The organism is Priestia sp. LL-8, assembly GCF_036227845.1.
Lineage (GTDB): Bacteria > Bacillota > Bacilli > Bacillales > Bacillaceae_H > Priestia > Priestia zanthoxyli.
In genome coordinates this window covers 1,919,746-2,035,088 of sequence record NZ_JAZAQH010000001.1, presented here as the reverse complement: position 1 = coordinate 2,035,088, position 115,343 = coordinate 1,919,746, and the positions used below count along the sequence as shown (strand labels likewise).

Annotated in this window: 119 protein-coding genes (2 of these 119 only partly in view); 32 read left to right on the top strand and 87 right to left on the bottom strand. The window is 37.9% G+C overall.

Annotated features, from left to right (window positions below; genetic code table 11):
- Together folD and U9R83_RS10280 are read right to left on the bottom strand one after the other, a co-directional pair.
- On the bottom strand, window positions 1–687 hold the 5' portion of the coding sequence (gene folD / locus U9R83_RS10285; RefSeq protein ID WP_028408722.1) for a bifunctional methylenetetrahydrofolate dehydrogenase/methenyltetrahydrofolate cyclohydrolase FolD. The gene continues 168 nt to the left of window position 1, outside the view; only the first 687 of its 855 coding nucleotides appear in the window; it begins with the start codon at window positions 685–687; its stop codon lies beyond the left edge, outside the window.
- Between the two features lie 248 nt (window positions 688–935).
- Window positions 936–2,336 (bottom strand): tannase/feruloyl esterase family alpha/beta hydrolase, encoded by a 1,401-nt coding sequence (locus tag U9R83_RS10280; protein WP_014460355.1) that lies wholly within the window; start codon window positions 2,334–2,336, stop codon window positions 936–938.
- Window positions 2,337–2,538: 202 nt separating this feature from the next.
- Between U9R83_RS10280 and U9R83_RS10275 the strand changes: the two genes are divergently transcribed.
- Window positions 2,539–3,009 carry a staygreen family protein gene (locus U9R83_RS10275; RefSeq protein WP_042992149.1) on the top strand — a complete coding sequence of 157 codons (471 nt, stop codon included), beginning with the start codon at window positions 2,539–2,541 and terminating at the stop codon, window positions 3,007–3,009.
- Between the two features lie 52 nt (window positions 3,010–3,061).
- A complete protein-coding gene (locus U9R83_RS10270; protein WP_014460357.1) occupies window positions 3,062–3,541 on the top strand; it encodes a hypothetical protein in 480 nt (159 codons plus the stop codon).
- A gap of 33 nt (window positions 3,542–3,574) precedes the next feature.
- Here the strand turns inward: U9R83_RS10270 and gltD are convergent, their stop codons facing one another.
- On the bottom strand, window positions 3,575–5,056 hold the full coding sequence (gltD, locus tag U9R83_RS10265) for a glutamate synthase small subunit (protein WP_013082931.1): 1,482 nt from the start codon (window positions 5,054–5,056) through the stop codon (window positions 3,575–3,577).
- A gap of 16 nt (window positions 5,057–5,072) precedes the next feature.
- On the bottom strand, window positions 5,073–9,626 hold the full coding sequence (gltB, locus tag U9R83_RS10260; protein ID WP_217028071.1) for a glutamate synthase large subunit: 4,554 nt from the start codon (window positions 9,624–9,626) through the stop codon (window positions 5,073–5,075).
- 134 nt (window positions 9,627–9,760) lie between these two features.
- Between gltB and U9R83_RS10255 the strand changes: the two genes are divergently transcribed.
- Together U9R83_RS10255 and U9R83_RS10250 are read left to right on the top strand one after the other, a co-directional pair.
- Window positions 9,761–10,663 (top strand): LysR family transcriptional regulator, encoded by a 903-nt coding sequence (locus tag U9R83_RS10255; protein WP_013056801.1) that lies wholly within the window; start codon window positions 9,761–9,763, stop codon window positions 10,661–10,663.
- A gap of 162 nt (window positions 10,664–10,825) precedes the next feature.
- Window positions 10,826–11,896 (top strand): DUF3900 domain-containing protein, encoded by a 1,071-nt coding sequence (locus tag U9R83_RS10250; protein WP_013056800.1) that lies wholly within the window; start codon window positions 10,826–10,828, stop codon window positions 11,894–11,896.
- Between the two features lie 71 nt (window positions 11,897–11,967).
- Here the strand turns inward: U9R83_RS10250 and U9R83_RS10245 are convergent, their stop codons facing one another.
- Window positions 11,968–12,147, bottom strand: coding sequence for an H-type small acid-soluble spore protein (locus U9R83_RS10245; RefSeq protein ID WP_013056799.1), 180 nt, complete (start codon window positions 12,145–12,147; stop codon window positions 11,968–11,970).
- A 77-nt stretch (window positions 12,148–12,224) separates the two neighbouring features.
- On the bottom strand, window positions 12,225–12,584 hold the full coding sequence (locus U9R83_RS10240) for a hypothetical protein (RefSeq protein ID WP_014460361.1): 360 nt from the start codon (window positions 12,582–12,584) through the stop codon (window positions 12,225–12,227).
- Between the two features lie 219 nt (window positions 12,585–12,803).
- Between U9R83_RS10240 and U9R83_RS10235 the strand changes: the two genes are divergently transcribed.
- From U9R83_RS10235 to U9R83_RS10225, 3 genes are all read left to right on the top strand, one after another.
- Window positions 12,804–13,112 (top strand): hypothetical protein, encoded by a 309-nt coding sequence (locus U9R83_RS10235; protein ID WP_014460362.1) that lies wholly within the window; start codon window positions 12,804–12,806, stop codon window positions 13,110–13,112.
- Between the two features lie 140 nt (window positions 13,113–13,252).
- Window positions 13,253–13,399 (top strand): hypothetical protein, encoded by a 147-nt coding sequence (locus U9R83_RS10230; protein WP_013056796.1) that lies wholly within the window; start codon window positions 13,253–13,255, stop codon window positions 13,397–13,399.
- Window positions 13,400–13,527: 128 nt separating this feature from the next.
- Entirely contained in the window at window positions 13,528–13,740 is a 213-nt protein-coding gene (locus U9R83_RS10225) for a hypothetical protein (protein ID WP_013056795.1), read from the top strand.
- Between the two features lie 60 nt (window positions 13,741–13,800).
- On the opposite strand, the gene U9R83_RS10220 is transcribed toward U9R83_RS10225, so the two are convergent.
- From U9R83_RS10220 to U9R83_RS10205, 4 genes are all read right to left on the bottom strand, one after another.
- Window positions 13,801–14,235: a MerR family transcriptional regulator gene (locus tag U9R83_RS10220; protein WP_013056794.1), complete on the bottom strand. Its 435-nt coding sequence runs from the start codon at window positions 14,233–14,235 to the stop codon at window positions 13,801–13,803.
- Between the two features lie 532 nt (window positions 14,236–14,767).
- Window positions 14,768–15,376: a methyltransferase gene (locus U9R83_RS10215; RefSeq protein ID WP_014460364.1), complete on the bottom strand. Its 609-nt coding sequence runs from the start codon at window positions 15,374–15,376 to the stop codon at window positions 14,768–14,770.
- A gap of 68 nt (window positions 15,377–15,444) precedes the next feature.
- Window positions 15,445–15,621 (bottom strand): hypothetical protein, encoded by a 177-nt coding sequence (locus tag U9R83_RS10210; protein ID WP_014460365.1) that lies wholly within the window; start codon window positions 15,619–15,621, stop codon window positions 15,445–15,447.
- 95 nt (window positions 15,622–15,716) lie between these two features.
- Window positions 15,717–16,331: a poly-gamma-glutamate hydrolase family protein gene (locus U9R83_RS10205; protein ID WP_223260157.1), complete on the bottom strand. Its 615-nt coding sequence runs from the start codon at window positions 16,329–16,331 to the stop codon at window positions 15,717–15,719.
- Between the two features lie 391 nt (window positions 16,332–16,722).
- Here U9R83_RS10205 and cyoE point away from each other — a divergent pair, with 391 nt between their 5' ends.
- A complete protein-coding gene (gene cyoE, locus U9R83_RS10200; RefSeq protein WP_013056789.1) occupies window positions 16,723–17,640 on the top strand; it encodes a heme o synthase in 918 nt (305 codons plus the stop codon).
- Between the two features lie 24 nt (window positions 17,641–17,664).
- Here cyoE and U9R83_RS10195 read toward each other — a convergent pair whose 3' ends face one another.
- Window positions 17,665–18,603, bottom strand: coding sequence for a carbohydrate kinase family protein (locus U9R83_RS10195; protein WP_208732392.1), 939 nt, complete (start codon window positions 18,601–18,603; stop codon window positions 17,665–17,667).
- 1 nt (window position 18,604) lies between these two features.
- The gene (locus U9R83_RS10190) at window positions 18,605–18,814 is read right to left on the bottom strand and encodes a cysteine-rich CWC family protein (RefSeq protein WP_208732393.1); all 210 of its coding nucleotides are present in this window, start codon (window positions 18,812–18,814) and stop codon (window positions 18,605–18,607) included.
- 163 nt (window positions 18,815–18,977) lie between these two features.
- Here U9R83_RS10190 and U9R83_RS10185 point away from each other — a divergent pair, with 163 nt between their 5' ends.
- The gene (locus U9R83_RS10185; RefSeq protein ID WP_116738334.1) at window positions 18,978–20,336 is read left to right on the top strand and encodes a D-serine ammonia-lyase; all 1,359 of its coding nucleotides are present in this window, start codon (window positions 18,978–18,980) and stop codon (window positions 20,334–20,336) included.
- A 31-nt stretch (window positions 20,337–20,367) separates the two neighbouring features.
- Here the strand turns inward: U9R83_RS10185 and U9R83_RS10180 are convergent, their stop codons facing one another.
- From U9R83_RS10180 to U9R83_RS10170, 3 genes are all read right to left on the bottom strand, one after another.
- Window positions 20,368–21,750, bottom strand: coding sequence for a PH domain-containing protein (locus U9R83_RS10180; protein ID WP_223260158.1), 1,383 nt, complete (start codon window positions 21,748–21,750; stop codon window positions 20,368–20,370).
- Window positions 21,743–22,225, bottom strand: coding sequence for a PH domain-containing protein (locus U9R83_RS10175; RefSeq protein WP_115653722.1), 483 nt, complete (start codon window positions 22,223–22,225; stop codon window positions 21,743–21,745). Before U9R83_RS10175 ends, U9R83_RS10180 begins: the two co-directional genes overlap by 8 nt.
- A 141-nt stretch (window positions 22,226–22,366) precedes the next feature.
- Complete coding sequence (locus U9R83_RS10170) at window positions 22,367–23,698, bottom strand: NAD-dependent malic enzyme (protein WP_014460373.1); 1,332 nt, start codon at window positions 23,696–23,698, stop codon at window positions 22,367–22,369.
- A 306-nt stretch (window positions 23,699–24,004) separates the two neighbouring features.
- Between U9R83_RS10170 and U9R83_RS10165 the strand changes: the two genes are divergently transcribed.
- Window positions 24,005–24,583, top strand: a complete 579-nt coding sequence (locus tag U9R83_RS10165; RefSeq protein WP_042992151.1) for a TIGR00730 family Rossman fold protein — start codon at window positions 24,005–24,007, stop codon at window positions 24,581–24,583.
- Between the two features lie 29 nt (window positions 24,584–24,612).
- Here the strand turns inward: U9R83_RS10165 and U9R83_RS10160 are convergent, their stop codons facing one another.
- Window positions 24,613–25,824: a cytochrome P450 gene (locus tag U9R83_RS10160; protein WP_014460375.1), complete on the bottom strand. Its 1,212-nt coding sequence runs from the start codon at window positions 25,822–25,824 to the stop codon at window positions 24,613–24,615.
- Between the two features lie 285 nt (window positions 25,825–26,109).
- Between U9R83_RS10160 and U9R83_RS10155 the strand changes: the two genes are divergently transcribed.
- On the top strand, window positions 26,110–26,841 hold the full coding sequence (locus tag U9R83_RS10155; RefSeq protein WP_014460376.1) for a ZIP family metal transporter: 732 nt from the start codon (window positions 26,110–26,112) through the stop codon (window positions 26,839–26,841).
- A gap of 83 nt (window positions 26,842–26,924) precedes the next feature.
- Window positions 26,925–27,470, top strand: coding sequence for a DUF4825 domain-containing protein (locus U9R83_RS10150; protein ID WP_226701201.1), 546 nt, complete (start codon window positions 26,925–26,927; stop codon window positions 27,468–27,470).
- 20 nt (window positions 27,471–27,490) lie between these two features.
- Here U9R83_RS10150 and U9R83_RS10145 read toward each other — a convergent pair whose 3' ends face one another.
- The 11 genes from U9R83_RS10145 to U9R83_RS10095 form a co-directional block, all read right to left on the bottom strand.
- Window positions 27,491–28,393, bottom strand: a complete 903-nt coding sequence (locus tag U9R83_RS10145) for a GNAT family N-acetyltransferase (protein ID WP_328575220.1) — start codon at window positions 28,391–28,393, stop codon at window positions 27,491–27,493.
- Between the two features lie 149 nt (window positions 28,394–28,542).
- Window positions 28,543–29,892 carry an L-fucose:H+ symporter permease gene (fucP, locus tag U9R83_RS10140; protein ID WP_328575219.1) on the bottom strand — a complete coding sequence of 450 codons (1,350 nt, stop codon included), beginning with the start codon at window positions 29,890–29,892 and terminating at the stop codon, window positions 28,543–28,545.
- A gap of 88 nt (window positions 29,893–29,980) precedes the next feature.
- Entirely contained in the window at window positions 29,981–30,706 is a 726-nt protein-coding gene (gene nagB / locus U9R83_RS10135; protein ID WP_042992535.1) for a glucosamine-6-phosphate deaminase, read from the bottom strand.
- A gap of 107 nt (window positions 30,707–30,813) precedes the next feature.
- Window positions 30,814–31,773 carry a shikimate dehydrogenase family protein gene (locus U9R83_RS10130; protein ID WP_014460381.1) on the bottom strand — a complete coding sequence of 320 codons (960 nt, stop codon included), beginning with the start codon at window positions 31,771–31,773 and terminating at the stop codon, window positions 30,814–30,816.
- A gap of 19 nt (window positions 31,774–31,792) precedes the next feature.
- A complete protein-coding gene (locus tag U9R83_RS10125) occupies window positions 31,793–32,746 on the bottom strand; it encodes a phosphotriesterase family protein (RefSeq protein ID WP_014460382.1) in 954 nt (317 codons plus the stop codon).
- Window positions 32,746–33,408, bottom strand: coding sequence for a bifunctional 4-hydroxy-2-oxoglutarate aldolase/2-dehydro-3-deoxy-phosphogluconate aldolase (locus U9R83_RS10120; RefSeq protein ID WP_014460383.1), 663 nt, complete (start codon window positions 33,406–33,408; stop codon window positions 32,746–32,748). The genes U9R83_RS10125 and U9R83_RS10120 overlap by 1 nt, the downstream gene beginning before the upstream one ends.
- Complete coding sequence (locus tag U9R83_RS10115; protein ID WP_014460384.1) at window positions 33,392–34,357, bottom strand: phosphoglycerate dehydrogenase; 966 nt, start codon at window positions 34,355–34,357, stop codon at window positions 33,392–33,394. The genes U9R83_RS10120 and U9R83_RS10115 overlap by 17 nt, the downstream gene beginning before the upstream one ends.
- 19 nt (window positions 34,358–34,376) lie before the next feature.
- A complete protein-coding gene (locus U9R83_RS10110) occupies window positions 34,377–34,961 on the bottom strand; it encodes a glucose-6-phosphate isomerase (RefSeq protein WP_014460385.1) in 585 nt (194 codons plus the stop codon).
- A 22-nt stretch (window positions 34,962–34,983) separates the two neighbouring features.
- On the bottom strand, window positions 34,984–36,492 hold the full coding sequence (gene xylB / locus U9R83_RS10105; protein ID WP_014460386.1) for a xylulokinase: 1,509 nt from the start codon (window positions 36,490–36,492) through the stop codon (window positions 34,984–34,986).
- A 107-nt stretch (window positions 36,493–36,599) separates the two neighbouring features.
- Complete coding sequence (locus U9R83_RS10100; protein ID WP_014460387.1) at window positions 36,600–37,358, bottom strand: GntR family transcriptional regulator; 759 nt, start codon at window positions 37,356–37,358, stop codon at window positions 36,600–36,602.
- Window positions 37,359–37,595: 237 nt separating this feature from the next.
- A complete protein-coding gene (locus U9R83_RS10095; RefSeq protein ID WP_014460388.1) occupies window positions 37,596–39,455 on the bottom strand; it encodes an N-acetylmuramoyl-L-alanine amidase in 1,860 nt (619 codons plus the stop codon).
- 471 nt (window positions 39,456–39,926) lie between these two features.
- Here U9R83_RS10095 and U9R83_RS10090 point away from each other — a divergent pair, with 471 nt between their 5' ends.
- Window positions 39,927–40,307: a plasmid mobilization protein gene (locus tag U9R83_RS10090; RefSeq protein ID WP_013056777.1), complete on the top strand. Its 381-nt coding sequence runs from the start codon at window positions 39,927–39,929 to the stop codon at window positions 40,305–40,307.
- 56 nt (window positions 40,308–40,363) lie between these two features.
- Here U9R83_RS10090 and U9R83_RS10085 read toward each other — a convergent pair whose 3' ends face one another.
- From U9R83_RS10085 to U9R83_RS10030, 12 genes are all read right to left on the bottom strand, one after another.
- Entirely contained in the window at window positions 40,364–40,543 is a 180-nt protein-coding gene (locus tag U9R83_RS10085) for a hypothetical protein (protein WP_025752091.1), read from the bottom strand.
- Between the two features lie 97 nt (window positions 40,544–40,640).
- The gene (locus U9R83_RS10080; protein ID WP_328575218.1) at window positions 40,641–41,642 is read right to left on the bottom strand and encodes an N-acetylmuramoyl-L-alanine amidase family protein; all 1,002 of its coding nucleotides are present in this window, start codon (window positions 41,640–41,642) and stop codon (window positions 40,641–40,643) included.
- A 96-nt stretch (window positions 41,643–41,738) separates the two neighbouring features.
- Complete coding sequence (locus tag U9R83_RS10075; RefSeq protein WP_226556226.1) at window positions 41,739–42,242, bottom strand: hypothetical protein; 504 nt, start codon at window positions 42,240–42,242, stop codon at window positions 41,739–41,741.
- Window positions 42,243–42,643: 401 nt separating this feature from the next.
- Complete coding sequence (locus U9R83_RS10070; protein WP_042992153.1) at window positions 42,644–43,966, bottom strand: LLM class flavin-dependent oxidoreductase; 1,323 nt, start codon at window positions 43,964–43,966, stop codon at window positions 42,644–42,646.
- A gap of 1 nt (window position 43,967) precedes the next feature.
- Window positions 43,968–44,699 carry a riboflavin kinase gene (locus U9R83_RS10065; RefSeq protein WP_328575217.1) on the bottom strand — a complete coding sequence of 244 codons (732 nt, stop codon included), beginning with the start codon at window positions 44,697–44,699 and terminating at the stop codon, window positions 43,968–43,970.
- A gap of 156 nt (window positions 44,700–44,855) precedes the next feature.
- On the bottom strand, window positions 44,856–45,629 hold the full coding sequence (locus U9R83_RS10060; RefSeq protein WP_014460394.1) for an amino acid ABC transporter ATP-binding protein: 774 nt from the start codon (window positions 45,627–45,629) through the stop codon (window positions 44,856–44,858).
- Entirely contained in the window at window positions 45,626–46,336 is a 711-nt protein-coding gene (locus U9R83_RS10055; RefSeq protein WP_014460395.1) for an amino acid ABC transporter permease, read from the bottom strand. The genes U9R83_RS10060 and U9R83_RS10055 overlap by 4 nt, the downstream gene beginning before the upstream one ends.
- Before the next feature lie 27 nt (window positions 46,337–46,363).
- The gene (locus U9R83_RS10050; RefSeq protein ID WP_014460396.1) at window positions 46,364–47,062 is read right to left on the bottom strand and encodes an amino acid ABC transporter permease; all 699 of its coding nucleotides are present in this window, start codon (window positions 47,060–47,062) and stop codon (window positions 46,364–46,366) included.
- A gap of 74 nt (window positions 47,063–47,136) precedes the next feature.
- Window positions 47,137–47,958, bottom strand: a complete 822-nt coding sequence (locus tag U9R83_RS10045; RefSeq protein ID WP_115653713.1) for an amino acid ABC transporter substrate-binding protein — start codon at window positions 47,956–47,958, stop codon at window positions 47,137–47,139.
- Window positions 47,959–48,027: 69 nt separating this feature from the next.
- Window positions 48,028–48,294 (bottom strand): glutaredoxin family protein, encoded by a 267-nt coding sequence (locus U9R83_RS10040; protein WP_115653712.1) that lies wholly within the window; start codon window positions 48,292–48,294, stop codon window positions 48,028–48,030.
- Window positions 48,295–48,320: 26 nt separating this feature from the next.
- Window positions 48,321–48,845, bottom strand: a complete 525-nt coding sequence (locus U9R83_RS10035) for a GNAT family N-acetyltransferase (protein WP_328575216.1) — start codon at window positions 48,843–48,845, stop codon at window positions 48,321–48,323.
- A 10-nt stretch (window positions 48,846–48,855) separates the two neighbouring features.
- A complete protein-coding gene (locus U9R83_RS10030) occupies window positions 48,856–49,386 on the bottom strand; it encodes a hypothetical protein (protein ID WP_028413593.1) in 531 nt (176 codons plus the stop codon).
- A 327-nt stretch (window positions 49,387–49,713) separates the two neighbouring features.
- Here U9R83_RS10030 and U9R83_RS10025 point away from each other — a divergent pair, with 327 nt between their 5' ends.
- Both U9R83_RS10025 and U9R83_RS10020 read left to right on the top strand, forming a co-directional pair.
- Entirely contained in the window at window positions 49,714–50,739 is a 1,026-nt protein-coding gene (locus U9R83_RS10025) for an LLM class flavin-dependent oxidoreductase (RefSeq protein WP_208732399.1), read from the top strand.
- Window positions 50,740–51,044: 305 nt separating this feature from the next.
- Window positions 51,045–51,866 carry a Cof-type HAD-IIB family hydrolase gene (locus U9R83_RS10020; protein WP_013082899.1) on the top strand — a complete coding sequence of 274 codons (822 nt, stop codon included), beginning with the start codon at window positions 51,045–51,047 and terminating at the stop codon, window positions 51,864–51,866.
- Window positions 51,867–51,914: 48 nt separating this feature from the next.
- On the opposite strand, the gene U9R83_RS10015 is transcribed toward U9R83_RS10020, so the two are convergent.
- Both U9R83_RS10015 and U9R83_RS10010 read right to left on the bottom strand, forming a co-directional pair.
- Window positions 51,915–53,258, bottom strand: coding sequence for a 2-hydroxycarboxylate transporter family protein (locus U9R83_RS10015; RefSeq protein ID WP_028413595.1), 1,344 nt, complete (start codon window positions 53,256–53,258; stop codon window positions 51,915–51,917).
- A gap of 142 nt (window positions 53,259–53,400) precedes the next feature.
- Entirely contained in the window at window positions 53,401–55,110 is a 1,710-nt protein-coding gene (locus U9R83_RS10010) for an NAD-dependent malic enzyme (protein WP_014460404.1), read from the bottom strand.
- 496 nt (window positions 55,111–55,606) lie between these two features.
- Here U9R83_RS10010 and U9R83_RS10005 point away from each other — a divergent pair, with 496 nt between their 5' ends.
- Window positions 55,607–56,011, top strand: a complete 405-nt coding sequence (locus tag U9R83_RS10005; RefSeq protein WP_013056760.1) for a hypothetical protein — start codon at window positions 55,607–55,609, stop codon at window positions 56,009–56,011.
- A 27-nt stretch (window positions 56,012–56,038) separates the two neighbouring features.
- On the opposite strand, the gene U9R83_RS10000 is transcribed toward U9R83_RS10005, so the two are convergent.
- From U9R83_RS10000 to U9R83_RS09965, 8 genes are all read right to left on the bottom strand, one after another.
- A complete protein-coding gene (locus U9R83_RS10000) occupies window positions 56,039–57,529 on the bottom strand; it encodes a peptide MFS transporter (RefSeq protein ID WP_014460405.1) in 1,491 nt (496 codons plus the stop codon).
- A gap of 528 nt (window positions 57,530–58,057) precedes the next feature.
- Entirely contained in the window at window positions 58,058–59,422 is a 1,365-nt protein-coding gene (locus tag U9R83_RS09995) for an allantoinase (protein WP_243556942.1), read from the bottom strand.
- Between the two features lie 524 nt (window positions 59,423–59,946).
- Entirely contained in the window at window positions 59,947–61,374 is a 1,428-nt protein-coding gene (locus U9R83_RS09990; protein ID WP_014460407.1) for a sensor histidine kinase, read from the bottom strand.
- On the bottom strand, window positions 61,364–62,038 hold the full coding sequence (locus U9R83_RS09985; RefSeq protein ID WP_013056756.1) for a response regulator transcription factor: 675 nt from the start codon (window positions 62,036–62,038) through the stop codon (window positions 61,364–61,366). Before U9R83_RS09985 ends, U9R83_RS09990 begins: the two co-directional genes overlap by 11 nt.
- A 179-nt stretch (window positions 62,039–62,217) precedes the next feature.
- Window positions 62,218–62,376 (bottom strand): hypothetical protein, encoded by a 159-nt coding sequence (locus U9R83_RS09980; RefSeq protein ID WP_014460408.1) that lies wholly within the window; start codon window positions 62,374–62,376, stop codon window positions 62,218–62,220.
- Window positions 62,377–62,406: 30 nt separating this feature from the next.
- Complete coding sequence (locus U9R83_RS09975) at window positions 62,407–63,282, bottom strand: peptidylprolyl isomerase (RefSeq protein WP_014460409.1); 876 nt, start codon at window positions 63,280–63,282, stop codon at window positions 62,407–62,409.
- Window positions 63,283–63,307: 25 nt separating this feature from the next.
- The gene (locus tag U9R83_RS09970) at window positions 63,308–64,309 is read right to left on the bottom strand and encodes an acyltransferase family protein (RefSeq protein WP_014460410.1); all 1,002 of its coding nucleotides are present in this window, start codon (window positions 64,307–64,309) and stop codon (window positions 63,308–63,310) included.
- A gap of 296 nt (window positions 64,310–64,605) precedes the next feature.
- Window positions 64,606–66,018 carry an amino acid permease gene (locus U9R83_RS09965; protein ID WP_025752074.1) on the bottom strand — a complete coding sequence of 471 codons (1,413 nt, stop codon included), beginning with the start codon at window positions 66,016–66,018 and terminating at the stop codon, window positions 64,606–64,608.
- 363 nt (window positions 66,019–66,381) lie between these two features.
- On the opposite strand from U9R83_RS09965, the gene U9R83_RS09960 reads away from it, so the two are divergent.
- Window positions 66,382–67,035 carry a GntR family transcriptional regulator gene (locus U9R83_RS09960; protein ID WP_328575215.1) on the top strand — a complete coding sequence of 218 codons (654 nt, stop codon included), beginning with the start codon at window positions 66,382–66,384 and terminating at the stop codon, window positions 67,033–67,035.
- A gap of 179 nt (window positions 67,036–67,214) precedes the next feature.
- Here U9R83_RS09960 and nhaC read toward each other — a convergent pair whose 3' ends face one another.
- Complete coding sequence (gene nhaC, locus U9R83_RS09955) at window positions 67,215–68,621, bottom strand: Na+/H+ antiporter NhaC (protein WP_182420675.1); 1,407 nt, start codon at window positions 68,619–68,621, stop codon at window positions 67,215–67,217.
- 323 nt (window positions 68,622–68,944) lie between these two features.
- Between nhaC and msrA the strand changes: the two genes are divergently transcribed.
- The gene (msrA, locus tag U9R83_RS09950) at window positions 68,945–69,862 is read left to right on the top strand and encodes a peptide-methionine (S)-S-oxide reductase MsrA (protein WP_328575214.1); all 918 of its coding nucleotides are present in this window, start codon (window positions 68,945–68,947) and stop codon (window positions 69,860–69,862) included.
- 3 nt (window positions 69,863–69,865) lie between these two features.
- On the opposite strand, the gene U9R83_RS09945 is transcribed toward msrA, so the two are convergent.
- Complete coding sequence (locus U9R83_RS09945; RefSeq protein ID WP_115653705.1) at window positions 69,866–70,561, bottom strand: YqjF family protein; 696 nt, start codon at window positions 70,559–70,561, stop codon at window positions 69,866–69,868.
- Between the two features lie 19 nt (window positions 70,562–70,580).
- Complete coding sequence (locus U9R83_RS09940; RefSeq protein WP_328575213.1) at window positions 70,581–71,534, bottom strand: NAD(P)/FAD-dependent oxidoreductase; 954 nt, start codon at window positions 71,532–71,534, stop codon at window positions 70,581–70,583.
- Window positions 71,535–71,733: 199 nt separating this feature from the next.
- Here U9R83_RS09940 and U9R83_RS09935 point away from each other — a divergent pair, with 199 nt between their 5' ends.
- Window positions 71,734–72,066 carry a hypothetical protein gene (locus tag U9R83_RS09935; RefSeq protein WP_013056747.1) on the top strand — a complete coding sequence of 111 codons (333 nt, stop codon included), beginning with the start codon at window positions 71,734–71,736 and terminating at the stop codon, window positions 72,064–72,066.
- Window positions 72,067–72,101: 35 nt separating this feature from the next.
- Here the strand turns inward: U9R83_RS09935 and motB are convergent, their stop codons facing one another.
- The 3 genes from motB to U9R83_RS09920 form a co-directional block, all read right to left on the bottom strand.
- Window positions 72,102–72,935 carry a flagellar motor protein MotB gene (gene motB / locus U9R83_RS09930; protein WP_014460419.1) on the bottom strand — a complete coding sequence of 278 codons (834 nt, stop codon included), beginning with the start codon at window positions 72,933–72,935 and terminating at the stop codon, window positions 72,102–72,104.
- Window positions 72,928–73,722 (bottom strand): flagellar motor stator protein MotA, encoded by a 795-nt coding sequence (gene motA, locus U9R83_RS09925; protein ID WP_014460420.1) that lies wholly within the window; start codon window positions 73,720–73,722, stop codon window positions 72,928–72,930. The genes motB and motA overlap by 8 nt, the downstream gene beginning before the upstream one ends.
- Window positions 73,723–73,851: 129 nt before the next feature.
- On the bottom strand, window positions 73,852–73,995 hold the full coding sequence (locus U9R83_RS09920; protein WP_014460421.1) for a hypothetical protein: 144 nt from the start codon (window positions 73,993–73,995) through the stop codon (window positions 73,852–73,854).
- Between the two features lie 140 nt (window positions 73,996–74,135).
- On the opposite strand from U9R83_RS09920, the gene U9R83_RS09915 reads away from it, so the two are divergent.
- Complete coding sequence (locus tag U9R83_RS09915; RefSeq protein ID WP_014460422.1) at window positions 74,136–74,414, top strand: hypothetical protein; 279 nt, start codon at window positions 74,136–74,138, stop codon at window positions 74,412–74,414.
- Window positions 74,415–74,427: 13 nt separating this feature from the next.
- On the opposite strand, the gene U9R83_RS09910 is transcribed toward U9R83_RS09915, so the two are convergent.
- From U9R83_RS09910 to U9R83_RS09880, 7 genes are all read right to left on the bottom strand, one after another.
- On the bottom strand, window positions 74,428–75,087 hold the full coding sequence (locus tag U9R83_RS09910; RefSeq protein ID WP_014460423.1) for a serine/threonine protein kinase: 660 nt from the start codon (window positions 75,085–75,087) through the stop codon (window positions 74,428–74,430).
- 119 nt (window positions 75,088–75,206) lie between these two features.
- The gene (locus tag U9R83_RS09905) at window positions 75,207–76,493 is read right to left on the bottom strand and encodes a cytochrome P450 (RefSeq protein WP_182420742.1); all 1,287 of its coding nucleotides are present in this window, start codon (window positions 76,491–76,493) and stop codon (window positions 75,207–75,209) included.
- A gap of 107 nt (window positions 76,494–76,600) precedes the next feature.
- Window positions 76,601–78,094 (bottom strand): aldehyde dehydrogenase family protein, encoded by a 1,494-nt coding sequence (locus U9R83_RS09900; protein WP_013082880.1) that lies wholly within the window; start codon window positions 78,092–78,094, stop codon window positions 76,601–76,603.
- 128 nt (window positions 78,095–78,222) lie between these two features.
- The gene (gene pulA / locus U9R83_RS09895) at window positions 78,223–81,108 is read right to left on the bottom strand and encodes a type I pullulanase (protein WP_328575452.1); all 2,886 of its coding nucleotides are present in this window, start codon (window positions 81,106–81,108) and stop codon (window positions 78,223–78,225) included.
- Window positions 81,109–81,283: 175 nt separating this feature from the next.
- Window positions 81,284–82,678 carry an L-cystine transporter gene (locus tag U9R83_RS09890; protein WP_115653703.1) on the bottom strand — a complete coding sequence of 465 codons (1,395 nt, stop codon included), beginning with the start codon at window positions 82,676–82,678 and terminating at the stop codon, window positions 81,284–81,286.
- A gap of 252 nt (window positions 82,679–82,930) precedes the next feature.
- A complete protein-coding gene (locus U9R83_RS09885) occupies window positions 82,931–83,299 on the bottom strand; it encodes a hypothetical protein (RefSeq protein ID WP_013056739.1) in 369 nt (122 codons plus the stop codon).
- Window positions 83,300–83,403: 104 nt separating this feature from the next.
- Window positions 83,404–84,687, bottom strand: a complete 1,284-nt coding sequence (locus U9R83_RS09880; protein WP_028413615.1) for an ATP-binding protein — start codon at window positions 84,685–84,687, stop codon at window positions 83,404–83,406.
- A 325-nt stretch (window positions 84,688–85,012) separates the two neighbouring features.
- On the opposite strand from U9R83_RS09880, the gene U9R83_RS09875 reads away from it, so the two are divergent.
- Together U9R83_RS09875 and U9R83_RS09870 are read left to right on the top strand one after the other, a co-directional pair.
- A complete protein-coding gene (locus U9R83_RS09875) occupies window positions 85,013–86,389 on the top strand; it encodes a M28 family peptidase (protein ID WP_328575212.1) in 1,377 nt (458 codons plus the stop codon).
- 164 nt (window positions 86,390–86,553) lie between these two features.
- Window positions 86,554–88,032 carry a potassium/proton antiporter gene (locus tag U9R83_RS09870; RefSeq protein ID WP_328575211.1) on the top strand — a complete coding sequence of 493 codons (1,479 nt, stop codon included), beginning with the start codon at window positions 86,554–86,556 and terminating at the stop codon, window positions 88,030–88,032.
- 39 nt (window positions 88,033–88,071) lie between these two features.
- On the opposite strand, the gene U9R83_RS09865 is transcribed toward U9R83_RS09870, so the two are convergent.
- Both U9R83_RS09865 and U9R83_RS09860 read right to left on the bottom strand, forming a co-directional pair.
- Window positions 88,072–88,839 carry a polysaccharide deacetylase family protein gene (locus U9R83_RS09865; RefSeq protein WP_014460431.1) on the bottom strand — a complete coding sequence of 256 codons (768 nt, stop codon included), beginning with the start codon at window positions 88,837–88,839 and terminating at the stop codon, window positions 88,072–88,074.
- Window positions 88,840–88,983, bottom strand: coding sequence for a hypothetical protein (locus U9R83_RS09860; RefSeq protein WP_328575210.1), 144 nt, complete (start codon window positions 88,981–88,983; stop codon window positions 88,840–88,842). It lies immediately after the preceding gene.
- 139 nt (window positions 88,984–89,122) lie between these two features.
- On the opposite strand from U9R83_RS09860, the gene U9R83_RS09855 reads away from it, so the two are divergent.
- Together U9R83_RS09855 and U9R83_RS09850 are read left to right on the top strand one after the other, a co-directional pair.
- On the top strand, window positions 89,123–89,632 hold the full coding sequence (locus tag U9R83_RS09855; protein ID WP_014460433.1) for a hypothetical protein: 510 nt from the start codon (window positions 89,123–89,125) through the stop codon (window positions 89,630–89,632).
- Between the two features lie 21 nt (window positions 89,633–89,653).
- A complete protein-coding gene (locus tag U9R83_RS09850) occupies window positions 89,654–90,229 on the top strand; it encodes a hypothetical protein (protein WP_221812857.1) in 576 nt (191 codons plus the stop codon).
- A 46-nt stretch (window positions 90,230–90,275) separates the two neighbouring features.
- Here U9R83_RS09850 and U9R83_RS09845 read toward each other — a convergent pair whose 3' ends face one another.
- The 3 genes from U9R83_RS09845 to U9R83_RS09835 form a co-directional block, all read right to left on the bottom strand.
- Window positions 90,276–91,421 carry a toxic anion resistance protein gene (locus U9R83_RS09845; RefSeq protein WP_014460435.1) on the bottom strand — a complete coding sequence of 382 codons (1,146 nt, stop codon included), beginning with the start codon at window positions 91,419–91,421 and terminating at the stop codon, window positions 90,276–90,278.
- 24 nt (window positions 91,422–91,445) lie between these two features.
- A complete protein-coding gene (locus U9R83_RS09840; RefSeq protein ID WP_115653699.1) occupies window positions 91,446–92,090 on the bottom strand; it encodes a 5-bromo-4-chloroindolyl phosphate hydrolysis family protein in 645 nt (214 codons plus the stop codon).
- A 166-nt stretch (window positions 92,091–92,256) separates the two neighbouring features.
- The gene (locus U9R83_RS09835) at window positions 92,257–94,194 is read right to left on the bottom strand and encodes an LTA synthase family protein (protein WP_013056729.1); all 1,938 of its coding nucleotides are present in this window, start codon (window positions 94,192–94,194) and stop codon (window positions 92,257–92,259) included.
- 669 nt (window positions 94,195–94,863) lie between these two features.
- On the opposite strand from U9R83_RS09835, the gene U9R83_RS09830 reads away from it, so the two are divergent.
- Window positions 94,864–95,316, top strand: coding sequence for a hypothetical protein (locus tag U9R83_RS09830; protein WP_013056728.1), 453 nt, complete (start codon window positions 94,864–94,866; stop codon window positions 95,314–95,316).
- Here the strand turns inward: U9R83_RS09830 and U9R83_RS09825 are convergent.
- Both U9R83_RS09825 and U9R83_RS09820 read right to left on the bottom strand, forming a co-directional pair.
- A complete protein-coding gene (locus U9R83_RS09825; RefSeq protein WP_258873795.1) occupies window positions 95,313–95,831 on the bottom strand; it encodes a glycosyl-4,4'-diaponeurosporenoate acyltransferase in 519 nt (172 codons plus the stop codon). The genes U9R83_RS09830 and U9R83_RS09825 overlap by 4 nt on opposite strands.
- The gene (locus U9R83_RS09820; RefSeq protein ID WP_226701190.1) at window positions 95,774–96,877 is read right to left on the bottom strand and encodes a glycosyltransferase; all 1,104 of its coding nucleotides are present in this window, start codon (window positions 96,875–96,877) and stop codon (window positions 95,774–95,776) included. The genes U9R83_RS09825 and U9R83_RS09820 overlap by 58 nt, the downstream gene beginning before the upstream one ends.
- A 136-nt stretch (window positions 96,878–97,013) precedes the next feature.
- Between U9R83_RS09820 and U9R83_RS09815 the strand changes: the two genes are divergently transcribed.
- Window positions 97,014–98,525, top strand: coding sequence for a phytoene desaturase family protein (locus tag U9R83_RS09815; RefSeq protein ID WP_226701189.1), 1,512 nt, complete (start codon window positions 97,014–97,016; stop codon window positions 98,523–98,525).
- Window positions 98,526–98,556: 31 nt separating this feature from the next.
- On the opposite strand, the gene U9R83_RS09810 is transcribed toward U9R83_RS09815, so the two are convergent.
- Window positions 98,557–99,309 (bottom strand): SDR family NAD(P)-dependent oxidoreductase, encoded by a 753-nt coding sequence (locus U9R83_RS09810; RefSeq protein WP_328575209.1) that lies wholly within the window; start codon window positions 99,307–99,309, stop codon window positions 98,557–98,559.
- A gap of 220 nt (window positions 99,310–99,529) precedes the next feature.
- On the opposite strand from U9R83_RS09810, the gene U9R83_RS09805 reads away from it, so the two are divergent.
- Window positions 99,530–100,903, top strand: a complete 1,374-nt coding sequence (locus U9R83_RS09805; protein ID WP_140450755.1) for an MATE family efflux transporter — start codon at window positions 99,530–99,532, stop codon at window positions 100,901–100,903.
- Between the two features lie 87 nt (window positions 100,904–100,990).
- On the opposite strand, the gene U9R83_RS09800 is transcribed toward U9R83_RS09805, so the two are convergent.
- A complete protein-coding gene (locus tag U9R83_RS09800; RefSeq protein ID WP_025752053.1) occupies window positions 100,991–101,269 on the bottom strand; it encodes an AbrB/MazE/SpoVT family DNA-binding domain-containing protein in 279 nt (92 codons plus the stop codon).
- 374 nt (window positions 101,270–101,643) lie between these two features.
- Complete coding sequence (locus U9R83_RS09795) at window positions 101,644–102,024, bottom strand: helix-turn-helix transcriptional regulator (protein WP_013056721.1); 381 nt, start codon at window positions 102,022–102,024, stop codon at window positions 101,644–101,646.
- 229 nt (window positions 102,025–102,253) lie between these two features.
- Between U9R83_RS09795 and U9R83_RS09790 the strand changes: the two genes are divergently transcribed.
- The gene (locus U9R83_RS09790; protein WP_042992158.1) at window positions 102,254–102,688 is read left to right on the top strand and encodes an Hsp20/alpha crystallin family protein; all 435 of its coding nucleotides are present in this window, start codon (window positions 102,254–102,256) and stop codon (window positions 102,686–102,688) included.
- Between the two features lie 40 nt (window positions 102,689–102,728).
- Here U9R83_RS09790 and U9R83_RS09785 read toward each other — a convergent pair whose 3' ends face one another.
- Both U9R83_RS09785 and U9R83_RS09780 read right to left on the bottom strand, forming a co-directional pair.
- Window positions 102,729–103,490 carry an anti-sigma factor gene (locus U9R83_RS09785; RefSeq protein ID WP_014460447.1) on the bottom strand — a complete coding sequence of 254 codons (762 nt, stop codon included), beginning with the start codon at window positions 103,488–103,490 and terminating at the stop codon, window positions 102,729–102,731.
- Window positions 103,487–104,053, bottom strand: a complete 567-nt coding sequence (locus U9R83_RS09780; RefSeq protein ID WP_014460448.1) for an RNA polymerase sigma factor — start codon at window positions 104,051–104,053, stop codon at window positions 103,487–103,489. The genes U9R83_RS09785 and U9R83_RS09780 overlap by 4 nt, the downstream gene beginning before the upstream one ends.
- Window positions 104,054–104,202: 149 nt before the next feature.
- Between U9R83_RS09780 and U9R83_RS09775 the strand changes: the two genes are divergently transcribed.
- A complete protein-coding gene (locus U9R83_RS09775) occupies window positions 104,203–104,601 on the top strand; it encodes a thiol-disulfide oxidoreductase DCC family protein (RefSeq protein ID WP_209368996.1) in 399 nt (132 codons plus the stop codon).
- A 160-nt stretch (window positions 104,602–104,761) separates the two neighbouring features.
- Here U9R83_RS09775 and proC read toward each other — a convergent pair whose 3' ends face one another.
- The 4 genes from proC to U9R83_RS09755 are packed head-to-tail and all read right to left on the bottom strand — an operon-like array spanning window position 104,762 to window position 107,536.
- Window positions 104,762–105,565: a pyrroline-5-carboxylate reductase gene (proC, locus tag U9R83_RS09770; protein WP_014460450.1), complete on the bottom strand. Its 804-nt coding sequence runs from the start codon at window positions 105,563–105,565 to the stop codon at window positions 104,762–104,764.
- A gap of 3 nt (window positions 105,566–105,568) precedes the next feature.
- The gene (gene bshB2, locus U9R83_RS09765) at window positions 105,569–106,231 is read right to left on the bottom strand and encodes a bacillithiol biosynthesis deacetylase BshB2 (RefSeq protein ID WP_013056715.1); all 663 of its coding nucleotides are present in this window, start codon (window positions 106,229–106,231) and stop codon (window positions 105,569–105,571) included.
- Between the two features lie 23 nt (window positions 106,232–106,254).
- Window positions 106,255–106,602: a YojF family protein gene (locus U9R83_RS09760; RefSeq protein ID WP_013056714.1), complete on the bottom strand. Its 348-nt coding sequence runs from the start codon at window positions 106,600–106,602 to the stop codon at window positions 106,255–106,257.
- Window positions 106,603–106,648: 46 nt separating this feature from the next.
- On the bottom strand, window positions 106,649–107,536 hold the full coding sequence (locus U9R83_RS09755; protein WP_014460451.1) for a 5'-3' exonuclease: 888 nt from the start codon (window positions 107,534–107,536) through the stop codon (window positions 106,649–106,651).
- A 243-nt stretch (window positions 107,537–107,779) separates the two neighbouring features.
- Between U9R83_RS09755 and U9R83_RS09750 the strand changes: the two genes are divergently transcribed.
- Window positions 107,780–108,091 carry a hypothetical protein gene (locus U9R83_RS09750; RefSeq protein WP_016763842.1) on the top strand — a complete coding sequence of 104 codons (312 nt, stop codon included), beginning with the start codon at window positions 107,780–107,782 and terminating at the stop codon, window positions 108,089–108,091.
- A 50-nt stretch (window positions 108,092–108,141) separates the two neighbouring features.
- On the opposite strand, the gene U9R83_RS09745 is transcribed toward U9R83_RS09750, so the two are convergent.
- Window positions 108,142–108,942, bottom strand: coding sequence for a GIY-YIG nuclease family protein (locus U9R83_RS09745; RefSeq protein WP_014460452.1), 801 nt, complete (start codon window positions 108,940–108,942; stop codon window positions 108,142–108,144).
- Complete coding sequence (gene panE, locus U9R83_RS09740) at window positions 108,942–109,871, bottom strand: 2-dehydropantoate 2-reductase (protein ID WP_014460453.1); 930 nt, start codon at window positions 109,869–109,871, stop codon at window positions 108,942–108,944. The genes U9R83_RS09745 and panE overlap by 1 nt, the downstream gene beginning before the upstream one ends.
- A 250-nt stretch (window positions 109,872–110,121) precedes the next feature.
- Here panE and U9R83_RS09735 point away from each other — a divergent pair, with 250 nt between their 5' ends.
- Entirely contained in the window at window positions 110,122–111,042 is a 921-nt protein-coding gene (locus tag U9R83_RS09735) for a CobW family GTP-binding protein (protein WP_328575208.1), read from the top strand.
- A gap of 32 nt (window positions 111,043–111,074) precedes the next feature.
- Here the strand turns inward: U9R83_RS09735 and U9R83_RS09730 are convergent, their stop codons facing one another.
- On the bottom strand, window positions 111,075–111,233 hold the full coding sequence (locus U9R83_RS09730; protein WP_013056708.1) for a hypothetical protein: 159 nt from the start codon (window positions 111,231–111,233) through the stop codon (window positions 111,075–111,077).
- Between the two features lie 294 nt (window positions 111,234–111,527).
- Between U9R83_RS09730 and U9R83_RS09725 the strand changes: the two genes are divergently transcribed.
- Window positions 111,528–111,854, top strand: a complete 327-nt coding sequence (locus tag U9R83_RS09725; protein WP_013082852.1) for a MerR family transcriptional regulator — start codon at window positions 111,528–111,530, stop codon at window positions 111,852–111,854.
- Window positions 111,855–111,945: 91 nt separating this feature from the next.
- Here U9R83_RS09725 and rarD read toward each other — a convergent pair whose 3' ends face one another.
- The 6 genes from rarD to U9R83_RS09695 all read right to left on the bottom strand — a co-directional run.
- Window positions 111,946–112,872 carry an EamA family transporter RarD gene (gene rarD, locus U9R83_RS09720; RefSeq protein ID WP_208732411.1) on the bottom strand — a complete coding sequence of 309 codons (927 nt, stop codon included), beginning with the start codon at window positions 112,870–112,872 and terminating at the stop codon, window positions 111,946–111,948.
- A 135-nt stretch (window positions 112,873–113,007) separates the two neighbouring features.
- A complete protein-coding gene (locus U9R83_RS09715; RefSeq protein WP_115653691.1) occupies window positions 113,008–113,577 on the bottom strand; it encodes a cob(I)yrinic acid a,c-diamide adenosyltransferase in 570 nt (189 codons plus the stop codon).
- Window positions 113,574–113,999, bottom strand: coding sequence for a bifunctional adenosylcobinamide kinase/adenosylcobinamide-phosphate guanylyltransferase (locus tag U9R83_RS09710; protein WP_208732412.1), 426 nt, complete (start codon window positions 113,997–113,999; stop codon window positions 113,574–113,576). The genes U9R83_RS09715 and U9R83_RS09710 overlap by 4 nt, the downstream gene beginning before the upstream one ends.
- Window positions 113,951–114,565, bottom strand: coding sequence for a histidine phosphatase family protein (locus tag U9R83_RS09705; protein ID WP_243549178.1), 615 nt, complete (start codon window positions 114,563–114,565; stop codon window positions 113,951–113,953). Before U9R83_RS09705 ends, U9R83_RS09710 begins: the two co-directional genes overlap by 49 nt.
- A complete protein-coding gene (cobS, locus tag U9R83_RS09700) occupies window positions 114,523–115,296 on the bottom strand; it encodes an adenosylcobinamide-GDP ribazoletransferase (RefSeq protein ID WP_328575207.1) in 774 nt (257 codons plus the stop codon). The genes U9R83_RS09705 and cobS overlap by 43 nt, the downstream gene beginning before the upstream one ends.
- A protein-coding gene (locus tag U9R83_RS09695) for a bifunctional adenosylcobinamide kinase/adenosylcobinamide-phosphate guanylyltransferase (protein WP_328575206.1) crosses the window boundary here: on the bottom strand, window positions 115,293–115,343 show its final stretch. Its footprint extends 510 nt past the window's final position; only the last 51 of its 561 coding nucleotides appear in the window; its start codon lies beyond the right edge, outside the window — the gene reads right to left on this strand; its stop codon occupies window positions 115,293–115,295. Before U9R83_RS09695 ends, cobS begins: the two co-directional genes overlap by 4 nt.

Below are 115,343 nucleotides of genomic sequence, written 5' to 3'. Positions count from 1 at the left end.
TACATCAATTACAATGGCACCCGGCTTAATATCATCTGCTTTGATAAGTCTAGGTTGTCCTACAGCTGACACAAGAATATCAGCTTGTTTTGTTAAAGCAGATAAATCTTTTGTGCGAGAGTGAGCAATTGTTACCGTTGCACTTTCTTGAAGTAACAGCATGGATACTGGTTTACCAACAATATTGCTTCGTCCAATTACTACCGCATGTTTACCTGAAATTTCTTCACCTGAACGTTTAATTAACTCAACGATACCGTGTGGTGTACATGGTAAATAGCACTCATCGCCAATGACCATATTCCCTACGCTTACTGGGTGGAAGCCATCTACATCTTTTTTAGGAGATACGGCATTTAATACTGCTTTTTCATCAATATGTTTTGGTAATGGAAGTTGAATAAGAATACCATGAACAGATGGATTTCCATTCAAGTGATGGATTTCGTTTAAAAGCTCTTCTTCAGTAATCGTTACGTCACGTTTGATAATTTCAGATGCAACACCGATTTCTTCACAAGCCTTTGCTTTTGCTTTTACATATGATTGGGAAGCAGGGTTTTCTCCTACTAAAATCACGGTTAAACCAGGAACGATACCTTTTGTTTTTAATTGAGCTACCTCTTCTTTTAATGCGGCGCGCAGTTCTTGCGCTACTTCTTTTCCTTTAATTACTTTCGCTGTCATGATGTTTTTTGCTCCTTTCAACTGTAGCCATTTAATAAATGTACGAATTATAGTTATTAATCTAACACAAAAGTTCGGTTTTGTTCAATGTTTTTATTATTTTTATTTTAAATAGATGAAAATAAATAACAAATAACGTATATTCCATTCTTATCGCACTATAATATTTTGCATTCACCAAAGCTGTTTTTATTCAAACGTTGCTTTTCCAAATTAAAAACCGCACCTTCGGCACGGTTTTCGACGATTTATTTTTCTGTTGATACGCTTTTCTTTGTAGTCAACGGCAGTACGTCTTCCTCTGTTTTTAGATCCTTTACATGCATTTCCTTGAGAGGCACACTTATTTTCTTATTTTTCGGAGGTTCTTCAAAATTCTCCACCCAATCACATAGTAGTTCAAATCCTTGATACACATAAGGCAGAAGAGGCTGAAGCTTTCGATCTGGATCAATTTGATGATTCCACACTAAGCTATCAATGTGGTTTCCATTTTCAATTACATAGTGACGATGAAGGTGCTGTTTACCAGAATCTTTTACTAGTTGTTCATAAGGATAGGCATGAATATCTGGAAAAATAAGAGCATCTAGCGACCCTGTAATGCTTATCAATGGAACGGAAATATCACCTGTATTTTCAATTTCACGGACGCGTTGCTTTACATCTTGCGGTCTTTCTCGATAATCATACTTTTCAAAAATAGAGTCTAACGAGCGATCTCTCACTCCGTTTTCAAAAAGCGTCAAGTATTTTTGCCACGGAATGCTTCCAGGTGCCTGACTGTCAAACTCATCTCTATATATATTAAGCGTTAAAAACCAATAATACTGGTCATGATATGGCCATAGAAACTCAGATCCTTTTGGCAATCCTGCTTGATACAACCGATGCAAAGCTTCTTTTTGCGATTCACCTACTGTATACAGTGCTTCTTGGGCATGATTTACAACAGGTGTTAGGGAAGTAATTAAATTATCGTGATCAGCTCGCCACATAACCCCTTCCCATTCAACGCCTCCATTAAAAAGCTGCGGCTCTCCATGTTTCCCGTCGTTTTCTAAAGCGTAGCGAACAACGTAACCACCATTAGAAATACCCAACGCATATGTTTTTATATCAAAATATTCTGTCACTTCTTTCTGAAGTTTATGACGATAATTTTCAAATAAAAATTTCTGCGCGATTTTTGTCACTTCGCGATATTGAATATGCCATTTTTTAATGGAGTCTTCTTCTTTGACTAACGCATTCTTTGCTTTAGCAAATGGATCATCTCTTACTTCTTCTCCCTGAGTTCCTTTATCAGAAGCAGCAAACGCAAATCCTTTTGCCAACACATAGTCGCTGAATAGTAAATCCGTTGATTTCTCATCTCGGGTAGCTGGGACTCCTGACATAACTAACTTTCCATTCCAATCATCAGGAATTCGAATGAGAAATTTACCACCGTCAGCTTCACCTTCTACTTGAACGCCCGTTATTTCTTCAGGCTGATACATGTAATACCATCCATTTTTTTCTTCTTTTGTTCCCCAATAGATAGGAGCTAGCCCGATGTTTCCATAAGCAGTGGCTGCTTGAAATTGAAGAGGATTTTTAGTCGTTAACCAGTTTCCATACTTACCGTCAAACGTTATGATATTCAAGTGATAACCTCCATTCACATTTGCTTTTGAAGATAATCTGTGGGGACTGTACACGCATCATTTTAGTTAAATATTACCATCAACCTTTTAAAAAGTACATCAAAACGCCTTTCTTACAGAAACAAAATAGACATTTATCACAACTGAGCCCATAGCACCGTATAATATTGAAATTTATTCAAAAAAAGGAGTGTCAATGACTATGAGTTCGTTTAATTCTTCAAAACTTTCTACGACCCTTATTCCACCTGCTACTTCCTCCTATCCGGTTTCCGGACGAAAATATACCCTTACTCATTCCGATACAACCGGTCAGCTTTTTTTAAGCATCGGATGCTCATACAACAAGAAGGCGATAGATAAAAATATGCGTGATGAAGTACTAGCTGCTCTTCATGTAACAGACCGACAAGCAGTTATTCAAGGCGAAGTTTTTGTTAGCGGAGGTGAATTCAGCCGGGAACAAGCGCAGCTTCGTTATCAGATTTTCCGCCGGGAACTCCCCCTTGCTTTAGAAGCAATGTTTTACGGAGACCAAGCGTTTTTTCAACATTATCCCGACTTGCTAAATACACCGATTTACATTTATTTTATATCGACTTATCAAGAATTTAGAGGGTGGTCCTATTATCAAACTCCTAAATTTTATTTAAAACAAACATGCAGCAGCTAGCACGCTCGTGCATAAACTAATGGGAAATGAACGAGGAAGGTGTGAATGTTTCATGTACAGTCAATGGGTTTACCCCTATATGCCGCGCTATTACCATCCAGTGGTTCCTACTACGAATGAAAATTATTTAGAACCTTATAGATACAACGAAGACTTATTTTCTTATATCCTGCATGAAGAAGAGGAAGTTAGATCTACACGCGATGTAGACAGAGTGATGAAAATTTTAAAACGACAGTATCAGTCCATCTACAGAGATGCTCAACGAGGCGGGATGGATAGCAAACTAACAGAATACTTATTTCGTTCCATTGTAAGATTTGTTGATGATAACTATAGCAATTACAGCGGATCTATTAACGAACGTGTCGAAAAAGCGGCGCGACAGCTGAAAAAACGTGACCCCTGGATATTTGAACTTTTTAACTTATACAGCGTTTCCCCCGCTTCACAAATTCGAATCACCAACACGATTTTAACCGTTTCATTTGAAAATTTACGAAGAGGAAATGAAGTGCCAAATCCTAGATAAACAAAAAACCGCCACAATTGTGACGGTTTTTTGTTATGGTAATACAGTTGCTCCCATTAGATGGCTATCAACTTGTTTAGCTACTTCACGACCTTCATGAATAGCCCATACGATTAAACTTTGCCCACGACGAGCGTCACCAGCAGCAAAAACACCTTCAACATTTGTTTTGTAATTTCCATACGCTGCATCTACGCGACGATTTTTCGTTTCAACACCAAACGCTGATAGAACCGGGTGCTCTGGACCTTCAAACCCAATCGCAATAAAGACAAGCTGAGCTGGCCATACTTTTTCTGTTCCTGGAATTTCGGTAAAGATGTACTGTCCATTTTCACCTTTTACTTTTTCCATTTGAACCGTATGAAGTTCCTTTAGATTGCCTTGCTCATCTGCCACGATTTTTTTCGTTTGAATTGAATATTCACGTGGATCGTCCCCAAATTTCGCCTGTGCTTCTTCATAAGCATATTCAAGATTAAATACATGTGGATATTCAGGCCACATATTATCTGCCGTACGCTCAGCAGGAAGCTGAGGATGTTTACCAAACTGAACAACGCTGCGGCATTTTTGACGAAGAGCAGTAGCCACACAGTCAGCTCCCGTGTCTCCGCCTCCAATAACAATAACGTCTTTTCCTTCTGCATCAATAAATTGACCATCTTTGAAGTTAGAGTCTAAAAGGCTTTTTGTTGAAGTTGTTAAGTAGTCCATTGCAAAGTGAACTCCTTTTGCTTCACGACCTTCTAATACTAGATCTCTTTGCTTCTGAGCTCCTGTACACAAAATCACAGCATCATATTGTTCTTTTAACTCTTCAGCAGTAATGTCTTTTCCAACTTCCGTATTCGTTACAAAATCAATACCTTCTTGCGTCAATAAACGAACACGTCTTTCCACTACTTCTTTATCTAGCTTCATATTTGGGATTCCATATGTTAATAAACCGCCGGCACGATCTGCTCTTTCATATACCGTTACTGAATGACCCGCTTGGTTCAGCTGATCTGCGCTCGCTAAGCCTGCTGGTCCAGAGCCAATAACAGCAATTTTTTTGCCTGTTCTTTTCTCCGGAATACGCGGAGTAATCCACCCATTCTCAAAGCCTTTATCAATAATAGCGCGTTCAATATTCTTGATCGAAACCGCTGGATCTGAAATAGCAAGCGTACAGGAACCTTCACACGGAGCAGGACAAACGCGTCCTGTAAACTCCGGGAAGTTGTTCGTTTTCATTAAACGCTCTAAAGCTTCTTTCCAGCGTCCTTTATAAACTAAATCATTCCACTCTGGAATTAAGTTATAGATTGGACATCCGGAAGTAAAAGCATTAATATCCATTCCCATGTGGCAAAAAGGTGTGCCACAATCCATACATCGTGCTCCTTGACGGCTTAGCGCTTCATCAGATAAAGGAGCAGCATACTCTTTCCAATCACCTAAACGTTTTAACGGGTCACGTTCCTTCCCTTTTTCACGTTTGATTTCCATAAACCCTGTTGGTTTTCCCATCGTACTCTCCCCTTTCTTACTGAGCTACCGCTTCTTGTTGTTTTGCCGATGCTTTCTTTTCTTGTTTTGCATTTTCCTCAAACGCACTCATAGCTGCTTCTTCTTCCGTTAGTCCAGCTGCTTTTTGCTCTTCAATGCGATTCATCATGCGTTTATAATCATTCGGAATCACTTTTACAAATTTTGAAAGTGATTGTTCCCAATTTTCCAAGACAAATGCTGCTTTATGACTGTTCGTATATTTCAGATGATTTGAAACCATCTCTTTTACTTCTTCTGCTTCTTCGCCTTTTAAGCTCTCAAATCCAATCATGTCTTTATTGCAAAGGTTTTTGAATGCTTCTTGGTCATCAGCAAATACGTAAGCAATACCGCCTGACATTCCTGCACCAAAGTTTTTACCTACATCGCCTAATACGACAACACGTCCGCCAGTCATATATTCACAGCCATGATCGCCAATTCCTTCAACCACTACGTTCACACCGCTGTTACGAACTGCAAAACGTTCCCCTGCTAGCCCGCTAACATAGGCTTCACCGCTTGTTGCACCGTAAAATGCAACGTTCCCGACGATAACATTCTCACCTGACACAGCCGTTGTTTCCTTAGGTGGAGCAACAATGATTTTACCTCCTGATAAACCTTTTCCGATATAATCATTTGCATCTCCAGTTAGATACATAGACATTCCTTTTGGAACAAACGCACCAAAACTTTGTCCTGCAGAGCCAGTGAATCGAAGAGTAATCGTATCTTCTGGCAGACCTTTCTCACCGTAACGTTTTGTAACTTCACTTCCTACAATTGTTCCAGCTACACGGTTAATATTAGAAATTGGCAGTTCTAACTCAACTTGATACTTATGCTCGATTGCTTGCTGTACCGCAGGCAAAATCTTTTGCATATCAAGAGATTCGTCAATTTTGTGGTTTTGAGGTGTTTTAAAGGTACGTACACCTTCAGCTTGATATAAAAGAGTTGTTAAGTCTAAGTGCTGCGCTTTCCAGTGATTTTTTGCACGTTCGCTAACGCTTAATACGTCTGTACGTCCAACCATTTCATCCACTGTTTTAAATCCAAGTTCAGCCATAATTTCGCGCACTTCTTGTGCAACAAATTTCATATAGTTAACGATGTGATCCGCTTCTCCTAGGAACTTTTTACGAAGCTCTGGGTTTTGCGTTGCCACTCCAACTGGACATGTATCTAAGTGACACGCACGCATCATGATACAGCCTAAAACAATTAAAGGCGCCGTAGCAAAACCAAACTCTTCTGCTCCTAAAAGTGCTGCCATGACTACATCTTTACCCGTCATTAATTTCCCGTCTGTTTCAAGCACTACCTTTTCACGAAGACCGTTTAACATAAGCGTTTGATGAGCTTCTGCTAAGCCAAGTTCCCACGGTAGTCCAGTGTGTTTAATACTTGTTTTTGGAGATGCTCCCGTACCTCCGTCGTAACCGCTAATAACAATAACGTCCGCTACTCCTTTTGCTACTCCGGCAGCAATCGTTCCTACTCCTGCTTTTGAAACGAGTTTGACGCTGATTCGTGCATCACGGTTTATATTTTTTAAGTCATGAATAAGCTGTGCTAAATCTTCAATCGAGTAAATATCGTGGTGTGGAGGAGGTGAAATTAAGCCTACTCCTGGCGTTGATCCACGCACATCTGCTACCCATGGATATACTTTGTTTCCTGGAAGCTGACCGCCTTCTCCTGGTTTTGCACCTTGTGCCATTTTAATTTGAAGCTCATCCGCATTCACAAGGTAATGACTTTTCACTCCAAAACGGCCAGAAGCAATCTGTTTAATCGCACTGCGGCGATTATCTCCATTTTCATCCACAGTGTAGCGGCTAGGATGCTCGCCACCTTCTCCACTGTTACTGCGTGCTCCTAAACGGTTCATCGCGATCGCTAATGTTTCATGAGCTTCTTGACTTAAAGATCCAAACGACATAGCACCTGATTTAAAACGTTTTACAATCGAATCAACTGATTCCACTTCATCAATGGAGATAGATGAACGCGTTTCATTAAACGAGAATAGGTTGCGCAAGAAACCGATGCGTTCTTCATTAGCCGATTCAGAGAATTTTTTAAATAAGCTGTAATCTCCCTTACGGCAAGCCCACTGCAACGTGTGAATTGTTTTTGGATTAAACGCATGATGCTCGCCCGTGTGTCTCCACTGGAAGTCACTTCCTGATTCTAACGTTTGCTCAATTGTTTCAACATAAGCATTGTCATGACGCGTTTTCGCTTCTTTTGCAATAACATCTAAACCGATACCGCCAAGCTGCGAAGCAGTACCTGTAAAATATTGCTCGATAACCTCTGCACTGATTCCAACTGCTTCAAAAATTTGTGCGCCCCGATAACTTTGCACCGTTGAAATACCCATTTTAGACATTACTTTTACGACACCTTCAGTAACAGCTTTTACATATTTCTCAACAGCATAGTCATACGATACGTTCAACGTACCTGCGTCAATTTCATTTTGATATGTTGCAAAAGTAAGATATGGATTAATTGCGTCTGCGCCGTAACCAATCAGCGCTGCAAAATGGTGCACTTCACGTGCTTCTCCTGTTTCCACTACAATGCTCGCCTTTGTACGGTTTCCTTTTCGCACTAAGTGCTGGTGAAGCCCGCTGACCGCTAATAAAGCTGGAATAGCTACAGATTGAGCTCCTGCTTCACGGTCTGTCAGAACAAGAATGCTAGCGCCTGCGTTAATTGCCGATTCAGCTTCAGCAAATACGCGATCAAGATCTGCTTTTAAATCATTTGTGAACACAGCAGAAATAACAGCACTTTTGAAATCTGGATGAATAGCAGACTTCAGCTGATCAGTTTGATCGTTTGTTAAAACCGGCGTCTCAAGCTGAATTCGATGAATATTTTCTTTTGTTGGATGCAGTAAATTCCCTTCTGCACCAAGCAATGTCATTGTTGATGTAACCAACTGTTCACGAATAGCATCAATCGGTGGGTTCGTTACTTGAGCAAACAGCTGCTTAAAGTAATTGAACAGCGATTGAGGACGATCAGACAACACGGCTAATGGAGTATCATTACCCATCGAACCAAGCGGATCTTTTCCTTCTGTAATAACTGGAACTAAATATTTATGAATATCTTCATACGTGTAGCCAAATGACTTCTGGCGAATAACCAAATCATCGAAGTATTCAGATTTTTCTTCCTGCACTTCTGGCAACGTTACCAGCTGTTCATCTAACCACTCTTGATAAGGCTCAGCCTGTGCCATTTCAGATTTAATTTCTTCGTCTGAAATAATTCGGCCTTCCTCTAAATCGATTAGAAGCATTTTACCTGGGCTTAAACGATCTTTATATAATACATTTTCATCTTCAACATCAATGACGCCTACTTCTGATGAAAGTATGATGTAATCATCTTTTGTAACATAATAGCGAGCTGGACGTAAACCGTTACGATCTAAAATAGCACCGATTTGCTTTCCATCTGTAAACGAAATAGCAGTCGGACCATCCCATGGCTCCATTAATGCGCTATGATACTCATAGAAAGCACGTTTTTCTTTTGACATGTGCGGATTCTCAGACCAAGGCTCTGGAATAAGCATCATCGCTGCATGCGCTGGCTTGCGGCCGGCCAATACAAAGAACTCCAGCGCATTATCTAACATGGATGAGTCGCTTCCTTCAGCATCTAAAATTGGAAGAACCTTCGGTAAATCCTTACCAAATGCGTCCGAAACAAACTGCTGTTCGCGCGCTCTCATCCAGTTTTGATTACCGCGAAGCGTATTGATTTCACCGTTGTGAATTAAATAACGGTTTGGATGTGCTCTTTCCCAGCTTGGGAACGTGTTTGTGCTAAAGCGAGAATGCACTAAAGCAAACGCTGAAGTAAAGTCTTCATCTTGTAGGTCAAGATAAAAAGCATCAACTTGTTCAGGCGTTAATAACCCTTTGTACACAATTGTTCTACTTGAAAGACTCGTAAAATAAAAACGGTTTTGACGCGCCTGCGCCCAATTTTCTGCTTGCTTGCGAATAACATATAGTTTACGCTCAAACGCTAAGTCATCTTGAATACTGTCGTTCGCTCCAATAAATACTTGTCGTACATACGGACAGCTTTCTTTTGCAACTTTTCCGATTTTTCCGACATTTACAGGTACAGTTCTCCAACCTAATAACGTTTGTCCCTCTTCTTCAATTAATTTATTAATATAAGCTTCAATTTCTCGACGCTCGTCTTCATTATTTGAGAAAAAGATCATTCCAACTCCATAACGACCTTTTTCTGGCAAGTTCAGTTCAACGCATGTCTTTTTAAAGAACGCGTGTGGAATTTGTACCATTAATCCAGCTCCATCTCCTGTTAGCGGATCGCTTCCCTGTCCGCCTCGATGGTCAAGCTGGCAAAGCATATTTAGTCCTTTTTTAACGATATCATGTGACGCTACGCCTTTTAATTGAGCGTATAGTCCGATTCCACATGCATCGTGCTCAAATTCAGGACGGTAGAGACCTTGAGCTTTCGGCATTTGATTGTATGTCATCTTCTTCTCCCCCGTTCGTTTTCTTTATCTTTTTAAGATCACCTGTTTACATTGTAAGTTTTCAAATCAATATAAACAATATATAATTTAGATAAAACTAATCTAATTTTGATATATATAGATGGAGGATGCCTATGGAACTGCGTCAATTACGCTATTTTATGGAAGTTGCAAAAAGAGAACACGTATCTGAGGCGGCGGAATATCTGCATGTAGCTCAATCAGCAATCAGCCGTCAAATCGCGAACCTGGAGTCTGAGCTAGGTGTTAGTTTATTCAAACGCGAAGGACGAAATGTCAAGTTAACAGCAATAGGAAAAGTCTTTCTCGAGCATACCGAGACGGCTATGAAAGCGATTGACTATGCGAAAGAGCAAATCGATGAATACTTGGATCCCGAAAGAGGAACGATTAAAATCGGATTTCCAACAAGTCTTGCTAGTCACCTTCTTCCTACTATTATATCAGCCTTTAAAGAAGAACACCCAAATGTTGCTTTTCATCTTAGACAAGGTTCGTACAAATTTTTAATTGAATCGGTTAAAAAAAGAGATATTAATATCGCTTTTTTAGGCCCTGTACCTGTAGAGGATCAGAGTATAGAAGGGCATATTCTATTCACTGAAAATCTTTTAGCCCTTGTTCCTTCTCATCATCCGCTCGCTGAACGGGATAACATTCGGCTGCGGGATTTAAGAAATGAAGATTTTGTGCTATTTCCAAAAGGATTCATTTTACATAAAATGGCCTTTGACGCTTGCAAACAAGCAGGATTCATGCCCAATATTTCATCTGAAGGAGAAGATTTAGATGCGATTAAAGGCCTTGTATCCGCAGGAATTGGCGTCACTCTTCTTCCTGAAAGCACAGTGTCTGAAACGACTCCTCGTTTTACGACTAAACTTCCTATTCATACGCCGCAGCTTCAGCGTACAGTCGGGATGATTATTCCTAGAAATCGTGATTTAGCACCTTCTGATAAAATTTTTTATAAGTTTGTCAAAACCTTTTTTGAACGGTTGGAGCAGTATAAATAATAGAGGCCCCCTGCCTCTCTTATTCTTTGCTTTACACACTATTTCTCAGCTGATCAATTCTATAAACAGATCTTCTTTTTCCCTAAAGCTAACAGGCATTGACGCTTACCGGACTCTTTCTTATACTGAAGTAACTGACTAAAAAGAAACAAGGTGACTGCTATGGATTTTAAAATTAATTTTTTATCATTTTACGTAATACAAGTAGAAGGAAAAGAAGAACAGGCTTCTAAACAATATAAGCATTTTCAAACGCTTGATACAGAAGAATATGAAGAAAGTTCCATTAAAGATTTTTTAGACGGTGAATTTAAAAAGATTGTAAAGCGCAAAGTAGAGCGACACCCTAAAGCAGAACAAGTGCCTACAAAGCTCGGGTATTTTATAGTTGAACCAGGACACGCTCTCGACTCAAACCCTAATTATAATTTATTTCACCGCACTCGTTTTGCCACAACCAAAGAAGAATTTGAAGAAAATAGCGAGCAGTTTATCAATGCATACCTTGATACTGCAGCGGTTCGAGGAGGAGCATTTTTAGTTGTATCTGCTGTTCCAAGAAAATATTTTGATCATGCTTTTGTGTTTATTTTAAAATGTGACTTCGAACCAAAAGTGGCTTCAATTTCAGATGAATCAACCCTTATTCGCCACGTAGAGATGGCTATTACTACTAAAAACATGAAATCCATTCAATATCCATACATGCCTGAAGAAGGCATGGTGGAAGAAAGCGAACTCGTCATTCACCAAGCGTCTCACGCCCGTTACTTTGAAGACTTCTTGAAATTCATTGACTATAACGAGCCGATGCCTGAGATTATGAAAACACAAGTGATGGATATGGTGCGTGAACACGTCAGCGAAACGTTTGAAGCAGAAAGCGTAGAGCTTGAACAGTTTGAGTCAGACATGGAACTGTGGGCAACAAGTGAAAAGCGTGAGCTTCAAGAACGTTTGGATACCCACCAAGTCATGGAAGCTGCTGCTCATATCGTCGAGCATACGCCTGATGCGGAGCTTAAAATGAAGCTTGGCGAAACAGAGATTAAAGGACTGTTAGCTGATTTTGGGGAGAATATTCACTTGGCGAAAGTAAACGGACGCTACGTGGCGTTAATTGAAGCAGAATCGATTCTGTTTGAAAAAGGCGCGTCTCCGATTGAGTTTCATAAGCCGGATGATTTGCACGGAATTATTGAGAAAATCAGCAGTAAGAAATGGGAAGAATAAATAAAAGCCAGAGAGTATAACATAGCTCTCTGGCTTTTATTTAACTAAAAAATCAGCTCTATTTATCCACCTTAATTCTCTACTAATTGGCTCACGGAAACATTTTGTTCATTCTCCGGCTGACCTAGCGGATAAATTCTTACCGTATCATTTTCTTCGCTTACATGTTGAATATAAACGGCCGTATCGTTATACGTAACGTTAGCCATAACGGGTGAATCAGCAATTTGTTTTGCTCGCTGCTTGTCCACGTTTCTTACCCCCTCTATGCTGATATACATATAAGGTTTGCTTAAAGAATGGATGATATTCGCCGTTTAGAATAGTTCTAGCGCTTTTTAGCGGTGCGGTAGCCAAGGTAAAAGATGAAAGAAGTATAGATAATAAATGCAGCTCCAGCTAGCAAGATCATTTTGTGATGATGCCAAAGCTCTACGTATGTTTTGATGAAGATCCCTTTTGTAAGTAAAATATATTGATACACAATAAAGCCAACCACCAAAGCAAGAAACAGCACTCGAAACAAACGAATGAAATCAATGTTAGATAAAACGGAAGCAGCTTTTACCCAGGGCGATATAGAAGGCTGCGCTTTTTTGGTGCTGCGGCTCTTCGACTTTTGTTTCTTTGCAGGCGGAGCTTTTGATTCTTCTATTTTAGGTGCTGGTTTTTGTTTCCCTTGAGCCATCGGTCACTTTCCCTCTTTCTTAAATAAAGTGTCTAAAAAAGAAGCTTTTCTATTTTGCATATTCAAGAAAGAGGCAGCTATCTCCTTTTCGCTTTTAAAAATACTTTCCTTTTTAAATACAGAATGTCTTTAGGTATGTGCCTATAGCATTTTTCTTATCTTCGCATACGTTATATCGTGTTTAATTTGAATTTACTATTTAAAAGGAGCGGTGCCCTAATGAACCCTTATTATTTCAACTCTGGATATATTCCTCAGCAAGTTGATTACTCAGTTCAACAATACTATCCCCCTTACGTACCACAGCATGAAGAATACGATGAAAGACAGCAGCTTCAAAATCTTGGAGGATTTGAACGAAGAATACGTGCCCTTGAGAGACAAAATGAGGAGCAAGTCAGAGAAATTACTCGTTTAAATCGCGTTGTGGAGCGACATACTGACCGTATAAACAGATTAAATCAGCGCTTACGCAATGTAGAAAGAAGACTTAACATTCCATTTACAGCAAGCCAGGACGGATTTTAAACTCACCTTAAGCATTCCCGTTTCTTTTGAGCGAGAATGCTTTTTACATGTCTTCCGTCGTTTTTGATAGCACAAAGGATATTTGATTAAACTTTACATAAAATAAAATTTGACTATGAAAAAGAAAAGGAGAAAATCACATGAAATCCCCTGTTGTTATTTGTCCTAACTGTCATTCTCAAAAAGAGCTTGCTACCGTTTTAACTGCTCAATCCAATCAAAACGTTATCTATACATGCTCAGCTTGCGGCTATAAGCTGACAAACATTAAAACAAGCAAAGGATAATCAGTATCTCTGACTTCACTTAGTACCTATACTCAATACGTTCTTCTGTGCATATACAAAAATAACGTTTACGTAAATGTTATTAATTTTGTATACTGATAGTATTATGGGAAAGGGAGTTGAAGAAGTTGAAGTTTAAAATGAAGGAACGCGGGCAGCTGCATTTGAGTCCCGAAGGAAAACAATTGATTTTAGACTTATACGAATCAAATATGATGGAATCTGTAAATGAAGCTTTGGATGCTGAAACAAGAAGCTTTCACAGTGGAAAAGCCGATGGGATACAGGCTATTCTACTTCTTTTAGGGGTACAGCTAGAAGAAAACACTTCACAATCCTAAATGAATGCCCTATAAAAACCATAAAAGCAGACGCACTCTTCTGGTGAATGCGCCTGCTTTTTATGATTCTTCCTGCTCAAATTTTACAATTGCAGTCTTAGCACGATCTCTCAGTGACAGAAGGTCAGACTCTACTTTTAAGATATTTTTCTTTTTCTGTTCAATCAGCTTGAGCTGCTCTTCTACCGTATGTAACACTTGCTCTAACTTTTCTTTTTGTTGACTTGTTCCTTTCACTTGCCTATAATCCATCTTTTGTATTTCAAGAGTATCACTTAAAGCAAGAAATTCCTGTAATTCCTGAAGTGAAAAACCCATGACTTCTTTGGCATTCGTAATTTTCTTTAAGAATTCTACATGTTCTTCAGTGTACAGACGAAATCCACCTTCACTTCTTGGAGGTGCTGGCATCAGTCCAATTTGTTCATAATAACGAATCGTACGTTTTGTTAAACCGCTTTGCTTCGCTACATCATCTATTTTTAGTTCACTCATTTTTAAATCCCCTTTAATCAATTAACAATGTCAACTTTTCGTACTTGTTACTATTATACACTAACGCTAGATATCTCAAAACAAATCTGAACAGCTGTACACTTATTTAAAAATAAATAAGCAATTTCTTTACCCTTTTTTAGAGTAAAAAAATTGCTTATACAGTATATACTGGGTTCTTTTCTCTAAAACCTTATCATAAATGCCGTTTTTGTTAATTTACGATTTAGCATACAAATTAATAAATTTGTTTTTGAGACTTCTTTTTTCTATCCACTAAATGTTTATTAACTTGTATGTAGCCTTCTCTTTCTGTACTAGCCCCGCCTGCGCTGAGTACACCGATAGCCACGCATGCTATCCAACCTAGTTTCATTATAACAGAAAGCGCTTACATAATAAAGTGTTATGCTTTAATTTCTAAAAAGTTATAAATACAATCAGCAGGTCTTTTTCTAGCCCCTGCTGATTTGTTAAATAGAACCGGCGACGCGGCGACGGTACAGCTTTATAAAATAGTAAATAGGTCGTCTTAATAAGCGACTTTATAAATCAAAAACCGTTCATATGGATTTTTACGATCCAACTCTGGCAGCATTACCTCTTCTTTCAAAATGAAAGAAGGGTGTTTTTCGAGATGATGAAGATAATCCTCCGAACTATAATACAAAATCAAATCAATCTCGCGCTTATTCTCTTCCCACGAAAGCAAAATATTGTTCACTACTTGGATAAAAATTTGAACTGAAAAAGGGTTAAAAAAATAAAAGCAGTTGTCTAGTGGATGAATCTTATATTCCTGGGCTAAACAACACTGAAAATGAATATGACGTTTTCGACCCTTGGCTTTTTTTAAATAGCGCCTCTGATTATCTATGGCCTGCTCATAAAAGTGCTCATTCATTTCTATCCCTACAGCGGTGGCATTACATAGGTAGTTCACATAAAAATTCAGCCTCCCTTTCCCACACCCGAAGTCGACAATTCTATCGCTGCTTGTTAGCTCATACTGAGTGAAAAGTGTTTCTAATGCACTATAAGGCGTGGGTTCATAACGGTGGTAATGGAATGAATCATTAAATCCCTTTTGTTCTCCCGTTGTTTTTATATTTAATAAAGCGTCATAGTATTGCTCATTCATGGCCAATCTCCTGTTTATAGTTGTTGAAAAAGAGAAAGAAGGACAGATGTCCCTCTTTCTCTTTTTTCTCACTCTACTTTCACACGCATTTCTGATATTTTAAGACCAATCTCTTCGATTAAATGCACAGCTTCCGCTCGTTTTTGATCATCTAATGTGCTGATTTCTGGTATATCTATGCTTTTTAAATATCGATAAGAGGCTTTAAGTCTTTCTAGGGTATCTTCTTGGTCAAAATTTTTCATGATTATCTCCTCCAGTTTATGTAGTTACTATATGTATACCACAAACATGTCCGTAATAAATCTAACCTGTTTAATAAATACTAAACGTATCTGATTTATCTAAGAGGAAATGCACTTCTAATAGCTGATATATACTCAAAAAATTCCTGGGTTTTAGAATTTTTACGTTCATTTCTCGTGTTAGTTGCAAAAAAAGCTTCTCTTTGCGCTTTACTTATCTCAATTTGCACACCCATCCGCCTAGCTGTTTTATTGGTTATATTTCTAGGGCTTGTACCGGAAAAAGGATCTTGATCTGATAAAATTTCTGTACTAAAGCCTTTGGAAACAAGCGCTTCACGTACTTTGGACCTTAACGCTTTGTCAGCACCACCGATTTTAGTGTGTTTTTCACTTTTATCATTGTATCCATGAAAAGATACTGCATAGTCTTCTTTCGATATAATAGTTAGCGCATGAGGTTCATCAAAATGAGTGGATGTGATATGAAGGTCGGCATTTCCTGATTTCTTTAACCCTTCAAATATATAGTACGAGTATTCGTTTCCTGCTAGTCCAACAGCAAGTTCGGATGTTCCCGTTTCGATACCTCCGCCGTGTATCGCGAGCATAATAATGTTAGAAGGTCTGATTTCAAATTGAATTTTGTAGTCTTGGTTGTATACTTCATAAGAGGCAAGTTCAGAGAAGCTAGCATATTTATCTGGCATCATATATCCTCCTTGTGAATAAGACATAGTAAACAAACTTATTAGTTCTTTCTTTAATGTACCACATCTTTTCTTTCATCACATACTATGTGATTGCAATTACCAATAAATATGGTACGATTAAGTTCGAGTTTCTTGCTCGTTAAAAGTTCACCAGATAGTCAAAATTTTCATTTTTAAGCATTCCATTTTTATCTTATAATAAAGGATGTACTTATTTTTAATTGGGAATTCGACATTTTTCTTTGTTTTTTTAAAAAGTTCAAGGAATGTTAACAAATTTTACGAGCAACCTTGATGTAATTACGATATTTTTTTGTTAAAATAGTTTAGTTGATTAATAAAGATTAGGTTTATTCATGTAAGAATAAGCTCAAAAAGGAGAATTGCTGTGAAAAATACCGAAGTTATCACAAAGGAATCACTTCCTATCAATCAGTATTTTTCCCGGGAAGTAATCAGTGCTATTATAAAAACTGGGATTATTAAATCGAACTCACTAGGAATGGTTGCTGGGCTTTGTCTCGCAATTGCTGTTAACGACTTAAGCTTTGTGACACAAATTCCTATCATTATTTTGGCTTTAATTGGGACATCCTTTGTCGTAGGAGGAGCTGGGGCAGTTAATAACTTCTATGACCGTGATATCGATGCGATCATGAAACGTACAAAAGACAGACCGACGGTAACAGGAGCGGTCAACCCTAAATTTGCTCTATGGTTAGGACTGGCTTTATTTGTTATTGGTGTAGGTATTTTATTTTTAGTTTCTAACATGGCCGCCATTATGGGTATTTTAGGATTTTTCTTTTATGTAGTGCCTTATACTATGCTTACAAAACGTACAACCATTTATAATACCGAAGTCGGAAGTATTTCTGGAGCTATGCCTCCAATCATTGGATGGGCCGCTATTTCACCAGACTTATTCCATCCGGTAGCAATTGGATTGTTTGTATTTATGTTTTTATGGCAGCCTCCTCACTTCTACGCTATTGCGATTAGAAGACTTGAGGAATATAAAGCCGCAGGTGTACCAATGCTTCCTGTAGTAAAAGGTATCCGTCGTTCCAAAGTCCAAACGCTTGTATACCTAGTTATTTTGCTAGCGGCATCTTTCTTATTTTTATCGTTTAGTAAAATTATCGCATTTACAATGTTCGGTTTAACACTAGTGTGGATGCTTCTTGGGATTGTTGGATTTAAAAAATTAGAAGATACAAAATGGGCTACTTTAATGTTTGTGTTCTCATTGAACCATCTTACGATTATTTTTGCCCTTATGATTATACTGTCATTTTTTAAATAATAAATGCTCAAAAGCAGGTAGCTATCAGCTACCTGCTTTTATATTAGATACATCTTTTGCTTTAAGCGAAATCATTCCTCCGTATCTCGCCGAAACTGCTCCACCTAACGCGTTGGCAAACATTGTGTACCGCTTACATGCTTCCTCACTTTCAGGCAAACCTTTTTCATGAATACACCAGAGAATTCCTGCCATAAACGCGTCACCCGCTCCTGTTGTATCTATCGCCTGCACTTTTTTTGCACTCACATGAAGCATTTGATTTGCAGTAACGGCTACTGCACCATTTTCTCCTTGCGTGACCCATACGTACGGAATATGATACGCTCTCAGTTTTTCTAGACTTTCTGTCAGATCTGTTGAATTCATCAAAAATAGCAGCTCATCTTGAGAAATTTTCAAAATATCTGTTTCGTACAAAAACGGTGTTACGGTATTTCTACATGCTGCTTCACTTTCCCATCTTTTCATTCGAATATTTGGATCAAACGCTACAAGCATACGATGTTTTTTTGCGAACTTCACAGCTTCTTTTGTAGTTTCTTGGGAAATCGGATGAAACAACGTACCTGATCCAAAATAAAAAATCGCTGCCTGCTCAAATAAAGCTTCCTTCAGCTCATGTTTATACACTTGCTCATGAGGTGTAGAATCTATGTAGGAATGGAAGTAACGATCTTCTTCTTTACTTTTATGTACATACACTTCACAAACTTTTTTAATCTCCGATATTACACAGCCGCTTTGATCCACTCCTTCCATTAAAAGATTCTTTCTTACGAAATCACTTGTTTCATCACTGCCTAACTTGCAGATATAATATGCTTTTGCTCCTAACTTCTGAACTCCGACTGCTACATTAACGGTTGTGCCTCCTAAAAAAGGGTCAAAGCTGGTGTTAAATTCGTTTTTAGCAATATAATCAATAAACGCCTCACCGTATGAAATAATTCCTTTTTTCAAGTTAATCCTCACCTTCTTTCTTCTGTCTCCCAACGCATTTTACACATACACACGCTTTTCCTCTGCTTTCTAAAGGAATTTGTTCAAACAGATCAGGGGTAAAAACTTTCTGCATGCACCAACACTTTTCTATTTCTCTACCTTTTACAGAAGCACAATTATTTTTCTCTCCGCAGATAGGACATCTGCTATCATCGCCTGAAAATGCCATGAATTCCTCTCCTTTTTTTCTATGCAGTTGTATAGATTATCTTTATTAGTATACAAGAGGTGGTTAAAATGCGCTTTCTGCTTTTTGATATTTTCGTTTTCAACTTCTTCTATTCTTGATACTATACATATAAAGGAAATAACATATTGCGAAAGGAGTCTTTATGACAACACATTTATTTCACCAAAAACCCCTTGCTACATGGATGCATGAATATCCTTTATTAACACCTTTAATCAATAAACAGGAAACACTTTGGATAAATCCTTATATAAAACCTGCTCAAGAAGCACTTTCTTCTCTTTCTTTACATACCAAAGACATAAAAGATGCAAAAGAACGACTTTCTCGCTTTTCTTCTTTTCTTCAAATCGCTTTTCCGGAGCTGAAAGCATCAAAAGGAATCATTGAATCACCTCTTCAAGAAATTGCATACATGAAAGACTATTTAAATCAACAAATGAATAATAAGCTTCAAGGAAAATTATTGATGAAATGCGATCATGATCTTCCCATATCAGGTTCTATTAAAGCAAGAGGCGGCATTTATGAAGTATTAAAGTTTGCTGAAAGTCTTGCTATCAAAGAAGGGCTTCTTACCAAGGAAAGCAGCTACGCTCTTCTAGCTGAAGAACGATGTAAAAAGTTATTTTCTTCTTATTCTATTGCAGTAGGATCTACCGGTAATTTAGGTTTAAGCATTGGTATTATGAGCGCTACTCTCGGCTTTAACGTCACCGTCCATATGTCAGCCGATGCGAAGAAATGGAAAAAAGATCTGCTTCGTTCTAAAGGTGTAACCGTTATTGAATATCAGTCTGACTACGGAAAAGCCGTGGAAGAAGGACGAAAGCAAGCCGAAGCAGACCCCGCCTGTCATTTTATCGACGATGAGCAGTCTAGAGATTTATTTCTTGGTTATTCCGTTGCGGCTTTACGTTTGAAAAAGCAGCTAGCGGAGCTGCGGATTCAAGTAGACGCCGAACACCCTTTATTTGTCTATTTACCTTGCGGAGTAGGCGGAGGGCCTGGCGGTATTACGTTTGGATTAAAAGCAATATACGGTGATCACGTTCACTGCTTTTTTGCTGAACCTACTCATTCTCCTTGCATGCTGCTTGGATTAATGACCGAGCTGCATGATGGCATTTCCGTTACCGATATTGGACTTGATAACGTAACAGCTGCCGATGGACTAGCTGTAGGAAGGCCATCTGGCTTTGTAGGCGAAACGATAAAATCGCTTATTAGTGGAATTTATACTGTAGAAGATGATCAGCTTTTCCGATTTATTTATGAGCTAGCCAATCGTGAAAATATGTATATAGAACCTTCAGCAGCGGCTAGTTTACAAGGACCTCTTCACCTGATGGAAAGCGGGTCTTCCTATATACAAGCGCAAGCACTAGAAAACGATATGTCAAAAGCTACTCACCTTGTATGGTCAACTGGAGGGAGTATGGTGCCAGTTGAGGTAATGAATAGCTATTACGAGCAAGGAAAAAATTTAATGAATAGATAACGTCAAAAGGCATGAAGAACAATGATGTTCTTCATGCCTTTTTAGAAGAAGTAGCTTGCAGAAAGATAGGATGCCAAATCTCAAATGGAAAATATCCTGACTTATAGCTGCCGCTTGTACCCATAGTTGAAATTTTTATTTTCCTGTATCCTTTTTTCCATAAAAAGGTGCCTGCAAACACCTCAATTTCTTCTATTTTCTTCCTTCTAATAATCGTTGTTTTTCGTGTTAAAAACTGCGATCGAATACTGACAAATACATCGTTCATCATCAAGCCACCTTGGCGATAGCCTAACCAGTGAATAAGTACATATGCAAGGCACAGCACAGCAATAATCCACACAAACATTGATTTCCAAAAGCTGATGCCAATTCCTGCTGCTGCAAATAACAAGATCGGTAATAGTAATGGATACCACGCATATTGAATCGCTGTATTTCTTGGACACTTTACATATTCATAGTGCGGCACATATACGTTCATTAACGCTGCAATCTCTTTTTTCTGGATAAACGGGTGCAAATAGACCTTTTCTTTTAAATCAGAGGTTACGACGTTTAACGAAACGGAAGACCATCCAAATAAGCGTCGAACCAACCCTTCCTCTATCGTAACAGCCTGTATTTTATGAAAAGGAATCGTAAGGGATTTCTTATTTAACAATCCGTATTTAATATGTAGATAATGATCGTAGCGTTCTACTGTAAAACCGCCAAATCGTATTACATATAAAACGATAGACAGCAAATAAGCAAGCACCACAATTACAGCCACTAATACAAATAAACCAAGCATCGATTGATGAATCACTTCTTCGTAAGCTGTCTTTACCCAGCGGTTGATATACGTATCAATATACTGATAGAGAAAACCAAGAGCAGCAAATATATAGCCAAAATTCCCGGAAAACGCAGCAGCTAACGCCAGCTGTTTCACCGACACTTTCATCGTACGTTCAGGACTTTTTTCCCTTATTTCCGGCTGACTTCCTGACAGCTTTAACGTATCTTTAAGATGGTGCGCTTCTTTTAGTGAAATACCAGATAAATCAATTTCAGCATCCGTACCGCTGCTGGCCGTGTCAATACGAAGCCGGGCTAAGCGAAGAATTCTAAAAATAAATGGCTGATCTAACTGAATCGATTGGATGCGATTTCGTTGAATAAATCGTTTTTCTTTTTTAAAGACCCCTTTATAAAGACGCACTTCCGTTTCCGTTACTTCATAACGAAATTCCTTCCAAGTAAAAAAAGCAAATAAAGCGACTACGCCTCCCGCTAATAGCGTTGCCCACCAATATGTAAACAACAGATGCCGATTGACGATAAATATAAACACAAAAGGCAGGATATTATTTTTTATATGTTCAATAAATGCTATTGCAATATATAGCGGATGCAGCCGCTTACTCATCTTCATCATCTACCTCTGCTAGTCTAGCAATATACTCTCGCAGTGCTTCAGCATCTCTTTGTACAAGTGCAGGAATTTCCACGCTTCCGGCTGCTGTGATGATTTTAACAGATGCCAAGTCAAATTTTCGAAAAATCGGCCCTGTCAACGTTTCAACGTGCTGCACTTTCACAAGCGGAATTTTCGTATGATACCAGACGAATAGCCCTCTTTGTACATCAATTTGAGTATCTGTAACTTCATATGAATATACATTCATATATACATTTGGAGCTATAATTGTATATATGATAAAGCTCACGACTAATAGTCCAGCTGATATCCATCCAATAATTGACCACCAATCAAAAAAATGAACGAGTAGAAAATAACCCGCTGTTGCAAGAAGCCACAGGCTATGCGTAAAAATGGATTGCCAGCGCATTGCTTTTTTAGCCTCGAGGGGCAATTTGCCTTTTAAATGTTCAAACTCCATAAAAACTCCTTTCTCTACCTTTTTTACTATTTCTATTACTATATTACGTTAAAAAAGGAAAAAAGTTTCATAGTTTGCTATTTTCTTATTATTTTTTGATAAAAACAAACAAGGCTGCCTCGAAATAGGCAGCCTTGTTTGTTATCGATAAACGCCGTCTTTCTCTCCGTGTACAACAGCCGCTCTTTCAACTGCTTCAGATACTGCTTCATGTACAGCTAGATTAAGAGGGTGAGGAACTAAATCGCCTGGACGCGTTGAATTCGCAATGGCTTCAGCTGCAGCTACAAGCATCGTATGCGTAATATCGCGCACACCCGCATTTAACACTCCTCTGAAAATACCTGGGAAGCCAAGTACATTATTCACTGACCTTCCGTCAGTAGCGTAAATAGCTCCTGCTTCAAGAGCATCTTCAGGTTCAATTTCTGGCTTTGGATTAGAAAGTGCTAGAATGATTTGCCCTTTTCGGATCCATTCTTTTTGTATTAAGCCAGGTACACCTGTTGTTGCGATAACAATATCACAGTTCTCCATAAGCTCTTCTAATGAATCCGCTACTTTTCCACCATAGCTGACTAAGCGCTCATTCGCTTCAGGAGACTTATCAGCTCCTATCACCTGTTTGACACCGTAAGCCATGAACATTCTGCAAGTAGCGATACCGGCAGCTCCTAAGCCAATCTGCCCTACTTTTGCTTCTTTCAAATTCACACCTGTGCTGCGACAAGCTGAGATAGCTGCTGCTAGCGTCACAACTGCTGTTCCGTGTTGATCATCATGCATAACTGGAATATCGAGCTCTTCTTTTAAACGTTCTTCAATTTCAAAGCAGTGAGGCGACCCTATATCTTCTAGTAAAATTCCGCCAAATCCCGGTGAAATATTTTTAACCGTTTGAATGATTTCTTCCGGCTCATTTACATTCAACAAAATGGGGATAGCGTTTACATTGGCAAGCTGATCAAATAACGCAGCTTTTCCTTCCATAACGGGCATTCCTGCAACTGGACCAATATTTCCTAACCCTAATATAGCGGTGCCATCCGTTACAATCGCAACCGTGTTTCCAATGCTCGTATAAATTTTAGCTTTGTCGGGCTGTTCTTGAATAGCACGGCAAACGTTTGCTACACCTGGTGTATATACTCTTCTTAAGTCAGCGATCGACTCAATTTTCATTTTGCTTTTCATTTGAATTTTACCGCCTTCATGCGCATGAAGAACTTCATCTGATACTGTATGTAAAGTAATGCCTTCTAAACTGCGAACCGCTTCAAGCAATTCCTCAAGCTGGTCTTCACTTTCTACTTGAACCGTAATGCTTCTCATGGTGTAGTTATGTCCTACTTTAACGGTTTCAACCTCGCCAATGTCCCCTCCAACATTTCCAATAGCTGTTGCTACTCTTCCTAAGTTTCCCGGTACAGTCGGTGTTTGTACCATTAATGTGCGTATTAAATTATTCATCATATCCCCATATCCCCCTTGTCCTAATCTTGCAAGTACGTCTGCTTACTCAATGAAGCGTTTAAAACGCTCAAATTCCCCATAAGTTCATGTTATCTACTTATCTTACAAGTAGATCTATGCGTACTGTCTTTTCCATAAAAAAAGAAATAGATAACGCTTTCAAAAAGCTGTTTCGCTTTGATTATAAGCAAAGTTTTTAGAATAATCAAGCGATGACATTGTGAAAATTCATAAATTATTAAGAAGGAATTTGTTCTCCATAAACAGAAAAGACTTATATAGAGAAGAAACAAAGGAGTGAAGCAATTGAAATCAATTTGTGTATTTGCAGGATCGAGCGCTGGAATAAAAACAGAATATAAAGAGGCCGCCGTCTCACTAGGACGCTACATGGCCCAAAAAAACTACCGGCTGATTTACGGAGGCTCACGAATGGGACTGATGGGAGAAGTCGCAAATGAAATGCTTCAGCATGGAGGCGAAGTCATCGGCATTATGCCCCGCGGTTTGTTTAGCGGTGAAATTGTTCATACCGCGCTGACAGAACTCATCGAAGTAGAGAGCATGCATGAGCGAAAGGCAACTATGCACGAGCTAGCTGATGGTTACATTGCACTTCCTGGAGGTTTTGGGACGTTTGAAGAATTGTTTGAAGCTCTTTGCTGGGCTCAAATTGGCATACATAAAAAACCAGTGGGGTTATTAAATGTGAACGGCTACTACAACCCGCTTATGCAAATGGTTCAGCATGCCGTAGATGAAGGGTTTTCTACAGATTCTGCTATCCGTCTCATCAACATTTCTGATACTCCCAAACAGCTTATCTCTTCAATGGACACCTACACGTCTCCTTCAGAAGAACAAAAATGGAACACTGAACACTAAAAAGCAAGCGCATCATTTGCGCTCGCTTTTTAAGCATTATTAAAAGCAATTTCATATTTTTTTACGCCAAAAACAAAAGGGCTGTCTATTGGCTTTAAAGACTGATTCTGAACTTTGGAAAATTCCCCTTTTTCTAGTAGCTTAGTAAAGGCAATTTTCCCTTCCATTCTGGCTAGCGGTGCTCCTAAGCAAAAATGGATGCCAAATCCAAAGCTCACGTGAGGATTTGTTTTACGATGCACGACAAAAGTGTCAGGTCGTTCAAACTTAACTGAATCTCTATTTGCACTTGCTGCCCAGCTAATTACCTGCTGCCCTTTTTTAATTTTACACTCTCCAAGTTCTACATCTTCAGCGGCTATGCGTCCAATCGCTTGAATAGGAGGATAATAGCGAAGCGTTTCTTCCACTAGGTTCGGAACTAGCGATATGTCTTGACGAACTTCATTCTGCACGTCTAAGTCTTCTGTCATATACCGGACTCCGTTCGTAATTAAGTTTGTTGTTGTCTCATTACCTGCTACTAACAATAAGATACAAAATCCCAGTACTTCCTCTTCTGTTAATTGCTCGCCGTCAATTTCTGCTTCTAAAAGCAGCGAAATCAGATCTTCTTGTTTCTTTCTCTGACGCTGGGCGATAATTTCTTTAAAATACCCTTGCAAAAAAAGCACGCCTTCATTACGCTTTTGCATCATTTTCGCAAAAGCTTCGTCTGAATTATTTTCGGCACCGCTCACTAAGTCATCGGAGTACTTTTTAAACAGTGCTCGGTCTTGTATTGGTACTCCTAGCAGCTCTGCTATTACAATAATCGGCAGTGGTCCAGCAAAGTCTTCTACTATATCAAACTTTTTTTTGCTGCTTACTTCATCTAATAAATAATCTGCAATCTCTTCAATATGACCCTCCAAGTGCTGAATAGCTCTTGGCGTAAAAGCTTTGTTTACTAAATTTCGTAACTTTGTATGTTTTGGAGGGTCCATCATTAGAATACTTTCTTGGCGTTCTTCCATTGCTCGTTTGGATGAAAAAAGCGACGGGTTTTTTAAAATATACTTTACTGTTTCATAATCAAATACATCCCAGCAGTTTCGGCTTTCATCGTAACGAATAGGTGCCTCTTGACGCAGACTGTTATAAACGTCAAATGGGTAAAGCTGCTGTTCGACGGATGTGATTTCTTGCATAGGAATTAAGTTGGCATAACGATTTTCTCTTTTCACTGCTTTTGGGTTCATCTCGTCTTCCTTCTTTCGTTTAAAAGTAACCTCGTTAAGTTTTTTAATCTTCTACAGATGAAAGAATTTTTTTCCATCTTTATATCTTTTGATCAGACTATCACAAGGTTTTTTCACTTTCAACGGACATAATCAGAAAATTTTGTCAATTATACAGAAGACTTATTTTATTTAAGGTCTAAATCAGTGATTCTTTTCCATTTTTTTAGTTCTTTTATCTTGTTTCATAATAATCGCATAGATGGTTACACTACAAATAAGTACGCAAGAAAGTAGGGATCTCATGTGATAGATGCCCTTATGTGGGGTGGTGTCTCAGGCTCAGCTGTATTAATTGGAGCTATTATAGCCATTTTTGTACCTTTAAAAAAACAGTTGACTGCTTATATTATGGCTTTTGGCACGGGCGTTTTGTTAGGAGCTGCTGCTTACGAGCTCATTCAAGATTCGGTAAAAGAAGCAGGCATTATTGCTTCTTCTTTAGGATTCTTAACAGGCGCAGCACTTTTTACTCTTCTTGACATGTCCTTAGCTAAAAGAGGCGCTCACAAAAGAAAACGTTCAGACCATCTAGTCCCCGCTAGCTCAGGACTAGCCATTTTTATTGGTACCATTATAGATGCTATACCTGAGTCACTGATGATTGGCGCAAGTTTGATTGAACAGCACCACGTTAGCTGGCTGCTTGTTGTTTCTATTTTTATCAGCAATATACCGGAAGGAATCTCCGGGACAAGCGGACTACTAAAAAGCCAATACAAGCGAAAGAAAATTTTTTCATTATGGCTTTCTGTCTTCTTTATATCAGCTCTTTTTTCTTGGATTGGATATCTATTTCTTCAAGACGCTACCCCAAACATGATGGGCTTTATTGCCTCATTCGCCGGTGGTGGAATTGTGGCAATGGTTGCTTCTACAATGTTGCCAGAAGCTTTTGAAGAAGGTGGTCCTGTTATTGGTTTTATTGCTTCATTAGGGTTATTAACTTCTATTATTTTGGATTATATGTCTTTTTAATGAATAAACTTATATTTTGTATGAAACAAAATATATAGGTCTTTCGTCTTTACAAGTAGATATAAACAAAAGGAGTTACCATTATGAAAAAAATATATGCTTCTCTTACACTTTGCACAGTGCTCACTTGCCTATCAGGGTGTGCCTATGCGCCTCATAATAATCTGTCTGCCAAAAGAGTCTCTGCTTCTTCTATTCAACATACTTCTTCTTCAAAACATGAGGCTTCAGTAGAGGAAATTACAAATAAGCTTCCAGGACACGTTTATTTAAAAGGTATAACCTTTCAAGATACGCAAAAACCTTACTACTTAGCAATTAATTACGCTGCAATAAATAATCAGCATACGTTTGAAAAAAGCTGGACGTCTTTGAAAACTAAACGCATACTTTTACATAACGCAACCATCTTACTTTCTGCCGTACAAAATGCTGACAGCGTTCACTTTACTATTAATACGACTGTTCCTCAGACAATCACCATTACTCGAAAAGAGTTAACCGACTTCTACGGAAGAGATCTGGGGAATTATAATGACGTGAAACAAGTATGGAAAGAAAAATTCGAAGGACAGCAAGAAAAAATCGAGGAATTTTATGATGCACATCCAATTACGGAAATGCAGTAAAAGCGGCCCATGGCCGCTTTTTAAAGTTGTTTTTTCATAAACACCTGCTTAAGTTTGATTCTTTCATCTGTATATAAATCTTGGAAACCAAATGATTTTAACATTTTCACGAGTAAGCTATTTCTTTTTTCAGGTACATTATATGTATTGTAAGCAATTGGTCCATACATATTAAAAATGGTTGCTAATAAAAAGCCCAGAATGTCCTCTGAATTCGAGATATGTTCCTTAACGCTTCCTTGATAAAAAGTAACGGAATTCACGATCCCTATGGAAGAAAAATTCTTTTGAAATAACAGATAGCCCACTTCTTCGTTTTTTTCATTCAACGCAATAAACGATTCTCCATCACGAATACAGTCAAATTGATTTTTCCACGGAACGTCGTATGTATAAAAGGGTAGGTTCTGAATATCTTTTGCAAGTTTTCTCTTTAACGAATACGCAAGCTGATTCTTCTTTTTAAGTAAAGAAGCGGGAAAACTACCTCTATGCTTTAGAAATAAAAGCATATCTACAATTTCATATCCGTATTTCTGATAAAGGTGAATGGCTTTTTCATTGACTTTAAATGCTTCCAGACTGGCTTCTACTACTCCTTGCTGCTCGTATCTCTCAAGTGTAGCTTTTAGTAAGGCTTCTCCAATTCCCATTTTCCGGTAAGGTAAGACTACGCTTGTACCTCCATTCCAAGCATGTTTTTTTCCCTTGACCTTTTTTATTCCATTTAACATAATTCCAGCCGGTGTATTATTATAAAAAGCCATAAAAGAATGGTCGACAGATAGCTGATCGAAACCAAATCTACAAGTGAATTGATCTAGTGACATCTCAACCGGAATGTAATAATCTTCAAAACCCTTATTAAATGCTTCTAGCGCATCAGAAAAAGAACACTGACTTAAAGACTTAATTATAATCACAGGACATTCCTTCCTTTTTTAAAAAGATAGTAATAAATAATTAAAGTAAAAAAAGAAAACTGCTTCCAAAGCAGTTTTCTTTTTAACTTAAGGCAATTTACATTGTATTCGATGAAAAACGTAAAATTCCTTGTTTATAAAATCGATTTCTATTTAGCTGAATTAATTTGATCTTCATTCATTAGTTTTTTTACTTTCTCACGTTTGTTTACACCACTATAAAAATAGTATCCTACATAGATAAAACATGCCGTCGGAACTAAAAAAGCGAGTTGAAGCGACCCTGTTAAGTCTGATACAAGTCCTTGAACGGCAGGAATAACAGCTCCTCCTACAATAGCCATAACTAGAATAGCTCCCGCGACTTCCGTATGCTGTTTTTCTTCTACTATTTCTAAGGTTTCACTATAGATTGTTGCCCAACATGGACCAAAAAGCATGCTTACAGCAACAGCTGCATATACAGCCATCGTACTGGATGCAAACGACGTATACGCAAGTAAAAGCGTACCAATGATTGAATAGATAACTAACACTTTCTTGGCTGAAAAACGTGTCATCAATAGATTAGCTACAAATTTCCCAACAAAAAAAGCAATAAAACTATAGATCATGAAATTTGATGCGCTTCGCTCATTAATTTCAGAATTAAGGTCTAAGGCCAATCTGATGGTAAATGACCATACAGCTACCTGCATCCCTACGTATAGAAATTGGGCTATGATACCTTTACGAAAACGCGAATTCCCCCCTAAATACTTTAGCGTTTTTATCAATTCGCTTTTTTGCCCTACCTCGGTCTTCTCTATTTGAGCTTTACATGAAGGATATTTCGTTATAAGAAAAAGTACCAGTACGGCAATAAGAACTAAAATCATATATTTATAAGGCTGCAGCGTATGCTGTAACATTTTAAGGCCAAAGATATGTGCTTCTTCCGAGCTCATTTTAGCAAGCTGATTATCAAGACTTTCCCCTTCTTGAAAGATTAAATACTTACCAAGTACAATTCCTAAAAGAGATCCGATAGGTGTAAACGTCTGACTGATATTAAGGCGTAGCACTGCGGATTCCCTAGGTCCCATCATGGAGCTATACGTATTAGCTGATGTTTCAAGAAAACCTAAACCAATGGCGATTGCAAAAATTGCGCATAAAAACATAAAATAGGTAGCCATATGAGAAGCAGGAAAAAACAGTGAACAACCTATAATATAGAAGATTAGTCCTGTAATAACAGCAAGCTTATAATTTGTTTTTTTAATAATTAACGAAGCTGGAATAGCAATTAAAAAATATCCTCCGTAGAAAGCACTTTGCACAAAAGCCGTTGCAAAGTCGCTAAGAGTAAACACACTTTTAAACTGAGCAATTAAAATATCATTTAAACTCGCGGCTGCTCCCCAAAGTGGGAAAAGAATAGAAAGTAAAATAAATTGAAAGATAGGCGTTCGATTAAGATACCCATTAGGCATTTGAACTAAATTTTTATGTTTCATTGTAAAGCCTCCCTATTATCACTCATCATTTCTTTACAAATCCACTTGCTTCTGTGTTCACCTATGCTGTTAAAATACTCCTTGACATCTAAAGTAACGAGGCTGCTTCTTTGTCTACAATAACTGTGACGTTAGGATGTAACTGAAGAAGAGAAGAGGGACATCTTGTTGTAATATGTCCATGGAACGTTTGATAAACAGCCTCTGCTTTTTCATGACCACTGGCGATAAAGATAATGTGTCTTGCTTTTAAAATGTCTCCTACTCCCATTGCTATTGCTTTTTTAGGGACATCTTCTATATTTGAAAAAAATCTAGCGTTGTCTCGTATCGTTTCTTTGGTTAACTTAGCAATATGTGTAGCCCCATGCAAGTAATCTTGAGGCTCGTTGAAACCAATGTGCCCATTCCTTCCAACTCCCAATATCTGTACGTCAATCCCGTTGGCTTTTATTAATTTCTCATTGTATTCTTTCACTGCTTGATCTTCGTTCTCAAATATACCTAAAGGAATATGCACCTGCTCTGCTTTGATATTTACGTACTTTAAAAAATTTTCCCATGTATAGTACGTGTAACTTTGGAAATGCTCTGGCTCCAAACCGATGTATTCATCTAAATTGAATGTTGTTACATTTGAAAAATCTACTTTTCCTTCCTCGTATAACTGAATTAAATTTTTATACGTGCCTAGAGGCGTTCCTCCGGTGGAAAGGCCCAATACTAACTCTGGATTCCCCTTTATACATTTAGCCGTTTCAACAGCTGCCATGTAACTCATTTCCTCATAATTTTCTGTGCGTATAATCTTCATAAGAGGCACACCCTTCACCTTTTTGTAGTCTTTTTTGTTAACGCTTTCATTTTTGGTTATCTCTGTTTTATGTAAGTGAAGAGGAGAAACATTTCCTCCTCACTCCCTTATTTCCCACTTACTTTTGATTGATTAAACTCACTTGAAATTCTTTCAATTTCAGTAAATTGCTCATTGTTTAGTTGAATTTGGAACACTTCTGATATTACCTGAGTCCATCCATGTATGAAATAAATCCATCCGTCTTCAACATATAATGACTGCGTATCTTTTTGCGACAGTGCTTGATGCATAAACAACAAATCCCCTCGATAATTCAGTTCCCACACAAGACTATTGTGAGGAAATAGCGCCTCGTTGCTTAGCGGAGAGCCTGGTCGATCTTTTCCAAGCCCTGTTGCATTAATGACTAGAGAATAGGGCTTCAGTTTAGATAACACTTTATCATTTTTAGATGGCTCGTCTATTGTAAGATACTGAATAGGTACATCCGTAGACATTTCCGAGATAATTTTCTGCATTGAATCTAACCTCGGTTGACTTCGGTTTGTCACATAGATAGCAGACGGCATGCCATTACGTTTTGCATCGTGGATCAGGTTTGAAGCAATAGCAATGGCACTTCCGCCAGCTCCCATAATAAGGACATCCCCCTTATGTTTGTTCCAATAATCTTTTGGAAGAAAACCCTCCATGGCTAACCCGCTAGAGATATGATCCTTAGCATGTCCAATCAGCTTTCCGTCTCTTTTGGAAATACTTGATAACTCTCCAAATAACAGCGCATAAGGATCAAGCTCATCGAACAGGTCTTTTGCCGCATGATATAAATCAATTTTGTGTGTTGTGACCAATGCCCCCAGCGACAGAGGATCATTCTTTAAAAAAGTTACCACTTCACGGTACACTTCACGGTTTGCATGAATATCAATATCAATTCCTTTAATCTCCGCATCGATACAAAGAGATTTAGCCCATAAAGGAAATAGCTTCATGATAGAGGATTGTCCTGTTGTAACGCCAATAAAATAAAAGGTTGGTTTGGTTGCATTTACTAGATTTAACATAGTGTCCTCCTTGATTTTTCTAAACGCTTAAAGCTGCGAGCGGATTATCCAGAACTAAGGTACTAATGGTTTTATCTGAAATCCCACTTACTTTCAACTTTGGAATAAAGGTTTTAGTTAAGTAATCAATTCCTATTTCTCCCCCATATGCTTGCAGCCTCGCTCTGGTTGTATCCAGGCTAATTAAAAGAGATTCTTGAAAGCCGCTATTCAACATGTGGTGAATTAACTCAATTTCTTGATCGTCGCTGTGATATTTAAACCGTCCAATCGTATCGTACTCAAGGTAGACACCCGTTGCTGCTACTTCTTTATGCAACCCGTAGTCATGATGAGTACGATCGAGATGACAAAGAATTATTTTTTTAGCTGCTACCTGTTTATCCGTCAAAAATTGAATAATTTCAAACGGATCGGATTCTTTTTCAATATGAACCATAATAGGAACGTTTGTTAAAAGCGACGCTTCGGCAGCTGCCTCAAACTTCATTTGATAATAGGGAGTTAACCCCTTTTTATCGACGGCTGTTTTAATTAGCCCTGCCTTTGCATCAACTTTTTTAGTAGGCCTCTCTATTCCATTACCTACATACATTCCTTTTTGGATTTCAGAAACAAAAAGCGCTGTAAGGATTTCTGCTGATTCATTATGGATCCAATGATCTCGCCAATAGAACATGGATTTATGAAATCCTGTCGAAGCAACAATATGAACACCTGTTCGTTTAGAGACTCGTATCAGGTCCATTGCCATGCGCCCCGCGCCGATCGGCTGTGCGTCCACTACAAGAGAGCGCGCAGGCAGTTTCTTTACTTCACTTACTGTAACATCGACATTATCAATGCATAAATCTGAATTAGTACTCGCTGCATAACCTTTTTCAAGCATAAGGTGCTCATGCGGTTGAACATGTATGATTTCGTTTGAATCCACAAAGCCTAAAACAGTTTGTATACAACTTGAATTTTTCATTATCCAATACCGCTAAGCGTCAATTTAGCCTGTTGCGCTTTACGCATCAATAAAGAGGCATATTCACGAATTTTTTGGGAGTCAAGCGAATCCCCACCTGCTTTTGTTAAATTAGATCCTACCCCTACAGCGATTGCTCCCGCTTGAATCCAGTGCTCAATATTTGTTTCGTTAACGCCTCCAGTAGGCATAATATTAGCTTGAGGCAAAGGCCCTTTTACATTTTTAATATGAGCCGTTCCTGCTAAGTCTGCTGGGAATAATTTAAGGATTTCGCACCCTGCTTTAAGCGCAGTAACCATTTCTGTCATTGTAAAAGTTCCGGGCATAACAAGAGCTTGATATTGATGGCTTACCGCAATAATGTCCATGTCCAAGTGAGGAGTCACAACAAAATCTGCTCCTGCTTGAAGGGCACTAACCGCCGAATGAACATCCATGACGGTCCCCATTCCTATGTAAACGGACTGAGAGGCACATTCACTTTTTAATTGACGTAATACGTCAATTGCATTTGGAACCGTCATCGTTAGTTCGATTGCCTGTATTCCGCCATCAATTGCAGCTCTAGCTGTCGTTAACACTTCCGCTTCTGTACCTCGTAAAACTGCCACAACACTACTTTTACAAATACCATTCATAACTTCACGTTTGCGTGACATGCTGGTTCCCTCCTTGCCCTTTTGAAATTTCTTGCTGAAAAAATTTAATAACGCTATGCGTTGACTGCAATGTCATACGCTCGATTGCCTCTTTACTGGCCGCTGCATTATGAGGGGTTAAAACAGCATTATCTAACTCTAGCAAAGGAGAATCTGTAGGAGGCTCAACGGAAAATACATCAATGCCCGCTCCTAGTATTTTTTCTTCTTTTAAAATATGAAAAAGATCAGTTTCATTTATGATTCCGCCTCTTGCGGTATTGATGAGAATTGCCTCTTTCTTCATCTTCTTCATCATTTGATAGTTTAAAAGGTTTGTTGTTTCAGGCAAAAGTGGCATATGAACAGATACAACATCACTTTGTGTTAACAACTCATCTATGTGAACGTAGGTTGCACCATATTCAGCGGCTGCTTGTTCATCTTGAAAAACGTCATAGACAAGTATATTCATTTGAAACCCTATAGCACGGCGAGCAACAGCTTTTCCTATTGCACCAAAGCCTAGAATACCTAGCGTTTTCCCATAAAGTTCGACCCCTACGTTTTTTGTCCACTGTCCTTTTCTAAGCCTTTGAGAAGATAATGAAATTTTTCTGGCCACAGACAGCATTAAACCAAATGCGTAGTCTGCAACAGCTTCGTTATTCACAGCGGGGGTATTCGTTACAATAATTCCTTTTTTTTCTGCATATTCTTTAGGTATATTGTCGATGCCAGCTCCATATTTTGCTATAATTTTAAGCTGCGGAGCATGGTTTAAAATTTCTTCGCTAAGATGATCAGTTCCTATAATTAAAGCTTGGACATCTTGTATAAGGTCTATAAATCTCAGCTCGGAAATGGGCCCCACCTCTCTTATGACCTCAACTCCCACTTCACGCCATTTATTCATAATGTCTTCTGTAAACATTCCATATGATCGAGGTGTAATTAATACTTTAAGCATTTGATTTTCTCCTCTTTTTTTATTTTGCTACTTGCATATAGCGAGGGTTTTCAATGTAGGTTGGCTTATCATTTTTTTCAACTAACGCTTTTACAAATCCTTCTGTTTCAATACCTCCATAATCGTGGCCTGCATCGCCTGGATAAGCTGCAAAAAATATAAAAGGTTCATCTCCCGTGTTAACCGTGCGGTGAGCCCATTCTGGTGCCACATATGCCACTGTTCCCGGCACCATTTCTAGACTAGAAAACTCTCCATCTTTTGTTTGCATTAGCAGCTCGCCTTTTCCTTTAAGGCAAAAATAAATTTCGGCTCTATCTAACACTTCATGATAATGTCCCTTGGTCATAAAATACTCTTTTCCTACTTTTCCTGGATACAAAATAGTTACGCAATGCTGAATGTGAGGCATTGTCTCTGGAACTACTACGTTATAAACCTCGTAAATAAGTGGATTTTTCTCCAGTTGATTTTTAAATGCTCCATCGTCTAAGTACATGCCTTTCATATCTGATAAATGTCGAATAATGACTTTTCCTTCTGGGTTTAATTTACCTGTTTTAAAATCTAATTGTGTGGCAAAAGGTTGAAATAATGTACTCATTTATCATGCATCTCCTCTATTTTTAATTAAAAACTTTTAGCTTTTGATAAACTGGCTTTAGCTGTTCATACGTTTCATTAAATATGGAAAAAAACTCTTGATACTGTTCTTGAATATCTGGCTGCGGATGGTGAATACCCACTCTCTTCACCCATTTTTTAGCCTCTTTAAAATTATCTAAGATTCCTACTCCAACGGCTCCAGCCATCGCTGCCCCCATGGATGTTGCTTCATCTAAATAGCTAGGTACATACACATCAAGCCCGTAGATATCAGCTAAAATTTGACGCCATAAGGTACTTTTTGCTCCCCCGCCTAACACCCACATACAGTCAATTGGTGCTCCTTCTTTTTGAAAAGTATCAAGTACAATTTTCAAGTTATATGCTACTCCTTCCATGACGGAACGAGCGATGTCTCCTCTCGTGTGAGTAATGGACAAACCAGCAAAAACTCCCCTAGCATCTGGATTCCACCTTGGTGAGCGTTCTCCCATTAAGTAAGGTAAATAAATCAGCCCTTTTGAAGTGGGGGGTGATTGCTCTGCTTCACTATTCATAAGTTCATAGCTTTTGTTGGAATTTTGATAGAGCAACTCTGTAATCCATTGCATAGATCCTCCACCGCACTGCATTGTTCCATTGGGAGAATATTTAGTAGAATCAAGGTGAACCCATGTATACGTTTTCATTTCAGGGTCAAAAATAGGCTTGTTTGATGCGGTTGCAATCCATGAAGAAGAACCAATGTAATTAAAAGCTTCTCCTTCATCCATAACGCCCACGCCGGCTGCTGCACAAACTCCATCGCCTCCTCCTATTACAACAGGGGTTCCTTGAAGTAAGCCTGTTTCGGCTGCTGCCTTAGCTGTTACTGCTCCTACTACGTCAGTGGAAGCATACAAATCTGGAAAAAGCTCCGGCTCAATTCTCCATGTATTTAAAATTTCATGAGACCATACTTTATTTACTAAATCAAAACAGTTAGTTCCGCATGCATCTGAATAATCGGTTGCAAATATACCTGTTAGTTTATAAACAAGGTAATCTTTCGCTTGTAAGATTTTATATGCTTTTTTAAAGCGTTCCGGCTCATTTTCCTTGACCCATTTAATCTTTGCTCCAGAGTATGATGAGCTAATGCGGTGTCCTGTGATTTCATAAACACTTTTCATACCTATTTCATTCTCAAACCGCCGAGCCTGATCGGCCGCCCGCATATCTGCCCATATAATGGCATTACCAAGAGGAGTTCCCTCTCGATCTACAAGCAAGCAGCCGAGCATTTGCCCGCTGAAACTCACGGTAGAAATTTCTTCGCGTTTCACTCCACTTTGCTCAAGCAAAATTTTTGTTGTTTCACAAACGGCTTCCCACCAGTCCGATGGGTTTTGTTCAGCCCATCCAGCTTTAGGATAGAAGGTTTTATATTTATAGAGCGTACTATTAGCCAACGTTCCGTCAGCCTTGTATAAAGTTGCTTTATTTCCCGTTGTTCCGATATCATGAGCAATAATATACCCATTACTCATACCCATCCCTCCTTCAATCGCTCATAGACTGAATTCATTATCTTGTAATGATGTAATTACCAGTTAGTGCAGAGAAATGAACAAGTTAAAAAACTCGTTCAGCTTTCTTATATTCTTTCGTATTTTACCTCTACTGTAAACTTGTTTAAATCTCCACGGTAACGCCCTATAGAATACTCAAAAGGCTGAGAATCTTTTTGAAAAGCCGTTGTTTTTGTAATTTGAACAGCAGACATCAGAGGAATATTTAAAGCGCCAGCGTCCTCACTCGTAGCATTAACAGCCTCTATTACACGCTTAGCATGACTGATATGAAATCCATATTTTAATTCAAGCGTCTTGTACAAAGACTGAACCTCTAAATCTTCATCAAGCAGACCCGATGCAAGAGATGCTGGAATATAGGTCGTTACAAGGACGTATGGATCTTCCTCAATATACCTTAGTCGATCAATTCGGTAAAAAAACTGATATTTATCTCCAAAAATCTCTTGAAGAGTGGACGTTTTTTCAACAATCTCTTTGTTTAACACTTTTGTTTCAAAGGAAAGTCCTTTACGCTCCATTTCATCTCCAAAACTACTCAAACTTTCTAAAAACATTTGGTCAATCTTCTTTGGTGCAACGAAGGTTCCTCTACCGTGCTCCCTTCTCAAAAAACCTTCAGCAACCAGTTCATTTAAAGCCTGCCTTACAGGTGTTCTACTTATCCCATAAGTATCAATTAGTTCTCGTTCAGAAGGAATTAATTCATCTGGCTTATAAATTCCTTTTTCAATTTTTTCTTTAAGTACTTCTTTCAGCTGAAAGTATAGAGGCAAAGGTCTATTTTTTTCTACCACTATTTTATTCGTATTGTCTATCACAATGCACCTCTTCTAAAATTTATTTCTTTTCTCCATTGTAAGACAAATGAATTAAAAAATAAATTTTATTTACACTTACAACTCATAATGATGTAATTACCAGTTGAATAATCTTATTAAATCACTATAAGGAAATTCTGTCAATAAAATTCTGAATTTTTTATAATATTTTATTTAAAAAAGAAAGAGACATACCGTTTAAACACCCTGTCTCTTCCTTTCTTTTAACAGTCTATTCTATTGTTTTTTAACCTCTACATCCGAAGCTTTCACAAACGCATAGCGGTGATTAAAATAAATTTGATAATATTCGTCTTTTCCAGCAATCATTTTGTGATCGTTTGGATTTGTTGTAAAAGTTGGTGCATAGTAATAGTCACTCCTTACTTTTTCTACCCCCACGTACACCTGGTCTGGAGAGATTGTGTACTGAAGTGGCACCATGTCTTTAACTGGTATATTAGAAGGATAGACTGAAGCTTCAGGAAAAGCTCCTCCATACACTTGAATGCTTTCTTTTCCTGGTTTTGGCGTTAATAATATGCCTGTACCTTTACTTGTATTTTTATTATGCGGATTGTAAAACCAGGCTTTTTGCCCTCCGTACCAAATCGCTGTCCATTCTCCTTTTGTCTCAGCTACTGCATACGTTTGGCCAGTTACAGCTTTGCTTCCCCAGTCTAACGTTTGTTTTGTTCCCGGCCCTGAAGCTGCAGGCTCATTAAGTAGCGGTGAATCATTGCTCGGAGCTTGATGCAAATACACAAAGTTGGCCGGCTGCTTTGGTGCATCTGATACCTCAGGCTGATTGTTTTGAAAGACGGGATTAATCGTAACGGCTAGTTTGTTTGTGTGCTGGCGCTCGACTGGGCTTCCTACTAAATCCATATAGTGTCCCCAATCCCAAAACGGTCCGGGATCTGAATGCATACCTGATTGAGCCTTAGGAGACAAACCTGGCACCTCGTCATGACCAATAATGTGTGCTCGGTCTAACGGAATATTATATTCTTTGGCAAGGTGGCGTACGAGTCTTGCTGAAGAACGATACATTTCTTCTGTAAACCACGTAGATCCTTCAAGGGCGAATCCTTCATGTTCGATTCCAATACTGTGCGTATTAAAATACCAGTTTCCTGCGTGCCATGCTACGTCTTTGTTATGGATCATCTGTGCGATGTGACCATCACTTGAACGGATTACATAGTTTGCAGCGGCTCTATTAGGGTTAGCAAACAAATCAATCGTTCCATCATAACTTACTTCTGTATCATGAATAACAATATAGCGAACATCTGATTTTTGACGATTCGCAATATCATAGTTTCCGTAATCTGAAGGACTTTCGCTGAATTTCCCGTAAAATGCAGGGATGTATTCACATTTTAAAGATGCGGGACAATCCGCTTTATTCGTATTGGAATTTTCAGTGCGAGGAATCGATATATCTATGTTTTGAGGAGAAATTTTAAGATGCTGTCCATCTGAAGTTGTAAGCTCTGCTCCTTTTTCCAACGTTTCATATACATCATCGGCAAATACTTGAGCGTTTTCTTTATCCTGAGAAGAACTGTAAGCTGCGACTGCTTCGTACCATTTTTGATCAGTGGACGGTACGTTTCCATTTTTGTCTTTTGCAATAAAAGCTAGCACAGCAGCGCCACCGCGAATATTTTGTACAGGATCTTTTTTTAATCTTTCTTTATCTGATTTAAGCAGCTTAGCAGCTAAGGAGAGCGTTTGCTGTTTGTCATATGCTGGCTTTGAAGGCGCAGCTCCATTTCCTTTTCCATCTTCTAAAGAAGGGATGTCTGTTAAATGCATCAGGCCGTATCCCCCGGCTGCGCTGGGTTTTCCATTATGACTTTCCCAGCGCGACTTGTTGTAGGAAATTGCTTTTAAAAGCGAAGCTGGCACATCAAATTCTTTAGATGCTTGTGCAAATGCTAGCTCCAAAGAATCCGACTGATTCTCTGCAGCCTGAGCGACTAGAGGCGCTTGTAGCATATGAATAGGCGTATAACCTGTACACATAACCCCAGCCGTAAGCATGGCTATCCCTATCTTGTTTAGTTTTAATCGTTTTTTTAGTTTCAAACGTATTCCTCCCCCGTAAAATATGTAAATGAGGTAAATAAAGACATAATATGACTTTACCTCGTTCTCAACCATTTCGTCTTCTTTCTTTCTATTCCCTTGAGACAATAGTCTAAAAGATTCGACAGAGTTACTAGGAGGAAAGATGTGGTAGGAGGAAAAAATGATAAAACCATCCCTCTTTTTTAAAGCTGAGCTCTCAAAAATGGTTGAGTACAAAGGCGGTACATTCATCCCTTTTGCTGCCTTTTTAATAAAGCAGCAATATTGTAGATAATGACATTCTTTCTATAATTCAACTATTACTAAACCAAATTTCTTAATTTACCAGTTTTTTAACAGACTGTACGTTCGACATTTTAGTAACTTTTCACCATAGTTAACCATGGGAAAGGTTGCTATTATTAAAGACAAGAGAATGTTTACATATGATTGAACGCAGCAAGAACTGCTCTTGAAAGGAGATACCTTATGAGAGGACACAGCATTCCAGCAATTAAGTTGAATGAAGAAGAAAAAGAAAAATTAGAGGAACTTATTGAACACTATAATTTAAAACGAACGTCTCTCATTCGAAAATTTATTATGGATGGAAAAGTTAAGCCGCCTTTAATCGGCAAAGAAGCAGGTGTGGAACTATTAGTTAACCTGCGAAAAATTGAGTCTGAGCTAAGCCGGCTAAGCAATAATATGCATCAAATCGCAAAGTATTTACATAAACCAAAAGATAAGCAAAATCATTCACAGAACCTTGAAGAAATCCTGTTAGAAATGATGAAAAAACAAAAACATGTGCAAGAAGATGTAGAAACTATTTCAGAGCAGCTTAGCGATCATTTATACGTTAAATAGAGAAAAAACGCTCTTTTCATTTCAAAAAAGAGCGTTTTTTACAAAGAAGTAGGGATTTAAATACTTTTTTTCATGCCGCACTTTGCGCATGTACGAATAAAAATAAAGTCTTTTACTAAGCTTTTAAATTTTACATGTCCGCAGTTGTCGCATCTGCCTGCAACTTTATCCGGAAACTCCTCATATACATATACTTTTGTTAAATCAATCGCTTCTTGTTGCTCTTCCATTTCCATCACACCTTTATGCATCTTTACGATTCAGCTCTTTATATTCTATCAAAAATAAGTAAAATTACTAGGGTGAAAGCTTCAAAAAAACAAGCAGGTTTTTTCACGATGTTTTTATCCGTTCAGCTTTGTACCACCATTTTTCTCTATCTAAAAATGCTTTTACATTCAATATTTTTTTATCGTAAAGTGTAAAGATGGCTACCGCAGCTCCTTCTTTAGAAAAGGTTACCGCTGTTTCTAACTTTTCTTCCCTCACAAACAATTTTAATGCTTCCAAATTTTCTTTTGTTAATTCCGCAGTTGTGATAGTTTCTCCTTCAATGATTGTATCTTTTTTTTCAATAAAATGTTCTCCATCAATTATCCAGGCTGCATGCGTTTCACTATAAACTTGAAAGAGGGTATTCTTTTTTAAATAACCTGTTCTCTCTGACATATTTGCATACTTATACGTCTCAGTATCCTGGGTTGTTTTTATCCATAAAGGTTTATATAAAAAAGTAGGCTTTGGGAACCCTTCCTCGTCAGAATCTCTCACGGGATTTGTAGATTTAGGCTCCAAGTTTAAAAACTGCGCAACCCCTTTTGCATATGCCACCCCCATATCTTTTAGAAATTGAGGATTTTTTAAGAGCTTTGCATCGTGTTCTGTATCAATAAACCCAATTTCAGTTAATACAGACGGCATATATGAACGCCTTAACACACTATGATTAGCCAATTTTCTGCCTCGGTTAGAGTGATTGTATTTATCGAGAACTAATTTTGCGTGATCATGAATATCGTTTCGGAACACAATGGTTTGGTTATTTATATTCTTACTATAAATAAAATCTTCATATCCCGTTTCTCCACCTGAATTTATATGAATAGATAAGTATACATCAGCCCCCCACGCATTGGCTTTGTTAGCCCGTTCATTTAATGACAGAAACACATCGGTTGTACGCGTTGTACAAAGAGAAAACCCTTGATAGTGAGTAGAAAGAAAAGAGATAATGTGCTGCTGAACAGCTAACACTACGTCTTTTTCATATAACCCGTTGGCTACAGCCCCTAGATCTGCCCCTCCGTGACCTGCATCTAAATAAATTTTTTTCATATAACCCGTCTCCTCCTTATTCTTAGCATATGCATGAATAAGCGAAGACGTTTGTTATACAAAACTACTTTTATGTATAAAGCTTTTTGCTATAGCTCATTTAGAAGTCTTTACAACTGATTTACCATAGCTGGTAACATTAAAATATGTATTTGATCCATCGTCTTCATTGATCACAACATCTAAGTCATGAAAATAACGATGAAGTTCTTTTAACAGTGCTTGATCTTTCGTCTGCTCTAGCTGTCCAGCGAGCTTCTCCATATGCTGAAAGTCTTTCTTTAAAACAGAATCTTTTACTTCAATCGTGCCAATTGTATTTTTAATGGCTCCCGCTTCTTCTTGTACGGCAGGCCAGTCTGGGTGCTCAATGGCACTCCACCCCGTCAAATCATTTAGTACGTCATGATGTTCAGCTATAAAATCTTTTGCCTGCTGATCGTTGCTTTCCAGCTTATCAACTTTTTGTTGATTCACTTTAATGGCACTTGCCTTTATACTTTGCTGTGATAAAAAAGGAATTTTTCCGTTTTGGTACAATATCCATCCTGTCGCTCCTCCCCCGACTAAAAGAACGGATAAAGATATCGACATGATCATACGCTTCTTCTTACTTTTATGTCTTTTTTCCATTTGACTCCTTTCCGGGTATTCAAAACCCTTTAGGCCTTATGAACTGAAACGAATAACCTACAAAAAGAATTTTACCATATTTTTAATATTAAAAATATTAAAAAAGGTCGAGACATAACTAAATTAATTCAATCTAAAGACGAGCAAATGGGATACATGAGCTCATATGGATGGCTTGTTACACGGCCGTTACTTCGCTTTCCGCAGAAGTCCTCGCCTTGCCCTCCAATCAACTGCTAAAGGGAATTAAACAGATAAAACCTGCGTTCACCATAACAAAAAAATGAACTATCAATCAAAAAATTTCGATTAATAGTTCATTTTTCACTTCAGCTAAAATACTTTTTTCCGGTATCTTTGAATCTACTTCAGTTAACTTTCACCTTTGTGTAGCGATTTTTAGGAACATTCAACTGCAAGTTACTTCTTAACGTACTCCCTTCGTATTCTGTACGATACAGGCCTCTTTCTTGCAGTATCGGTACAACGTGTTCAACAAAGTCATCTAAGCCATGGGGAACGCTTGAATGAATAATAAAGCCGTCAGCTCCTTTTTCTTCAAACCACTGTTGCATCAAATTAGCGATATGCTCTGGTGTCCCAATAAATTGTGTTTTAGGTGTAGCAATTCGCAGCGCCGCTTCTCGCAGTGTCCACTTATGTTTTTTAGCGTTTTCTTTGATTTTATCAGTTGTACTGCGGAAACTATTACTTCCGATATCCCCTAAATCAGGAAACGCCTCATCTAATGGAAACTGTGAAAAATCAAAATGATCGAAAAAACGTCCTAAGTAGTTGAGCGCATGTTCAATTGTCACCAATTGAGAAAGTTCTTCATATTTTCTTTCGGCTTCTTCGGTTGTACTGCCAATGATAGGACCTATTCCCGGGAAAATTAAAAGTTCGTTTTCATGGCGTCCTTGCGCTACGGCTCTTGATTTTACATCTTGGTAAAAAGCTTTTGCTTCTTCTAAATTGTCTTGTCCCGTAAACACTGCGTCAGCCGTTTTTGCTGCTAAATCTTTGCCGCTTTCAGAAGAGCCTGCTTGAAACACTACGGGCTGACCCTGAGCTGAGCGGCCAATGTTTAACGGACCTTCTACAGAAAAAAATTCCCCTTTGTGATGCAGGCGGTGCAGCTTTTTCTCTTCAAAAAATTGTCCGGTTTCTTTATTTCGAATAAATGCATCATCTTCCCAAGAATCCCATAACCCCTTCGTTACTTCTAGAAACTCTTCAGCTATTCTATAGCGTTTATCATGAGTGGGATGCTCTTTTCCATAGTTAAGCGCAGATCCTTCCAATGGAGATGTTACAACATTCCATCCCGCTCGGCCGCTGCTAATATGATCAAGTGAAGCAAATTGTCTAGCCACCGTAAACGGCTCGCTATACGAAGTCGATAGAGTGCCAACTAAACCAATATGAGAAGTGACAGAAGCAAGTGCTGATAGAATAGTAAGAGGTTCAAAACGATTCAAAAAATGCGGAAGCGATTTTTCATTAATATATAATCCATCGGCAATGAACACTAAATCAAATTTTCCTTCTTCCGCTTTTTGAGCCTGCTGCTTGTAGAAACCGAAATTAACGCTGGCATCTGACAAAATTTCAGGGTGTCTCCATGCCCCCATGTTTCCTCCCACTCCATGAATAATAGCCCCTAGCTTTAATTGTCTTTTTATTGTCATATTACCATTCTCCTTTTTCATATCCATTCATAAATTCTCGTAGTTGATTGGTCAAACCGCCTGCTCCAAAGCGAAGGACCCCTTCTTTTTCTGTCTTTCTTTCATTTCCTTCCTGTGCAAATTGCAAAAAAGCGATAACGTGAACTCTTCTAGGGTGAATATTTTCAATTCCTTCGTCATAAAACCATTGATCAATTGTATTGTAAATCCCTTTATTGACTCTGAATTGACTGTGGCACCAATTAAAAAACTGTAGATCAGGTAGATTTAAATATCTCGCTTGCCCTAGCTTAGAAGCTGTATGTTCACTAGATACATAGCCCATATGTTGAAATCTTTGCTTAACTTGCAGCGTATCGGCTTTAATTTGATGTTTTAAAAACTCAATGGAAGGGAACTTTTTCTCTCCTCGCACCCGAAAGATCACGTCGCATTGAACTGTCTCTCCATAAATAACGTCGTTAAAATCCAAAATATGAACCTCAAATGTTTTAGATAGTTCCGATCCAAATGTCGGCTTAACGCCTACATTCATAACTCCTATATGTTCAAGTCCCCGCAGATGAACGAGGACACCATACACGCCATTTTTTAATTCCTCATGCTGAGTATCTATATTAGCTGTTGGAAAACCCAAATGTCTTCCTTGCTGCCTTCCAGGTACAACCAGGCCTTTTATAATAAGTTTTTTGCTTGTTTTAGCTTTTAATGCTCCTCTATTCACTACGTTCACCCTTCTTCCCTTAAGTCTAGTTAAAAATAAAAGGTTCTTTGCACAATGCGTGACATTGTGCAAAGAACCTCTAGTGATCTAGTCGGTTTGTTTAATTTGATGATTTTATCATATACTTATTATTCCTATGAGTCAAGTAGGTTTTAGGATAAAATATTAGATTGTTTTTTCATAAACATAAGAGTAAGGAGCATGCGTTGGGTTGATACGTTTGAAAAATTGCTTTGTTCGATCTTCTTTTGGATTTAAAAATATTTCATCAGGATGACCTTGTTCGACAATCTTGCCTCCGTCCATAAACACCACGTGATTAGAAACTTCACGGGCAAAGCTCATTTCGTGCGTAACAATAATCATCGTAATTCCTTCTTCAGCAATTTTACGAATAACAGACAGTACTTCACCCACTAGTTCGGGGTCCAAAGCAGACGTCGGCTCATCAAATAAAATGACTTCGGGATTTAAAGCAAGAGCTCTAGCAATGCCCACTCGCTGCTGTTGACCTCCTGATAATTGACTTGGATACGCATTTGCTTTTTCAGCAAGCCCAACTTTTTCAAGAACGTCTAAACTGCGTTGTTTTGCTTCTTCCTTTGACAGCTTTTGAACAATAACTAGCCCCTCCATAATATTTTCAATAACGGTTTTGTGTTTGAACAAATTGTATTGCTGAAAAACCATCGTTGTTTTTTGTCGAAGAGTTAAAATGTCTTTGCGATTTGGCTTTTGGCACTGCACCGTAAATTGATCAATCGAAACTTCTCCTTCATCTGCTTTTTCTAAGAAATTAATGCAGCGTAAAAACGTAGTCTTTCCAGAGCCACTCGGCCCTAAAATGGTCACAACGTCCCCTTTTTTAACAACTAAATCAATACCGTCCAATACTGTATGTTGACCAAATGTTTTTTTAATATTTGTTAATGTAATCATACAACCCCTCCTCGATTATAAACCGTTAATTTTCGTTCAAGCAGCGCTGTTATTCCTTCTATTAACATCGTCAGCATCCAATAAATAAGAGCAGCAGCAATATAGGCTTCTAAAAACTTAAGATTATTTGAAGCTACGATATTAGCTGCACCGTTTAACTCTTTTTGTGAGACGATGAATGCGATAGAAGACGTATGCAAAAAGCCAATGAAGATATTGCATAAATTTGGTAAAGACAAAGCAAACGCCTGTGGAAAAACAATTCGTTTCATCGATTGAAAACGATTCATACCAATGGAATACGCAGCCTCAATTTGTCCTTTTTCTACAGCTAACAAACCAGAGCGAATGATCTCTGACATATAAGCTCCCGCTGTAAAAGACAAAGCGATTAATACAAATACGACAATAGGAATGCTGTTTGCATTGAAGCCCCATCCATAGTAGCTCGATAGTTTATTAATCAATAGCGGGAACCCTAGGTAAATAACCATAATATGAAGAATAGCAGGCGTTCCTCGGAAAAATGATACGTATACATTGGCAATAGGCGTTATTATTTTCACTGAATTGATTCTCACAGCCGCAACAGCAATACCAATAAGCAATCCGCCTAGTAATGGACCGATGGTAATAAGGAGTGTTAAAGGTAATGCCTTTAAAATTTCTACAAATGCTGTCCATATAAACGGTACGTCAATAATCATGTTTACACCTCTTTTAGTAAGCTCGTTTTATACATGAACAGGCTGATCGTGTTTTTGCAGCTTCTGTTCGGATTTCATAAAAAATTTCTCTAATATAATGGCTACAAAATAATAAATAATGGCAAGTGCAATATATACTTCAACTGCATGAGCCGTTGCTGCGATAATGGTATCTCCTCTTCCCATCATATCCATCACACCAATGGTAAAGGCTAAAGACGTATCTTTTAAGGACCCTATCACAAGATTTCCAAAGTTAGGAAAGGCTACAACGAGAGCTTGCGGCAGCACAATTCGAGTGAACGTTTGTTTTCCGGTCATTCCTATACTATACGCTGCTTCAGTTTGCCCTTTATCTACGCTATTAATGGCGCCGCGCATCATTTCAGAGAAAGACGCCGCCGTGCTCAGTGAATATGTGATAATAACAAATACAAGCGGAGCCATTCTTGAAACGTCAATATGAATCAATTGTAAAAGGGCAGGTACCCCGTAAAAAACTAGAAATAATTGAATTAAAATAGGCGTCCCCCTCATAAAAGAAATATAAACTGCTGCTAGTTGACTTAACACCGGTACTTTATAAATACGAGGCAGGGCAATAAACAATCCCAAGGTACTGCCAATCACAAGTGAAGCAATCAAAATCCAAATTGTAATATGCAAATAAGATAATAATTGAGGAATAGAGGTGAAAATCAGCTCTATATCAAATGCTTTTCCCATCTTTTTCTCTCCTTTGTTTCCCTCTACAGGTAGCGAAAGGACCCAAGTTCAAGGCTTGGGTCACAGTAAGTGCTTTAGTTATTTCCAGCTGCTTTTGTATAATCTTCTCCTAGCCATTTTTTACTTAATTTTGTCAATGTTCCGTCTTCTTTTATTTCTTTTAGCGCTTTATCAACATCTTTTTGTAAACCTGTTTCATTTTTTCGAAGCATAAAATATACTTTTGAATTTGAAATAGCAGGTCCTACAACTTTTTGCTCTGCGTCCGCTTGCTTATTGACAAAGTCAACCGCAAACGGCGTACTAATTGTAGCGTCCGCACGTCCTGTTTTTAGCTGCGTTTTTGTATCATCAGATCCTTGACCTGAATAAACGATATCAATTTTATTTCCATGTTCTTTGTTATACTTATCGATTAAGTTAGCAGAGTTACTCGTTGCTCCTACAATTACCTTTTTACCGCTCAAATCTTTAATTGATTTAATTGACGTATTTTTTTCATTTACAACTACATGTAGCGGAAAGATATTATAAGGTTCTTTATTAAACAAGAACTTTTGTTTTCTTTCTTCATTCACTTCCATCTGATGGGCTACTAAATCAATTTTGTTGGATTCCAAGCTCAAAAGTAAATTAGAAAAATCCATGGTTTTGAATTCAAACTTATAGTTTGGAAGACGTTTGTCTATTTCTTTAACAAGCTCTACGTCATACCCCGTTAGATTTCCTTTATCGTCAAGAAAGCAAATGTTAGGAAATTGCGTACCCGTTCCTACAATAATTTTTTGCACTTTATCTTTGCTTGCGTTAGCTGCTGTTTCTTTATTGGGTGTTCCGCAAGCGGCTAATAATAAAAGAAGTGATAAAAAGATAGCTGTCAGCTGTAGTTTTTTCATGTGTTTGGTCCCTCACTATGTCTCAAAATAATTTATTGTTTTAACGAATGAATAAAATGGATGTTGCAGCTATTTAACGATTGGTGAATAGTCTTCAATCAACTTTTCTATTTGTTCATAATCTTTTTCAATAACTCCTTTAAACTGCCCCTTATCTCCAATTTCAACGACCGGTACATGACGAATACCGTATTTAATTTCAAGTAAATCTCGCAAATAATCTTTTCCTTCTACATCGATACTTTCATATTGATAGCCTTTTTCATGAAAATATGCTTTTAGTTCTTCGCAATGATGACAACCTTTTCGATTCCATAATAAAATTTTTACTGACATGGTTTCTCCTCTTTTCTTTTAAATGATTAATTAGCTTGTTGTAACTCCTTGTATTTTTCTAACTCATATCTTTCGGGATGCAAGATCTTTCTTAAGAATACGCCTTTTCCTTCTTCTCCTTGATCGACTTCAAAAAAGCGTTCATACCCTTTTCTTTCATACATAGGAATCAACCATGGATGTCGATCAGAAGTAGCTAATGTAACAGCAGGAGCCCCCAGTTGATCTCGAATAACCGTTTCTTCAACCCACGTTAAGAGTTTAGAACCTACTCCTTTCTTTTTAACCAAAGGATCTACCGCAAACCACCATAAGAAAGGCCAGTTCGTTATTTCTTTATACGTTCTTGCTGTAATCGTAGCTACGATTTTTCCATCACTTTCCAGAACGTAGCAGCGGCTGTTTTGAATGTTTTCTTTTACAAGTTGAATCGTTGCCGTCGCGGCAGGAAATTTAATTCCTAGCTTTCGAATCGGCTCGTATGCTCGAAGCGTTAAATCTAACAGTTCTTCAGCATCTTCTACGGTTGCTAATCGAAATAATTCACTCATTTTCTTCACCTCATTTTATAAATGTTTGAAGAGATAGATTCCCTTTGTAAATCAGCTCATCCACCGCTTCCTTTAAACGACTTTTGGCATTCGCATTGTTGATACCTGTAAAAGAGACGTATTCATGCAGTAGAAAAAGACTGCTTAGCCAGTAAGGTCTACCTAAAAAAGACGCTAAAAGTTTTAAATCATACTTAGCTTTTAGTAAAGAATTCACATTTTCACCAATAAGAATTGGCAGAAGTATTTTTTTATACAGTAAATCTTCCGGCAATATTTTTGTTAGCCGTTCAAAAGATTCTACGTATGTTTCATTTACTCCCGATAACAGAACGACAATACTTTTAGCTTGGTTCATTTTCGAAATAAATGCCTTTACTTCTTTCTGTGCTTCCTGCTTCAAAGCGTGTACATCATGATACGAGATAGCTTCTGCGTGCACTCCTTTTGAGGTTAAGCAAGCTTCTAGCTCATCTTTCACTGAGGCTATTTGTTGATAATTATGGGAGCTTCCGTTATATAAAATACATACATCGCTCACTTTTTTCCCCTCCTTTTTACAGCAAAAAGGCTCCTGGAGTTTCCTCAGGAGCCTTTGGTAGACCAATCAGCTTTAACTGTTTCTTTGATAAAACCGGAGAATAAAGTGAAGTGTCTTTGAAACATACTCACTCAATTCTTATTTATCCAAGTTGTTTTATCGGCTTTTCTGTTTGATGATTCAACTATATAGCCTCAAAATGGCAAAGTCAACTTATTTTTCAAAAAATATTTTTCTTTCAAAAAACTCTTTTCATCTGGAAAATCCTTTGCTAAAATTAATCCCAATTATTCTTACCTTTTTTATCAACTTTAAGGAGTGTTTTCAGTGAAATTAAGTATTTTAGATCAAAGCCCACGTTATGAAGGTGAACGTGCTGAAGATGCATTTCAGCATACCATTCAATTAGCTCAGCTAGCAGAAGAACTTGGTTACCATCGCTTTTGGGTAGCGGAGCATCATGACTCTGAACATGTTGTAGGATCATCACCCGAAGTGTTAATTTCTCACCTGCTCGCTAAAACGCATCATATTCGTATTGGTTCAGGAGGTGTTATGCTTCAGCACTACAGCCCTTATAAAGTAGCAGAAAATTTTAACGTTTTAGCCTCACTATCTCCAAATCGCATCGATCTTGGCATCGGCAGAGCACCAGGAGGACTACCTCATTCTACTCAAGCCTTGCAACAAAATTCTCAGCCCACTAAGTCCTTAACAGACAAACTGATAGAACTTAAACAATACCTAAACGATACGCTGCCGGAAGATCACCCTCTTTACGGTTTAAAAGCCTATCCAAGGCCCCAAAAAGCAGCAGATATGTTTTTACTGGGAGCAAGTGCTTCAAGCGCAGAGCTTGCGGCATCTCTAAACCTTCCTTATGTATTTGCTCAATTCATTAATGGTGATCAAAAAGTGCTAGAAGAAGCGATTTCTGTCTATAATCAGCACGTTTCATCCCATGCACGCTCGCTTGTCGTTGCCCTTTCCATCATCGTAGCGGATACCGTAGAAGAAGCAAAAGCATTAGCATCCAGCACAAAAATATTTAAAGTATACTTACAAAATGGGAAATCCGCTACATTAGGTTCCAAAGAAAAAGCGGAAGAATTTGGTCAGCAGTCCAAAGAAAGCTTTCAAATTGAAGAAAAAGAAGCGAACGTCATATACGGTACAAAAGAAACCGTTCGTCAAAAGCTTCAAGCTTTGAAGCAGTCATTTTCTATTGATGAATTTATTATTCTTACTGCTCTTCAAGATTTTGAACAAAAAAAGCGGTCTTATACGCTCTTAAAAGAAGCTTTTAACGAAGGAGACGCGCAGAAAACGAATCAAACTCTAGCAGCTTACTAATCAAGAGGCTGAAATAAAAGAATTTTAGTCGAAGTAAAATACGAAGTAATAATCAAAATGATTGATTATTACTTCGTATTTTTTCGTTGTCATGGTAAACGTAGCTTTCATGTGTTTAATTGCTTCTAGCTATTGATTGGGCTGTTTTAGCTATGTCTCAAGTTCTTTGTTTCATCTACTTACGAGGCGTTCAAACAAAGTATACGCATGCTTCTTTTTTTCAAAAAATCATTAAATTGAATCAAACGTTTTTTTATAGTACCATATGAAGATATGAGTCTAGTAGAAGAAGGGAATTTAAAATTATGCCTTACAAAATGATTGTTTTAGATTTGGATGATACACTATTATGCGATGATCACACTATTTCTCCCCGCACAAAAGAAGCATTAATGAAGGCGCAAGAATCGGGAGTAAAAGTTGTACTTGCTTCTGGCCGACCAACTTACGGAATGGTTCACATCGCCAAAGAACTGGAGTTAGAAAAGTACGGAAGCTTTATTTTATCGTTTAACGGGGCGAAAATTATTAATTGCTTAACAAATGAAGAGCTATTTAGCAGCACCTTATCTCCGAGAACCGTTGCACGTCTCGACGATATTAGCCGCGAAGAAGGCGTTTTAATTCATACGTACGTTGGAGATGAAATTATAACAGAAGTAGAAAATAAATTTACGGATATTGAAAGTGACATTACAGGTCTGCCGATCCGTGTTGTTTCATCTTTTACTGATGCCGTTACAGAACCTGTTGTAAAAGTACTCATGCTTGCAGAACCGGAAATGCTGGTTCACGTTGAAAAGAAACTTCAAAAGCAGCTTCAAGGAGAGCTAAGCGTAATGCGCTCTAAACCATACTTCCTTGAATTCACAGAAGAAGGTGTCACAAAAGGGACAAGCTTACATTTATTAATTCAACAGCTTGGCATTACACGCGATGAAGTGATTGCTATTGGCGACAGTTATAATGATCTTGCCATGATTGAATTTGCTGGACTTGGCGTAGCAATGGGAAATGCTCCTGAAGATATTAAAGAAAAAGCCAACCACGTAACAGATACAAACATGAACGACGGTGTGGCAAAAGTTGTGGAAGAATTCATCTTAAAACCTGTTAGCGTTTCATAAGACAAAAAAAGCAGCTCGTACGAACCGAGCTGCTTTTTTGTTTTGAATTTATACTCCTAAAAGTTTCATAAGAAGCGTAGCTAAAATAACAGTGGAAGCGCCTCCAAGTCTTGTTGCTACTTGAGCAAATGGCATAAGTGACATACGGTTGGAAGCTGATAAAATCGCTACATCTCCCGTACCTCCTAAACCGCTGTGACAGCCGGTTACAATGGCAGCATCCACTGGATGCATTTTCATCATTTTACCTACAAAATAACCGGTTGCTACCATAGCCATAACAACTGCTGCACATACGACTACATAACCTGGTGTAACAATTTTCACTACATCTTCAAGAGGAATATATAAAATTCCTAGCCCCACCATTAACGGCCATGTTAAGCTCGTAGAAATGAATTTGTACATATGGTAAGCACCTTGCTCCATCTTAGCAGGCATTACTTGTAAACATTTGACTAGCGTTGCCGCTACGATCATTAAAACTGGACCTGGAATTCCTAAAAATTTATGTGCTAAGCCTCCGAAAATAAAGAAACTACATGCAATTAAAAGACCTGCGCCCATTAACGAAAAATCTACTGGTTTCTTGATATTTGTATCTTCTGAGATTCCATCTCCGCCTTTTGTCTTCACAAGAACTCCATTACCTGTTAATTCTGGCTTTTTCTCTCCTAGACGTTTCATTAAGCCAGCACATACGATAGCAACGATGTTTCCAATAACAGCAGCTGGAATCATTTGCGACACAAAAGATTCTGCTGAACTACCTAAAATTTGAGAATAAGCAAGTGAAAGCGGTAAAATACCTTCACCAATTCCTCCTCCAATGATTGGTACAACAATATAGAAAAATGTATGTTTTGCTCCGTAACCAAATAACATCCCAACGGCTACGCCTGCAGCTACAGCGGCTAGCGTACCTAACACAAGCGGTACGAACATACGTGTAAAGCCTTGAATTAAAACTTTACGGTTCATGCCCAGAATACTTCCGGCTACTAAACAAGAAATATAAAGATATAAAAAGTTTGATGTTTTCATCAAAGTTGTTACCGCTTCCATAGACGCGGGATTTAAAACATTATAAAAAACTAATACGGAAGGTACAAGCAGTGATAAAATAGCTGGTCCGCCAATATCTTTTAAAATCGGAATTTTTAATCCTAAATCACCAAGCAGCATTCCCATTACCATAATAATCGCAAATCCGCCAATCATATCTGGAGGAAGTTCGTTGTAAACGGCCGCGCCATATACAATCAATGCAAGTAAAACGTATAGCGGTAGAGGAATAACTCCTACTTTAATATTGTTGATTCGGTTCCAAAAACCCTTATTTTCAGGCTGTGAATCTTGAGTAAACGTTTCCAATTTACGTGCTGTATTCATCTCATAACCCCCTGTGGTTCTAATATAGAGAATCATACACAAGTTTAAAAAAACTATATACGTTATGTAACTTAAGAATTCTTTTTGTAACTAAAAAAAGCACAGCTTCTAAAAAAGAAGCTGTGCTTTTTCTATCTAAAAATTAAGCATTTACTGTTTCTAAAGCTTTAATTTCTTTGTATGTTGGTTCCCACATTGCTGCTTTTACTGCCGCTTTAACATCTGTTGGAACTTCTTTTGCAACGCCATCTTTAATTGCTGCGTTAGCAACCGCTAAAGCAACGTTATATGATACTTCACGTAATTCTTCTACGCGTGGTAGTAATGAAGCACCCGGTTTGCTGCTGTCTACCATTTGAGCTACAGCGTGTGCACATGCTGCGAACATGCTGTCTGTAATAACTTCTGCTTTTACCACGATTGATCCAAGACCAAGACCAGGGAAAACAAAAGCATTATTAGATTGACCAATTTCATATTCCACACCACCGTAGTTAACTGGTTCAAACGGACTTCCAGTCGCTACAAGTGCTTTTCCTTCTGTCCAATTTAATAGGTTTTCAGGAGTAGCTTCCGCAAGCGGAGTTGGATTTGACATTGGTAAAATAGCTGGGCGTTCTACATGCTTCGCCATTTCTTTTACGATTTCTTCTGAGAATGCACCTGCTACACCAGACGTACCAATTAAGATCGTCGGTTTAACTTGTCTGACAACTTCTAAAAGAGAAATTTTGTCTTCTTCACGGTTCCAGTCCTTCACTTCTTCTGCTTTTCGTGCATAAGGCGTTTGGAAACCTAATAAGTCGTCCATGTCATCTGTTAAAAGGCCTCGGAAATCAACTGCCCAGAAGTTTTTGTATGCTTCTTCTTCTGTAATACCGTCTAATACCATTGCGTCACGAACTTGATCTGCAATACCGATACCTGCTGTACCCGGTCCAAAGATTAAAACGCGGTGGTCACGAAGTGGCATTTTAGACACTTGAACTGCTGAGAAAATAGCTGCAAGCGTTACAGCACCTGTTCCTTGAATATCATCATTAAACGTTAGAATTTCTTTTCCGTACTTGTTAATAATGTTACGAGCATTTACATTACCAAAGTCTTCCCAGTGTAACAGTGCGTTAGGGAATATTTCAAGAGATTTTGAAATAAATTGGTCCACGAAATGATCATAGCGCTCACCGCGGATACGTTCATGACGGTTTCCGATATATAAAGGATCATTTAATAATTTTTCGTTGTTTGTTCCTACGTCAAGAACAACTGGAAGTACTCTGCTTGGATCGATTCCTGCTGCAGCTGTGTATACGGCTAATTTACCGATAGCAATATTAATACCGCCAACGCCCCAGTCGCCAATTCCTAAAATACTTTCTGAATCCGTAATAACCATTAAATCAATATCTTCACTATTTGCATCGATATTTTTAAGAGCTTCTTCAATACCCTCTACATTATCGATTGACAAGTATACGCCACCCGGACGGCGATATTCATGGCTGTATTCTTGGATTGCTTGTCCAACTGTTGGTGTATAAACAACAGGAAGCATTTCTTTCAAGTGATCTTGCAATAAACGATAAAATAATACAGCATTACGGTTTTGTAAATCGTTTAAATATACATTCTTACCAAGGTTATCTGGCTGAGCTAAAAATTGCTCATATGCACGTTTTGCTTGCTCATCTAAAGTTAAAGTCATTGGAGGAAGTAAACCTTCCAATCCTAACGTTTTACGCTCTTCTTTTGTAAAAGCTACCCCTTTGTTTAACATTGGAGCTCCTAAAATTTCTTTCCCGCGTAAAGTCGTTTCGATTGTTTCATTATCTGCAAAAAATACGTTGCGCATACGACTATCTTCCTTTCTGTAGACTTGTATGACAAGCATACAAGTTGGTTAGATTTAAGTGATTAACATCTTATATGGATATTACATATTATTCAAATGTCCGTTAACTTTTTATGAATAGCATGCTAATTCATTTGACAATAGTATATTTTATGCCTATCTATTTCTGCTGTCAACTATTTTAGTAGAGCAATTTTTTAATTATAAAGAGGTTGAAATTTCTGAATTAACTATCTTTTATTAATTTTCTTTTTATATAGGTATTAAGAACCCTCTTTATTCTGTTCATCTCTTTTGGAAAGTCAAAATAATCCTTTAATATGGAAAAAATGTTTAATTATAAAAAATTTATTTTGAAATAATTTTAGTTTGCTTATAAAAGAATATTTTTTATTTTTTTGTCTATGCTGATTAGTGAATTACTATGAATATTCTTTCCTTTCTATCTATACATATAAACTACATAGTTCTTTTTTATAATAATGGAGGTTATTATATGTTAAAACCAGATACAGCTATTATTTTTGGATTTCTTATCGAAGAGGCGGCCAGTCGATTAGACGATCAAGAGATTAAAGAAATTGCGGCTAAAGAGCTAGAAAATGGAGAATTGGTGTTTGAAGAAGCCAGTTATTTTTATAAACGCTTTTTTATCCCTGCTTCTTCTGAATTAAGACAAGCTCTTCGCCGAGAGGTCTTATCGCTTCATTTAACATTAAATCAAATCAAAAATGCTCATGGTAACGGATCCATGTCTAAGATTGCTCATATGCATCAAATTATTGCAGAAACTGAAAAATCAACAAACGAACTTAACAGACTTTTAAATCTTGCGTTCTATGAGGGTGAAGACGATCAGACCTACGCCTCCTTCATGAATATTTTTTCAAATAAATCATAAAAAAACCGTCCTTAAGGACGGTTTTTTTTATTGAACACCTTTCATTAAACGCTGAATTTTTGGCGAAATCATTAGTACAATTACCCCTAAAATGACCGAAACTCCGCCCAATGCAGCGAAATAAACAACTTGCGAAATGTTTTCATAATATTGAACAAGCTGAGCATTGATTGCCTGTGCCGCTGCGCTTGTTAGGAACCACAAACTCATCGTTTGAGCAGAAAACGCTGCAGGTGCTAGTTTTGTTGTAGTTGATAGCCCTACTGGTGATAAACAAAGCTCTCCAACTACAACTAAGAAGAAGCTTAGCACTAGCCATAGCGGGCTCGCTAATGTTTCATTTCCATGAATACTAGCCGGGATAACCATGACAAGGAAAGAAAGCCCTGCAAATAATAGTCCTAATGAAAACTTCTTTGGTGTAGAAGGCTGTCTGTTTCCTAATTTCACCCAAATTGCTGCAAAAACTGGGGCAAATATAATAATGAATAACGGATTTAACGATTGGAACCAGCCAACTGGAATTTTAAAGCCGCCATACGTTAGCTGTGTATGATCTTTTGCATACGTTGCTAAAATTGTTGACCCCTGCTCTTGAATTGCCCAGAACATTACTCCAGAAACAAAAAGAGGGATATAAGCTAATACGCGTGAACGCTCATCAGCTGTTGTCTTGGGACTCTTATACATAACCACAAAGTAAATAATAGGAATAACAATCGCTAAAATACTTACAAATAAAATAACGCCTTCAACTGTTAAAATACCTGCTAAAGAAGTCAGTACAATAAAGATAGCAAGTACAACTACAGCAAGTGCAATAGTACCAAAAACTTTTTTGCGCTCTTCTGGTTTTAAAGGGTTTGGAACTTGTCTACCTGCACGCCCTAGGTTTTTACCTCGTGTAGCCATAAATACGATTAGGCCTAAAAGCATTCCTACTGCCGCGATTCCAAAACCTAAGTGATAGTTATACTTTTCACCTACTGTTGAAACAACTAGCGGCGCGATAAATGCTCCAGCATTTACACCCATATAGAAGATACTAAATCCAGCATCTCGACGGTTATCAGTCGGGCTATACATATCGCCCACAACGCTTGAAACGTTTGGTTTTAATAAACCTGTTCCGATGATAATCAAGAACATTGAAATAAACAGCGCTGTTACACCTGCTGGCAACGCAAGCACTAGATGTCCGAGCATAATAAATATACCGCCGTAAAACACCGTATTAGACGTACCTAAAATGCGGTCTGCAATCCAACCGCCAATAATTCCAGACATATAAACAAGGGAACCATAAATAGAAAAGATCGCTAAAGCGGTTCCTTGTTCCATTCCTAATCCACCGTTTGCAATTGTATCGTACATGTACAATACAAGTAGCGCACGCATTCCATAGTATGAAAAACGCTCCCAGAATTCTGTAAAGAACAAGGTAAATAAACCTTTAGGATGTCCGAAGAATCCTTTTTGAGGAACTGTTTCATACACTTTTTCTCTCTCTACCGACATATTCCTTAACCTCTCTTTCAACCGTAAACCATCATAGACAAAACTGTCAAAAAATTATGATGATATAAAAAAATAGAAACAAGAAAATTTTATTCTTATAAAATGATTCTGTCAATATCAGAATTTTACAATGAGTGCATAATATACGGTTTTTCGTTATAAAATTGCACCTATAAAAAGCTTTAAATCAAGATTTCTTTTCTTGAAATATCTTTTTGAAAAATTTTTTATACAAAACCCTTGATTACAAAGCATCTGATTATCTACTTTTCATACAACCAGATAATATTTTTATTTTTGGGAATTTTTTCTTTATATTTAAAAAGAAGCTTTATTATTTTTTCATTATGTTTCCTTCAACCGAAAATATACTTTTTTAAAATAATAAAACCCTCTTTAAAAATGTCTCTTTTGTTATAGTAGATACTCTTTTTTCACCTATGTAATACCTTTAATATAAGTCATCCTCATTTTTTTATGTAAAAAAAGAGATAAAAGGTTTATTTTTCACCTCTTTTTTCACTGTACCTACAATTTGACGTGTTCACCGTTTACCATTTGTCCTTTGTGAAGAGGAAACACACCTTCTTCTTTAGTGTATACAATCGTTCCTCTATTAATGGTAGTTAAAATAACGCTATTAAATACCGTTCCTTCATATATACTGTGCTTATGTTTGAAAACCATTCCTTCTTTTGTCACTTTTTCAGTTTGATCCAGATCAACGATAACCAAATCCGCATCGGATCCGAGCAAAATGCTTCCTTTTTTAGGATATAAGCCGAATCGTTTAGCTGGATTGGTTGATACAAGCTTTGAAATGTGAGAAAGAGAAATCCCTCTAGTGATCACTCCCTCACTAATCATTGCTTGCAAAGAGTACTGACCGCCTGATATTCCACCCCAAACTTTAAATAAATCATTCTGATGAGCTGTTTTTAACTCAATCGGGCAAGGAGAATGATCCGAAGAAATCATATCTACTTCCTCTGATTGAATACAAGCCCATAATTTTTCTTTTTGACTCCTGCTGCGAAGAGGAGGTGCACACTTAGCCGTTACGCCAATTTCTTCAAAGTCTTCCTCTGTAAAAAGTAAATAATGCGGACAAGTTTCCAGCGTAACGTTCATTCCATTCTTCTTTGCTTCCGTAATAAGCTGCACTGCTTCATAGCTGCTAATGTGTACAAAGTGAAGCGGACATCCCGTTTCTTCACCGTACTCAAGCGCTTGCTTTACTGCGTTTACTTCTGCTACAACCGGTCGCGTTTCTAAATAATCTTTAATAGCCGTTTGTTTTTGCTTCTGTTTAGCCTGTTCAAACTTTTGTATTAAGTCATTTCTTTCAGCATGCAGGGCAAGCACTTTATTTAGTTTTGCAATCTCTTTCATTCCTTCGTATAATGTGAGGTCATCTGAAAAATCAAATTCAGAACCGGCTTCTGACATAAATGCTTTAAAACCTATTACACCCGAATGAGCCATTTTGGCTAATTCTTCTTTATTACCAGGAACCAACCCTCCCCATAGACCGTAATCTACTACTGACTTTTGATCAGCCAGCTTTTTCTTTTCCCACAGCGCTGCTTCTGTTACGGTAGGAGGAACGCCGTTTAAAGGCATATCAAAATATGTAGTGCAGCCTCCTGCGGCCATAGATGCTGAACCGTAGTCAAACCCTTCCCAATGGTCTCGGCTCGGTTCATCAAAATGCACGTGAATATCAATCATTCCAGGCAGAACATATTTGCCTTTAGCATCTACGTATTTTTTTGCTGGTGTGCTAACACCTTGCGCTATTTCTGCAATCTTTCCCTTTTTAATACCTATGTCCGCTTTTACTATTTCATCTTCTAATACGACCGAACCATCCCGAATAATTAAATCGTACATGTTATCAAACTCCCCTTTATTTAACTACTCCATCTTCTTATTAAACGAAGCAGTCTGCTATTGTTCTATCATGCACTGTTTCCTTTAAAAAGTCTTTATCCTTGTAAAGAAACCTGACACATAGACTGGTTATTACGCTAGTAAATATAACTGAATTATCTGATTTTTACACTCACCATTTTGTCTAAACTTTTCTTTTTCATTTGGTCACTTTCACTAACTAAAAAGAGATTGAGACATAACTAAATCACTGGACGAACAAATTGGATAAAGGAGCTAGTATAGATTCTTTTGACCTTGCTGTTGATTTCCGTGCGAGCCTTTCCTTTCTGCTGGGTCTCACTTATTTCACTTTTCCCGCAGGAGTCTTCTCCTTGCCCACCAATCAACAGCTAGAAGCAACTACATACGCGAAACCTACGTTCACCCTAACCATAAAAAAATCCGAACGAGTTTGATTCCCCATCAAGAATCAAACTTGTTCAGATCTTCCTTCAACTAAAACCCTTTTGTCACAGTCTCTTTTAACTCTTTTTCACTTTTTGTGACATGGGCAATCTTACTGTAAATGTACTGCCTTTTTCCTGTTCACTTTCTACATCAATTTTCCCTTTATGTGTTTCTACGATCCATTTAGCGATTGCTAGGCCTAGTCCATGACCTCCCATTTGACGGGAACGCGATTTGTCAGCACGATAAAAGCGGTCAAAAATCCGATCCTTTTCATCTGGATGGATCCCAACGCCCGTATCACGTACTTTTAATATACATTCACTCCCATGCTGAACTACTTGAATGTTTACACTTCCATGAGGAGTTGTATATTTAATCGCATTATCTAACAAAATGTAAATCAGCTGAGTTAGACGCTCTTGATCTCCAGTTACCACTAATTTTTCCGGCGTATCCAGTTGCAAATCAATATGTTTAGAAACCGCTAGGGTTTCAACGGATTCCATTACCTTTTGCACCGCGGCTGTAATATCAAAGGGCATCATTGCTTTTTCTACTTTATTAGAGTCTGAGCGTGCAAGCGTAAGCAAATCACTGACGAGACTCGTCATGCGCTTCACTTCAGCTTTCATATTATTGATTAATTTTTTAGAAAAAGGATCTTCTGTTACTTCCTCCTGCATTTCTAAAGCGTTGATAGAAGAAAGCATAACGCTAAGCGGCGTTCTTAACTCATGGGATGCATCCGCCACAAACTCTTTTTGCTTTTGGAAAGCTGTTTCAATTGGGACCATAGCCCGTTTTGACATTAAGCGGCTGATATAAATGGCTACTCCTACAAACAGTACGGTAAGGCTTAACATAATAATAAGGAGCCACTTTAACAGCTGATAAAGAAATGAAACGTCTTTTCCAATATAAAGCATCCCTAAAAATTGACCTTTATAAAAAATAGGTTCACCCGCCATCATCAAATCAATATCTATTTTGCCTTCCCCGTTTTGCCCTTTTACTCCTTCAATGTGTTCAAAACTAGGACGGGGGGCTTTTATTCGTTCTTTCCTCACTTCATTTTCAATAGGGATCCACCCATCAATTAAATCTAATAAGTTAGAGCGAAGCCGCTCACTCGCTTCGTTTCCCATAATAAGATCCCCTTCAGGACTGATGACATAATAAAAAAACTGATCTTCACCGGCTACGACAATGTTTTTGTACTCTTCTTTTGACTGCTGATTCGAGCTGTTTATCGCTTGTTTAATTAAGATGCTTTGGACAATTCGAGACTCTTGCTTTAGCATGCTATTTAAGTTTTGCTGCTGACTGTTGGATACAACCACATACACCAATGCATAAACAATAAACACGAATAATAGCAGAAACAGCATCAGTAATGCGCTATATCGGAATGTTAAACGATTTTGCGTCTGGCTGAATAAATCTTGCTTTACTTTTTGTTTTACTTTCTGTTTAGCTCTTGTAAGGAGTTTAGCTTTCAATTTTGTAGCCTACTCCGCGAATGCTTTGAATAAGATCCTGTTTGTTGAATTTCTCTAGTTTTTTCCGCAAAAGTTTAACCGTCGCATCAATCGTTTTAATGGAAACATCTGATTCATATCCCCATACCCGGTCTAAAATAATATCTCGAGAAAGAACTTGTCCTTTGTTTTTCACTAAAAAATCTAGCAGTTGAAATTCACGAGGACTTAATTGAATAAACTCCTCGTCAAACTGCACGGTTTGACTTGCTCTTTTTAATATCATGCTGGCGATCTCTACTTCTTCTTCTAAAATTGGTGCATAATTACGACGAGACAAAGCGCGAAGCCTTGCAAGCAGCTCGTCAATTTCAAATGGCTTAATAACGTAATCATCCGCTCCCGCATCTAAGCCTTGTATACGATCTTGAACCGCATCTTTTGCTGTTAACATAAGAATAGCTCCCGCGTATCCTTCTTTTCTTAGACGTTTACATACATCAATTCCGTCTCCGTTTGGCATCATCCAGTCAAGAATTAACACATCATAATGCGCTTCAGATGCATAATCATATGCATCATTCCCTTCCGTCACCCATTCGACGTTATAGCCTCCTTTTTTCTTTAGCATATAACTAACTAATTCACCTAGCTGCAAATCATCTTCTGCTAGCAATACGTTCATTCCGCGTAACTCCTTCCTTCATCCGATACATGTCGCTGCATCCTTTTGTTTACTTTATTATACAAAAAGAATCAGCAGAAACAAGCTGCCTCTACTGATGTCTTCTTATTTTACTTTTTCCTATCTGTATTTAGTAAGGGAGCAAACTTCCGTCTACTAGTTTGCATCTTTTGTACTCTTTATGAATGCCTAACGATTTGATTTGAATATGAAGGATTTGATCCATTAACAGTTTCTGTCACCTTTACAACACGCCGGCATATTTCAGCTCGTACACCTCTGTGCTTCAATTGTTCGACGATTTTTTCTAATTTACTATAAGACGCTGTTTGTTTCATATCCATCCCCTCATTTCGTTAAGGTATTATTTATGAATCAAGTTTGTTTGTAATATCATACTTTTTCTTTAGCTTTTGTAACCATGTTGGATACTCTGTTTGGTATTTTTGATCAAGCAGCGTTTGCTTGATTTTTGCTTTGCTATTTTCATATGTTGCTTTTTGCGCTTCTTTTTTGCCTGTTACTTTAATAATGTGATAACCGTATTCTGTTTTAACAGGATCACTTACTTCATTTACCTTCATTGAAAATGCTTTGTTGGCAAAAGCTTCGACCATATCGCCTTTTTTGAAGTATCCAAGGTTTCCGCCATCTGATTTAGAAGCTGTATCTGTTGAATATTCTTTTGCTAGCTTAGCAAAATCTTCTCCTTTATCAAGCTTTGCCTTTACTTCTTTTGCTGTTTTTTCGTCTGCTACTAAGATGTGGCTAGCTTTCACCTGTGCTTCTGTAGCTAGTGAATCTTTATTTTGATTAAAGTACGATTTCATTTCACTATCTTTAATACTAATAGTCGACTCGACCATTTTTTTTGCTTCAATATTCGTCTTTAAATCTTTTTTCAGCTCTGACAATTTTACACCACTAGATGCTAATGCTTGATTTAGTGCATCTTCTCCCCCATACTGACTTTTAAGGTTTTCTAATTCAGCATTAATTTCTTTATCGGTTACTTTAATATTTTGTTTAGCTGCTTCTTTTGAAATGACTTTTTGTTCAATTAGTGAATCAAGGACGCTTGATCCTCCTTGAGCAAGAAGAGCATCGTACAGCTGATCTTTTGTGATTTTTTCATCACCAACGGTAGCAACCACCTTGGATTTATTCATTGCTACGGCACCAATAGCTACTGCAGCAATAATCACAACGGCTGCAATAATCATAATTATTTTGTTTTTAGACATCGTTAAACTCCTTTTCCATTTCTCATTACTTACCTAAACTTAAACTTTTGCGCCTTGGTAACGGTTTAAGCTCAATTAAAGGTCTTGCAATAGTAGATACGTATTTACTCGACAACAACCACGCCACTCCACAAGCTCCAATTAGAAGAATACTGTATCCTTGTACACTTTCTATCCAATCTCCAAAAGAAGATAGGCGGATATATTTAATCAGAAACCCATGTAGCAGATATACATAAAAGGTTTGAGCACCTCGAGATGTAAAAGACATCGTTTGTGTAGGGATCAAAGCTAGAAAGGAAATCGTCATGGCTAAGCTGATGCTATAAAATAGCATACGAATGGTCATTCCCTCTAATTGATTTACACCTAAAGAGGCATAAGATTTTGAACCAAATAACCACTCTTTCTCAAAGTCCGGTGCTATATACTGGATCCATAGAGCAATAATCAGCAAAGTGCCTCCAGCTACTTTTTTGCAAGAAACAGACGTCAACTTTTTAAAATGTTCTTTTTTCATATAAAATCCTGCTAAGAAGAAGGGAAAGAACACAAAGGTTCTAGAAAGGCTTAACGTTGTTTCCAGCGGTTCACATAAGCCAATCATAATTCCTAAAACTGCCGCAACGGCTAATGGATATTTGATTTTTGTAAAAATGAACAACATGGCGTTCCAACAAAATAAACTCAATAAAAACCATAGCGACCAAGCCGGCTGAAACACTGAAACTTCGAATGTGGATTCATCATACAGTTTATAGTCGTATACCGCATAGATAAGCTGAAAAATAATATAAGGAAGTAATACTTTCTTCGCCGCCTTCCACATATATCCTTTTTTTCGATATCCCTTTGCAAAATAGCCGCTTATTAAAATAAACGCTGGCATATGAAAGGTGTAAATAAATATGTAGAGCGTTCGTAGCCACTGTTTATCATTGATGAAGGGAGTTAACAAATGGCCAAACACTACTAATACAATTAAGATAAATTTTACGTTATCAAAATACGCATCCCGCTTAGCCATTTGATCTCCTCCTTTCTTTCGCGTTCTACGGATCTGTACGACGTGCTGCTGCGAATATCTTTTCTTTACATTCCTTACTATACATAGTGAAAATGAAAAAACAGTGAAAACCTTGCTTTTTTCTATTTTTAAATAAGGCGCGGCTAAATAAGTTTGACAAATGGCGCCTCTTTCTCTACTATATAGATACGCACCCTATCCAATTCAATTTCGCTTGTTGCGGGACACTTAACCAGTACGGATGGATAGGGTGTTTTTGTATGCAAAAAAAGCAGAAAACCTAGGTCTTCTGCTTTTTATTTTGCTATAGGCTGACTTTCGTTTTTTCTGTTTCCTTTTTTATTTTTCAAATAATAAAACAAGTAACAAAAAAGGACAAACGGAATACCGCAGTATAATGCGATACGCTGACTCTCATCAAAAGCCAGTCCTACACAAGCGGCAAAGCATAAAACAAACGCTAAAATAGGAACAATAGGATATAAAGGAGCTTTGTAAACAAGCTTCGATACATCATTCCCTTCTTTAATATAGCGTCTTCTGAACATAAAATGAGAAGCCGCAATAGCCATCCATACAGCTACAACCGCAAATCCAGAAATAGAAACTAATACTAAGTAAACAGTTGTTGGTGCAACCACGCTTGACAGCAAGGACAGACATGCCACTCCCATGCTGATAAGTAACGAATTAAATGGAACCCCTTTAGACGTTACTTTCCCTAACCAAGTGCTGACCATTTTTTGATCAGATAATGACCATAGCATTCTCGAACATGCATATAATCCTGCATTAGCGTTTGATAATAAAGCTGTTAAAATAACCAAGTTCATGATATCTGCTGCGTAAGGAATACCTATTTGATCAAATACCGTCACAAAAGGACTTTCTAACACTCCTGCTTGTTTCCATGAAATCAACCCTGATAGTACAAACATGGCACCAATAAAGAAGAAGAATGTACGCCAAATGATATTTTTAATGGCTCGAGGTATGTTCTTTTCCGGATCCTCTGTTTCTCCCGCCGTAATACCAATTAATTCTGTTCCTGAAAAAGCAAAGCTAACAGAAACCATCGTAATTAATACAGGCATAAGTCCATTTGGAAATAAACCGCCCTCTCCTGTAAAATGAGAAAGCATTGGCGCTTTTTCATGACCGCTAAGAGGAATGAATCCAAACATCGCTGCTGCGCCTAAAATAATAAATACAATGATCGTTAATACTTTAATACTTGAAAACCAAAATTCTGTTTCGCCGAAAAAACGTACAGATGTTGCATTTAAACCAAATAATAAAAGGGCAAACAGCGCGCTCCATATCCAAACCGAAACGTCAGGAAACCATCTTTGCATAAGCAACCCAGACGCTGTAAACTCCGAACCGACAGATACCACCCAAGTCAGCCAGTAGAGCCAGCCAACCGCAAAACCAGTTCCCGGCCCGATAAACTTTGTAGCGTATACTTGAAATGATCCTGATACAGGCATTGCTACGCTTAGTTCCCCCAGACATATCATGACTAAATACATAATTAATCCACCGATTAAATAAGCAAGGAGTGTTCCCCCAGGACCTGCTGCATTAATTGTATAGCCTGAATTAAGAAACAACCCCGTACCGATAACACCGCCAAGGGAAATCATAAATAAATGACGGCTTTTCATTTTTCTTTGTAATTGATTCATAGATGTTGTATTCTCCCCCATTATGTACCTCCTTTTTTATAGTAAGCCCATCTAAAAACTTGGTTTATTTACATATTCTCTATAGTCTCTTCTCTGCAGGAGTAGGCTCTATTTCTTCGATATGTACGAATTTTGTATATTGTATACAATATACACTTCTTAAATCTTTTTACGATTATATCATTTTTCAGATTTTTTACAACAATGAATAGTAAAAAATATTTCAATAATTCTATTTTTTATATTCTAACTAAGATTAAATGAAGTGATATGATATGATTATTTTTACACCTGTACGTTCTTTCATGCTATTTTTATACTCTTTCGTCACCATGACATGAAGAGAAGGAACGGCTGATGCGATATTTATTTTAGGGGGAAACAATGAACAAGGGGCCTATGATTTATCATTCATTAAAAGATCATGTATATAACTACATAGCAAGTCAAATTCAAGACGGTACACTGCTGCCTAACGACAAAATAAATGAAGCCAGTATTTGTTCTCAGCTGAATGTCAGCCGAACGCCTGTGAGAGAAGCGCTTATTAAATTGGCTTCAGACAACCTATTAGAATATAGACCGCGCAGAGGGTTTACTGTAAAGGAAATTGATACACCAAAAAAACTAGAAGTATTTGAAATCGTCGGTGCTTTAGATGGTCTTGCAGCTGCCCTGTCGATTGACCACTTAACTAAAGAAGATTTTACGGAGATGGATGAGCTTATTAAAAAAATCGATGTTTCGATTGAACTAGAACATTATCAGGATTATCAAAAATATCAAACGTATTTTCATCGAGTATATTTGAACCGATGCGGTAATGTGACCTTAAAAGAACAGCTTATATCTTTACAAGACGGATTCATCAGACAAACGTACTTTAGCGATGACACTAAAGAGCTATACGCCATTTTACATGTGATGAATGAACATCACCGCCACATTCTAAAACTTCTGAAGCAGAAAAAAAAGGCGGATGTTCAGCTTTACCTTCAAAATGTTCACTGGAGAATCGAATATCCAGAAATGATCTGATCAAAAAGAGATTAAGACATAACTAAATCAATCCAGTCAACAGCTAGAAGCAATGAAATACATGAAACCTACGTTTATCATACCAATAAAAAAATCCGAACGAAGTTGATTCTCCATCAAGAATCTCAATTCATCGTTCGGATTTTCTTTCAACTAACATACGGTTGTCGCAGCCTCTTTTATTTTGCTATAGCAGAACGGTGTTTTTCCTCTTTTACGTACCAAATGAACTTCCCTGTATATCCGTAAATAATTGCCAAAATAATAGAGACAAAGCTGAGCCACATAAACGGCAGATAAGCGAATGTAGAAATCCCAAGCGTTGTAGCTAGAAATACACCGTTGTCCGTCCACGGAACCATCCCTGAAGTTAAGGTTCCCCCTACTTCTGAGTTACGGGCAAGCACTAGACGCTGTATTCTTAACTTGTCATAACTTTTCTCCATAATTTTCGGTGTTAAAATCAATGAAACATACATTGCACAACCAAATATATTCCCTAATAACCCCACGAAAATAGTAGAAGCCGTAACGTTTCCTGAATTGACAAGAATTTTTTCAAATTTAGATAGCAGGACTTCTAAGACGCCGAGCTCATCTAATAACCCGCCAAAGCCTAGTCCAAAAATAATGACAATAATGGAACCGACCATGCTTAAAATTCCGCCACGATTTAACAGCTCACTTAAAAATGTGTTGTCGGTATTAATTTTAAATCCTTCATAAGCCGTATTAAATGCGCTCGCCACATCCATATGTTGAAAGACAACTGCCCATATAATTCCTAATAACGAGCCAATCGCAATTGCTGGAAGAGAAGGTTTCTTTAATGCTAAAAGGACAATGACAGCCAAAGCCGGAATCAGCATCCACCCGCTGATATGGAATGTATCCAACAGCGAAGATTTTAACCCTTCTACCCGTCCAGCATCAAAATCTTTTCCGCCATACATAAACCCTGTTACCGTAAATAATACTGCCGTAATGAGGTAAGCAGGAATATCTAACACTAACATTGCTTTTACGTGATCAATAACGTTCACTCGAGCCATTGACGCAGATAAAATGGTACTGTCAGAAAGAGGAGAAAGCTTGTCTCCAAAATAAGCTCCTGAAATCACAGCTCCAGCTACTAAAGGAAGCGGCATGCCTAAGCCTTGTCCGATTCCCATCATCGCGATTCCGGCTGTACCAACCGTTCCCCAAGATGTTCCTGTTGAAATCGAGGTAATAGAGCAAATGATAAGTGTAGCAAGTAAAAAGAATGTTGGATTAATAAACTCTAATCCAAAATAAATAAGAGAAGGAACAACTCCTCCGGCAATCCATGTTCCAATTAACGTACCGACGGCTAATAAAATTAAAATAGCTTCTAAGCCGTTTGATATTCCTCTTGTAATGGCCCCTTGCAGCTGATTATACGTATACCCAAGTCGTACTCCTAGCGCCATAACAATAAACCATGAAATAAATAAAGCGAGCTGAATAGGTAAATCAAAAACAGTTGCAAATGAAATAACAACTGCTAAAAATAAAGCAAGCACAATCATTATTTCCCACATAGATGGTAAACGGGTTGTGTTCAAACTAGCTCCTCCTAAACTGGTATGTAGATTCTGGAATGTGGTATCGTTTAAGAGCAAAACGTCCTTATTTTTTAATTGTTCCTCTTACTGCTTGAACGTATGTATTTCTATGAGTACTTAAACAATAAACTGCATCTTTTTAAGAACATAAAATAAGGATACTTGCGTAAACAATAAGCCATTTTTCTTTTATCCAGTGGTCATAATACCATAAGATTGTGCTTTCTTACAAGACTCGTTATAAAGCGCTTTCTGTTTGTTTATACATTTTAATATATAAATATATTTTCATTTATTTTATTCAACGAAAAGAGGAAAGTAACATGAAAGAATATGCAACGTTTGCGGGAGGATGCTTTTGGTGCATGGTCGCTCCTTTTGATCAGCTTCCAGGAATCAGCAGTATCCGCTCAGGCTACGCTAGAGATGAACAAATCACTTCTGAAGCTTCTGCTCTTGTAAAAAAGGAAAACGAGTACGTAGAGGCTGTGCAAATTGTATGGGATCCTTCTCACATTACGTTTGAAGAACTGCTTAACCTGTATTGGCAACAAATTGACCCTACGGATTCGGGCGGACAGTTTTCAGACCGCGGGCCGTCATATCGAGCCATTATTTTTTATCACAACGAAAAACAAAAAGAAGCGGCTTTCGATTCTAAAAAAAAGCTCGCCCAAAGCGGACGCTTTAAGCGTCCTATCGTCACACCTATTTTACCTTTTTCTTCTTTTTATGAAGCAGAAGAGCAGAAGCAGGATTATTATCGAAAAAACGCATTTCACTATAAATTATACAAAGAAGGCTCGGGGCGAACTGATTTTCTAACACAGCATTGGCCAAAGGACCGCTCTTACCTTAAAAAGGTCCTAACGCCCATGCAATATTTTGTTACGCAGGAAAACGGAACCGAACCTCCTTTTACAAATTTATATTGGAATAACAAAAAACAAGGAATTTACGTTGACCTTCTAACGGGAGAAGCACTGTTCAAAACGTCAGATCAGCTTCCTTCTCATACAGGCTGGCCCATTTTTAAGCGCCCTATCTTATACGGAAACATAAAAAGAGTGCCGGCGCAGCATTCAACAGCGCTAAAAAGCAAAGAAGGAGATAACTACCTGGGTTTACTTTTAACAGAAGAAAACAGCGAATACTATCAAGTAAATTCCGCGGCTTTACGCTTTATTCCAAAAGAGAAGCTTAAAGAAGAAGGCTATGAAGATTTTTTAATTTTGTTTTGATGCCTATACTTTTTTAAAAGGGTAAAAATAAGCGGTTACTTTCTTTGCGTAGTGTACAGTTAAATCATGATGGTCCGCCGGACGCAAAAAAGGCTGAGTGATGGAGTCTTCTCTTATTTCACACTCCCCTTTTTGGAGCTCCCAAGGATCATGATAAAGGTCTCCTCTGTAGACATTTCCTTGATGAGTGGTAAATAAGCAGTAGCGCTCTGTAAGCCAATGAGCTAATTCTCCTTTTCTACTGCGATAGGACGGAGAAATACCTCTATATGTAAGCTTTACTCGCTCTTTTTTTGAGTCTCTGTGCGTTCGAACTGACTGAAAAGAAATATGGTTATGAGTTTTGTTGAATGTCATAGCAGCGTGGTAATAAGGCAAGTGAAAAAACTGACGAGCAATCCATACTCCTAGTGGATTGCTTGCGTCTAAACTAAAAAAATAAACGCCTTTTTCCCCTTTATATGTAACATATGTACGCACATTTAGCTCATATAGCCGTGAAAAGATGGGCACGGCGGGCGTTCCTTTAAATCGAATACCTGTCATCGTAAAAGGCACAAGTGCAATCCACCCTTGACCATCATAGGTGTCAGGCTCTAACTGACTCGGCAATAAAGAAGCCAAAAATGCCGGATCTACAGGCCAATGAATAAACAGTAAATCTTTCCACGTTTGTTTCATTATCCAATTATTTTCCACTTCTTGGTCCCTCCTTTTTCTAGATGTTCTTTCCCATTAATTCAGCGGCTGCCGATTTGCCTGACAAATATGCGCTCTCTAACCGTGAGTGATTCGTCTCGTCTTCCCTTCTTAAAAAAGCATCTCCTGCCACCAGTAGCGACGGCATAATTTTAGCAAAGGGCTGATGAAGAACTTGTTCAACCTCTGCATAGCGCCATTTCTTTAACTGAATGCTTTTAATATGATTTGCACCTATCCATTCGTTTATTTCATTTTTTATCGCCCGCAGCAACTCATGTTCATGTTCATCAAAATGTTTTTCTGACCAGTCTTTATTCATATATATGCTAAGAACGGGCGTCTTTGATATTCCTTTTTGCTCATGATTAACGATTCTTTGGATTGTGCTAGATGGATTTGTGATTTGACCATGATCACTATACAACATCTCTGTGTCAAGCTCCACGATAGCAACCAAGCAGGGACTAAATTTCAGTGTTTTAAGAATAGATTGGTCCGCTTGCAGGTTACTATTATTAAATACCTCAATAACCTGAGGAGACGGAGGTGTAAGAATGATATCAGTCGCTTCAAAAATCTCATTTTCTTCTGTATACAGCTGGTACCTTCCGTTTTGAAAATCAATGGTTTGAACTTTTTGATTCAAGTATACGCGTAGATCTTTTGCTAAATATTTAGCTAATGCATTCATGCCATTTATACTTTGATAACGAGGGTGATGCTCACCAAACCACTTCTTAACCTTTCTATCAGCTATCCATTTATTTACGGCTTGCTGAAATTCATCGGATCTCACTGTAAAAAATTGAGCTCCGTGATCTGCTTTTCCATCCCCTACTCTTCGTGTAGCCATTCGTCCCCCTACACTTTTACTCTTATCAAGAAGAAAGACCTCTATTCCTGCTTTTTGTAATTCAGCCGCCGCTGTAAGGCCGGTCATTCCTGCACCTACTATTCCTACTCGTTTCATTTTTTCCTCCTTATTTAACTCATTTACTTACAGTATAAAAAAAGCGGAATGATTGAGCTAATTTAAACTGTCTTTTTCATTTACCTTCGCTCCTGCTTGTCTCAAAAAAATAGTCTACGATTCCTTTCAGCTTAATATACTTGTTGTATACAAATATATTTTTACCCGCTAGCACGTCTATAGATAGGAGGACCGTCACATGATGCTCTATGATATTAAGCACAAAGTATATTACGAAGTATTTAATACAGCTCGCCCTAAAATGAAGGACGCTCACCAAGGACGAAGCTGGGGATATGTTTATAAAAATCTCAATGGACAACCTACAAAGTTCTGGATTGACTTTACACACGGTCGTTTTATGTACTTTCAAGTTGAAGACAAGTGGTATCGCGTGCAATATTTGCAGTCCAATGATAAGAAAAAAACAGCCGATGTCTTTAAAGGCGCTCTCATTGATTTGATTTTAGATGGAATGGATCTCAAATTAGTACGAGGAAACTTTGAGAAGAGAAGACTCTTAGCTTTATAACACATAGAAAAACAGCCGTAAAAGCAGTCCTGCTTTTACGGCTGTTTAATTGTACGAGGAGTAATCAATATTTCAACCCTTCTATTTTTCGCTTGCCCCTCTGCTGTATTGTTAGATGTCACGGGTTTGAACTCTCCAAATCCTTTTGCACTGAACATGCTTGGATTAAGCTTATCGTTTTTTAAGATAACTTTCATAAAGTTAACTGCTCTCATCACGCTTAACTCCCAGTTGGATTCAAAACCAGCGTTCCGAATAGGTACGTTATCGGTGTGACCGCTAATAATAATGTTACGAGGAGGATCAATCACCAAAAGCTCTGAAATATCATTTGCGATTTTTGTATCTTCACTCCGAACTTGTGCTCTTCCCGAATCAAACAATACATTGTCTCGAATGGAAATTAAGAGACCTTCATCTGTTAGCGAAGTCTGCAATTGATTTGTTAAGTTTTTCTTTTGAATATACGCATTAATTTTAGATTGAATTTGCTGAAGCTCTTCTTGGTCAGCTTCTCGTATGGTTTGCTCCTTTTGTTCGCTCGTTAACGATTGTGAAGAAGCAGGAGACTGATTGGGGGCTGTCTCCACTTCATTTGTTTTTTCCGTACTTTTAGCTGCAGGAGTATTTGAAGGCTGAACCGCTTCTTCAGATTCCTGCAGAGATTGAAATTCCATCACACCCGTTCCTCCAACGAATGCTTCATTAAACGCGCGAGAAAGGTTCTTAAATTTTTGCGCATCCACTGAGCTCATTGCAAACAATACGATGAATAAAGCAAGTAAAAGTGTAAGCAAATCTGAGTAAGGAAGCAGCCAGCTTTCGTCAACATGGTCCTCCTCGTGCTTTCGTTTTCTGCGTCTACTCATTTATGCCCACTTCACTTTCTTGAAGAAGCTTTTTACGTTCCGCTGTTGGCAAATAAGAAGCCAGCTTTTGCTCAATCACTTTTGGTGTTTCTCCTTCTAGAAGTGAAAGCACTCCTTCGATCATCATATACTTTACCTTTACTTCATGTTTCGATTTACGCTTTAGTTTATTTGCAAACGGATGCCATAGTACATACCCAGTAAAAATACCAAGAAGCGTAGCAACAAAAGCCGCGCTGATCGCATGTCCTAGCGTATCTGTATCTTCCATGTTCCCAAGCGCAGCAATTAACCCTATAACAGCTCCAAGTACACCCAGAGTTGGAGCATATGTACCTGCTAAAGCGAAAATACTTGCACCCGTTTGATGTCTTTCTTCCATAGCATCAATTTCTTCAGACAACACGTCTCGTATATAATCCGCACTTTGACCATCAATAGCTAAATTCAAACCATTTTTTAAGAAAGGGTCATCTACATCAACAATTTGGGCTTCAAGTGATAGTAACCCTTCTTTTCGAACAACTTGTCCCCATTCTGAAAACATGGATACTAAATCAACGGGCTGCAGCATTTTTTGTTCTTTAAACAGGACACCAAACAGTTTTGGGACTCTTTTGATTTCATTTGAAGGAAATGCAATCACTACTGCTCCAACGGTTCCGACAATAATAATTAAAATAGCAGCCGGATTTCCTAACACAGATGGATTAACCCCTTTGAAAAACATGCCTACAATAAGAGAGGCTATTCCTAAAATCAGTCCAATAAAAGATGTTTTATCCATATGTAATTCTCCTATCCTTAACTTCCTGTTCTTTCTTTTTGTGTATTTTATCCTCATCTTTTATTTCGACTATTTCATAGAATTTTTAAGCTTTTTATGAATCATATTTACAATTACAGCTTTTCTCTATTATAAAAACACTTTTTTCAACTTTTCATACAGAATGTCTGAAGGACCAGCTATAATCGCTACAATTTGATTTTCCACATAAATAGCAGCCGTCATCTTATTATCAATATCAGCTAAAATGGCAAATCCGACGTTAATATTCAACTTTACTCACCTCTGTAACGTTCTTGTTTATTCAACATATAAAAAGAACAGTCTTACCATTTATTTTTCCGTGTTTTATTGACATTTGTAAATTTTATATTAAGATTATGTAAATGAGTTGACAAAATGGAGGTGGTATTATGCTACTAGAAAAATACTGTAAAGACACTGATTTAATGATTATCCAGTTTACAATCGAACTAACAAAAGACATTCACGCTAAAATCTCCGCACGTACTTTATTTTATGAAGAACAGGTGATACGTTATGCTGAAAAAAGAATACGTTCTTTCTTACATCCTCTTTCCCTTAAACATACGCTAAAATTTGTCTATCAATCTGAAATACTACAAACCATTCTATTCAAATTAAAACCAACTTTTGAGCAGCAGCATGTACTGCGCTGTATCTCATCTTAAAAAGGAGTTTCCTTTAGCGGAAACTCCTTTTTGATTTGATTCTACGATATAGACGATATGCTTTTCTGATAACGTTTAAAAGAGGGTACGGCAAGCGGATATGGTACTTATCAATAAACGGATAAAAAGTGTAATAAGCTTTTACAAGGTCTGTCCATTTTTTATCGATACCTTCTTTATAAAAGTCAGAAATATCGACCACATATCCTCTTCCATCTTTCATCATGACATTTTTGCCATGCACATCATACGGGTTTAACCCCTGGCTTCTTGCATAGTCCAAAGCCTTGTTCACATCTTTTATGACTTGTTCTGGAATCTTTATGCCCCGCTGGACGGCATCATACAGTGTAACGCCTGTAAGTCTTTTTAAAATCAAGTACGTCTTTCCCTCATAAAAAAGTTGAGAATAAGCTGGGTGAACGCCCAGCTTTCTATACACTTGCGCTTCTTTTTTTACACCATAAACGTCTCTTCCGTATACTTTTACGACAAATTCAGGATAATTTTCGTGCGTAAACACACCGGCATAGTTTCCTTTACCAATAAGTACCCACTCTTTTGTTTTGTTCGTAACTTCAACTGGATCATAGTCACTTTCACTTTGAATCATAACTTGCGTTAGTAATGATGTTTCTACTAGCGACACTAACTGTTTAATTGTTTTATCCATAGTCCCCTCTAAAAATCCTTCAGTAATCTCTATCAAATATTACCCTATGATAAATCTCAATGCAGGATGTGTCAATAAATTGACAGCCTGATAGAAAGAGGGAAAGTATTCCCGTTCATTCAAGACTGCGTGTGGACTTTGTGAACATTCACATTCAGTTCTTCTTTCATATTCAGCATTACGCCTGCCATCGGAGCAATAGACTCGGGCTTAGTCAGCTGAAATAAAAAGCGCTTTGTCATTTCTGACAGAAAAATGGTTACTATTTCAGTGATATAGTCCATGCCCCTTTCCGCTTGATGATCAATCCCAAGCGGCATATACATATAGCTTGGGACATCAATGGACCCTCCTTTTTCAAAACGGTCAGGTAAAAATTCACTTGGCTCTAAAAAATAATCTTCATGGCGATGCATCATATAAGGGCTAATTAACATAATCTCCCCTTTTTTAATACTGTAACCATCTATTTGTATATCTTCACGTGCCTGACGCCCAAATAACCAAAGAGGCGGATATAACCTCATGCTTTCAGCAATTATTTTGCGCATATAGGTCAGATTTTTGGTTGAAAGCGATTCGCCGCTAGCATAGGCTTGAATTTCTTTATGCAGCTGAAGGTGCTCCCTAGTATTTTGAGACAGTAAATAAATAGACCAGCTGCATACGTGCGTAATCATTTCATACATCGAAAGGAATATAGAATTTAGCTGTTGGTATATTTCTCTTTCATCGATGTCTTCTCCGCAAGAATTCAATATATACTGCAGTAAATCCTTTCCTTCGGTTTTGTTTTGAACACGCATTTGAACGCGTTCAAAAAGGAGTTGTTCTAGCTGCTCATCTGAGTCAGGCTGGTGCAAAGGTAGACGAATATAAATTTTGCCTAACTTTTCTTTTTTTCTCATAAGCGCTTGAACATAGTGAATTTTATCTTTATCCTGAATCGAAATGCCAAATACAAGTTGAAGGAGTACAGCTACGACTATCTGTCTTATGTCTTTTACTATCATTCGAAGCTGCCCTTCTTCCCACGTTTCCGTATGTTTTTCAATTATTTTTGCAATTGCTTCCTTATTATAAGTTAGATGTTGTTTTATTTGTGAGGGTTGAATGGGGCTCATATATAATGCTTCATCTGTCCATAACATTTCTTCGCCTAGCAGCGTTTTAAACATATGCGTTAGTTTAATTTTTTGAAACGCCTTGTTGTTTGTAATGACTACATCTTTAATAAGTTGAGGGTCTCTCGTTACATAAAAGCGTTTGTGCGCAACTCTAAATGTTGCAATTTCTCCATACTGAGTCAAGTTTTCTAAAAAACCCAGGGGGTTCTCTCTAAACTTTTGCAGGTGACCGGTAAGCTTATACGACGAGGGGCCCTGTATAACCGGCAATGTTATCACTCCTTTTCTAAAAATGCGGGACTTAAACAAATAAAAGAGTAGTCCACTAAAGACTACTCTTTTTCACACAAAGATATGCTATTGATTTTCACAAAAAATCCTACTTATTATTCCATATTGATCCATACGCTTTTCACTTCAGTGTAGTTATCAAGCGCATAGCTTCCCATTTCACGACCAATTCCCGACTGTTTATAGCCTCCAAACGGGCTTGCTGCATCAAATACGTTGTAACAGTTCACCCACACTGTACCCGCTTTAATACCATGAGCAATATAGTGTGCTTTCTTTAGATCTTGTGTCCAGACGCCCGCTGCTAGACCATATGCTGTATCATTTGCTTTGGCAATCAAATCATCAAGATCGTCAAACGGCATAGCAGCTACGACCGGACCGAAGATTTCTTCACGGGCAATCGTCATCGAATGATCGACGTCTGCAAAGATAGTCGGTTCTACGAAATAGCCTTGATCAAATGGAATGTTTCCTCCTGCGAGTACTTCCGCTCCTTCTTCAATTCCTTTATCAATATAGGTTTTCACTCGTTTTTGCTGCTGCGCAGATACAAGCGGACCCATTGTTGTCTCATCTGCTAATCCATTTCCTTGTTTAATAGATTTCGTTTGAGAAACTAAATCAGCTACGACATTATCATATAAGCTTTTTTGGACATACAGACGACTTCCAGCACAACATACTTGTCCTTGATTAAACATAATACCTGAGAGCGCACCAGGAACTGCTTTTGTTAAGTCTGCATCCGGGAGGATAATGTTTGGTGATTTACCTCCAAGCTCTAACGTCACACGCTTTAAGGAGTCGCTAGCTTGTTTCATAATTGCTTTTCCGACAGCAGTAGATCCTGTAAAAGCAATTTTATCGACAAGATCATGATGAACGAGCGGTTCACCTGCTGTTTTCCCGTAGCCTGGCACAATGTTTAGCACGCCTTTTGGGAACCCTGCTTCATCGGCTAGTCTAGCTAAGTAAAGTGCGGAAAGCGGCGTTTGTTCTGCCGGTTTGAGAACAATTGTACATCCAGTTGCCAAAGCGGCTCCGAGCTTCCAAGCGGCCATTAAAAGCGGGAAGTTCCACGGAATAATTTGGCCAACAACTCCCACTGGTTCATATCTTGTATAGTTAAAATACGCTCCTTGCACAGGAATAGTTTGTCCAACCATTTTAGTTGACCACCCAGCAAAGTAGCGGAAATGTTCGATGGCTAATGGAATGTCTGCATTTGATGTTTCACGAATTGGTTTTCCGTTATCAAGCGTTTCAAGCTGCGCAAGTTCCAATTGATGTGTTTCCATTAAATCAGCTAATTTATAAATGAGTCGACTTCTTTCAGCTGCTGACATCTTTGTCCAAGGTCCATGATCAAAGGCTTCTCTAGCCGCTCTGACGGCACGATCAATATCCTCTGGATTTGCTTCAGCTACATCTGCCAACTTTTCACCCGTTGCTGGATTTACCGTTTCAAACGTTTTTCCTGAAACAGAGTCTACCCACTCCCCGTTAATGTATAGCTGTTTAACTCCTTTTAAAAACTCCACTACTTTCGGACTCATTTCAACTTTTTTCGCTCCAAGATTTTGCATCAAATACATACCTCCCCACGAATTTTGAAAACGCTAACAATGAATATTTTACCATGTTATCTAGTAAAATCAACAATTTCGCATACAATATTCTGAATTTTTCTACATAAATTCTAGCTATCTCAAACTTATCTTACTAGTACAAATGTCGAAAGAGGCGAAACGTTTACTGTATTTCCTTTCACCGTACGGAGCGTTTGTGTTCCTGCCCGCTCGCCGTCAACAAGTAATCTCCACGTTCTGTTAGAAGGTAAATGAACTGTTTGAGCTTGTTTATTTGCATTATGAATCACCATTATTTCGTTTGCTTTATCTTTATTGGCTTTAGCATTTAACGTATAACCTACTACGTTTGCTGGTGCATCAACAAAGCGTAAATTTTGATGAATAGCCTGTGCACTTGTCATTCTAAATGAGGAATATTGCTTTCGAAGCGCAATAAGTCCCTTCATGTAATCTACCTCTTGGCTGAAAGCTGCTCGGCGCTTCCAATCTAACTGATTGACAGAATCGGGTGACTGATAGCTATTATGATCTCCGCCTTTTGTTCTCATAAACTCTTGACCTGCATGTATAAAGTTCATTCCTTGAGATGTTAAAGTAATGGAAGAAGCAAGCTTATGCATCTGCATTCTCGTTCGCTCCGTGTCAGCAGGGTTCGTCAGCTGAAGCTTATCCCATAACGTATGGTTATCGTGCGCTTCTACATATGTGACAACTTGATCTGGATCTTCATACGTGGCAGTTGAACGATCGTAATCTATTCCAGCTGCTATACTTTGCTGTATGAGCTTTTCTTGTCCTTGCTTTCCATTAACAAATCCGTTGTCATGATCAAAAAACACGCTGCCTTTAAGGCCATCTCGCATACCGTCATTAAAGTGAGCAATGCGTTTCATATCCTGAGCGTTTTTCTGGTTAGCTTTGAGCTTAGCATCAAGCTCGGTTCCTAGATCCCATCCCTCTCCTAAGATGATAATGGAAGGATCCATTTCATCTAACTTCTTTCTCACTTCATTCATTGTCTTTGTATCGTGAATCCCCATTAAATCGAATCGAAACCCGTCAATGTGGTACTCTTTTGCCCAATAAGCCACAGAATCTACAATAAACTTCCGAACCATTTTCCGTTCAGAAGCCGTGTCGTTTCCAACACCTGTTCCGTTGGATAGAGTTCCATCTTCTTTATAGCGGAAGTAGTAGCCTGGAACTAGTTTATCAAAGCTATGCTCACTCACTGCATACACATGGTTATAGACAACGTCCATTACCATACGAAGCTGCTTGTCATGAAGCGTTTGAATCATTTGTTTAAGCTCAATAATTCTAGTCTTAGGATTATATGGATTTGTTGAATAGGAACCTTCTGGTACGTTATAATTTTTCGGATCATATCCCCAGTTAAACTGCGGCTCGTTTAATTTCGTTTCATCCACCGTACGATAATCATAAATAGGCAGAAACTGAACATGCGTTACACCTAGGTCTTTAATATGACTGAGTCCTGTTTTTACGCCATTTGGTCCCTTCGTGTTCCACTCCGCTACGCCCAAATACTTTCCTTTATTTTTGATACCGCTCTCTTTTTGAGACGATAAATCTCTTACGTGTAGTTCATAGATGATGGCATCTTCTGGATTTTTAAATTTTGGCTTATTCGTACTCCACTTTCTTGGATTTGTCTTAGCCAAATCCACCACAACTCCACGATCTCCATTCACCGTTGTTGCTCGTACATATGGATCAACCGCTTCATTCCAGCTGTTCCCAATTTTTACTTTGTACGTGTAAATTAGCTCATCTTGATTTCCTTTTAACTCCGCTTTCCACGTTCCTTTTTCACTTTTAGTCATAGAAATTTCTTTTACAGCTTTGGAGTTCCATGAAGAATAAGTCACTAGCTTGGCTTCGCTTGCGGTTGGAGCCCATACGCGAAAATTTGTTTGTTTCTTAGAATACGTGTTTCCTAAATCATTCCCGCTGTACGCATACTTTTCGTCAAATTCTTTGGTACGAACGACATTTCCATTGACTACATTAGCTGAGCCGTATCCTTTTTGCTTAACTTTATACGTTTTTGTAACGTCCAGAGGCTGTTTTGTTATGATTTTAACTTTAGTAGTAACAGAGTCTTCTCCCTCTTTATAAGGTGTCACTTTCTCAATTTGAGCTCCGTCAATTTCAATGTCTCCTACACTCTTAGAAGAATCGAACGGTACGTTTGTTTCTAATGTAATTTGATTAAATGCATCCATAGTCGCTTTCGTGATTTTCCGAGTGATATCTACTACAGCTCTATCATAATAAATTCGATTTTGCCCTTGAACAATCCATACTTCTACATTCCCATCTTTCCCAACCTTGGTAATAAAGCGGTCTCCTCCGTCTTTATTTTCCCAATCGCTATCACTAGTAGAGTGGCGTACAATAAAACCTATTTTGTCAAATAAGTTACCAGTTCCACTGTTAAGCGTGTAAGTGGCTCTCTTCCCAAAATTCGTGTCTTCCGTAAATTGGATCTGCTTGCCTTCTTTTTCGTCACCTGGCCACGTCCAAATGTTCCACCCGCTGTAATCTCCGTCATATCGGTGATAGTTTAAAGTAACGTTTACTTTATCAAACTTCGGTAAATCCCGGTATTCACCGTCAGGAGGAGACGTATATGTATGTTCATCTCCACTTTTTACCCATACTTCTCCTTCACCGTTCTCCACTGAGACGAAGCGGTCTCCTCCATCTTTTTCCCATGACTCTGTTCGTACAATAAAGCCTACTTTATCATAAGTACCGGGTAGTTCAACTTCCGCTACTTTTCCAAACTGATCTTCCCCTGTAAATGCGTAAGCCTTCCCTTCTCCACCTTCAGGAAAAACCCATAATCCCCATTCTTTTGTGTCGTTTGAAGCAGGCTGATAGTGAATCGTGATTTTTGTGGTATCCGCTGCAGATGCAAACGATTGCATAATCGGGCTAAAAAAAGAGCTTACTAGTAAGAGTAAAGCCGTCAGTACCATTGCATATTTAATCCAACTACGTTTCAATTAAAACCCTCCCATAAAATAGAGTACGTACACATTTTTCACTATAACCTTTTTTGAAAGCGTTATCATAAGTATTTTTTCCTATTTTATGTGAATAAAGAAAAAAAATCCATAGTTAACAATGTTAACTATGGATGCTGTATCTCTTTTACACTTCTGCTGTTTCAGGAGAGATTGTTTGATCGTTGTATACGCTTGTATCTAGCTCTTTTGTTAGTTTACTAGTTACAACTCCGGCTGTCATACTTCCACTTACATTAAGCGCCGTACGCCCCATATCAATCAATGGTTCTACCGAGATTAATAATCCTGCTAGCGCTACGGGCAAATTCATAGAAGATAATACAAGTAAAGCCGCAAATGTAGCTCCTCCGCCAACACCTGCTACGCCAAACGAACTAATGGCTACAATGGCAATCAATGTGAAAATAAATGAAGGCGTCAAGGGATCAATACCTACCGTTGGTGCAATCATAACGGCTAACATGGCTGGATATATTCCAGCACATCCATTTTGACCAATTGTAAGACCAAATGAACCTGCAAAATTCGCGATTCCTTCTGGAACTCCCAACTGTCTCGTTTGTGTATTAACATTCAAAGGCAATGCTCCAGCACTTGTACGAGAAGTAAAGGCAAACGCCAATACAGGAAATACTTTCTTAACATATGTGATCGGATTTACACCGATGATTGTTAGAATAACTAAGTGAACAATAAACATAGCTGCCAATGCGACATATGATGCTACAACAAATTTTCCAAGTTTAACAATTGCATCGATATCACTCGTTGCTACTGTTTTGGTCATAATCGCAAGTACCCCATAAGGAGTTAACCGAAGAATGAGCGTCACTACACGCATCACAATTGCATACAGCGTATCAATAATTTTTGAAAATAACGCTGCTTCCTCTGGCTTTTTACGCTTCACACCTAAATATGCAATTCCCACAAATGCTGCAAAGATGACAACGCCAATCGTGGAAGTTGAACGTGCGCCTGTTAAGTCAAGGAACGGGTTAGCTGGTAATAATTCTACTACTTGCTGCGGGATTGTTTTTGCTTCTAGACTAGATAAATTGTTTTCTAAGTCCTCTCCGCGCTGAAGTTCCGCTTCCCCTTTTGTAATTTGGACAGATTCTAAATTAAAGCTCGTCGTTGTAAAAATACCAATAGCAGCTGCTATCGCTGTTGTAACAAGCAAAATGCCAATAATTAAACTACTAATCTTTCCAATGTTGCTCGTCAATTTTAAGCGAGTGAATGCCGCTACGATCGACACAAATACAAGCGGCATGACAATCATTTGAAGAAACTTCACATATCCGCTTCCTACAATGCTAAACCAATCGGCGGTCGTTATCGTTACTTCATGAGTCGGACCATACACCCACTGAAGAGCAAAGCCAAAAATAATCCCTAGTCCAAGCGCCGTAAACACACGCTTTGAAAATGATACATGTTTTTTCTGCATCATAAACAGCCCCGCAAGCAGTGCCAGCATAATAAGGATGTTTAGAATGACTAATAAGTTATTCATAGATGTTCCCCCTGTGATTTTTCCATAATTTATGTCTCTATTACTTATAATACAACAATACCAATAAGTCAACTAGGTTTTGTATTTTTTCCTAAAGACAGTTTTTTTGAATAATTTTGACAAAACAAAAAAGCTAAGGATTTTCCTTAGCTTTCTATTTTACGCTTGTATGTACTTCAGTGGTCTTTTGCTCCGTTACCAGAGATGGCCTTTCTTTCATCAGACCGGATGTACTACAATTCATATATAGGATTACATTTCATATAATTCATTCAGCCATTTTACAAACAAATGTCTAGGTAATTCTAGTTCGTGAAGCTCGACATATTGAATATCAGATAGCGTCGTTCCTCTAGCCATATAAAAGTACCACTGCCAGCCAATATCTTTAGCAATGGCATAAGATTTAGCTAGATCTTGCCTATTATCTGTCTGCTGCATATCATTCATCCACTGCGTTTCATCCGCTTCATACTCATAATAATGGAGAGTATATTTATCACACCAATACGCAAGGTCTTGATGGGAAAACGGATTTTCTCCGTCACATACTTGAAGCAATAGCATTCTTAAATTTTCCGGTGTATACGGTAATATAATTTTTTGATCTGCACGTCTCATTTTGCTACCTTCCTGACATGTTCGTTTCTTTTATTACATCATGTACGGCTGCGTTTAGCAATAAGAAATGGATGACGTTTTCATTACTTTTCGTTTACAACATTTCATTTGCTTGCAAAAACCGCCGTATCTTTTACATACAGAGGCAGTCGGATTTTAACAATCGTCCCTTTGTTCTGTTCACTCTCAATCTGCAGGGTACCGTGATGATCATGAATAATTTTGGAGCTGATTGTTAATCCAAGCCCCATTCCTTTTTCTTTTAAAGTAAAAAACGGTTCTCCTATATGTTCTAGACGGTCTTTAGAAATTCCTACTCCTTCATCTCTAACTTCTATAAAAATATGGTCATCCTGCGCTGTTTTGATTGTAATGTAAATATTCCCAGGCTTATCCATTGCTTCAATTGCGTTTTTAAAAACATTAAGTAATACTTGAATAAGGTGATTTTTATTTCCATACACACTAGCTTTACTTGTTTGTTCATCGTATAAGAAGTCAATGTTTTTCAATAAAGCTTCATGGGAAGTTAAACTCATTACATACTTAACCGCTTCTGTAAGAGAAAACACGCGAAAATGTTCACTTTCAGGTTTTGACAACAGGAGCATTTCACTGACAATACCATTAATTCGTTCCAGCTCATCAAGCATGATATTAGCATACCCTACCGCGGATCGGTCTGTTTCTTTCATGAGCTGAACAAACCCTTTAATACTCGTAAGCGGATTTCTAATTTCATGGGCAATTCCAGCAGCTAATTCGCCTACTACAGAAAGCTTTTCCTTTTTTATCAGAAGCGCTTCTGCAAGCTTTTGCTGAGTGATATCTCGTCCAATCGTGATAAGAGCTTTTCTTGAGCCATCATCAAAAAACACAGGTACTTTAATAACATCAAATGTTTTGACCTCGCCGTTTGGTATTTCAAATGCTTCTTCCATGCGTACCTTTTCCTTTTTTCTCCAAGCTTCTTCATCCGATGAAATACAGTGTAAGAAAGCGGCTTGAAAGAACGGCACAAGCTCTCCAAGTTCTGCATCGGTTTTACCCCTGTAATCAATACCCTTTAAATGATAAAGTTCTCTTCCAAAATCGTTCACCGCCAACCATTTGCCAGCTCCATCTTTAAAACAAATAAAATCTGGCATTGAGTTTATTAATGTAGCAAGCTGATACTGTTCATCAGACACCTGTGTATGAACCGAACGCTTATGAAGTAAATAAAACGTGCCAGCCGTTATGCCCACTAGTAAACTATCTTTTATCAAACTGCTAAGAGCATATGCTCCTTTAAAAAATGCCATTGTTTGAAAGACGATGTACACCCCTACAACCAGAAGACCAGCAACCGCCGCTGCTTTTCGTACACCCTCCCTATTTTTTATCAATATTTCCCACCAGCCTTTGTTTTTTACGTTAACACTCTCTATGTCTCATCAATTAAGTTCTGAACATTCTTCTTACTTTTAAACTAGTTTACCTTATTTTTTTATTCTTATCTAATACCTTTTTTTATTACTTTTGACACAGTTTCTTTTATCCCCTTTATTTGTTTCCGCATTTTCATTTTATTTGAATTATTTTTTCTATCAAAATAGGAATTTAGATACGGAATACTCTGGAACATTTAGGTAATAATGCTCTTTTTTGTATTTTCTTAATATTGTAAATTCGAATAGTACCAACTACATCGATAAATTTAGGGGGATTTTAATGAAAAAAACCGTGATTTCTTTGGCTGTAGCAACAAGTTTGACTTTATCTTTTACAAGTGTACAAGCTTCTACTTCTGCAAATGTTTCTCACAATCAAAGTTCTGAACAAAAAGTATTAAAAAAAGTAAATTCCGAGAAAATTTATCAAGACATTGCGTATCTCTCAAAAAAACCTCGTGTGGCAGGAACTGAATCTGAACGCGAAGCTGCTACATTTGTTCAAAAGCGTTTGTCTAAACTAGGCTATGAGAGCGCAGTAGAGCCTTTTACATTTACCGGTTACACACCAGCAGCTAGTTTTTCACTAAGCGTAAACGGTACCAGCTACTCTCCAACAACTTTTACTTATACCACCAATGGAAGTGTCACAGATGAAATTGTAGATGGAGGGCTGGGTACAAAAGATAATTTAGCAAACAAAGATGTGACAGGTAAAATTGTATTAGTTCAGCGAGGCACTATTACTTTTGGTGAAAAAGTATTAAATGCTGCTGAAAAAGGGGCTGCAGCCGTCATTATTTTTAATAATACAGACGGTGAGCTAAACGGAACGCTTGGCGGCGCTAATGATAACTACATTCCGTCTCTTGCTGTAACCAAAGAAGAAGGTGAAAAGATTCTTACTTCTATTCAAAAAGGCGAAAAACCTTCAGGTACAGTAAAAATTGAAGGAGCTGTCGTAAGTGAGCGAACATCTTATAATGTAACCGCTACTAAGCCTTCTACTTTTAAGAAAAAAGGAACAAATGATATTATTGTAGTAGGCGCTCATCATGATTCTGTAGCCGGAGCGCCTGGGGCAAATGACGATGCTTCTGGAACAGCAATGGTGCTTGAATTAGCTCGCGTATTTAAAAGTCTTCCTACTGATACAGAACTGCGATTTGTTACATTCGGAGCTGAAGAAGTAGGCTTACTAGGATCCGAGCATTATGTTAGTGAGTTATCTGAAGATGAGAAAAATCGTATTGTTGGAATGTTTAATTTAGACATGGTAGGAAGTCGAGATGCGGGAGATTTAGTGATGAATACAGCTGATGGAACACCAAACCTTGTCACAGAATTAGCTCAAGCTTCAAGTACAAGATTAAATGGATCACCTACCCCATTCCAAGCTGGCGGCCGAAGTGATCACGTTCCTTTTGCAGAGGCAGGAATACCGGCTGCTCTATTTATTCACAGTCCGTCTGAACCTTGGTATCATTCCCCTGAAGATACCCTTGATAAAATAAGCAAAGAAAAACTTCAAGATGTGGCTGAGATTGTTGGAACAGCTATTTACGATCGTTCCCGTCCCGATCAACAAGGTTCTTCCGTTAAAAAGAGAGCAACATTTAAAGCACCTCATCTTTATCACGAGCAAGATGTCAAATAATAATCTATCCCCGTTATTCATACATGACCAAAAAAGAGATGTTTATGCATCTCTTTTTTTGATAAGCAGATTTCTCAAGGTTTTAAATCCATTATGCTACAATTATCATAGAGGAACCTCGCTTAATGCTTACATAAAAATTTTGAACAAAAGAGGTGTATTTTTTGGATTTTACGGTAGACCATTCAATTCTTTTATTATCTATTCTCCTTGTCATAGGGGTACTTACTGCAAAGTTCTCTACTCGCCTTGGGGTCCCTTCGCTCGTACTTTTTATCATCGTAGGAATGGTTGTTAGCCACTACATCTACTTTGACAATGCTCTTTTAACACAAGGATTCGGAATATTAGCACTTATCATTATTCTTTTTGATGGAGGCGTGCAGACCAAATGGAAAGATGTCAAACGCGTTGTTCGCCCTTCCGTTTCATTAGCTACTTTCGGAGTCCTCATTACGACAGTTTTAACCGGCGTACTTGCCAAATATATTTTAGACGTTACTTGGCTTGAAGGCTTTTTATTTGGGGCAATCGTTGGCTCTACAGATGCTGCAGCCGTGTTCTCTGTACTCGGGACACAGAACATCCGCCAAAAACTAAACTCCACGCTAGAAGCAGAATCTGGTTCCAATGATCCGATGGCCATCTTCTTAACCGTTTCTATTATTGAATTAATTCAGCATCCAGACTCTCCCATCCTCTCATTAATCCTTAATTTCTTTTGGCAAATGGGAATCGGACTATTACTTGGTTTAGTACTTGGAAAAGCATCCGTTTGGATTATTAATCGAATTAATTTGGATTCTTCAGGACTTTATCCTGTTCTTACATTGTCATTGGCCGCCTTGACCTATGGAATTTCCACATTTGTAGAAGCAAGCGGTCTACTTGCTGTATATGTAATGGCAGTGGTAGTAGGAAATGCAGATCTAACTTATCGTCACACAATTGTCCGCTTTAACGAAGGTTTTGCATGGATGATGCAAATTTTAATGTTTATTTTACTCGGCCTTCTTGTCTTTCCTAATCAACTGCTAGATATCATCTGGCAGGGTATACTGTTATCTCTTTTACTTATGTTTGTCGCTCGTCCACTCGGCGTATTTCTTTCGATGATGTTTGCTAAATACTCATCCAAAGAAAAACTGTTTATTTCTTGGGCCGGTTTAAAAGGAGCTGTTCCAATTGTATTGGCTACTTATCCTATGATGGCAGGTTTGGAGAACAGTACGCTCATTTTTAACGTCGTTTTCTTTGTTGTCTTAACTTCCGCTCTTCTTCAAGGAGCAACAATCGCTCCTTTAGCCAAATTTCTAAACCTTTCTCAAGGTGAAAAAGAGACGGTTCCTCACAGTCTCGAGCTTGTTTCGATGGGCAAAACCAAAAATGAAATGATTGAGTTGAAGCTCGTGGAACATGCAGATATATCAGGAAAATCGCTTGAAGAACTTCACCTCCCTGAAGATATTTTAGTGACTGCTGTTATTCGAGATGATAAATTACTTACACCTAGAGGAAATACACAAATTTTTGCAGGTGATACATTATATATTCTTATTTCGAAGAAAAAACGGGATAAAGTAAAAGCATTTTTCCAAAAAAATACGTCTGATGGGGATGAAAGAGAAGGAAAAACCAGTTAAAAAATTGACTAAAGCTTTTACTGGAAAAACAGCACCCGCTTATTGAACGGAGTGCTGTTTTTGCTGCTGCATCAAATAAAGAGATTTATAATTGGGGTGATGTTTTAAAAGTTCTGAGACCGTTACAAACTTATAACCCTCTTCCTTTAACTTCGGTAAAATTTGTTTTAATGCTTCAATGGTTTGGGTTCGATCTCCTCCCGTATCATGAAACAATACAATATCTCCTGATCTGGCATGGTTAAGCACTTGACTTACAATTTTACCTACGCCTGGATTTCTCCAATCAAATGTATCTTGATGCCAAGACCAAAGAATAATCGTATACTGCTGATTTTTAGCAGCTTTTACTACCCGATCGTCATAATAGCCAGTAGGTGGACGAAATAAGTAAGGTTTTATTCCTGTAATAGCTTGTATACGTTCATCGGCTTTTTCAATTTCTTGTTCAATTCTTTCTACTTGCTGGCCCCTTACTTTCAAATGGCTATATGTATGATTAGCAAGTTCATGACCTTCACGAACTTCTCTTTGAGCAAGCTTGGGAAACGACGTTATTCGATCGCCGACTACAAAAAAAGTTGCTTTAGCACCGTACTTTTGCAATAAATTTAAAATGGTCGGCGTATATTTAGGATCTGGTCCATCATCAAATGTAAGCGCAATTAACTTCTCATCTTTCATGGGAACTTCCCACACGATATCTCCTTTTTTTTCATAATAAAATCGGCTCTTCTTTGCAGCATCTGCGTGAATACCATAGAAATTAATGGAAACAATAATGATAATTGACAAGCACCATTTCACTCAATGACCTCCTTTTTTGTTTAGGTGTGATTCATACGTATTGTCAATAAACGCTTTAATACCAACTGCAAATAATCGTTCATCACCCAAACACATGCGCTGTTGACGGCGATTAGCCGCAGAAGTTGATTTACGGTTTTTCATAGTCTTCTCTCCATTACTAATTGATTGTGTTTTTAGCTTTACCAAAAAGTCAAAAATAAACCTACGGGTTCTAACATGACGAAAACATTTTTATATAGTAATTACACGCTGTCTAGCGTTTTGAATAGGAGATATATACATGCGAAAATTTTATTTAGCGCTTCTGTTAATGATAAGCGGAACCATGGTTATACTGCCTTCTGTTAAAGCAATCAGTGAAAGCAATGAGAAACAGCAGCAGCTCACGGTAAGCGAACAGGGATATTCTCTTTCATTGCCCGGTGAATATACACTTCAAAAAGAAGAAAATGGAAAGGATATTCTTTTTTCAACCAAGACTCCCTATACGTGGATGCGAATTGAAGTCCTTTCCGGGAAAGAAAGTACAAGCAAATCATATCTAGATCGTTCAAAAGAATTGTTTGATGACCAGTTTGGAAAATCATTAAAAATTTCTTCTACATCCCTATTTATCCAACCCGTTGTGTTTGCATCTACATCCGGGAGTAAAAAAGAAACGGCAAAGCTATATGTACTAAGAGAAACAAAGGGGCATCCTGCTTTAAAAATCACGATGGTTACGGCTAAAAATTCTGATGATGAAAAAAAGTTAATTTCAATTGTTAACTCAGTAAAAACGCATGAATGAAAATAGATAAGGAAGCCAGCTATGAAAAAAAAGATATTTCTTGTTTGTTTTATATGTTTGATAAGTGGCTGCTCAACTGCTTTTCGTGAAGAGCTTATCAACACACAAAAAGAAACTCCAAGAGAACGCTTGCCACAGCAAAAGTTCACCTATCCTTACAAAGGAAGCAGCAGAACAGATGTGGGTTATCTTAAAAGAAGCACCAATCAAAACTATACGCTTTACGTACTAGAAGGATACGAGTTTACAGAAGAAGAGCCACGAAAAGATGTCATTTACAACAAAAAAAATGATGCTTTGTGGATGCGGATTGAAGTGTTTCCACCAAATAAAAGCGTAGAGGAGCTCAATAAAGAAACAAAAGAAATTTTAAGAGCTGGCTTTTCGGAAGTGGCTTCCCTTGACACGCACCTCATTCACCATAACCTAGAGATAGAAGCTGCGTACAAAGCATCAGATGATAAAAGTAATGCATACGGTTTTCTCGTTCGAAAGCAAAATCAACACCCTACTTTCCGGTTAACGATCTTTGCTCCTAAGTCCGAAAGGGATTTAACTCCGTTTTTGGAAATGGCGAGAACGCTTCAAAATGCATAAAACAGAGAAAAAGTCGGTTTACAAAGTGTGTAAACCGACTTTTTCTTTATTTCATATCTAACAGTTTAGTTTTTAAATCTTTTTCCATTTGATACAGCTCTGATTCTGCCTCGGTACGCTTCGTACGCCCTTCTTCTTGTATCTTTAGTACTTCTTCTAACGTGGTAATCAAATCGGACTGCGTTTTTTTCAATGTTTCAATATCGACAATCCCCGCCTCGTTTTCACGAGCTACTTCAATTGTATTCTGCTTGAGCAGCTCTGAATTTTTAGTAAGCAAGTCGTTTGTTGTCTTAGATACTTGTTTTTGGGCTTCCATTGCTTTCTTTTGGCGTAATAAAGTGGTTGCGATTACTACTTGATTTTTCCAAAGTGGAATAGCTGTTAAAATAGAGCTTTGAATTTTTTCCACAAGGGTCTGATTGACTTCTTGAATTAATCGAATCTGCGGTGCACTTTGAATGGCAATCTGACGGCTCAGTTTTAAATCATGCACTCGTTTTTCTAGCCTATTGATAAATTGATTTAAATCATTGACCTCCTGAGCCATCAAGTAGTCATTTTTTTGAGATGCTGTTTGCTGAAGCTGGGGCAGCGTTTCATTCTGCAGCGCCACTAACTTGTATTCTGCCGCTGCAATGTAGACGTTAAGCGCCTCGTAAAACTGTTTGTTTTTATCGTATAAGCTATCTAGCATCGTAATGTCTCGATACAGCATTTGTTTTGAGCGCTCTAGCTTATCTGCAATTTTATCAATTTCAACATTAATGCTTTGATATTTTGTTAATAAATTTTGAATAGGCCTAGAGACTCCTGAAAACAATCGACCGATGACTCCTTTTTTCTTTGCAGAAAAATCATCGGGATTCACTTGGCGAATCTTACTCATTAAATCTCCTATAACGTCTCCTACTGGTCCCGTATCTTTCGTTTGAACATGCTGTAGTACAGATTGAGAAAACTGAGATAGTTCTGACTGAGCTGCTACCCCGTACTGTAAGATAGCCTGCTGATTTTTATAATCAATTTGATTTGCGATTTTCTGCGCTTTTTCCTGGTATTCCGGTGTCAAATCATCGTATGTGTTTCTTTTTGCAGCGCGAGAGTCCGATTGTACCTGCGGGGTAGGCGATGCAAAAGGATCATCAAGCAGCGCATCTAACGATTGATTTTGATCATATTCTCTCATCATAAAATCCCATCCTTTGCATTTACATTACTTTGTGCGATTAGTAGCTGTCGGTATATACGGCTGCTCCTCTTCAAATGCTTGTTTTAGCACTTTAAGCTCTACATCTAATGTCAGCTTATCTTGTGAAAGGGCATTTGTTAATAAATGCTCATACTTCCCTGATAACCCGCGCAGCATGTCTTCCGCTTCATGAAGACTTTCTTTTACTTCTATGCTTTTCGTTGGTTTTGATAATAAAAACATATACCTTTCAATGACGGTAACCGTTGATTGTAAGTAGTTCGTAAAAAAGGGCTGAACATCTTTATATCGTGCGGGCTCTTTTTCTACCATTTCAATGATGCTTTTACCTACTTTGTATAGTTTAGAAAGTTCTGTCCACATATGAACAGACCGAATTTTAAAACGATAGCTTCCAATGGTTCTTAATTGCTTTCTTGCCTCTTTTACCTGATGACGAACGTATGCAATTTCTTCTCTATACGGATTTTGATAATGACGTCGAGCACTGCTCATAATAAAAAACAGGCTCAGCACGACCATTACTCCTATACTAATGCCAAATGATTGAATCATCGTGGTACTAAATCCAAAATAGCTGACCGGAACGGCTACTGCTCCTGTTACCCAAATGGCAAGAATCTTTTTTATGATTCGAACGACTTTCATCGCTTTCACTCCTATCTCAAATGTGACCGAACTTTTAAACGTATACATATTATACCATTGTCTTCCCGTCTCTTAAAACGATTACTGTTATAATTTATATACGGATAAAACCTTTAAAGGTTTCATAAAACAAAAAAACAGGCAGCTTTTAAAAGCTGCCTGTTTTTTATTGATCTTCGCGCTTGTTGTAATCATACTTCGAGCGTTCAATTGGTTTGAACCCTTCTGGTGTATGAAAGCGGAGTAAATCTCCGTAAACAAGTTTATCTGATAGTTCTAGCTTTTTCTTAACTAGTTCATCATACTTATCATACTGTTTCGCTTCCTTATCTGAAAGCTGCTTGCCCGTTGCGTTGTCATACACTTTCTGATCAACTTTTGTTACCTTAGGTGTAACAAAGTCACCGTTACGGAAAGGTACAACTTGCTGATGTTCTTTTGATAATAAGTCTGTACCAAAGTCAATATAGTCTTTTGTATCAAGACCTAATAAATGCATCACTGTTGGACGAACATCTACATCTCCACCATACGTATGATTTACGCCGCCTTTAAGGCCTGGTGAAGTAATAAATAATGGTACGCGCTGAAGTTGAGCTTGTTCAAAATCATTGATGTTTTTACCCATTACTTTGCCCATTGCACGCTTATGGTTTTCAGAAATACCGTAGTGGTCACCGTACATCACGACCATCGTATTGTCTGCTAAACCAGAGGCCTGTAAGTCCTCAAAGAATTGCTTGATTGATTCATCTAAATAACGAGCCGTTTGGAAGTATTGGTCAACTGACTTATCCCCCGTATTGTGAGGCCCAATCGTTTGGTCTTCCTTATCTAGTGGATAAGGGAAGTGGTTTGATAACGTAATGAACTTCGCGCTAAATGGCTGCTTTAAGCCTTTTAAATAAGGCATTGATTCTTTAAAGAATGGTTTATCTTTTAAACCATAGTTCAGCGTATCTTCGTCTGACATATTGTAATAAGCTGAATCAAAGAATTTTTCTACACCCATTGATTTATACATTTCATCACGGTTCCAGAACGATTTTCCATTTCCGTGGAACACAGATGTTGTATAGCCTTGCTGATCTAGAATACCGGATAGCGACTGATAGGTGTTATTTGCTTTTGTTGTAAATACAGAACCTTGAGGTAAACCGAATAATGAGTTCTCCATCATGAATTCAGCATCTGACGTTTTACCTTGCCCCGTTTGATGGAAGAAGTTATCGAAATACATTGTGTTCTGATCTTTTAATAGTGAATTTAAGAATGGCGTTACTTCTTCACCATTTAACTTATAACCAATCATAAATGACTGAAGTGACTCTAATGAAATATAGATAACGTTTTTGCCTTTTGCTTGACCGAAATATTCTTTGTTCGGCTCAGCATATGTTGCTTTTGCATAGTTCTCTACCTCAGCCACATCACTGCTATCTGCTAGCGCGCGCTGTGCTGAAGATTTCGAGCTCTGGATGATATCATAGATCGTATAGTTATACGTTCCTAAATATTTCACTAAATAGTTGCGGTCAAATGTTCTCGTTAATAGTTGAGGACGATCCATTTCCGCTAGTGCAATGTTGGCACTTAAGAATAAAATCCCTGATAAAAATACACCTGTCACAGTACGTCGACTAATTGTTGCTGGTAAGTCAACTTTTTTCCATAGTACTAAAACTAAAAGAATAAAGAAATCTGTGAAGTATAAAATATCAGTTGGGCTGATTAAAGCCATGGCACTGCCGCCTAATTGACCAAAGTTGTTTGACTGAGTCAATACAGGAACAGTAATAAAATCATTAAAGAAGCGATAGTATACTACATTTGCGTACAGGATGAATGAAAGTAAAAAATTCATTCCAAGCAGTGCTCGTACTTTTCCGCGCCCTTTAAATAGTAATGCAATGGCAAAAAAGAAAATTGCCGAACCAATTGGGTTTATGAAAAGTAAGAACTTTTGCATAAAATTGTCTAACCCTAAGTTAAATTCGATACGATAAACGGTATACGTTTTAATCCAAAACAACAAAACTGCAATTAGAAATAACGGCAGCTGTTTCGAAAAAATATTTTTACCGTTTGTCATGAGCTGTTTCATATTCCCACCTCTGTCTCTATTGAAATTTAAGCTCACTTTTATTTTTATAGTAAATGTAAAAAGAAATCTCTCTTACAAAAAATGTAAGAGAGCTAATCTGTTCTTTCACATTTTAACTCTTTAAAAAAAATTGTCAACACCGCTACGTATAATTTTCACCAAACGTGAGAAAATAACTACTTTCTTATTCCCAGCTCTATCGGCTTTCAAACACAAATGTATCCTGCGCTTTTTTCTTCTCACTATTTAATACGGACAGCTTCTCTTTAGGTTTCACTATTTTATATTTATTTTTTATTTTGTCCACTATACATATAAATTTAACACTTGCCTTAGTTTTCCTTCTACTTTACAAGAGAATGCATAAAAGCACTTGTGAATATTTGTTATATCAATACCTCTTATTTTCTTTTCTTTCTACAGTAAACCACATATTTTGAGTCATTTCTTTCTTTAAATATGAAAAAAATGTGTCAGTTTGCATCGAAAATTTTTATTTTTTTACCTTTTTGTTTATAATATAAATTATAAATATTATTTGAAATTTCAGATCTCTTTAACGTCTGATCTAGAAAGTGCATTTTTTATATAAAATTGGAACGAGTACAGGCTATGCATGCTTGTATACCTAGAAGCTTAAACGTCTTACATTTTTATAAAGGAGAAAAAATGAAAGAATGTATTGTTTTCATTACAAATATTATTAATGTATTGCACGACGGATTAATTTATATTTTTTATTTACTAGGATTTTCTCTTTCAGATAAAGAACTTCACTTCTGGATTATTGGCATTATTGGACTGCTCACGTTCTTAAGCGTTTATATGATCTTTAAATTATTGTCAAAATGGAAATTTAGTATTACAGCTATTTCCTTTATCTATACCCTTACCGTTATGCTTGTCTTAGTTTTTGCCATTGAAATTCAGCAAGGAATTACTACCCGGGGCAATATGGAATTTGATGATGCCATAGCAGGTTTATGGGGGTTTTTAGTCTTCTTTAGTATTTATATCGCCTTTGCTTCTTTTTTCCTTTTATCCAAGAAGTTATTGTCTTCGAATAAGGAGAAAAAAATAAAAACTGAGGCCCCTACTCGGAGCCAAAGGCACGTTAATTAATTTCGTTTGAGTTTCAAAACGACTTGATGAATCCGTATTCGATTATATCGTTGAACCAAAATAAACGGTACGTTTGCAACAATCGCATAAATAACCATCCAAACACCTATAGAAGGAGAGTTCCATATAAAAAAAAGAATAGAAGGAAGTATGCTGATCCAGTGAGTTAACTCTGCTCGATTTGTTTCAATTAAAAAAAGCTGTGCATATTCCTTCGTTCTACTCTCCCATTTCTTTTTATAAAATCCTCGTTTAAATAGCTTTCCTGCATCAGGAAGCCACATTTTCCATCGGTGCACCCCGAATTTTTTATATATTCCAACTGTTTCCCAGCTGTGAACCTTAAACAGCGCAAGGTCTTTTTTTAAATAAAAGGTAGAAATTTTTGTGCACCTGTAGGCGATGAACATGTGAATCACAAACCATGCCATGATATTAATTAAGAGCTGAGCACCTGTCATTTTATCACTTTCTTCTTTTTTTCTTCTTCTATAGATATGCTGCGTTCTTTCCATTTAACTTGCTTTCTCACCGCTGTTTGGATGAAGGACCATACGAATAGGCCCAGAAAAAACAGCACGTGAATAGGAAATAAGCACAAAGAAAAAAAAGTAAACGAACCTATTTTTCTTAAGCTATTAAATAAGAGACTTACATAGCAAACATAGCTGCTAATTGCCAAGCCTGCATGTTGATTCCATAGAGTAGGTAAAAAAAGAACATAATTAATCATGCTAGTAAGCCATAAACTTACTAGAAATAAATAAATGGCTTCCGTTTTCCCCGCACCTGAAGCAAAGCTTTTACTCCACCCTCTTATAAGGCTTTTCATACCATCTGGATACATGCGCATGGAAAGAGCTCCTTGTCCACTCATACACGTAATAAATTCACCTTGTTTACTCATTTTCTCAACCAGTGCCATATTTTCAACCACTTCTTTTTTTATCCCTTCGTGGCCTCCGCTTTGAAAGTAGGAGGCTGCGCTGCAAAGCAAGCACTGCCCGAAACCGACGGAAGGACTTTTCCAATTTTTAAAAGGGTGAAAAGCGCCAATCGATGCAAACGTAACATAGTGAAATAAAGCAGAAAACATTTCATAAGGCCTCTTAACAAGATGATAAGGATGAATCGACAGCACCCCCCCTTGCTGTTGATAGTAGAAAAATACTTTTTCAATTCCGTCTTTCTCTACTGTAATATCAGCATCTAAAAACAAAAGCACCGAGCCTTTTGCTTCTCTTGCTCCATTCCAGCATGCCCATGACTTTCCTAACCATCCAGCTGGAAGTGTCCCCGGGTGCACTACTTTTACGCCAAATGCTTTGGCTACCCGCTCAGTATGATCTGTTGAGTTGTCATCTACAACAATCACTTCAAAGTCAGCGTTCTGTAACTGGAGTGACTGCAATAAAAAGGTAAGGTTTTTTTCTTCATTTCTAGCTGGAATAATAATGGACAAACATGACATATCGTTTCTTACTATTTTTACACGTTTAAATGTAGGGATAATGATGACAAGCGTACCTGTCAAGACAAGAGCAACCAGTAAAAAAGACATCTCTTTCTCCTTTCCTTCACGTATGAAAATTAGCGAACTGGATAAAATAAAAAGTTGTAGACCTATTTTTATTTTGCGTGAAGTCATTTTATACACATTGTTGACAACTCGCTTTTGTTTTATAAGGAGGAAAAAGATGAAAAAGAAAGTAATTGTTGTAGGCGCAGGTTTAGGTGGTCTGTCAGCTGCTATTCGTCTGTCGGCTGATGGATATGATGTAACAGTCGTTGAAAAAAGCGAGCGAATTGGCGGTAAGTTAAATATTCGCAGCGGCAAAGGATTTTCTTTCGATACAGGACCTTCTATTTTAACAATGCCGTGGGTGCTAGAGCAGCTGTTTGAAAGTGCAGGCCGCAATATCCACGACTACTTAACAATAGAACGAATTGAGCCTCAGTGGAGAACTTTTTTCCAAGATGGAACACAAATTGATTTGACCAGTGACCTTCCTCGCATGCTTCAGCAGCTTCAAGAACTTGCTCCAGAAGACATTGAAGGTTTTTTTGACTATTTATCTTATGCAAATAAAATGTATGAATCGAACTTAAAAAGTTTTTATAAAAAAAGTTTATCTGGACTGCACGATTTACGAACGATGCACACGGTAAAAGAACTGCTTCAAATGGATCCAATGAGATCTATGGATGCTACTACACGCAAATATTTTTCAAACAAACATTTGCGTCAATTGTTTAATTTTTTAATTATGTACATCGGTTCTTCTCCTTATCATGCGCCAGCTGTATTAACGCAGCTTGCTCACGTTCAGCTAGGGTTAGGTATTTATTACGTAAAAGGCGGAATGTACAAAATTGCTGAAGCGATGGATAAGCTCCTTCAAGAACTTGGCGTCACTGTGCATCTAAATACGCCAGTAAAAGAAATCACAACAAGCGGAGCAAAAACAACTGGAATTACACTAGAAAACGGTGAAAGCCTATCAGCAGATGTTGTGGTATCTAATCTAGAAGCCATTCCAACTTACCGCTATTTATTAAAAAATCATGCGCAAGCAGCTAAGCAAACTCAGCAGCTTGCAAAATTTGAACCTACTGTTTCTGGCCTTGTTCTTTTATTAGGGGTTAACAAACAGTACAAGCAGCTTCAACATCATAATTTCTTCTTCTCAAAGGATCAGAAAGAAGAGTTTGATACAATCTTTAACAAAGGGAAAATAGCCATGGATCCGACAATTTACATTGGCGTATCATCTAAATCAGATCCTACGCAAGCTCCTGAAGGAAAAGAAAACCTGTTCGTTCTTACTCATGTACCTCCTTTAAAAGAAGGCGACGACTGGGCTGCATTAAAAGACCGCTACCGTGATGTCGTATTGAAAAAGCTTGAGGCAATGGGATTAGAAGACTTACGTTCGAGCATTGAGTTTGAATATACGTTTACTCCTAACGATATCCAAGAGCTTTACGGCGCTAACGGCGGGTCCATTTATGGCGTAGCAACTGACCGTAAGAAAAATGGAGGGTTTAAAATTCCGGCAAGAAGTCAGCTTCTTTCTAACCTTTATTTTGTAGGAGGCTCTACACACCCTGGAGGCGGCGTGCCAATGGTGACATTATCAGGTCAGCTTACAGCGGACGCAATTAATGAAGATTTTCAGATTCCTCGTATGCAAAAAGATATTGGATAATGAAAAAGTGCAGGAAATTCCTGCACTTTTTTTAAAAGTTCATTTTTGACTGTCCACCATCTACGTTTAACGTCGCACCTACTATCCATGAAGCTTGAGAAGATGCTAAAAAAACAACGGCGTTTGCCACTTCTTCTGGCTCTCCAAAGCGGCCCGCTGGTATTTCATTTTCAACAAACTGCTTGATCTTTTCCGGATTTTCCTCCATTCTCTTTTTCCAATTACCCGTTTCATGCAAAATGCTTCCCGGAGCAACACCGTTTACACGAATTCCTTTAGAAATCATTTCATCTGCAAATGACTTTGTAAAGCTGATAAGCGCTGCTTTTGCATTATTGTACGTAACTTTCCCTCCACTTTCCCTTCCAAAAATAGAGGTAACGTTAATGATGGACCCACCTTTTGTCATATGTGCCGCTGCTAATTTACTCAAGTGGACAGCTGAAAAGTAGTTTAGCTCCATCGCTTCCTGAAAAAGAGATAAATCTGTTTCCATTGCAGTGCTTCCATTACTTCCTCCAGCGTTATTAATTAAAATATCAATACTCCCAAAGTCGTTAATGAATTTCTTAATTAACGCAACTCTATCCGCTTCGTTTGTTAGATCTGCTGTATATGTACGTACGTTTTCTAATTCTGACTGTGCATGCTGTAATGCTTCCTCTCCTCTTGCAGCAATTCCAACGTTTGCTCCTTCTTGAATAAACAAAGCAGCTATAGCTTTCCCAATCCCTTTTGATCCACCGGTAATGAGTACATTTTCACTTTGCAACTGTAAATCCACACGTATCCCTCCACGTTAAATGATAACTACTATACTTTCTATCATATCCCACCGCGTCTCAAAATTAAAATCATATACTACTTTACCTTTTACTTCCTTTCAAAGTGCTGTTCTTTATGGATACATTCTTTGAATTTATTGTCAGAACTCTTAGCAAAAACAAGCCTTTGCGTGATATAATGCTTTTTGGTGTAAATGTTTTCAAATTGGGGGTTTTTTAATGCAACAAACGTTTTCAACGTCTCAAAAAGTTAAGCAGTTCGTTTTTATTTTATTTCCGATATTGGTCACCCAGTTTGGAATGTTTTCAATGACTTTCTTTGATACGATGATGTCAGGAAGAGTTAGTGCAGATGACTTGGCAGGGGTAGCAATTGGTTCGAGCTTATGGGTGCCTGTCTTTACAGGGCTAAGCGGAATTTTAATGTCTATTACGCCAATTGTTGCACAGCTGGTGGGAGCTAATCAAAAGAAAAAAGTTCCGTTCTCTGTCATTCAAGGGCTTTATGTCTCCATTTTAATGGCCGCCGTTATCATTTTAATCGGCTTTTTTGTTGTTAGTCCTATCTTAAAAGGAATGAATTTAGAAGCAAACGTGATGCGCATTGCCAAACAGTATTTAATCGCTTTATCTTTTGGTATTATTCCGCTTTTTATTTATACGGTTTTACGAAACTTTATTGATGCTTTAGGGCAAACTCGTACGTCTATGCTGATCACCATTTTAGGGCTTCCGATTAATGTGGCTTTAAACTATGTATTAATCTTCGGTAAGCTGGGCTTCCCTCATTTGGGTGGAGTAGGCTCTGGTTATGCAACGGCCATCACATATTGGTGCATACTTGTCATATCAATTTTAATTGTTCATAAAAAAGAGCCTTTTTCTAGCTTCGGTTTATTTAAAAAATTTCACCGTATCTCTTTTTCTGCCTGGAAAGAAATATTAAAAATTGGTTTACCTATCGGTTTTTCCGTATTTTTCGAAACAAGTATTTTTTCAGCTGTCACGCTGTTTATGAGCTCGTATAATACCATTACAATCGCTTCTCACCAAGCAGCTATTAATTTTGCCTCATTTCTCTATATGATTCCACTGAGTATTTCGATGGCTTTAACAATTGTTGTAGGATTTGAAGCGGGTGCTAAACGGAATCAAGATGCACGAAGCTATAGCAGAATTGGTATAACAATTGCTGTTGGCATGGCTTTTGTTTGTGCAGGTCTTTTATTTACTCTTCGAGAATCCGTAGCATCTTTATATACGAAAGATGCAGAGGTGCTGGCATTAACTTCTCACTTTTTGATTTATGCAATTTTCTTTCAGCTTTCTGATGCTCTTCAAGCTCCTATTCAAGGCGCTCTGCGAGGATATAAGGATGTAAATGTAACCTTTTTAATGTCCTTGGTATCTTATTGGGTAATTGGTCTACCTTTAGGCATTGTGTTAGCAAAATACACCGATTTGCAGGCGTTTGGCTATTGGGTTGGACTAATTGCGGGGCTCGCTGCAGGAGCAACAGGACTTGCGTATCGTTTGATAAAAATACAAAAAAAGCAGCTGCTAGAGGAGGATAAATCTTCTCGAACGGCTTAATCAAAAAAAGAACGTTCTGTTGAGAACGTTCTTTTTTTGGTTTAAAGATGGATGGATATTCTTCTTTATACTAAGACCTAAAACTTCTTATTTATTTAAGGTACGCTCTAACTCTTGTAAAAGCTGTTCCGCGCCTTTTTTACTTAACACAACGTTTCCATTACCAAAGGTTAAGTTTTCACGCGTAATTTCCCCAGTTACTAAGCAAGCACCATACGGGCTATACTTTTGTAAGATAATAATATCTTCATCAACATATATTTCTACTGGATCACCTGTGTTGATATTTAAAATACGGCGCAATTCAATAGGAATTACTACGCGACCCAATTCATCTACTTTTCTTACAATTCCTGTAGACTTCATAAAATCCATTCCTTTCATAGTAAACAAATAATATCTTCTCGATACAAATCTAGTCAAATTCGTCAAAGTTGCTAAAACCAAAATGCTCCAATGATGGTCTGATAACGGTTTATAAGTTCTTAAAATATGGCAAATAACGTATTAAATAGATTTATATACACTTTGTATCATATCAATTCGTACACTATTTATGAATAGTGCATAATCTTTAAAATCGAATTCATCCATATATGTTAAAAGTGTGTATTTTATCCATAATATAACTATATATCCATCTTTTACACTACTTTGTACCCATTTTATAACTTTTATTCCGACATAAGACGACAAAATCAGCTATAGAAAAAACGTGTCTTTTCTAACTAAAGACACGTTCATTTGGACCCGAAGTTGTCACGAATAGCTTTTTGAATCATGGCTTCACACCGCTCCAGCTCTACTTTTAATTGTTTTTTATATAATTTAGCTTTCTCTTCTCCCTCATTTGTAAATGTATAATAAACCACTTCTTGAAGCTTCATTCCTTCTTTTTTACGCTTCACCTGTTTGAGGACACCGTCTTCAATCAAGTCATGAAGAGCTTTGTATACCTCAGAATGATTAGGTTTGAATCCAAAAGGTCGAAATTCATCTCTCAACACATCTAATAACCGAAGACCATACAGACGCTCTTGCTCCGTCATCGTAATCATATATAATTTTAAGAAAGCACGTTGTTTTAATAGAAAACCACTGGATGTACGCTTTTCTCTCATCTCAACTTCCCCCTTCACATACTTGCTTTTATTCAGAATAATAGAAAGCTCTATACGTAATTATACTTTTTTTATTCTACATAATCCTTCTTTTTCACTCAAAATCTCTTTTTTTTCTCATATTTTTTCACTTATTTACGCGTTTTTCTCATTCTTTGTAAGCAGGCATTGAATTTTCTTTTTTTCATATATATAGAAGGAATTTACGTGAATATAAGGAGGGGTTCCTTTGAGTAAAAAATATGAAGAGATTGATTGGGGTTCGATTCAGCATAAGGTAGAGGATATGCTTGGAAATCACTTTTGGAGCGATTTAAATCACATCTTGCCAAAGCGATTTCCAAACGTCGACTTATATGAAACCGATAAAGAAGGCATTATCGTCGTTGAAGTTCCTGGACTACAATCCACTAACGACATTCAAATTAAGTTGGACGCAAATATATTAACAGTTGAAGGGAACGTTCCTTATGCTTATGAAGCATCTAAACAAAAGTTAAAGCTGAACGAACGCCATACAGGCGTATTTTCTCGTACGGTTAAACTTCCTTTTCACTACACGGACGAACCGGTTCGCGCTAAGTACAAAAATGGATTATTGGAAATTCGACTGAACAAGATAGAAAATGATCAAACCATTGCTATACAATTTGAAGATGATTAACTGCACGTAAAAAAACCCTTCTGTTAGCAGAAGGGTTTTTTTAGAGCGCTGAACTTAACACAATGTTTCCTTTTGGCGTCTTATTATTCGCATTCGGTTCTAACGTAATGGCCATAACATCCCACTTTTCAGTCTGTTCTTTTTGGCTCATCGTATAGACCACTGTCCCGTTTCCATTTTTATCTGTTACAAAAGCACCTGCCGGATGAGGCTTATCACCTTTTATGAGCCACACCTGATAAACTTCATTCCCTTTTACGTTTTTCAAGTTATTCGCTTGAATAACCACATTTAAATTTCCACCTTTTTTCGTAAGAGATGCTGTTGCTTCACCAGAAACGTTCGCCTCTGCCTGCAGCTTCATTGTTTTCTCAGATGTAAGAGGTTCGTTTTGAGGAGCAACCGAAACATTTGGTTCTTGTTTGCCTTTGTCTTCATCTTTCAACAGAAAGTAGCTGTTTCCTGCAAGGGATAAAAGAAGTGCCGCAGCTAATCCAATAATGACGGATTTTTTATTTGATTTCTTAGACGCAGCATATTGTTTTTCATTTTTTAAAGCTATTGGTTCTCTCTTTGTCTCACCTTGATCTTCTTCGAATACATTCGCAAGTATTCGCTGTTTCATTTCTGGAGGAGGAGATTGTTCTGATGTCAAATACGTTAGATCTCCAAGAACTTCTTCCAGTTCTTTTAGTTCATCTTGACAGCTTTGACAGTTTTTTAAGTGCATTTCAAACTCTTTTTTCTCATGGGAAGTCAACTGATCATTATAGTAATCAATTAGTTTATTGCACATACTCATGAATCAGCTCTCCCTTCTGCATCGGTACCTAAATATGTTTTTAATTTCCGCAACGCTAATCGCACCCTACCCTTTACTGTTCCTAATGGGATTTGCTGCTCTTCTGCTACTTTTTGCTGCGTTAATCCCTTAAAATAAACGGATTGAATAATCTTTTTTTGGTCTTCAGACAATTTTGATACAGCGTGCCGTACTCTCTGCTGTTCTTCTTTCCACTGAAGCTGCTCGTCAATCTGAGGATGATCGTCTTCAATAAAATCAAAAATTTCTTCTGAGAAAATAGGATCGGTTTTTCTTTTTCTCACAATATCAATCGCGGTGTTTCTTGTAATCGTAAACAGCCATGATGAAAACTTCCCTTTTTCATCGCTGTAAACTCCCTTTCCTCTCCACAGCTTAATAAATACTTCTTGAACAGCTTCTTCAGCAATATCAGAGCTATTTGTTAACCGGTATACAAACGAATAAAGAATTCGCTCATACTTGTCATACAGCAGTTCAAGGGCTTTTTTGTCTCGTTCTTTTATTCTATTGTATAAGACAACGTCGTTTTGCTCTTTCATACCCTTCTCCTTTAACTCTTATGAGTCCTTATTATATAATCGAATTACCTTTGAATTTGGATCACTTTCACATCTTTTAAACGTACCTTTATTTTTCAAAAATGACAAGTAATTATACTTTTTTTATGGAATAGGAGCGAAATTGTCCAATGAAACATTTGATTCTTTTTGATGGCATATGTAATTTATGTAATAGCAGTGTTCAATTTATTATTAAACGTGATGAACAAGCTTTGTTTTCTTTCGCTTCTCTTCAATCAGATTTCGGAAAGCAGCAGCTAGCCTCTCACGGCTTACTTCCTGAGCAATTAGACACCATTGTATATATTCATGGAAAACAAAGATATATAAAATCAACGGCTGCTTTAAAAATCGCCAAGCGCTTAGATGGACCCGTTAAATTTTTATATGCACTTATTATCGTCCCTGCGCCTATTCGAGATATCGTATACAATTGGATCGCTCGCAACCGATATAAGTGGTTTGGCAAACAGCAGCACTGCATGCTCCCAACTTCTGATACGAAAAAGCGATTTGTCGATGACTAAAACAGCTCGGCACATAGAGAAAAAAACAACTCTAAAGAGGCATATTTTTATATTAAGAAAGTCTATTTATAAAAAAATCCGAACTGATTCAGCATTCTAATGAAAGAATGCTGAACTATAGTTCGGATTGTTTAGCTAACATATGGTTGTACGAGCTTTTTTAGCTTCCACCCATTGCTTTTTTATTCGTTGCTTCAATTGCCTGCTTCATTATTAAGGAAAAGTCTTGTTCTTTCATCACTTTTAACCCTTCGGCAGTAGCGCCGCCTGGAGTTGTTACTTGCTCTCTTAAAGACGCAGGGTCTTTGGTTTCATGCAGCATTTGTACAGAGCCATACATCATTTGAATAACTAAATCTTTGGCGGTTTTTTCGTCCACACCGTAAGCAGTAGTTGCATCAATTAACGATTCTGCAAAATAATATAAAAACGCCGGTGCACTGCCAGTTACAGCCGTTAGCTCATGTACTTCTTTCTCTGAACACTCATGCGCTTCACCAATTCCTTTTAAAATCATTTGAAGCACTTCTTTATGCTCTTTTGTGGCAGAAGTTCCAAGTGTATACAGAGACATCGATTGTCCAATCATAGCAGCTGTATTTGGCATAATCCAAGCGACGGGCGTATCCTGCGGAAGATGATTTTCTAAGTAACTCGGACCAATTCCTGCAGCTAACGTTACAACAAATTGTTGATTTAAATGAGTCGAAAGTTCCTTGAGCACGGAAGGATGGGCCTCAGGAGGCATCGCTAAAATAATAACATCCGAATTGTCAACTTCTTGGCACCAATTTTGCGTCGTTTGTACGCCGTACGTTTTTTCAATACGCTGTAACCGCTCAATATTTCCGTTGTTTGACATCACCACTGCCTCAATACTGTCAGCGCTGCTCGTAACCAAACCAGCCGCTACAGCTTCAGCCATTCGTCCTGCTCCAATAAATAAAATTCGCTGTTTTTTCATCTGTTACTCCCAGTTATATGTCCAGAATTCTTCTCTTGTTAATAAACGTTCCATTTGCGGATAGTCAGATAAGCGATCGAAGTCAATTGCGTTCATCATTCCTTCTGTTTGAGAACGATGCGCTTTTAACGCTTCAATTTTTTTATCTTTCATCGCTGTTACATCAAAAATAACATCTGGTTCTCCAATATGTTCAATGCGATCTTTTGAAAACGCATGACACCAAACAACCGGACGCTTTTCTTTTGGCATACGTTTTACCGCTTGAATCGTAGCTGCACCCGTAGCATTGTGATCAGGATGTACCGCAAATCCAGGATAATGCGTTAAAATGTGAGTTGGCTTGACATCGTTAATGATTTCTTCAATTTTATCTGCAAAAACATCAATATCAAGAAATTCCAGCGTTTTATCACGAAGCCCTAGCATACGCAAGTCTTGAATATCTAAAACGTTCGCTAAATCTAAAAGTTCTTTTTTTCGGATTTGAGGTAAAGTTTCACGGTTAGCAAACAGCGGTCTACCCATATTTCGTCCCATTTCACCTAGCGTAACACAGGCATATGTAACCGGCGTTCCTTTTTGTCTAGCTTGCGTGATCATACCTGCTGCTCCATATGCTTCATCGTCAGGATGTGGAAATACAATTAATAATCTTTCTTCCATGTTCTATTCTCCTCTCTTTTCTGTTATGAAAACGGATGTTCACTTAGTTGAAGGGCAACTGCTAAACGACCTTCAAAGTCGTGCCCGGCTAGAAGAAGTCTGCCTTCTTCATCGATTTCCCAATCTGTTAATCCCTCTGCATAAATCCATCCTAAATCAATTTGAAGACCTACACGATAAGGACCTTCTCCCGTTATCTTTCCGTTTGAAATAGTGACTTTACCATTGCGAATAAAAGCCCCAACTGTCATTACTTTTTCATTTACGTGTGAAGCATATGCACCGTTTGTTGTTTCCAGGTGTACATATACGTCTTTATTTAAAAATGTTTGTATTTTTTTTTGGACTGTTTCTTTATGAATTGGTTGCACGCTTGTTACTCCTTTCTCATGTTCATAAATTGTATTGTACTAAAAATCATGAGCGAATCCTAATGTTTAGTTCTAGACTTTGAATTTCTTTATTCCATCGTTCATAATCATACATAAATGTTAATTCTTCCCAACTTAACATACTGATTTCTTGAATGTCTATAATAATCTCAGCAAGTTCACGACTAAGCATACCTAGTTCTTTTCCTTCGGCCAGCTTTTTTTTGTAACGATTAAAAGCTGGATCTAATTGTTCAATTTGTGCATAAATTTCATGGATAGAGCCATATTGTTGAATAAGAGGCAGTGCGGCTTTTTCTCCTACACCAGGAACGCCCGGAATATTGTCAGATTTATCACCAAGCAATGCTTTTACGTCCACCCATTGACGAGGGTGAATATTGTATTCTTCTTGAAAGTGCTTAAAGCCATATACAAGATCACCAACCTGCTTTTTGGCAATAATTTGCGAAATATGTTGATCTAGGAGCTGAAGCAAGTCTCGGTCGTTGCTATAGATGTACCCTGGACTTTGCTTTTCTTTACTCCACTTGCTTGCAAGTGCTCCAATTAAATCGTCTGCCTCATAAGAAGACAATGACATTTGATAAATGCCTACTGTGTCAAAAAATTGCTTTAACGTTTCGTACTGCTGAATCAGCGGCTCAGGCAGCTCTGCTCTTGTTTGCTTATATAATGCGTATGTATCTTTACGTTTTGTATCCTCACGCTTAACATCCCAAGCGACGAAAATATGGCTTGGCTCATATTGGTGAATCAATGCATGCATTTTTTGAATCGTTACTCTCAGGGCATTCGTAAATTGGCCCTTACTGTTTCTTGTCAACGCTGCTTCATCTCTTCCATAAGAAGTAGCAAAATAACAGCGGCTTAATAAATTAAATCCATCAATTACTAATAGTGTTTCGTTCACATAGTCACGTCCTTTGAAAACTTTGCTCCTTTAGCTTTTAGAGCAAACATACTATAGCACTTGTTCTTTGCACGCGTCAATGAAGTGCACAAAGCTCAAAACCCGCCCATTTTTTTCTCTCAATGTAAATGTAGTATAAAGATGTTAAATTGTTGTTATGATTTATTCGTTTGACTTTTAGAACTTTTGACTATCCTATAAAATGAGGATGAAAGATCAATCCTACAAATGAAGGTGAAAAAAGTGAATAAAAACACGATGATTAAAACATTAAAAGTTATATCTGTTGTGTCGCTTCTCGCTTTGTTATTTATCATTGCTTATGATCGTTCCATGTCTACATCCATGATTATTTTGTTCAGTTCGCTCATTTTCTTTGTATTTGTACTTAGCGACTTTTTTTTCGATCGCAAGCCGTGGGGATTAAAAGGCCTTCAATTATATATATCACTGATGTTATTCATCATTGCCATTTTTGAAATGCATCAAGTTGTCAGTTCACTTTGCGTTATTTCCATTATGGCTCTACCAAAAGTTATTGACGAATTAGCTTAAATGTGAATGATAAATGATAAAATCCATGATCACAATGATCATGGATTTTATTACGTTTTGAGTAATTTTTCAGAGATGCGAAGAGCTTCTTCTATGCCAAATTTACGCACTAAACTGATGGCTTCCTTTATTTCTCTCTTTTTCAAATCATGAGTCGGATTTAAATTTAACAACACTTGAATAACAACTAAATCCCGCATCGTAAACATCATATTCTTTTTCATATCTCGCTGAAATGTATACTGCTCTTTTAAGAGCCGGTCACTTATTGCTAACACTTTCGACTCCGGAAGATGCAGCTGCGCTCCTGCTTCTTGACAAGACCACAATTTTTTCACTCGATCTTCAGCATTCATATTTGCGACTCGTGCATATGTAATATCGCTGTTTTCTTGGCGAATCTCTATCTCTTTTAACGTTGGCTTTAGCACCGTTTTTCGCTTGGAGACTTTTTTCTTATCAACTTCTGTATCCCTGAGGACTCTGCCGTGAACGGTGTAAATGTCGTATTCATTTTCTCTTTTTACATCTTGTTTATTGTATTTTGGAAAATAACCATTTACAAGCATCGTTCTCAGCATATCTAATTCTTTTTTTAATCCATGAACTTCAATATATCCAACAGCATAAATTTCTTCATGAAATTTTTTTGTGTTGCTAACACCTTTTCCTGCAACGTGAGCTCTTACTCTTTCTGATAGAGAGCCCGTCGTGGTTCCGATATACAAAAGTCTGCCGGGTTTATCAAAGAAAAAATAAATGCCAGGAGCGGAAGGCAATTGTCCCATTTCTGCTGTACTTAGCAGCTTTTGCAGTACCTGCATGACTGCTAAATCAATTTTTGCTGTCATTATTTTTTATAACCTTTTAACATTTCTTCATATACTTTTAGATGCGTATGTACAGTTTGAAGAAGCGGTACGTGTATAGACGATTTTTCAGCTAACTTCAGCAAATATCCTTGAAGGTGGTCTCCTTCAATTTGAGAGCTTTTTTCCATGTCACGCTGCATCGATGACTTCATGTCATACGTCATTTTGTCCATCGTATTCATATGCTGTTCAATAATTCCTTCAGCTAATGGTGCATCGTAGGCCATCATAATATTTTCCACTTCTTTAAAAAGTTCTTGCACAAATTGACGCCCGCCTTTTGCTGCTAAAACTGGGCCAACAGGGGCACGCATAAGAGTAGTCATGCCTGACATAACCGTAATAAACAAATACTTATGCCACATATCCTGTTCAATATATGAACTTTTCACAAACGAAGCCTTTGTACCACTGAACGCTTGCTCAATCAGTTGTAATCGTTCTGTGTCCTTCTGCTTAAATTCACCAAATACAAGTCTGTGAGCAGGACTCGTCTGGACGACATCTCCATCTTGGTTTAAAGTAGTTTCAATAAAGCACAGCCCTCCAATGACTTTCTCTTCCCCAAAAGCTTCCTGCAATGGAGCGACGTGAGCCATACCGTTTAACAAAGGTATTACAACGGTCTGATTCCCTACAAAAGGACGAACATCTTCAATTGCTTGTGTAAGATGATAAGCCTTCGTTGTGAACAAAATAACATCATAAGGTCCTTTCACCTCAGATTTTGTAATAGCTTGTACAGGTGAAGTGAAGTCACCGTGTGCACTTTTAATCACAAGTCCGTTTTGTTCCAGCTCTTTTTTTCTGCGCTCTCTGACAAGGAAAGTAACATCTTCCCCTTTTTCCACAAGCCTGCCTCCAAAATAACCGCCAACGCCGCCTGCGCCTAAAACTAATATTCGCATAACTTTTGCTCCCCTTTTCTTTTTCTTTTATTGTAGCACAGCTAGTTTGAAATTTTATAATATTCTTATTTCATTGTATTTTGAGTTTTCTACAAAAGATAGCCATAGCGCTTTTAAAGTTGTTATAATGAATACAAAAAAGCATAAAATTTACGTTTAGACATTTATACCCTCTTGGATATACTATTTACCAACCCGCAATCGGAAAAATTCCGATTTAAACAATGTTATTTACATAGGAGAGACTGAAATGAAAACAGAAATCTACATTTTATCTGGATTTTTAGGCAGCGGAAAAACAACGTTGCTTAAACAGCTGCTTCAGCAAGAAAAAGATCGTAATCGCAATATTGCTGTTGTGATGAATGAGCTTGGCCAAGTTTCGATTGACTCAAATGAAGTAGAAGAAGACACGCCGTTAAAAGAATTGCTAAACGGCTGCGTATGCTGTACGATTCAAGGTCAATTTGAAACGCAGCTTCATTCACTTTTACAGGAGAACACATTGGATGCTATCTATATAGAAACAACGGGAGTTGCCCATCCGATTGAAGTATTAGATGCTTGTATGTCTCCTCTTTTTGCGCATCAAGTTACGATTAAAAGTATTATCACCACACTGGACGCAACAAGATGGAAAGAACGTGGTTCCTTAAGCATTCAACTTCAAAAACTTCTTCAAGAACAAGTAAAACATGGGGATGTAATTTTATTAAATAAAACGGACATGCTGTCTGAGTCAGAAAAGTCTTCCCTGCTTTTTGAGATTCAATCCATTAACGCTAGTGCAAGGACATTATTAACGACATTTTCCCGCGTGAAGCTTGATGTGATTCAAAAAGCTCAGCTGTCTCAAAAACAGCCGCACCATAAGGCTCATGTTGAAGATCATCTTCATTTGAAAACATTTGTATATGAGTTTACAAAAAAAGTGGATCTTGAATTATTTGAAAATTGGCTGCGCCAAATGCCAGATACCATTTATCGCATTAAAGGCTATATGCGCTTTACTCATTCGAACGATACGTATTCGTTTCAATATTCATACGGCATGCCTCTATATATGAAAGAAATGATGAAGCTGCCCACCACTCTTGTCTTTATAGGGGGAAACCTCGATCACGCTAAGATGAAACAAGAATTATTTAATCTTGAACAGCAATCTCATTAAAAATCCCGCTCTAGGCGGGATTTTTTTATTACTTATAAACAGGCATTTTGTACTCTGCGCAAAATTTCATATGCACGATTTCCGGCTAACTCTGTCAATTCTTCAAATTTTTCATCTCTTTTCAAATCGAGTTCAATAATTTCTTTTGCCAGCTCAATAATCTCTTCTTTTTTCAATTGTTGCACAGCCATGTAAAACGCCCTTCCCTTTTAGAATTTATGTATATTCTCACATTTATTTTCTATTCATCATTTTGAAAGCAAGTGATTAACCACAAGGCTTTATCCTGTATGGTTAACCACTTGGGATCGAGTTAATCATTAGTTTATAGGACTCTTTTCCCTATTTCATTATTTATGTCACTTTTTCTCACATAGTAATTCAAAAATATAACATATATATGTTAGAATGTATTACATGTTATAATTTTTTGTATTTTTTTCCTTTATAATAACATACTACTACGTACTCAGGGGTGAGGGAGATTGTCTACGAATGAAGCGTCATATCGAGATAAAAAAGTCATGTCTATTGGGATTGTAAAAGAATTAACCGGTTTATCAGAAAGACAAATTCGCTACTATGAGAAAAGAAGCCTGCTCTTTCCGGACCGAACCAATACGGGTATCCGGAAATATTCATTTTCAGACGTCGAACGATTAATGGATATTGCCGATCGTATAGAAGAAGGAGTTCAAACGAGTGAAATACGCACAGAACTGGCTAAAAAAGATGAAGCGAGAAAAATGAAAGAAGTAAAAAACCAAATGCTTCAAGGTCAGTTGAACGCTCATTTCAAGCGGAAGCTATAAAGTATACATACGGTGACTTTTCCGTCTCCGTTTTTATTTCTTTACAGCAGACAAAAAAGCGCATATCTAAAGATATCCGCTTTTTTGTCCGTTAAGCTGAACGCCCTTTAAAGAATTTCGGCTGATGAGAGCTCATGAACTTAGTTTTAGATAAAATGAACATCACCGATCCGCCCCAAATGAACAAAAAGGCAATCATCTCCACGCTAGAAAACGGTTCGTGATACACGAATACCCCTAATAAAAGCGTCATGGTAGGAGCAATGTACTGTAAAAAACCGACCATCGATAGCGGAATAAGTGGGGCCCCTTTAGCGAAATACAATAGTGGCATAGCTGTAGCAATACCGCCTCCAATTAAAAGAGAACTCAGATCAAGCGACTGAAGGGAAAAACTTGAAGATCCTTTCACTAAAAGAAAAATAAAATAAATAACTGCAATAGGTGCAACCATCATCGTTTCAATCGTTAATCCTACTTTTGCTTCTAATTGAATAGTCTTTTTTACAAGACCGTACAAACCAAAGCTAAACGCTAAGCTTAATGATACCCATGGGATATGTCCGTATGTAACTGTCATAACGATAACACCTATAGCAGCCAATCCAACAGAAGCACCCTGCCAAAAATTAAGCTTCTCTTTTAAAACGACTATACCAAGCAAAATACTAACGAGCGGATTGATGTAGTAACCTAAACTTGTTTCAATAATATGATTATGGTTAACCGCCCAAATGTAAACGAACCAGTTGATGCTGATCAGCACTGATGCCACAAATAAAATGATCGCTTGTTTCGTATTACGAAATAATAAACCAAGCGTCTTCTTTAAAGAACTCATTTGCTTTGTCACAAGCAAAAGTAAAAGCATAAAAACAAATGACCATATAACGCGGTGAGCGAGTATTTCATTCGCATTCACCTCGCCAAGAAGCTTCCAGTAAAGCGGAAAAAGCCCCCACATAACGTAAGCGCTGGCTGTATAAACAATACCTGCTCGTTTAGAATCTTGATTCATTTCTCAACCTCTTTTCTTTATCTCTCTGTCTCTTATCATTATAGATGCATTTACCTCTTTTTTATAGCTTTATTTTGCCTATCGAAATAGCTCATAAAAAAAACGATCGCTTTTAGCTCGACCGTTTTTTATACGTTATTTTTTAGGCTGTTTAAATACTTTGGCACTGCGAATATACTCTACGTCTTGTACATTTTCTCGCGCATTAGCAATTCGAGCCGCAGCAAAGAAATAATCGGATAAACGATTTAAATACTGAAGCACCGCCACATTAATTTTATGCTCACGCTGCACGCCAACAACAAGCCGTTCTGCGCGGCGTGTAATCGTCCGGCAAATATGAAGCGTTGTCGCTGCAGGCGTGCCTCCAGGTAAAATAAAACGCTCAATGGCCGGGGCTTCTGACATATAGACATCAATGCGCTTTTCAAGTACTGATATCATGTCATTTGTTACTTTGTACGGATGATCATCTTTTGCAAATGCTAAATCACTTCCGCAGTCAAAAAGCTCATGTTGAATCGTAACTAGCTCTTCTTTTACATCTTTTAGTGTGCTGTCATCCAGCTGATAAATCGCTTGACCTACAAAGCCATTTAGCTCATCAATCGTACCGTATGCTTCCACTCGAATATCATCTTTATTTACTCTTCCTCCAATTAAGCTTGTTTGCCCTTTATCCCCTGTTTTTGTGTAAATGTTCATTGTACTTCCTCCTTCAATCGATTAGCAATTCCGTACCAAATGTGATCTACTTTCTTGGCATGTGCCGCTAAATGCTGATACGCATACCCGCATTCATCTCTCCACTGCCGCTCTATTGGATCTAAAGGAACAATCCCTTTGCCGACTTCAGTTCCAATCACTATTAACTGTTCCCATACACCGCTGTCTCTCCACTTCTGTATGACCTTTTTAACAACAAGATGCGGAGCCTCCAGCTCGCTATGTATTAATTCCTTAACATAGTGCTCAAATCCTTCTAGCACAATGTAACTTTCTTCAAACTCAATGGCCGGTAAAACGGGGTCTTCATACAAACAATGCCATTTTATCGACTCACTGGCATAATGCTGCTTCACCCATTTTCTTTTGCCGGTAAATGCACCGCCGAATACGAAATGCATGCTCTTCTCTCCTTTGCCTGTTTGTATGTGCACGTTACTGAAAAACCTTCTCCATAAGAAAAAGAAACATCCCAAAGCGACGCTGTCTGTTTAAAATGGGACGCAAGTAAACGCAGTGGTCCGCCGTGTGAAACAATAGCAATGTGACGCAATTGCTGACTAGCCGCCAAATCGACCGCTTCTTCCCAAGCTTCCCAAACTCGGTTTGAAAATCCTGAGAAGCTTTCACCATTCGGAGGCGTATGTTCTGCCCAGTGATCGATCCAATTTCTATATGCCCGTATGTTTTTTAAATCTTCATACGTCTTCTCTTCCCAATCTCCAAAATGCAGCTCACGCCAACTTTCCCTTTTAACCACCTGAGATTTAGGAAAAACAACTGAACTTGTTTCTAGCGCTCTTTTTAAGTCACTGGAAATAACCAGCTCCGGTTCTAGAGAAAGCTCTTTTAATTCATTTTTCCCTTCTATACTTAAAGGCGGATCACTCCACCCTATATATTTTTTTTGTTGATTTTCAAGCGTCATACCGTGGCGAATACATGTGATAACCAAAGAATTATCCATAAAAACGTTTCTCCTCCTTCAATGGTTGCCCCTATAACATCTCCTGTTACGCCACCAAACTGCGAACGATAAAACCGTATCCAGAGCCATAAAAAACCGGCAAAGAAAAAGATAATGAATTTATTGTCTACAAAAACAATGAAAATAGCAACTAAGAATAGGCTCATGACGATAAATGCATAAATAGACCGTTTGGTGACTCCTTTTTGAAAATAAGCAGCAAGCCCCGTATCTTTAGCGGGCTTATCTCTCATCACTAAGAAAGCGGCTCCGATTCTTGGAAGTGTAAAGACGGTTATACATGCCCAAACCGATAAAGAAGACAGAGACGTTAATTCATAGATTGCACTAAAGCGCAGCAGAAGCAGAACAATAAGAGAAAGAATAGCAAAAGACCCAACGTGCGGATCGCTTAAAATCTGCAGTTTCTTTTCCTTTGACTGATGGGAAAAATACGCATCACTTACATCCATCCACCCGTCTACATGAAGACCACCCGTTAAGACAAGCGGCAAAAGCAAAACTAAAATACTGCTAACAATAGCAGTGATAGGTGAATAGTGAAGCAGCTGTAAAAAGCTATAAAACATTAAACCTAGTAATATGCCAATCCAAGGCAGCACAAAAAGTGAGCGTGCTGTTCTTTTTTCAGTCCATTGAACGGTTTTAGCCAGTGGTAAGATCGTAAAAAACTGAAGAGAGATTCGTAGTATGGCTATCCATTCTTTCATTTGCTTACACATTCCTTTCCTTTTTTAAAACAGGAAAGTCCCGCTTC

Bases quoted from the DNA above. Each gene is read 5' to 3' on its own strand.
- U9R83_RS09840 (WP_115653699.1), bottom strand. From the start codon at position 92,090: ATGAAAGTCGTTCGAATCATAAAAAAGATTCTTGCCATTTGGGTAACA.
- U9R83_RS09730 (WP_013056708.1), bottom strand. From the start codon at position 111,233: ATGGCTGTGCAACAATTGAAAAAAGAAGAGATTATTGAGCTGGCAAAA.
- rarD (WP_208732411.1), bottom strand. From the start codon at position 112,872: ATGAATCAAGATTCTAAACGAGCAGGTATTGTTTATACAGCCAGCGCT.
- U9R83_RS09900 (WP_013082880.1), bottom strand. From the start codon at position 78,094: ATGCAAAATCTTGGAGCGAAAAAAGTTGAAATGAGTCCGAAAGTAGTG.
- U9R83_RS09745 (WP_014460452.1), bottom strand. From the start codon at position 108,942: ATGACAGCAAAAATTGATTTAGCAGTCATGCAGGTACTGCAAAAGCTG.
- U9R83_RS09980 (WP_014460408.1), bottom strand. From the start codon at position 62,376: ATGAAACAAACAGCGTCTTATAGTAAATTAGAAAAAATCGTCGAACAA.
- U9R83_RS09775 (WP_209368996.1), top strand. From the start codon at position 104,203: ATGAAACATTTGATTCTTTTTGATGGCATATGTAATTTATGTAATAGC.
- U9R83_RS09970 (WP_014460410.1), bottom strand. From the start codon at position 64,309: ATGGCTAAGCGGGATGCGTATTTTGATAACGTAAAATTTATCTTAATT.
- U9R83_RS10005 (WP_013056760.1), top strand. From the start codon at position 55,607: ATGTTAAAACCAGATACAGCTATTATTTTTGGATTTCTTATCGAAGAG.
- motB (WP_014460419.1), bottom strand. From the start codon at position 72,935: ATGAGTAGACGCAGAAAACGAAAGCACGAGGAGGACCATGTTGACGAA.
- U9R83_RS10010 (WP_014460404.1), bottom strand. From the start codon at position 55,110: ATGCGCAACGTATTTTTTGCAGATAATGAAACAATCGAAACGACTTTA.
- fucP (WP_328575219.1), bottom strand. From the start codon at position 29,892: ATGAAACATAAAAATTTAGTTCAAATGCCTAATGGGTATCTTAATCGA.
- U9R83_RS09710 (WP_208732412.1), bottom strand. From the start codon at position 113,999: ATGCATTTCGTATTCGGCGGTGCATTTACCGGCAAAAGAAAATGGGTG.
- U9R83_RS10125 (WP_014460382.1), bottom strand. From the start codon at position 32,746: ATGAAAAATTCAAGTTGTATACAAACTGTTTTAGGCTTTGTGGATTCA.
- U9R83_RS10270 (WP_014460357.1), top strand. From the start codon at position 3,062: ATGTACAGTCAATGGGTTTACCCCTATATGCCGCGCTATTACCATCCA.
- U9R83_RS10090 (WP_013056777.1), top strand. From the start codon at position 39,927: ATGAGAGGACACAGCATTCCAGCAATTAAGTTGAATGAAGAAGAAAAA.
- U9R83_RS09915 (WP_014460422.1), top strand. From the start codon at position 74,136: ATGCTACTAGAAAAATACTGTAAAGACACTGATTTAATGATTATCCAG.
- pulA (WP_328575452.1), bottom strand. From the start codon at position 81,108: ATGGTACTGACGGCTTTACTCTTACTAGTAAGCTCTTTTTTTAGCCCG.
- U9R83_RS09820 (WP_226701190.1), bottom strand. From the start codon at position 96,877: ATGTCTTTTTTACTGGTTGCTCTTGTCTTGACAGGTACGCTTGTCATC.
- U9R83_RS10045 (WP_115653713.1), bottom strand. From the start codon at position 47,958: ATGAAAAAACTACAGCTGACAGCTATCTTTTTATCACTTCTTTTATTA.
- U9R83_RS09705 (WP_243549178.1), bottom strand. From the start codon at position 114,565: ATGGATAATTCTTTGGTTATCACATGTATTCGCCACGGTATGACGCTT.
- U9R83_RS10230 (WP_013056796.1), top strand. From the start codon at position 13,253: ATGAAATCCCCTGTTGTTATTTGTCCTAACTGTCATTCTCAAAAAGAG.
- U9R83_RS10220 (WP_013056794.1), bottom strand. From the start codon at position 14,235: ATGAGTGAACTAAAAATAGATGATGTAGCGAAGCAAAGCGGTTTAACA.
- gltD (WP_013082931.1), bottom strand. From the start codon at position 5,056: ATGGGAAAACCAACAGGGTTTATGGAAATCAAACGTGAAAAAGGGAAG.
- U9R83_RS10205 (WP_223260157.1), bottom strand. From the start codon at position 16,331: ATGCCAGATAAATATGCTAGCTTCTCTGAACTTGCCTCTTATGAAGTA.
- U9R83_RS09815 (WP_226701189.1), top strand. From the start codon at position 97,014: ATGAAAAAGAAAGTAATTGTTGTAGGCGCAGGTTTAGGTGGTCTGTCA.
- U9R83_RS10060 (WP_014460394.1), bottom strand. From the start codon at position 45,629: ATGATTACATTAACAAATATTAAAAAAACATTTGGTCAACATACAGTA.
- U9R83_RS09875 (WP_328575212.1), top strand. From the start codon at position 85,013: ATGAAAAAAACCGTGATTTCTTTGGCTGTAGCAACAAGTTTGACTTTA.
- U9R83_RS10080 (WP_328575218.1), bottom strand. From the start codon at position 41,642: ATGAAAAAAATTTATTTAGATGCAGGTCACGGAGGGGCAGATCTAGGG.
- U9R83_RS10070 (WP_042992153.1), bottom strand. From the start codon at position 43,966: ATGACAATAAAAAGACAATTAAAGCTAGGGGCTATTATTCATGGAGTG.
- U9R83_RS09985 (WP_013056756.1), bottom strand. From the start codon at position 62,038: ATGAACGTATTGCTAGCAGAAGATGATTTGCAGCTAGGTGAATTAGTT.
- U9R83_RS10235 (WP_014460362.1), top strand. From the start codon at position 12,804: ATGAACCCTTATTATTTCAACTCTGGATATATTCCTCAGCAAGTTGAT.
- U9R83_RS09780 (WP_014460448.1), bottom strand. From the start codon at position 104,053: ATGAAAGAGCAAAACGACGTTGTCTTATACAATAGAATAAAAGAACGA.
- U9R83_RS10240 (WP_014460361.1), bottom strand. From the start codon at position 12,584: ATGGCTCAAGGGAAACAAAAACCAGCACCTAAAATAGAAGAATCAAAA.
- U9R83_RS10180 (WP_223260158.1), bottom strand. From the start codon at position 21,750: ATGAGTAAGCGGCTGCATCCGCTATATATTGCAATAGCATTTATTGAA.
- U9R83_RS10085 (WP_025752091.1), bottom strand. From the start codon at position 40,543: ATGGAAATGGAAGAGCAACAAGAAGCGATTGATTTAACAAAAGTATAT.
- U9R83_RS09845 (WP_014460435.1), bottom strand. From the start codon at position 91,421: ATGATGAGAGAATATGATCAAAATCAATCGTTAGATGCGCTGCTTGAT.
- U9R83_RS09910 (WP_014460423.1), bottom strand. From the start codon at position 75,087: ATGGATAAAACAATTAAACAGTTAGTGTCGCTAGTAGAAACATCATTA.
- U9R83_RS09995 (WP_243556942.1), bottom strand. From the start codon at position 59,422: ATGTACGATTTAATTATTCGGGATGGTTCGGTCGTATTAGAAGATGAA.
- U9R83_RS09715 (WP_115653691.1), bottom strand. From the start codon at position 113,577: ATGAACATTTACACAAAAACAGGGGATAAAGGGCAAACAAGCTTAATT.
- U9R83_RS09800 (WP_025752053.1), bottom strand. From the start codon at position 101,269: ATGAAGTCTACAGGAATTGTAAGAAAAGTAGATGAATTGGGTCGCGTA.
- U9R83_RS10130 (WP_014460381.1), bottom strand. From the start codon at position 31,773: ATGTTAAATCTAGTAAATGCAACCAAACCAACCTTTTATTTTATTGGC.
- U9R83_RS10055 (WP_014460395.1), bottom strand. From the start codon at position 46,336: ATGATTATTGACGTACCGTTTATATGGACAGCATTTGTAGAAATTTTA.
- U9R83_RS09785 (WP_014460447.1), bottom strand. From the start codon at position 103,490: ATGAGTATGTGCAATAAACTAATTGATTACTATAATGATCAGTTGACT.
- U9R83_RS10190 (WP_208732393.1), bottom strand. From the start codon at position 18,814: ATGGCATTTTCAGGCGATGATAGCAGATGTCCTATCTGCGGAGAGAAA.
- U9R83_RS09795 (WP_013056721.1), bottom strand. From the start codon at position 102,024: ATGAGAGAAAAGCGTACATCCAGTGGTTTTCTATTAAAACAACGTGCT.
- U9R83_RS09830 (WP_013056728.1), top strand. From the start codon at position 94,864: ATGAAAGAATGTATTGTTTTCATTACAAATATTATTAATGTATTGCAC.
- U9R83_RS10170 (WP_014460373.1), bottom strand. From the start codon at position 23,698: ATGATGAATAATTTAATACGCACATTAATGGTACAAACACCGACTGTA.
- U9R83_RS09805 (WP_140450755.1), top strand. From the start codon at position 99,530: ATGCAACAAACGTTTTCAACGTCTCAAAAAGTTAAGCAGTTCGTTTTT.
- U9R83_RS10075 (WP_226556226.1), bottom strand. From the start codon at position 42,242: ATGATCATGTCGATATCTTTATCCGTTCTTTTAGTCGGGGGAGGAGCG.
- U9R83_RS10250 (WP_013056800.1), top strand. From the start codon at position 10,826: ATGGATTTTAAAATTAATTTTTTATCATTTTACGTAATACAAGTAGAA.
- U9R83_RS10150 (WP_226701201.1), top strand. From the start codon at position 26,925: ATGAAAAAAATATATGCTTCTCTTACACTTTGCACAGTGCTCACTTGC.
- U9R83_RS09735 (WP_328575208.1), top strand. From the start codon at position 110,122: ATGAAAACAGAAATCTACATTTTATCTGGATTTTTAGGCAGCGGAAAA.
- U9R83_RS10175 (WP_115653722.1), bottom strand. From the start codon at position 22,225: ATGGAGTTTGAACATTTAAAAGGCAAATTGCCCCTCGAGGCTAAAAAA.
- U9R83_RS10040 (WP_115653712.1), bottom strand. From the start codon at position 48,294: ATGTCAGTAAAAATTTTATTATGGAATCGAAAAGGTTGTCATCATTGC.
- U9R83_RS10120 (WP_014460383.1), bottom strand. From the start codon at position 33,408: ATGTCACGCAAACGTGAAGTTATGAATGGTATTTGTAAAAGTAGTGTT.
- U9R83_RS10275 (WP_042992149.1), top strand. From the start codon at position 2,539: ATGAGTTCGTTTAATTCTTCAAAACTTTCTACGACCCTTATTCCACCT.
- U9R83_RS10020 (WP_013082899.1), top strand. From the start codon at position 51,045: ATGCCTTACAAAATGATTGTTTTAGATTTGGATGATACACTATTATGC.
- U9R83_RS09890 (WP_115653703.1), bottom strand. From the start codon at position 82,678: ATGAATAACTTATTAGTCATTCTAAACATCCTTATTATGCTGGCACTG.
- bshB2 (WP_013056715.1), bottom strand. From the start codon at position 106,231: ATGGAAGAAAGATTATTAATTGTATTTCCACATCCTGACGATGAAGCA.
- motA (WP_014460420.1), bottom strand. From the start codon at position 73,722: ATGGATAAAACATCTTTTATTGGACTGATTTTAGGAATAGCCTCTCTT.
- gltB (WP_217028071.1), bottom strand. From the start codon at position 9,626: ATGACATACAATCAAATGCCGAAAGCTCAAGGTCTCTACCGTCCTGAA.
- U9R83_RS10015 (WP_028413595.1), bottom strand. From the start codon at position 53,258: ATGAATACAGCACGTAAATTGGAAACGTTTACTCAAGATTCACAGCCT.
- U9R83_RS09940 (WP_328575213.1), bottom strand. From the start codon at position 71,534: ATGAAACGAGTAGGAATAGTAGGTGCAGGAATGACCGGCCTTACAGCG.
- nagB (WP_042992535.1), bottom strand. From the start codon at position 30,706: ATGAAGATTATACGCACAGAAAATTATGAGGAAATGAGTTACATGGCA.
- U9R83_RS09885 (WP_013056739.1), bottom strand. From the start codon at position 83,299: ATGAGACGTGCAGATCAAAAAATTATATTACCGTATACACCGGAAAAT.
- proC (WP_014460450.1), bottom strand. From the start codon at position 105,565: ATGAAAAAACAGCGAATTTTATTTATTGGAGCAGGACGAATGGCTGAA.
- U9R83_RS09855 (WP_014460433.1), top strand. From the start codon at position 89,123: ATGCGAAAATTTTATTTAGCGCTTCTGTTAATGATAAGCGGAACCATG.
- U9R83_RS10255 (WP_013056801.1), top strand. From the start codon at position 9,761: ATGGAACTGCGTCAATTACGCTATTTTATGGAAGTTGCAAAAAGAGAA.
- U9R83_RS09935 (WP_013056747.1), top strand. From the start codon at position 71,734: ATGATGCTCTATGATATTAAGCACAAAGTATATTACGAAGTATTTAAT.
- U9R83_RS10035 (WP_328575216.1), bottom strand. From the start codon at position 48,845: ATGAGTGAATTATTTCGATTAGCAACCGTAGAAGATGCTGAAGAACTG.
- U9R83_RS09860 (WP_328575210.1), bottom strand. From the start codon at position 88,983: ATGAAAAACCGTAAATCAACTTCTGCGGCTAATCGCCGTCAACAGCGC.
- panE (WP_014460453.1), bottom strand. From the start codon at position 109,871: ATGCGAATATTAGTTTTAGGCGCAGGCGGCGTTGGCGGTTATTTTGGA.
- U9R83_RS09965 (WP_025752074.1), bottom strand. From the start codon at position 66,018: ATGGGGGAGAATACAACATCTATGAATCAATTACAAAGAAAAATGAAA.
- U9R83_RS09850 (WP_221812857.1), top strand. From the start codon at position 89,654: ATGAAAAAAAAGATATTTCTTGTTTGTTTTATATGTTTGATAAGTGGC.
- cobS (WP_328575207.1), bottom strand. From the start codon at position 115,296: ATGAAAGAATGGATAGCCATACTACGAATCTCTCTTCAGTTTTTTACG.
- U9R83_RS09835 (WP_013056729.1), bottom strand. From the start codon at position 94,194: ATGAAACAGCTCATGACAAACGGTAAAAATATTTTTTCGAAACAGCTG.
- U9R83_RS10110 (WP_014460385.1), bottom strand. From the start codon at position 34,961: ATGAGTACATTATTTCAACCTTTTGCCACACAATTAGATTTTAAAACA.
- U9R83_RS10000 (WP_014460405.1), bottom strand. From the start codon at position 57,529: ATGTCGGTAGAGAGAGAAAAAGTGTATGAAACAGTTCCTCAAAAAGGA.
- msrA (WP_328575214.1), top strand. From the start codon at position 68,945: ATGAAAGAATATGCAACGTTTGCGGGAGGATGCTTTTGGTGCATGGTC.
- U9R83_RS09960 (WP_328575215.1), top strand. From the start codon at position 66,382: ATGAACAAGGGGCCTATGATTTATCATTCATTAAAAGATCATGTATAT.
- xylB (WP_014460386.1), bottom strand. From the start codon at position 36,492: ATGAGTAATGGGTATATTATTGCTCATGATATCGGAACAACGGGAAAT.
- U9R83_RS10215 (WP_014460364.1), bottom strand. From the start codon at position 15,376: ATGAATGAGCAATACTATGACGCTTTATTAAATATAAAAACAACGGGA.
- U9R83_RS10160 (WP_014460375.1), bottom strand. From the start codon at position 25,824: ATGAACCCAAAAGCAGTGAAAAGAGAAAATCGTTATGCCAACTTAATT.
- U9R83_RS10050 (WP_014460396.1), bottom strand. From the start codon at position 47,062: ATGGGAAAAGCATTTGATATAGAGCTGATTTTCACCTCTATTCCTCAA.
- U9R83_RS10210 (WP_014460365.1), bottom strand. From the start codon at position 15,621: ATGAAAAATTTTGACCAAGAAGATACCCTAGAAAGACTTAAAGCCTCT.
- U9R83_RS09975 (WP_014460409.1), bottom strand. From the start codon at position 63,282: ATGTCTAAAAACAAAATAATTATGATTATTGCAGCCGTTGTGATTATT.
- U9R83_RS09825 (WP_258873795.1), bottom strand. From the start codon at position 95,831: ATGGAAAGAACGCAGCATATCTATAGAAGAAGAAAAAAAGAAGAAAGT.
- U9R83_RS10185 (WP_116738334.1), top strand. From the start codon at position 18,978: ATGACAACACATTTATTTCACCAAAAACCCCTTGCTACATGGATGCAT.
- U9R83_RS10115 (WP_014460384.1), bottom strand. From the start codon at position 34,357: ATGCTTAAAGTATTAATTACACCTCGATCATATGGAATGTTTACAGAA.